We start from the raw sequence: 102,393 nt of genomic DNA, 5'->3' as shown, positions 1-102,393 counted from the left end.
GGCAATGACATCATGCCATTGCGACAAGGGGACCTGACTTGTGATCAACAAGGATCCCTTGTCGTAACGATCATCGACAATCTCGAGCAGATCGCGGCGCTGGTCGGCGGTGAGCGGTTCGGGTCCCCAGTCGTCGAGGATGAGGAGATTGACGCGTTCCAGGGTTGCGATCAGGCGCGCCAAGCGGCCTTCGCCGCGCGCCTGGGCGAGATCGGCGAACAGGCGGGATGTTCGCTTGTAGAGGACGGAGAAGCCGTCGCGGCAGGCCTTGTTGCCGAGCGCGCAGGCAAGCCAGGACTTGCCGGTGCCGGTTGGGCCGACAATGACCAGGTGGTTGGCATCGCGGATCCATTGGCAGGTGCCGAGGTTCTGGAAGAGCGAACGATCGAGACCACGGGCGGTGCGATAGTCGACGTTCTCGACGGTGGCAGCCTGGCGGAGCTTGGCACTGGTCAGGCGGCGCGTGAGGCGGCGGTTGTCGCGGGCGGTGACCTCGCGATCGACAAGGAGGCCGAGCCAATCGGCGTGCGGCATCTCGGCCGCCTCGGGATTGTTTTGCAGTTCGACGAAGGTATCGGCCATGGCGGCAAGGCCGAGGGCGCGCAAGCGATCGACGGTGGGGTGAACGAGCATGCTGTCTCTCCTGATCAATTGTAGTAGCTGCGGCCACGGATGTTGGCGCGGAAGAGGATGGGCGCCTCCTCGGCGGGAGGAGCGGTTCTGTCGGTGCCGTTCTTGAGGATGGCAGCGACCGATTTGTACGAGCGGGCGTTGAGCAGCAGCGCCCGGGCGCAGGCGGCGTCGACACGTTCCTGGCCGTAGCGCTTGACCAATCCGAGAATGCCGATCGCCGAGCGGAAGCCCTGTTCCGGATGCGGCCGCGACCGTAGGATGACGTCGATCAGCGTCTCGACATCGGGACCGACCTTGGCGGCTTCGGAACGAATGCGCTCATGGTCCAGTCGCGATAGCGGCGATGTGAGCTCGGCATATGGTCGGGAATCGTCGTCGGGCGATGCGGCAAGGTGCTGCGCAGATGCGACGCCACTCGCTTGCCGCGGACGAAAATCTCAACGGTCTTTTGGGTGATGCGACTCTCGACCTCCTGATGCACGAGGTTGTGAGGAACGCTGTAGTAATGCTTGGCGATCTCGACGTGATAATCGAGGTTGACCCGGCAGCGCTTCCACTCGGCATACTCGTACGGCTCATCCGGCAATGGGGTCAGCGACGGGCAATCGAGCTCCTCGAACAGGTCGCGCCGACTTCGTCCCCAGCTGCGCAAAGGTCGATCGTTCAGCTCGACAAGGAGCGCGTGGATCGCTTGGTTGAGGGCGGCGAGCGAGAAGAAGCGGCGGTTGCGCAGGCGTGCCAGGATCCATCGCCCCACGATTTGGACGCCGACCTCGACCTTGGCTTTGTCGCGCGGCCGATACGGCCGTGCCGGTACGATGGCGGTACGGTAATGGCGGGCGAGATCGGCATAGGTCCGGTTGACCATCGGCTCGTGAAAGCAGGCCCGGGTGATACCGGCCTTCAGATTGTCGCTGACCGTCTGCCGGGCCGTGCCGCCGAAAAAGCAAAAGGCCCGGACGTGCGAGGCGATCCAGTCCGGCAGGCTCTGTGTGAGGCTGGCCTCAGCGTAGGTGTAGTTCGAGGCGCCGAGCACGGCGACGAAGATCTGCACGCTGCGAACCTCGCCGCTGAGCCCGTCCACCACCTCCATGGTGTGGCCGGAATAGTCGACGAACAGCTTCTCGCCGGCGACATGAACCTGGCGCAGGGTCGGCTTGAGACGGCCGGCCCATTCTCTGTAACGTTCGCAGAACCACGCATAGCTGAAGCTGTCGGAGTTTGCGTCGCAATACTCCTCCCACAACAGCATCAGCGTGGTACGCATACGACGAAGACCGCCTGACGAAGACCGCCTGATTGACGCATGCGCGCGGACACAGTGAGCTCTATGATCGGTTGGGTGATGGTCAGGCGGCCTGCTGACCGGCAGGTTTATCGGCCTGGCGCAGGAGCTTCCATTCCCAGGGCAGCAGTTCGTGCAGGCGCGACGCGGGAAGATCGGCGATCCGGGCGAGGACCTCGGCGAGCCAGGCCTTGGGATCGACGTCGTTGAGGCGACAGGTCGTGATCATCGTCAGCATGATGGCGGCACGGTCGGCGCCACGCTGGCTACCAGCGAAGGTCCAGTTGCGCCTTCCCAAGGCGATGCCTCTCAATGCGCGCTCAGCGCAATTGTTGGTCAAGCAGATCCCGCCATCGTCGAGGAAGCGGCCGAAGTCGTCCCAGCGCCTGAGCATGTAGTTGATCGGCTTCAGGACCTCGGAGGAGCGCGAGAGGGTTTCGCGCTCACGCAGCAGCCAAGCGTGCATGTCCTCGAGAAGCGGCTTGCTCTTTTCCTGGCGCACGGCGCGCCGCTCGTCGGCGCTGCGGCCGTTGATGGCGCGCTCGATCTCGAACAACGCATCGAGGTGTCTGACCGCCTCCAGCGCGATCGGAGAGACCGGCCTGCCCTTCTTACCTTCCCGGGCATTTTTCTCGATGTCAGCCAGCTCGAAGAAGCCCCGCCGCGCATGGGCAAAGCAAAACGCCGGCGTCATCGGCTGCTCTTTCCGCTGCGGGTCGAACAGCGGCTCGAAGCCGCTGTAACAGTCGCACTGCAGGATGCCCGTGAAGGCGGCCAGATGCTTCTGGGGGTGCTCGCCCCGTCGGTCGCTCGAGGCGTAATAGACCGCCGCCGGCGGCGCAGGCCCGGCGAAGGGCCGGTCATCCCGCACATAAGTCCAGATCCGCCCGGTCGTGCACTTGCCCTTCGCCAGGATGCGGATGGTGGTGTCATCGCCATGAAGGCGCTCGGCCGCGAGCACATGGCGTTCGATCAAGTGGAAGAGCGGCGTGACGGCGAAGGTCCCGTGGCCGACCTGGTCGGCCAGCGTCGACAACGGCAGGTCGATCCCCTCGGCCTTGAAGCGCGCACTCTGGCGGTTGAGCGGGATATGCATGCCGAACGTGTCGAACAGCATCGTCGCCAGCAATTGTGGGCCGATGAAGCCACGCGGCGTGGCATGGAACGGCGCCGGCGGCTGGCTGATCTTCTCGCAATCGCGGCAGGTAAACTTCTCCCGTACCGTCTCGATCAGCTTGAAGCGCCGCGGGATCTCCTCCAGCGTCTCGGTTACATCCTCGCCCAGCTTCGCTAAACGCGATCCGCCGCAGCAGGCACAGCTCTTCGGGGCCTCGATAACGACGCGCTCGCGTTCGATGTCGTCCGGCCACGGCTTGCGCACCGGCCGCTTGCGCATGAAGGGGCGGACGTTCTGGGTCTTCGCCGCTGCGGCCTGCGCGGCAAGCTCATCCTCGCTCGCTGTGGTGACGAGCTCTTCCAGCTCCAGCTCCAGCTGCTCGAGCAGCCGTGCCGTGCGTTCGGAGCGTTGCCCGTACAGTTCGCGTTTCAGCTTCTCGATGCGCAACTCGAGATGCGCGATCAGCGCCTCGGTATCCGACAGTTGCGCCTGCGCATTCGCGGCTTGCGCCTGCCAGTTGGCAGCCACCGCCTCAGCTCGCAGCCGTGCCTCACGCTCGGCCTGCAGCGCCGCCAAGGCACTGACGAGGTCCGATGGAAGATCGTCCGGCTTCGATATCATGAAGCCATTGAATCAGATCAAGCAGCAGATTCAAACTGCAAAAGCGGCTATCCGACCCGCGTCGGCCGATGGGTTTCTTGAGGTAGGGTCGAGGACTGGCGCGCCGCACATCCAAGAGCCTTGGATGTGTACGTTTCCAGCCCCCGCCTCATCGCACGCAGCATGCGGATTTCCCGCACTACGCGCCCCCATTCGCTTCGCATCAAGGTTTATGGGACCTATCACGCTGGGCAGCTTTCGTCAGCCGTGTTTTACCCGGTAGTCGTTGAACAGCTTCAGGGTATCGTACAGCCATGATTTACTCCACTGCTCCCAGCCGAAGCCCTTTCGTTGCCGTGCCCGCGCCAGATGGCGCCTGACCTTCTTCTCCACCCAATCTCTGATGTAGCTGAAACACCTGCCAGAGTGTCCAGCCGAAAAGTAGTTCACCCAGCCCCGGAGCTTCGGATTGATCAGGTTGATGACCCTGCCAATCGGTTGCGATCGGTGCCGACGAAATACTTCCTTCAGATCCCGCAGTAGCGCCGTTCGCTTCTTCAGCTTGGGCGTGTAGTGCGGCCGCATCGCTCCCCGCAAGCTGCGGATGTAGCGAAAGTCAAAACCCAGAAAGCCGAAGCTCTTGCCTCGCCCTAGATCGACTATGCGGCTCTTCTCATCATTGATTTCAACCTGCAGCTTGTCGAACTCCTCTCGGAGTCGCTTGGTCACAGCACCAATCAGCCAGTCATGACGTTTGTGGGCGTCGATCAAGACCACCAGTCGAGTCGCCCGGGGGAGTTTCACCCCCAGGCGCTCACAGATCCGGACGTGAACGTCTCCGCTCATCCGGCTCTTACCGTCCAGCCGCCGTCTTGTGCAGCATCGGCCAATGGGCCAACAGCGTGGGCGTGCGGCACGCAATGTCCCGTACCCAGTGCTCTGCCCGTCTTCGATGTCGCCGCAGACGTTTGTATTTCGACATCGCCCATCGCGCGAGACATCGGTCGAGATGGCGTAGTGTCGGATAAAGCGCCGACTTGTAGTACCGACCATAGTAGTTCATCCAGCCTCGAATGATCGGGTTGAACATCCTCGCCAGGTCGTCGATCCTCTTATCCACCCGGCAGCGTAGTTGCCAGGCACGGATTTCCTGTCGGATTGCCTTCGTCGCGGCATTGCTGACACCGGGGCTGAAGTTGACGAAGTGCTTTCCCCAACGATTCTTCGACCGACGGGCACGGAACGTGTAACCCAAAAAGTCGAATTTCTGTTCAGGATAATCACCTCGCCGGTCGTCATCCTTACAATAGACTACCTTCGTCTTGTTCGGATGAAGCTCCAGTCCGCATTCGGCAAAGCGCTTCGCAAGCGCCTCCTTCAGTTCTTGTGCCTGCCGCTCACTGTCGCAATGGCAGAGAATATCATCGGCATAACGCTCGAACGGGATGCTCGGATGATTTCTTCGCATCCACATGTCGAACGTATAGTGGAGAAAGAGATTCGCCATCAGCGGTGATACCACCGAGCCCTGCGGCGTGCCCTTCTCTCGGGGTTCAAGGGTGCCGTCTTCCAGTTGAACGGGAGCTTTAAGCCACCGTTCAATGTACAACAACACCCAGGCGCAGTCCGTGTGCTTCCGAATCGCCTTGAGCAAAAGTTCATGCGATATCGAGTCAAAATAGGCCCGAATGTCGAGATCGAGCACGAAGGGATGCCGCCAGCATCGCTGGCGAGCAACCCCAACGGCATCGAGCGCCGATTTTCCGGGTCGATATCCGAACGAGTCTGGATGAAAGTGTTTCTCCAAATCCGGCTCCAGATATCCTTTGACGACCGCCTGAGCAACGCGATCCGACACCGTAGGAATTCCTAGCGGCCTCTTCCCGCCGTCGCGTTTGTCGATCTGCACACGCTTGACCGGCGGTGGAAAGTAGCTGCCCGAAGACATTCGATTCCAGAGCTTGTACAGATTGCTCTGCAAGTCTGCCTCGAACACCTCGATCGACTGCTCGTCCACACCGGCTGCGCCCCGATTTGCTTTAACCCGTTTGTACGCCTCCCAAACCCAGCGCTTGGGGATGTCATACGGCTTTGCTTGACGCAAAAGAGTCCTCCCGTTTCCGGTTGTTCTTCCAATCAAGCGGGACAGTGCCGTGCCTTCGCTCCGCCACCATTACAGTGCCTTCGTCACTACTACACACGGCTCCGTCCCTGCATCGCGCATTGGTACTCAGACTCTTGTGGGGCTTCCACTTGAACCATTCCCTTGGCATCGCGATACAGGTTCCCACGTTCCGCACAGAAGCCTGAACCGAGGTCACGCCACCTCGCCTGCCGGACGCCGCCTGAGCCGTAAACAGGTATCGCTCAGACTGATCCCAAGATAACGACTACCCCTTGGTTTTGACGTCTTCCCTACGCTTTCGACAGTTCATCGGTGGTTCGCTTGCGCTCGTCTCCTCGATCCTTACCTGACAGAGTCTTGCTCTGCCTTTTCCGGTCTCGCTCACCACCTCGACCATTGGGCCGAAGCAGCAGCCGGTGGTTTGAACCCTGATCCTGCAACCCGAGTTCGAGGGGCCGACCCCCATCTTCTGTGCAGCAAGGCTGCTCAAAGGTGCTCTACATCACACCTCCTCCGCGCCGTCGTGGCGCACGATCGTCCGCGAAACGCGCGTATTCGACATTGATGTACTTGCCGCTCCGTGTGACTTCTCGCGCTCGCTCCAGCATCTTGTCAACCTCGTTGAGGTAAAGATTACTGAGCAAGGGCGAAAGCACACCGCCTTGCGGAACTCCCTTCTTGCCAGCGGCTTTCAGCATAACTTTTAGGAGATGCATGACGTCCGCGTCGTTGATCCGCTGCGCCACCTTCGCCAATAGCCGGTCATGCCGGACGTTGTCGAAATAGGCTCGCAAATCAAAATCGAGAACGCGCGTCTTCCTTTGAGCTATTGCATCTGTCACTCGCTTGATCGCATCATGCGCTGTCCGCTTAGGCCGATACCCAAACGATCCCGGTTGGAAATCCGCCTCGAAGACAGGTTCGAGTATGAGCTTGAGCGCACCTTGAACCACCCGATCACGGACCGCCGGAATCGAGAGGATGCGAACTTTATTCCCATCCTTCGGTATTTCCTGTTTCCGTGCCGGAAGTGGCCGATAGGTATGCCCGGTCAGTTCGTCCCGCAACTGCTCAAGCAGAGCGTCTACGCCTAGCGCTTCAATGGCCTCGAAGGTCACCCCGTCTATTCCCGGAGCGCCGTCGTTTTCTTTGGCCATCTCATACGCCGCGCGTAGCGTTTCCACTTTGCAGACGTGAACGTATAGACCCCAGAAACGCCAGGACGGTTCAGCCTTCGCCTTGACGTATAGTCTCCTCCTCAGGTCCTGCAAATCAATGGACGCCTTTGTCATCTCGTCCTTGCCTTCCTTACGTTAGAGACGTCACAAATGGCAGGGCCCCTTCGCTCCACGGGGGTTACTCCGCTTCACAGCTACTGCGGACCCGGCCGCCACCCTCTCGTCTTCGGCCGCTTTCCCGGTGTCGCCGGTTATACAGCCTACCTTGCTCCGACAATTTCTCGCCGGGGACGAGGAGGGCTTCTCCAGTTGCTCAGCATGTCCTTGTCATCGTGCTGTCGCTTCCACCCCGCCGAAGTGAACAGCCGCATCGGTCAGATTTCGGCTGTCTATGCTGCCTTCGCCTTGAAACCGCGGGCTCGGCCTTCGGGTTGCTGACTTTTTCGAGGCCACAACGCGTTCTCTCTCGATACGGCCCGATGACTCGTGATCTCCCTTTCCGGAGACCTTGTCGATAGGCTTCAAAAATTCGGTTTCCCTCTCTGCTATCCAAACTACAGGGCTCTGACTTTTACCCTGGTGGGATTGCCTCCCACTGGACACGCCAGCCTTTGCTGGACACACGGTTACGCCAATCGATCCCGGACAGCAGATAGCTCAACTGCGCCGGCGAGATCGTTACCGATTCACCGGCAACCGATGGCCAGATGAACTTTCCTCTCTCGAGTCTTTTTGTGAACAAGCAGGCTCCCTGGCCATCGTGCCAGATCGCCTTCACAAGATCGCTGCGGCGACCGCGGAAGACGAACAGATGACCGCTGAGCGGGTCTTTGTGCAGCACCTCCTGCACTTGGAGTGCCAGCGACGGAAAGCCTCTGCGCATATCCGTGTAGCCTGTCGCGAGCCACACTCGCACATTCCCCGGTATCGCAATCATCGGCGTCCAAGCACATCGAGGACCCGCGCCAGCGCCTCCGGATCGACGTGCGCATCCACCCGGATGCACCGTCGGTTGCCGAGATCGATCTCTATCAATCCAGTACGCGCGGCTGCCACGGAGCGAACTCGGCCATCAACCGTAGGCAAAAGCTTCGGAGTTTCCTCAGCCGATGCCGCTACGGCAGCGATCTGCACCGGCGTAAAAGATGGTACAACTTGTTCCGATGTCCGTGCTTGTCGACGCCAGGTAAACACCAGGCTGGCCGCTACTCCGTTGCGACGCGCAACCTCAGTCACCTTCGCGCCCGGCGCCAACGTCTCCTCGACAATCCGTGCCTTGTCGTCCTGCGACCAGCGCCGCCGCCGCTCCAGCCCGCCCAAAACCTCGACCCGCATCGCCTGATGACCTTAAAGCTAGACTTAAGGTCACACGCTTCGCGAATTACCACCCGGCACGCAAGACGGCCCCCGTCGGATGCGTACTCAGCGTGACGTTCGGGCGCCGCAGCTCGCGATGCACGAGCGCCCAGTTCGGATGCGGACGCTCCTCGCTAGGCCGATCAGACGGCGGCGGAAACAGGCGGTTCTCGAGCCGAACGTCGTCATCCAGCTCCGGCGGCAACGGCCAAGTCAGGCTGGCGCGGCGGGCTCGGTTCACGTACTTGCTGACCGTGCCCTGGGCCAGACAGAGGCTGCGGGCAACGGCGCGTTGCGACATGCCGACGCTGTAGTGCAGGCGTAGAACTTCGCGAATGTGGCGCATGGACAGTCTCTCGGTCGGCATCTCGATCCTCTGCGGTTAGGCAAAAGACCAAGCTACCCGGGTTGCAGACTGTCAGCAGTGCGCGCCTCCTGCTTGCCCCCGATCGCGATCACTGGAAATAGTTATCACGATCGGCTGGAAATGGTGATCACGATGCTCTGGAATGGGTGATCACGATGGCCTGGAATCGGTGATCACGATCGCCTGGAACGCGCACACCTAGGTTCGTCCGCTGCCGGCGAAGAGGCTATTCTTTCTCGTGATTGTTAGTGGCCTGATGGCGCGTTCGACGACGTTGGAGTCGAGCTCGATGCGACCATCGGTCAGGAAGCGTTCGAAGAGGCACGGCGCGAGACGGCATAGCGGATCGCTTCAGCGAGTTTTGATTTGCCGGAGATCCGCCGCATGGTCTGCTGCCAGAGATCGAAGAGATCTGCGACGATCGCCGCGGAGGCTTGCTGGCGCGCGGCGACGCGAGCGTCGGGGCTTTGAGCGCGCACGGTTTTCTCGACCTGCCAGAGCTTCGCCATCCGTTCGACCGCCGCCGTTGCCACTTCCGAGTTCCCCGCAACATGCAGCTCGTAGAACTTGCGTCTGCAGTGTGACCAGCGGCCAGCCAATGTGATGCCATCATTGCCGCGATCGGATCGCGCGAGATTGTTACAGGAGGCATAGCCATCCACCTGCAGGATGCCTGCGATAACCATTGAGATGCCAGACCGCGTATTCGCCGGCGCGGCTGTCTTCGAAGCGATAAGCCACCATTGGCGGACCGTTGCGGCTAAAGGTTCGGCCATCTTGGGCATAAGCCCATAAGTAGGCCGTCTTTGTCGATCCGGAGCCGGGAGCGAGGAGCGAGCGTCGGCAAGGTGGTTTCGTCGGCAAAGACCCGTTCGGCCTTCTTGACCTCGCTGAAGACGTAGTCGGCCATGATCTCGAGCTCGAAGCGCCGAGCTTGCCCATCCATATTGCGCCATCAGCTGGCGGTCGAGCTCGACTTATCGCGGGCGTAGATAGCCTCCTGCCGGTAGAGCGGCAGGCCATCGGCATATTTGGCGACGGCGATCTGGGCCAGAAGCGCCGTCGGAATGCCTCCTTCGATGAGGTGGGCCGGGGCCGGCGGGATGACGCCGCCCGCGTTCTTGAAGGCATACCTGGGACGGCGCGTGACGATCACACGGAACTTCGCCGGCACCGCATTCCAGACGCTCCGATACATCCTCGCCGATCAGCACCTTCTGCTTGCCGGCATGCTCAGCCAGCTCTTGCGGCTCAATGACAGTTTCGATCCATTCCAGATGGGGCGCAAAGCCCTTGCGCCGACGCGGTGCACGCTTGCCATGCGCCTGCGCACGGCCCTTGCTGACCTGGGCCCTGATCGCAGCGATGCCGGTCTCGATCTCCTCGAAGGACAAAGGCCTGCTGTTCATCGTCGCCGTTCGCCGAGCCGAGCTTTTCCGATCGTCGGCCGAACCGGGCACGGTCGAAGGCCTTCAGGAGTTCGATGCCCGCATCGGCGTCGCGGGCCTTGAGATCGGCGACTTCGCACGCCAGAGCATCGGCGCGGGCCGCTTTCCCGGCCATGGCAGAACCATGGCCTTCAGCGTCTCTACGTCATTCGGGAGGCTGAGATCGGGCAGCGCCATTGACCCGACCAGAGCACATTTTGCCCCGGTTCTCCTGCCCTTCAGCTCACTGATTCACTTCGCCGCAGTGCTTTACCCAACAATCTCCGGCGGCTTGACCGCCGCGGTCCGGACCCGCTTCCAGCATCCCATCGACCGGGGCCATCAACTGCGCAGCATTCAGCTGCACCCGATGATGTCCGATCCGCGGCCAGCAGAGCCTTCTCAAGCCGTTTTAAATAGAGGCACACGCCGGAGCCATCCTACCATACGATCTTTATTCGGTCGGCCCTTTTCGCCCGGAACACGTAAAGCGCACCGTCGAACGGATCTGAGCCCGCATCGCGCACCAGCGCAACAAGCCCATCGATACCCTTGCGGAAGTCGACTGGATGGCTGGCCAGGAACACCTCCGCGCCGGACGGGATCATGCCGAACGGACGCCCGGATCACCCGCTGCAGCTGCGCCTTCGTCGACGTCCACCGGCGCGCACGATCACCTCGCCAATGGCAATTTCGATCACAGCGCCTGTTTGGCAGAACCTATTCGTTAGAAAAGCCGCTGGGCTGAATCGGTCAAGCACCAGATTTCAATTCGCTGGCCGTTCTTTTTCTCGACGGACCAAACAAGCTTAACGTGAGCGGTTAACACCTTCAGGATGCCGGTAAACATGGCGAGATACGCGTCGAAGATCTCGTCAATTTCGTTCTCATGAAGGGGCGAAAATGTGGATCGCGTGATCTCATATGTGTCGCCGCTCTTCGCAAGCTCCGCCTCATCGCCAATTGTATGTAGGATCTTGACGAACATCCTAGCGATCCCGCTCGCGGTCCACTCTGAAACTCCCATTCGATCCGCGATCGCTCGCGCATACTGCGTGCCCAACCCTAGCATCGCCTGCTCAACCATATATGACGCACAAGGGACGCCGTAGAGTTCAATGAGCACTTGCGCCGGGGCTGCTGCATAACTCTCCGCATAACGGCGACGAGCCTTGAGCAACCGAGTTTCCGGCCACACTGCCGGATCAAGTTTAGGCGCTGCCTCCCTATCAAATGCTGGCGACGTTACTACAGGTTCAAACCTGAACGCCCGTTCAAATGGCACATTCGCTTCATGCTCGATGAAGTATCCTTCGTCATAGGGCTCGCCATACTGATAAAGCTTCGTGCAAACATAAGCGAGCCTTGGGCATCCGAGCCACGTGCCGTTGTTCCGATGCCAAGCTTGAAACGCCGAGAGTTGCGCAGATGCGGGGCATGCCAGAAGACCCGATCCCGGATAGGCCCAAGCCGGAGCTAGATAGCGAATCCAGACTTTGCGATCTGTTTCCCGGATATACTCCATCGGGACATCGCCGATAAGATCGTTCCCCATGTAGTGATATTTGGCTGCCGCCACCGCTGGCGGATCGTTCCGAATACCAAGTTTATCGAGTCCCGCAAGAAAATGCTTCTTTCCGTGCCCATTCATGAAATTGTACTTGAGGCGCTCAATGCCTTCGACGCCTTTTTCTCTCAACGTTACCATCTGCAGCGCAGCGTACGCTCTAGACCACAGATAAGTAGAGAATTCGACATTCTTGTACGTGGCTGCTTCTTGAACCATTAATCCGCCTCACCCGTGCGATGCACTTCGATAGATAAAACTCTTTTGTCCACTAGGTCGCCGTAGAGGTCAGCCATCTCGGCACAATCCTGAACGTCAGGTAGATCGTCTCTCTTAGAGGGCTCGTCGGGCATAAAGCGACTTTGCGCGCGACCGGCCACTGAAGCTGCTAGAGGGAAAGCGCCAGAATAGCGGGGCTATGAAAAGCTCGATGCTCTGCTGGCCCTTCGATAGTGTTCAGTTGCTCAGACCAAAGCGCCCTTGCAAGCGGGATCAGCGACTTGCAGCTGATCCAACAACTGTACGTCGGCTCCTTTACCTTTCTCACCTGATGGATTGTGAACGAAGCACCTCCAGCAAGGCCAATACCAATTTTGCTGAGATCAATGCCGGATCGGAATAATCAGTATCCTTGCCTGCGAACTGCCTCCCCGTTTGACCGGACACCAGCGCTAGCCCGTTGGAGCCAAGCCGCAACCTGTATGATCTCTCACGTCCGCGGTGAACCAGCGTGTGCTTGCGTCGCGGACGAGCATCCAACATTGGCGCAGCGCGTCGGCGGCCGCTGAAATCTTGGCGAAGGCGTAACGGCCGCTTGCGGCGGTTCCAAGCGGCTGACGGTCCTAATCGTGGCACTTGTGCAGCAGGAGGGGCAGCAGCAGGGCATGGTTGACGTTGCTGGATGTCCGGCAACGACCCCTCGTCTACAAGCTGAGCTACATCACGCATAGAAATGCAGACACTAAGGATGCGGATCGGCGTCGCCAGTACGCATACGACGAAGACCGCCTGATTGACGCATGCGCGTGGGCACGACGTGCCCCATGATGGCGTTGAGTGAAGGTGAGGCGGCCTGTTGATCGGCGGGCTTTCGGCTTGGCGCAGGAGCTTCCATTCCCAGGGCGGCAATTCGTGCAGACGCGACGCGGGAAGATCGGCGGATACGGGCGAGCACGTCGGCGAGCCAAGCCTTGGGATCGACGTCATTGAGGCGACAGGTCGTGATCATCGTCAGCATGATGGCGGCACGGTCGGCGCCACGCTGGCTGCCGGCGAAGGTCCAGTTGCGCCCTCCCACCGCGATGCCTCTCAATGCGCGCTCGGCGCAATTATTGGTCAAGCAGATCCTGCCATCGTCGAGGAAGCGGGCGAAGTCGTCCCAGCGCCCGAGCATGTAGTTGATCGGCTTCAGGACCTTCAGGACCTCGGAGGAGCGCGAGAGGGTTTCGCGCGCACGCAGCAACCAGGCGTACACGTCCTCGAGAGGTGGCTTGCTCCTTTCCTGGCGCACGGCGCGCCGCTCGTCGGCGCCGCGGCCGTTCATGTCGCGCTCGATCTCAAACAACGCATCGAGGCGCCGACCACCTCCGGCGCGATCGGAGAGACCGGTTTGCCCTTCTTACCTTCCCGAGCATTTTTCTCGACATCAGCCAGCTCGAGGAAGCCCCGCCGCCCATGGGCAAAGCAAAATGCCGGCGTAATTCGGCCGGCGTCGAGGTCGGCTGTGAGCTGATCGGCGAGTTCGGCCTCGCAGCCACGCTCATGAGCGAGCGCGAGGAGATCGACCATGATCCGGCAGGCCTTCTTGTCCGGTAATCGCTCGCGCAATCGGTCGAAGGTTCTCCGATAGCCCTCGCGCGGGAACAGCCTGTCCCGATAGACCAGATTGAGAAGCGCCATTGGCTTGCGCCGCAGAGAATGGATCACGTGCCGATAATCGACGACCTGATCGTACTTGCCATTGGGATGCGGCCGCCCGCGCGGCAAGGTAAGGAGATGCGTGCCGCCGACGAACACGTCGAGGTGATCGTCGTAGAGGCGCGCCCGCAGCCGGTGGCCGATCAGGCGCGATGGCACGGTGTAGAACACCTTGCGCAGGGTGAAGCCGCCCGACGACGTCACGCGGACGATCACCTCTTCGTAGTCGGAGGTGCGGCGATCAGGCAGCTCCTGCAACACCACGCACTATCGATCCGCTTGGCGTTGCGGGCATTGCGGCGGCTGACGATCTCGTCGATGAAGCCGCGATAGGTGGCAAGATCGTCGAAGTCGGCAGTTCCGCGCAGCAGCAAGGCGTCCGCGATTGTTCCCTTGAGATGACCGTGGGGGCCTTCGATCGAGCCATTCTCGTGGGCAACGCCTCGATTGTTGCGGGAAGGCCGCATGCCGTAATGGGCACAAAGGGCCTCGTATCGCTGCGTCAGATCGTCCCGTGCATCGCGATCGAGATTGCAGAATGCGGCCGACAGGCTGTCGGTCCGATGCTCCCGCGGCGCCCCACCGAGCGACCAGAGAGCATTCTGCAGGCCTTCGGCCAGGGCAACGAAGCTCTCGCCGCCAAGCACGACGTGGGCGTGCTCGAACCCGCAATAGGCCAAACGGAAGTGATAGAGACGATGAGCCAAGGGTGCGCCCACGATCGTAACACCCGACTCGCTATGTCTGTGAAGTCGGAGAGGCCGAGTTGGCCAGGCTCGTGGGTTTGGCGGAAGATCACCTCCTGCTCCTCGCCGTGGATCGCCCGCCAGGCGCGGATCCGACGCTCCAGGGTGCGACGGATACCGGTGCCCAGATCCGGATGACGTCGGAGCATCTCCTCGAAGACCGCCACCGGGCGTAAGCCAGGTGCCGACTTCAGGATCGGGACGATCTCGGTCTCGAACACCTCGCTCAACGGATCCGGCCGTCGTCGGCCGCGAGGAGCTTTCTTTTGCGATGGACGTCGGGGATCTCTCTCGATCCGATAACCGGTCGACGCACTGAACGACGCCTTGGCCGCCGCCACTGGCGGGCTATCGGTCTGACGGTACTTCATGTAGAGCCTCATTTGGTGATCTGTGATGTGTCGGCCGGGCAAGCGAGTGATTCCTCTTGGCGGAAGAACCACTTGCATAACCTGCCGGCCGCGATCACCGCTCGTTACTCCGGTCGGGCTACGCCCTCCCTACGTCACGAGCCCGGCAAAACTCTCTCTCCTTGATTGGGTTCTTCTGTACATTTGGTGCAGAGTGCAGGATTCACGGACAGTGCGAATAAGGGCATAAGGTCGGAATCGCAGTCGACGCCCGTGATTCGCCTTGCTCCAAGCCTTCCGCTCGCTGGTTTCCCCCGAGCTTTCGATTGTGCAGATCCTTCCGCGGGCGGATGGGGTGGTGCTCGTGGCTCGGCCGAAGTCAGCGGTCTCGCTCTGTCCCTGTTGCGGCTGCCAGACGGGTCGCATCCACAGCCATTACGTGCGACGCTTAGCCGATCTGCCGTGGCAGGGTCGGGTTGTCGAAATCCGGCTTCACGCGCGACGGTTTCGATGCGCGAATCCGCAATGCCCGCGTCGGATATTCACCGAGCGGCTACCGGCAACAGTGCGGCCGAAAGCAAGACGCACAACCCGCCTCGGCGAGAGCCAACTGGCGATCGGCTTTGCGGTCGGCGGTGAGCCTGGCGCGCGCCTGTCGCGCAAACTGGCCATGCCGATCAGCGGCGACACCTTGCTCCGAATGATTCACTCGGCTCCCTTGCCGGATTTCGTTGCCCCGACCGTCGTTGGCATCGACGATTGGGCTTGGCGTCGTGGCCAGCGATATGGAACGATCATCTGCGATCTGGAGCGCAATTGCGTGCTTGATCTGCTTCCCGATCGTAACGCCGACAGTGTTGCGAGCTGGCTGAAGCGCTGGCCGGGAATCAAGGTCGTCGCGCGTGATCGTGCGGGACTTTATGCTGATGGCACATGCTGCGGCGCGCCCGACGCGGTGCAGGTGGCGGACCGCTGGCACCTGCTCAACAGTTTGGGTGAGGCCCTGCGCCACGCGGTCGGCCGCCATCGTCACAACGTAGCCGCCGCCGTGCAAATCCTGGCGTCCGCGCAACGAGCGAAGACCGGCAGTTCCACGCGGCCGCCCGGCCTTGCACAGTTGCGGGCGGATCGAAAGGCTGCGCGATGCGAACAATGGGATGAAATCTGTCGCCTACGCGATCAAGATTACCCTACATCCAGGATCGCCCAACTGCTCGGCGTCGACAGGCGCACCGTTCAGCGCTGGCTGGCCGCCGGCGGCGAGCCGGAGCACTCGCGTCCTCACAGACCTTCGCATCTTCTCGCGCCCTTTGAGGCATGGCTCGAAGCGCGGTGGGCCTCCGGCTGCCAGGTGGGCCAGCAGCTTTGGCGGGAGCTTCAGCAATATGGTTATACTGGAAGTCGGGTGACCGTTGCGCGATGGGCCGCTGACAGGCGTGCACATGCAGACTCGGGAGGAGCAGCACAACCGCACCCGACCTGGAAAGCTCCCACGCGCCGTCGCTGTGCTTGGTATCTAAGCCAAGATCTGGATCAAATCGATGCTGAAGCCAGGCTGTTCCTCGGTCACCTGTTTGCGCAAGCTCCGGAACTCGCAACGGCGGCGGATTTGGCGAAGCGGTTTGTGTCCCTTCTCAACGGTAGCGACGTCGCCGAGCTCGATGAATGGATCACGCAAGCAGGCAACAGCGAGCTGAAGAGCTTCGCCAACGGCATCGCGCGCGACATCGATGCGGTTCGAGCGGCGATAACGACCTCCTGGACAACCAGTCCAGTCGAAGGTCAGATTAGCAGGATCAAAGCCATCAAACGTCAAATGTATGGCCGGGCAAGCTACCCGCTATTGCGTCGACGCGTCCTTCTGGCTGCCTGAGAACGACCGAGCAACGTATCCAACCCCAATCGCTCAAGCTGCACCAAATGTGCGGAAGAACCCTTGATTGACGCGCTCTTCCATCCTGATCGCCGCGCGACAAGGAGGTGTCGAATGCAAGGTCGTGAACGTCGGTCATTCACGGAGGACTATAAGCGCCAAGCCGTTGAGCTCGTGATGTCGAGCGGTCGCTCGGTCCCGTCGGTGGCCAAGGAATTCGGTCTGCGCGATTCGGTGCTGCGACGCTGGGTAGACAAGGTCCGGCAGGAGCCCACATCGGCGGCGTGGCGCCCCACCACGCAGGCGACGCCGATGTCGGCGGACCAGGCTGCGGAGATCGCCCGGCTGCGCCAGGAGAACGAACGGCTACGCATGGAGCGCGACATTTTAAAAAAGTCGATCGCGATCTTTGCCGGAACCCGGACATGAGCTTCCGCTTCATCGAGGATCACCGCAACATGTATCCGGTTCGTCTGATGTGTGAGGTGCTCGAGGTCTCGCCGGCCGGCTATTACGCTTGGCGCACGCGCCCGGTGAGCGAACGGACACAAGCCAATGCCACGGTGCTGGCTGAGGTCCGGCAGGTCTATCAGGACAGTGGCGGGCGCTATGGCAGTCCGCCAATCCATGCCGCTCTGACGTCGCAGGGACGCGGCACCAGCCGTGGCCGGATCGAGCGGATGATGCAGCGGCATGGCATCCGAGCCATCATGGCGCCACCACGCCGGGTTCGCACCACCGACAGCCGTCATGACCTGCCGATCGCACCGAACCTGATCATGCGCGACTTCACGGCGCCTGCTCCGAATCGGGTCTGGCTCGCCGACATCACCTACATCCCGACCGCGGAAGGCTGGCTGTACCTGGCGGCCGTGATGGACCTCTTCAGCCGTAAGATCGTCGGCTGGGCCATGGGCGATCACATGCGCACGGAACTCGCCTCGTCGGTCCTGACGATGGCGATCCAACAGCAACGACCGGAAGCTGGATTGATCCACCACTCCGATCGCGGGGTGCAGTATGCCTCACACGCTTACCGCCAAGCCCTCACCACCGCCAGGATCACCGCATCAATGAGCCGCAAGGCCGACTGTTACGACAACGCCCCGATGGAGAGCTTCTTCCACACCCTCAAGACCGAGCTCGTCCATCATCGTGACTACCGCGCCCAGGCAATGCGCGACGTCTTTGCCTATATCGAGGGCTTCTACAACCGCACCCGGCTCCATTCCGCCATCGGATATGCCACTCCGATCGAGATGGAGCGAAAAGCAGCTTAACCCCGTCTACTTTTTTGGGGGAAGATCAGCCCTTTGCTCATACCAAGAATGGAGCAGTCATCGTGCACGAGAAGGTTGATCCAATGTTTGATTTCCGACCCGGCATGCCTTACTGGTGTTCCTGTTACTCGCAGCTTGGTACGACGTCGCTAGCCTTGACCATGCCAGCGAAAGTATCAAAGTTTGGGAATCCGTACTTCACGGCGTAGAGTTCTTTCAATCTGCCGTTGCTCCTCAACAGGTTCAGCTGCTCGTTGAATGCGTCCCGAAAGCGTACATTTTCCTTGCGGAAGGCCACGCCGCGCGCATTCATTGGCGCCCCTTCGTCAACGACTAGCTCGAGACCTTTCTCCGCCGGGCTAGCGATAGTGAACTGACCGAGCGCGAATGCATCCGCCCGACCGCTAAGGACAGTCGCGGCGCCGGCCTGAACGTCGGGAACCCTTACGAGTTGCTCGGGTTTGATGCCCCTGCTTAGAGCGTATGCTTCCTGACTTGAGCCCGCAGTCACCGCCAGCTTGACGTCAGGGTTTTGCGCAACGTGTGAATAACCCATCAGACGCTTGGGATTTCGGGGTAGAACGTAGAGCGCATCCTGCATTGCGAAGTAGGGAGCCGAAAATATCGTCCCGCGCTTGCAGCGCGCATCAGAGATTAGGTCAAAGGCCAGAAAGTCCATTTGATGCGCTTGCAATGCCGGGAGCTGTGCGTCCCATGCAATTGGTACCGGCGTAAGCTGGGGTAGCTTCATGCCGTGAAGCACGAGGTCGATTACGTCAATCGCATAGCCCGACATCTTCCCGTCGGGAGATGCAACTACGTAGGGGGGAGCCACGCCCAGTTCCACCTTCACTTGGCCGGCTTTGCGAATCGAGGCAAAAAGAGGATCTTCTGCTTCTGCAAACGCTGGAAGTGAATAGCCCGCCAAAGTAAGCAAAAGGAGGAGGCGAAGCTCTAATCTCACACGCATGTACCTTTTTCTCCAAAGTTCATCACTTTGACGGATTCTGGCCACCGATGCGTGGCAGGGACCAATACCAATTCTGGAAGTATCAAGACCGGACTGGAATAGCGTGCCAAGTTGGGAGGATAAAATCAGCTGCGGCAGCGCTCCTCCCACGAGAACTCGGCGCAGGCCGATCCGTTGCGGCTGCCGTAGCGCACGTCCAGGAAGCCCTTCAGAGCCCCAAAGGCGATTTCACCATCGGACTTGCCGCCGAAGGTGAGATGCGCCTCTTCGACAAGGTCGAGGAAGTCGCTGTCCCAGTTGTCCATTTCGACGATGCGCCAGTGGCCGGCAAAGGCCTTGGCGAAGCTGGGCACCTTGGCCATCAGCCAGCCTCCGCGATCAACTTGGGCAGCCGCACCAGATTGTAGGCGGCCGCAGCGAAGGCAAAGGCCCATCCGACTCGATCACGGCCACGGAAGCTGGTCTTCTCTTGCCCGGCGACCGTCTTGATCCAGCCGAATGCCTCCTCGATCCGCTTGCGGATGCGCTGGCTGACGGCATAACCGCCGTGCCGAGCTGGTGTTCTGCGTAACATGCGGCTTCACGTTCATCGAGCGCAGCTCGTTGACGAAGTCTTCTGCATCGTAGGCTTTGTCGGCGCCAAGCGTGATCGCTGTCGGCCGATCGGCACGCGGCTCGATCATGTGTAGCGCGGCCCCCCGTTCGGCATGCCCGTTCGCCTGCGTCAGGCAGGCGTCGACCAGCAGGCCGTCGCGGTTCTCCATCAGCCCATGCCCGATGAAGCAAAGCTTCGTCTCCTTGCCTTTCCCCTTGCGGTACAGCCTGGCATCCGGATCGGTGGTCGAAGCATGGGTGTCGTTGGAGTGTTTCTGGCCGTGGAAGTCCGCTTCGGCATTGCGCCCGCCGCCTGGCGCCGGTGGCTCGCCGGAGCCATCCTTCGGTCTGACGCTCTTCATCGAGGCCCAGGCCTCGATCAGCGTGCCGTCGACCGAGAAGTGGATCGCTCGACAGAAGCCCCTTCACCCTGGGCTGCGCCAGCACCGCCGCGAGGAACTTGGCCGCGATGTCGCCTTCCAGCAGCCGGTCGCGGTTCTTCGAGAACACCGAATGGTCCCAAGCTGCATCGTCGACGCCGATTCCGACGAACCAGCGGAACAGCAAATCATATTCCAGCCGCTCCATCAGAAGCCGCTCCGAGCGGATCGAATAAAACGCCTGCAACAGCATAGCCCGCGGCAGCTTCTCCGGCGGAATCGACGGCCGCCCAATCGGCGAATAAAGCGCGGCGAGCTCGCGTTCCAGCACCGCCAGCGCCTCGTTCACGATCGTCCGGATCGCTCGCAGCGGATGATCACGCCGCACTCGTGCTTCCAGATCGACGTAGCTGAACAGCTCGCCCGTCCGATTGTCGTCGCCGCGCACGCACCGTCTCCGAATCTCGTCGGAGCCAATGAATCATGGTCGCAGGTCGCCGGCGAGCGCCTTTTTCAACAGCCTGCTAGGTCTTTGGCATCGCCGACAACGCCGCGCCTTACAGAAGAACAGCGTCCGGCTCGTCTGTCATAGCACACTTGGCTCGAGCGGAATGCCGAGGCCCTTCCGCCTCGAATTGGCGAGCGCGCGAACCCCCAATGCCACGTCAAGAACACCAAGACCGCCAAGGTACAGGTATATTTTAGTTTGGTACTCGGGAAGCCGAAGGTGACCGGACATCAAGCTGCCGACGTGGCCTGCGATTCGACCCCACCCAACCCCACCTTCGCGGAAATTTCTGCTCCGCATTCTAGCGCCGTCTGGGTCATCGACGACGATCCAGGCACTGGCGATCAGGTCGATGTCGACTTCTCGCCGGGAGCCGAGGGAGCAAACGATCGCGTCGTCTTTAAGCCACCTCGCGCGGACAAGATCGCTATTCTTTGGAGTGGAAGTAGCAGTGAAGACGACATCAGCATCACGAACGGCCAAGCAAATGTCCGCGGTCGCGCGAAGGATAAGATTCGGCGGAACAGACGAGGCCACAAGCTCGCACGCATATCGCGCGCTTGACTCTGTTAAGGACCCTAAAGTGATGTGATCGATGGACTGGGTCATCGCCGAAAATTTTACCAAACCGCGCCCGATGTGCCCCGCGCCAATGACGGCCACGTTCTTGAGCGGACGCCGTGCGCACGCAAATGCTGCCGCAACGGCCATTGCCGCTGTCCGATCACACGTGAGCTGCGTTGCATCGAGCACGCCGTCCAGCAATCCTGTTTTTGCATCGCAGATCAGGATGGTTGCCGGCACTCGCGGCAAACTCCGCACGCGGTTCTTGCCTGGCAGGACGAACCATTTGAGCCCAGCGGCAGAGCTTGGGAGTAGGCACGCGGAAATACTACCCATGTGAAGATGATCGCCATCGAGGCTTATACCGAATTCCGCTATCGGTCCATTAACAACGTCGGCTGAGTTCAACTGTCGCAGCGTTCGGCTCACGATCTCGTAAACTTCTTCGTCGGAAAGACTCGACTGAACGGCCTTGGCATCCAGATATAGAGGCGTTGCTGCAACCATGTTTTGGTCCATCACTTGGCATAACTTTCGGCGCGCCGCCGCATTTAGAAATTGATCAGTTTCCTTTTGGAGGTGCCGCACGCCGCGGGCACGAAAGGCTTGTCGCGCACCACCGGTTGGTAGTTTCAAGTGGACTGTAAGACAGTTGGGGCACCAAAGCCGGCAGCATCGTGATCGAGCCTCGCAAGTGGTCCAAAGTGTTACTCATACCCGACGCTCTCTTCCCCTCCAGTATGGCTCTCTCAATTCCTTCTTGAGTACCTTGCCCATGGTGTTGCGCGGCAGGTCATCGACGATTTCGATCGACTTCGGACATTTGTACGAGGCAAGGTGAGCCTTAGCGTGATCGAGGATCTCATCCGAGGAGGCGGTTGTGCCCGGCCTAAGCTCTACGAAGGCCTTCACCTGCTCGCCAAAGTCGTCGTCGGGAATACCTATCACTGCGGCATCTTGCACAACGGAATGCCGTAGGAGCACGGCCTCGATTTCTGCCGGGTAAATGTTCACCCCCCCTGAGATAATCATGTCCGTGGCGCGGTCAGTGATGAAGAGGTAACCGTCCTCATCAAGATGACCGACATCGCCGACGCGGAAGAACCCTTCACCATCGAGGGTCTCGGCGCCGAGCGGACCGCTGTTTAGATAGGACCTGATAATCGTCGGAGTACGGACCCAAATTTCGCCGACGGAGCCAACAGGCAGATCGGCGCCGCTGTCATCGCGGATGCGGATGTCGACATGCTTGTATGGCAGGCCGCTGGATCCTAGCTTCAACGGGTGCATGTCCGGCTCGAGATGTGTGATCATACCGGTCTCAGTCGCCCCATATCTCTCCCTGAGTTTACCGTGCCCGAAGTAACCATCGATCCACTCTTTCAAAATGATCGGAACCGGCGCAGCGCCAATGCTCAGCGCTCGAATGAATGAAACGTCGTACTTCTCAAGCTCGGACCTGCCGAGTGCAGCAATCCGCTTATACATGGTCGGCACTCCAAACCAAGCCGTCACCTTGTGCTTGTCTATAAGAGCGAGCGTCGTCTTAGGATCAAACCGACGTAACAGCACGATCCGATTGCCCAGCCGAAGTGCGTTCCAGAGTTCGGTGGGGCCCGCCCCGTGGTGCATTGGAAGCGTTATCAGAACGACATCACCCGCGATGGCCCCACGGCTGGCGGCAACCTCCTGCACGTATTCAGCGACCTCGCGATCGCTCTTGATCGACTCGCGCGACTTCGCGACGACCCCTTTTGGCAGACCGGTGGTTCCAGAGGTGTAGATGATTAGCGACGGATCGCCAGCCGAGAAGCGAGGCACGGGCGGCGATGCCATTAGCTCTCGAAATGAAACGAACCCGTCGGCTGAGGTGTCGATCGAGACGGCGACCTTGATGTTTAAACCTGCGAAAATTGGTTGCAGTCGAGTGGGATCGGCGTCATCACAGATGAATACGGCCGCACCACTGTTGTCGAGCACGTACTCCACTTCGCCTGGCGTAAGGCGCCAGTTCAGGCCAAGCAGGGAGCAGCCCGACTTGGCCAGCGCGGAGGCTAGAATCGCCCACTCGCGCCTGATCTGCGTTCGCAGAACGACGATGTCGCCGCTCTGCACGCCAAGGCGTGCAAGCCCCTCCGCCACGCGGTTCGCAGCCTCGTTCCATTCGGCATAAGTTAGATAACAGTCGCCATCAATGAGGCCGATGGCGTCCGGATTTTCGTGTGCCCAGTATTCGAGCGTATTCAGCGCAGCTGTCTTCAAGTCAGAAGGTTGTCCCGAGGGAAGCAATTCGGGCTCGCCAACAACATCGACGTAATCCGAGCCCGACCGCCGCAGCTCCACACCCGAAGGCGACTTACCGCTATTCTCGACGGCGCCTCGCGAGCCCCGCCCCGAATTTTTGCGACTCCTGTCGCGAGGCGCCATTTTAATTGCTCCAATTCCGATTGCTCCGTTTGGACGGAATTACGGTGCCTCCCTCGACCGGGCAAATACCAATTTCAGAGGCCGCAATACCGAAGTGGAATGCTTGACCTTATACAGTTAGCTCGTATTGCGTTGCGTCGTCTTGACGGATAACATTTCTGTAACTCAGAACAGACCCAGCCGAACGGCCCTTTAGTTGCTTTGTCCTCGGAACAACAGATTGGCTCCCCTGGTCCGGCCTCAATCGAAGGATACTAACAGCGCCCTATTCTTAACCTATGCTTGCCGGCGCTCTCTCGGCGCGCGTCGAGGTGATCGTTGTCTTGCGAGACGCAGGCGAAGTGCAAGGGTCCAGCGGTACTTCGCATCGAAGCGGACCGGGCTGAAGTTGAAATAGGAGTAAACGTAGTTGTCTCGCCTGTCGTCGCGAGCCCGGAGCGTAAACCCGAATTGATGGAGGATCGCATTCCCCAAGGCGGCCCCTGATCCAATCTTACGGGCATTCGCGTGTGAGCGGACAAAGGGATCGAGTCCAAGGCATATCAGCGACCGCGATGATCTTGGGCAAGACCTGGTGTATTTGGATGCGGATAGGGATGAGGTCGTTCGGTATACTCACGCTCATAACGCGCGAGCAACGATTGACTGCATTGCGACCACTCAGCCGCAAGCCGATCCTCCGTCACATAGTCAAAGGAGTCACCAAGCCGCCTTTCAAAGTCCGCGGCCAAAACGTCGCGGCGTTTAGCATACCAATTCGCTGTCGTTGCCATGGCCTCAACAGCGGGAATGACATCCCGGTACCCGAGCTCGCGCTTGATCTTGTGGGTGTCGTACAACCGATGCCAACTACCTTGCGGGTCGTTTATCATCATGGGCCACGATGGTATTGCCAAAGAGGCAGGAAGACTCACGATGTTCCACTTGTGATCGAGCGCGCTCGCGACTATTTCGGCGAGCTGACGGTATGTCAGTTGATGTTCATCGCCGCAGTTGTAAACCTGCCCACCCGACTCCTGCGGTCGATCGACCGCACAGAGAACGGCCTGAGCCATGTTCACTGAATACCCGCGCGTGATCATCCGGAGACCGCCGTCTGGAAGAATGATAAACGGACGGCGATCCAACGCCCGTCGCACAAGGCACCACTCCACGGGCACGAGCTGGTTGGGACCATAAATTATTGGGTAGCGCAAGATTGTCGCGCTAGGGTGGAGAGCAATGATTTCGCGCTCCGTCTCGGCTATTCGCCAAGCAAATCGCCCATCAGCGTCAGCCTCGGCTTGAACCGCAGGTTCGATCTCGGCCGCCGGGATCGGCAGTCCGGTGGGAAACAGCGCTTGTGGAGCGAGGTGGCCGCGCGTGGCGGCCAAGGAGCTGATCGCAATGAACCGCCCTGCCCGTCCCTTGAGGTGTCGTGCCAGCAAACGCGTTCGCCCATACATCGCTACGACGAGGTCAAACTCACGCTGACCAAGCGCGCCTTCAATCGTTTCAGTGAAGTGCGGGTCGCTGTGTACGTGCTCGACAGAGTCCGGAATCTCATCGCTTTCGTGAGTGCCGCGGTGGAATAAGGTCACCTGAAATCCCCGCGAGATCAATCCATTCACCACGTGGGGCCCAGTGGGGCCTGTCCCACCAACGACCAAGGCGCGCGGGACTTTATGCACGACACAGCTCTCCAACAGTGGGGTTTCGGTGCGAGGTCTTCGAATCGGTTGCAGCCGAATCCCAAACATCGCATTTCGGTTTGATGAATAATGAACGAAGCGCCCGGGGCGATGCCAATACCGTTTTGGGAGGGGTCAACACCAAACCGGAATTGCGGGCGGTGTCAAACGCCATCCGGAACTGCTCCCCTTTTCGTCATGAAGAACTGCCGCCACCCTCGGGTTTATGGTCCGGTTGAAGGTTTGGCTCCGCCGGTGACGGGATGGAGGGAGGCGGAGCCGACCGGAGGGCCGTCACCGGCGGGCGACTTGATGAGGCCGCTCTTCCGCTTGGTGGGGAGCCCCGTAGCTGTCGCCGCGGATGGTCGTAAGCGCTCAGCCAATACCCTAGCTTCGAGGTTGGATTAGATGTGCGAAGAAGCCTCCGGCTTGAACGGAGGTTTGGATGGGATTGGACAGCAAAAAAGACGCCCATTTTGCACAGCTCGTCAGTTGAGTCTGGAGCAGTCAGCCGGCTTGAAGTGCTTGAGAGATCGTCCGGACGTCGTGTGCGTTCAGAGCCGAGCGGGCTCGGATCGTCGGCGAAAGTCTGCTGCCCGGCGCTCAGGTGGCGGAGGTGGCTCGCAAGCACGGGCGACGCGCTGGCAAATTTACGACTGGCGACGACGCTTCCGACAGCGCGGCGAATTACCATCGTGCGAAGCTCCGCAACCGCCGTTCGCCCCGCTGGTCCTGGAGGGCCCGTTAGAGGAGCGTCACGTTCCGGCAGTCAAGCTCGAGATTGCGATTGGCGACGTCGTCGTACGGACGGACGCGGCGATAGGTGTGGAGCAGCTGTCTCGAGTGATCCGAGCGGTGCGGGCGTCACGAAGTTTGTCCCCGGCTCCGAACTGAAGATTTACATCGCGACGCGGCCCGTCGATTTCCGCTGTCGGCACGATGAGCTTGCTGCGAGGTGCAGGAGATGCTTGGTCTCGATCCGTTCAGCGGATCAGCCTTCGTGTTCCGGTCGAAACGGGCGGACCGGATCAAGATTTTGATGTGGGATCGAACGGGCCTGGTGCTGGTGCACAAACGCTTCGAGGGTTGCAAGTTGGTTGGCCAAAGATCCGCTAGGGAGAGCCGGTCTGCACGATCCAAAGCATACCTTCCACGAACATCCGGTTGTCAATCTTTTCTGGTCGGGCCGGCCGATGATCAGCGGCGCAATGCGCTCCTAAGGCCGTGTCGATCAATACCAAACGATCCATAACACCCAAGGCTGCCTCCCCAAAAGCAGCCTTGAATCTGATTTGCTCCCAAAAGGGGAATCCTTGGAGTCCACACTGCCTAGCCGCCTCACCGACTCGTCCGGTTGCACTGAGAGCGCGGCTCCTCAGGTCGGGTCGCCCGCAGCTTCTGTCACGTGTATGGCACGATGCGAATGCGGGTGATTGGCATCGATGTCCAGCAACTTTCGGGCAGGTGGTATTCTGCATACGGACTACATTGATATGGCTGGGACTGCGATTGAGGGATTTGGCAAGACCTGCTGGCAGCTGGCAGTGATGAGATGTGAGGTTGAAGCGACCGAACAGCCTAGCGGTGCCGCGGGTTCTGGCACCATTCGTGGCACGGGTGATTATCGTCAATCCGTTCCAGGTGCCGGCAATCGCCTAAGCTGACGTAAAGACCGACAAGACCGAAGCTGGCACGCACGTCAGTCTGCAGTCGGCGGGGCACCCGCCGCAGATCTGGACGCCCGACGCGAAGACCGGACGCAAGCGCGGGCTGGTGGCGCGCAGGTACTAGGGCGTGCGCGCAGTCGGCCAAAATCGACGCGCCGGGGCAGTGTCCTTGTCTTCAGTAAGCGGCAAAGAGACCCCGTCTGGCGCAGGGGGTGAGCAATCGGCTATCGGCTGCTGAGTTTGTGAGCCGATGTGAGCTTCTATGTCTGCGCCTAGTTCTGGAACTAGAACCTTCCATATGATCGAAGCGGTCGCCGACCGTCTTGAGGGAGCGCCGCGGCAGCTTCGCCGACGCTGGTCGGACGAGTTTAAGGCCAAAGTCGTGACAGAGGCGCTGGAGCCTGGCGCGAGCGTCTCGGCGATCGCTCGCCGGATTGGCATTCACCCGTCGCAGCTGTTTGCCTGGCGCCGTGATGCTCGGGCGGAACGACATTATCGCGAGCGGCACTCGAGTTGCGGGGGTGAGATGGCGTCTTTGTCAGGCGCAGTGATCGAAATTGCCATTGGCGAGGTGATCGTGCGCGCCGGCGTGGACGTCGACGAGGCGCATCTGCAGAGGGTAATCCGGGCGGTACGTTCGGCATGATCCCCTCTGGCGTGAAGGTGTTCCTGGCCAGCCATCCAGTCGACTTCCGCAAGGGTATCGATGGGCTTGTTGCGCTGGTACGCGATGCCGGCTCAGATCCGTTCGACGGTGCGCTTTATGTGTTCCGGGCCAAAAGGGCCGACAGAATCAAGATCGTATGGTGGGATGGCTCTGGCGTGTGCCTCTATTTAAAACGGCTTGAGAAGGCGAGGTTCTGCTGGCCGCGGATCGGGCATCATCGGGTGCAGCTGAATGCTGCGCAGTTGATGGCCCTGGTCGATGGGATGGACTGGAAGCGGGTCCGGACCGCGGCGGTCAAGCCGCCGGAGATTGTTGGGTAAAAGCACTGCGGCGAAGTGAATCAGCGGCCTGAAAGGGCAAGAGAAACGGAGCAAGATGTGCTCTGGTCGGGTCAATGACGCCGCCCGATCTCAGCCTCCCGAATGACGTAGAGACGCTGAAGGCCATGGTTCTTGCCATGGCCGAGAAAGCGGCCCGCGCCGATGCTCTGGCGAGCGAAGTCGCCGATCTCAAGGCCCGCAACGCCGATGCCGATACGCGCATCGAGCGGCTGACGCAAATCCTGAAGGCCTTCGACCGCGCCCCGTTCGGCCGACGATCGGAAAAGCTCGGCTCTGCGAACGCCGACGTTGAACGGCAAGCCTTTGTCTTCGAGGAGATCGAGACCGGCATCGCCGCGATCAAGGCCTAGGTCAGCAAGGGCCGTGCGCAGGCGGATGGCAAGCGTGCACCGCGTCGGCGCAAGGGCTTTGCGCCCCATCTGGAACGGATCGAAACTGTCATTGAGCCGGAAGAGCTGGCTGAGCATGCCGGCAAGCAGAAAGTGCTGATCGGCGAGGACGTGTCGGAGCGCCTGGATGTGGTGCCGGCGAAGTTCCGTGTGATCGTCACGCGCGGTCCCAAGTATGCCTTCAAGAACGCGGACGGCGTGATCCAGGCGCCGGCCCGGCCCACATCATCGAAGGAGGCATTCCAACGGAAGCGCTTCTGGCCCAGATCGCCGTCGCCAAATATGCCGACGGCCTGCCGCTCTACCGGCAGGAGGCGATCTACGCCCGCGACAAGGTCGAGTTAGACCGCCAGCTGATGGCGCAATGGATGGGCAAGCTCGGCTTCGAGCTGGAGATCCTGGCCGACTACATCTTCAGCGAGGTCAAGAAGGCCGAACGGGTCTTTGCCGACGAAACCACTTTGCCGACGCTCGCTCCGGGCTCCGGATCGACCAAGACGGCCTACTTATGGGCCTATGCCCGAGATGACCGAACCTTTGGCCGCAACGGTCCGCCGATGGTGGCTTATCGCTTCGAAGACAGCCGCTCCGGCGAATGCGCGGTCCGGCACCTCAATGGTTATCGCGGCATCCTGCAGGTGGATGGCTATGCCGCCTATAACAAGCTCGCGCGATCCGATCGCGGCAATGATGGCATCACATTGGCTGGCTGCCGAGTAGGCGGGGATGTTGCCATCCCCGCCCCTCACAGACCCGGACGAGCGGATTACCCGCATCCGGTTCTTCACGCGTAAGCTTCGCTCACGAGACGGCATATTGGTGGACGATCTTGGCTGTCGGCAGCGGGTGTCGCGCGAGCATGGCCCGGAAGCGTGACCACGGCAGATTGCTGTGGCGACCACGCCGCGCGAGCCATTTCTTCCATATCCGCGTGAGCTGGTGGTGATACCATCTGATCCGTCGGCCGTTGCCGGAGATGCCGTAGTAGGCGCAATGCCCCCGGATAACCCGCGACAAGTGCGCGTGCTGTTCCCGGAACGGGCGATGCAGGTTGAGCCGACACCATTCTGTCACGGAAGCCAGCGCGCGGGCATAACGGTCTTTTGCCGTTATCTGTCGGACGACATTCTTACCCTTCCTCGATTGACCCCATACATGGGTGAAGCCAAGGAAGTTGAATGTGGTCCCCGCCGTCGCGGGATGACGCCCACCGGGGCGTTTGAACCGGAAGTCTACGAAGCGGGTCTTGGTCGGATGGAGTTGAAGCCCGTACCGACCGAGCCGCTTAACCAGCACATTCAGCAATCGCTTGCCGGACAGATGGTCCTCGAAGGCGATCACCGGTCGAGTCGCCCGGGGGAGTTTCACCCCCAGGCGCTCACAGATCCGGACGTGAACGTCTCCGCTCATCCGGCTCTTACCGTCCAGCCGCCGTCTTGTGCAGCATCGGCCAATGGGCCAACAGCGTGGGCGTGCGGCACGCAATGTCCCGTACCCAGTGCTCTGCCCGTCTTCGATGTCGCCGCAGACGTTTGTATTTCGACATCGCCCATCGCGCGAGACATCGGTCGAGATGGCGTAGTGTCGGATAAAGCGCCGACTTGTAGTACCGACCATAGTAGTTCATCCAGCCTCGAATGATCGGGTTGAACATCCTCGCCAGGTCGTCGATCCTCTTATCCACCCGGCAGCGTAGTTGCCAGGCACGGATTTCCTGTCGGATTGCCTTCGTCGCGGCATTGCTGACACCGGGGCTGAAGTTGACGAAGTGCTTTCCCCAACGATTCTTCGACCGACGGGCACGGAACGTGTAACCCAAAAAGTCGAATTTCTGTTCAGGATAATCACCTCGCCGGTCGTCATCCTTACAATAGACTACCTTCGTCTTGTTCGGATGAAGCTCCAGTCCGCATTCGGCAAAGCGCTTCGCAAGCGCCTCCTTCAGTTCTTGTGCCTGCCGCTCACTGTCGCAATGGCAGAGAATATCATCGGCATAACGCTCGAACGGGATGCTCGGATGATTTCTTCGCATCCACATGTCGAACGTATAGTGGAGAAAGAGATTCGCCATCAGCGGTGATACCACCGAGCCCTGCGGCGTGCCCTTCTCTCGGGGTTCAAGGGTGCCGTCTTCCAGTTGAACGGGAGCTTTAAGCCACCGTTCAATGTACAACAACACCCAGGCGCAGTCCGTGTGCTTCCGAATCGCCTTGAGCAAAAGTTCATGCGATATCGAGTCAAAATAGGCCCGAATGTCGAGATCGAGCACGAAGGGATGCCGCCAGCATCGCTGGCGAGCAACCCCAACGGCATCGAGCGCCGATTTTCCGGGTCGATATCCGAACGAGTCTGGATGAAAGTGTTTCTCCAAATCCGGCTCCAGATATCCTTTGACGACCGCCTGAGCAACGCGATCCGACACCGTAGGAATTCCTAGCGGCCTCTTCCCGCCGTCGCGTTTGTCGATCTGCACACGCTTGACCGGCGGTGGAAAGTAGCTGCCCGAAGACATTCGATTCCAGAGCTTGTACAGATTGCTCTGCAAGTCTGCCTCGAACACCTCGATCGACTGCTCGTCCACACCGGCTGCGCCCCGATTTGCTTTAACCCGTTTGTACGCCTCCCAAACCCAGCGCTTGGGGATGTCATACGGCTTTGCTTGACGCAAAAGAGTCCTCCCGTTTCCGGTTGTTCTTCCAATCAAGCGGGACAGTGCCGTGCCTTCGCTCCGCCACCATTACAGTGCCTTCGTCACTACTACACACGGCTCCGTCCCTGCATCGCGCATTGGTACTCAGACTCTTGTGGGGCTTCCACTTGAACCATTCCCTTGGCATCGCGATACAGGTTCCCACGTTCCGCACAGAAGCCTGAACCGAGGTCACGCCACCTCGCCTGCCGGACGCCGCCTGAGCCGTAAACAGGTATCGCTCAGACTGATCCCAAGATAACGACTACCCCTTGGTTTTGACGTCTTCCCTACGCTTTCGACAGTTCATCGGTGGTTCGCTTGCGCTCGTCTCCTCGATCCTTACCTGACAGAGTCTTGCTCTGCCTTTTCCGGTCTCGCTCACCACCTCGACCATTGGGCCGAAGCAGCAGCCGGTGGTTTGAACCCTGATCCTGCAACCCGAGTTCGAGGGGCCGACCCCCATCTTCTGTGCAGCAAGGCTGCTCAAAGGTGCTCTACATCACACCTCCTCCGCGCCGTCGTGGCGCACCGTCATCAGCGTATCGGACCAGTTGGCATCGCCCCTTGAGCCGCGGTCGCGCCACCTGCTCGAACCATTCATCCAGCACATAATGCAGGTAGATGTTTGCAAGCAGTGGCGAGATCACGCCGCCTTGGGGCGTTCCACCAGTCGTGCGGCGCAGGACGCCCTTTTCGAACACCCCCGCCTTCAGCCATTTATCAATCATCCTCCGGACGATGCCGTCCGAGACTCGCTGATCGAGGAATCGGCGCAGGTACGTGTGGTCGATGGTGTCGAAGTATTTCGAGATATCGACGTCCACCACCCAACGCAGCCCTTGCTCCATGAACCCATTGCGCAGAGCGTGTAGGGCATCATGGGCCGATCGTCCCGGTCGGAAGCCATACGAGCACGACAAGAAGTCGGTCTCGTAGATTGGCTCCAGCAGCAGGAGAATCGCCCGCTGTGCCACCTTGTCTTCCAATGTCGGGATGCCGAGTGGCCGTTCGGTCCCATCCGCCTTCGGGATGTAGTGCCGTCGCACCGGCGGCGCGATGTAACGTCCGGATTTGATGCGCGCCAGGAGATCACCGAGATTGGCCTCCAGGTTCGCTTCATAGTCCGTCGCCATCATGCCGTCGATGCCGGGCGCGCCATCCTTGCGCGTCAGGCGATAGGCCTCGAGCATCCATTCACGGTCGATCAGGTGATGCAGCGAGGTCAGCACCCGCTTGGGATTCTTCCTCGCCAGATCGGCTATCCATTGTCGTTTCGTGGACAGGTTCGTGGGACTCAGCGTTCCCTCCCGTGTTTCTCGTCAATGGGTCTTAGCGCGTGACGGCTCCCTTCCCTCGAGCGGGTCCCGGTGAGCCCAGTTCCCCGCCTTCCTCGGTACTACGAAGCCGCTACGACTTCCCGCCGCGCGCGTCCGTCGGCTTATGTCTTCACCTCGGGATTCCACATGCCTTGGTGTTTTCGTGTTCGCGTGCGCGCTCCCGATGCTCGCCAAGTCGGTCATCGGGCCTGGAGCGTTGCTGTGGCCGGTGCTCCGTGCCGGCTTTCCCATGTGGGCACAAACGGGACCTCTCAGGTTTCCTGGTGTCCCATCCCGTACCTTTGCCCTGCTCAGAGACCCCGGCCGAACCGGTCAGCCTGGCCATAGCGGCTTTCCCAGTGCTGCCCCCGGATCCAACACGGCGAAGGCTTCAGCACGACCGTGATTTCGAGGCTGGTCACAGGGCTTCAGTACCCGCTGTCTACGCTTCACGAGTGACGTTGCCGTCACCCATGCAAGACTCGCTTCCGGCTGGCGGGCTCCGCCTTTGCCGGGAGGGCGTCGAACCCTCTGGGTCACGTTGAAAGGTTTCAGATTACATTCTTCCTCCTTTCCAGGACTTGTCCTGACGCAAGCTGGTCACACTGCAGACGCAAGTTCTACGAGCTGCATGTTGCAGGGAGCTCAGAAGTGGCAACGGCGACGGTCGAGCGGATGGCGAAGCTCTGGCAGATCGAGAAAACCGTGCGCGGTCAAAGCCCCGACGCTCGCGTTGCCGCGCGCCAGCAAACCTCCGCGGCGATCGTCGCAGATCTCTTCGATCTCTGGCAGCAGACCTTGCGGCGGATCTCCGGCAAATCAAAATTGGCCGAGGCGATCCGCTATGCCGTCTCGCGCCGTGCCATCTTCGAACGCTTCCTGACCGATGGACGTATCGAGCTCGACTCCAACATCGTCGAACGCGCCATCCGGCCACAAACAATCACGAGAAAGAATAGCCTCTTCGCCGGCAGCGACGGCGGCGGACGAACTTGGGCGACCATCGCGACACTGCTGCAGACGGCGAAGATGAACAACGTCGATCCGTTCGCCTGGCTCGCCGTAACACTTCAGCGTATCGCCAACGGTTGGCCGAACAGCGAACTCGACGCGCTTATGCCATGGAACCACGCCGCCTGACGGCCTCAGCTTGCCCCTTACTGTCTTCATGTCGGCCAGGACGACACACAAGGAGGTGGGTCAGGCTTAGAGCTATTAAGCCCTGATACCCGGATCGCGACATCTCGACCGTTCTGCGTCCGCATATCTGGGAGATCCGCAAGCTAAAGTTGCGACCGAGGATTGGCCCATCGCAGCAATCGTAACAAGGGCGATATTTAGGTTACAGGTGAACCGCTCATGGAAAAGCGAGACCTCCGCTGACGCTGATGACCGCGCCCGAAATCTGATCGGACTGAGGACTGGCGAGGAAGAGAACGGTATTGGCGAGATCGAGGGGAACTGTCATACGGAATGGGGTGTTCGCCTCCGCCTTCGCGTAAGCTCTAACGTGGACGGGACTGATACTGGCGTCGCCGCTCTTATATTTATTCCAATCCTCGGTCTCGGCGGTCAGTGGTACACCTATGCAATTGAGCCGTATGCCTTTCCGTGCAAGTTCCCTGCCGCCGGCTCGGACGAAGAACATGAGGCCGGCTGTGGCGGCGCCGCTGATTGATGAGCCTGGACTCGGGGTCCTGCCGGCATCGGTGTTGAGGAATACAACCTTGCCGTAACCCGCGGTAATCATCGGCTTGAGCGCCGCGTGCAGACAGTTCAACCGCGAAATGATCTGCGATTCCATGATGCGGGAATAGTCTGCCGGAGCGGTGATTTCGAACAAGGCGGCGCTGTAGGTGGCAGGCGCTCCGCTGACTACCAATATGTCGAGCTTGCCATAACGCTCGACCACCTGATCGACGGCAGAGACCATGGCCGCCGGATCGAGCATATCCGCCGGCGCCCACATCGCCTCGCGGCCCCGCCGGCGGAGTTCTGCGAGGATTTCGGGTGCCTCCTGCCGAGGCCGGCTACAGATCGCGGTGGCGGCGCCCTGGTCGGCAAGTGTGATGGAGATGGCGCGGCCGATGTCTTCGCTGCCTCCGACAACCAAAGCCACTTTATCTTTCAGGATCATGGTTCAACTCCTAGACTAGTGCCTATTGAACTTGAGCGGCGTCGCGCGATGACAGCTTTCGTTCCTGCCGGACCTGACCTCGATCGGGGTCAAAGTCCTCACCGCACGGCGGCTGACGACCATTACCTGCAGACGCTTGTCGAGCCCATTCGATTATGAGTGAAGCGCTTCTGGAGAAGGCACCAATACCAACTTCGGATTGATCTATACCAGAGCGGAACTAGGTGTTCAGTCCCGAGGTCAAGTGGACGGGATCGGTCCTGAAGCGGTTTGGTTCGTTGGCCCATGCTTTGCAGATAGCTTCATAGGGCGTGAGACCGCCTAGGGTCTTAAGGCGTCTGGCGAAGTTGTAGGCATCAAGGAAGGCGGCGAGGTGATCTTCCAATTGCCGGCTGGTCTCGTAGTGGTATCGCCGGACGGTAGCCTCCTTGAGCCCGCGGTTCATTCTCTCGACCTGACCGTTAGTCCAAGGATGATTGGGCTTGGTCAGGCGATGCTCAATGCCATGTCCCCGGCAGGCCCGATCGAACGGATGGCGGCGCTGGCTTGCAGTGGCGCCTTTACGATTCTTGGGCAGGTCGGCAAACTGGATACCGTTGTCGGTCAGTACAGTGTGGATCTGGTATCTGGTAAGGGACAGCTGCCGCTAATTCGTCGAGGAAGGCCCTAGCCGCGGCACCCGTGGCCTTTCTCACCAGCCGTGCAAAGGCATACTTGGCGGTCCGGTCGTCCGGTCCACCGCCACGAAGAGACAGAGTTTGCCTTCTTCGGTACGAACTTCGGCGATGTCGATGTGGAAGTAGCCGATGCGATAGCGCTTGAAGCGTTGCGTAGCAGGCTTGTTGCCGGCGATCTCGGATCTCGGGCAAGCGGCTGATCCCGTGGCGTTGCAGGCAGCGGTGCAAGGACGAACGCATGAGATGCGGGATCGTTGCCTGCAGTGCAGTCATCCAGAGGCAGCAACGTATGCTTGCGGAAAGCGACGACCATCGCTGTATCGCCGCTCGGATGGCGTGCGTGGTCGTGGCTACAGCGCGACAATCAGGGGTTCTTCTGTACATTTGGTGCAGAGTGCAGGATTCACGGACAGTGCGAATAAGGGCATAAGGTCGGAATCGCAGTCGACGCCCGTGATTCGCCTTGCTCCAAGCCTTCCGCTCGCTGGTTTCCCCCGAGCTTTCGATTGTGCAGATCCTTCCGCGGGCGGATGGGATGGTGCTCGTGGCTCGGCCGAAGTCAGCGGTCTCGCTCTGTCCCTGTTGCGGCTGCCAGACGGGTCGCATCCACAGCCATTACGTGCGACGCTTAGCCGATCTGCCGTGGCAGGGTCGGGTTGTCGAAATCCGGCTTCACGCGCGACGGTTTCGATGCGCGAATCCGCAATGCCCGCGTCGGATATTCACCGAGCGGCTACCGGCAACAGTGCGGCCGAAAGCAAGACGCACAACCCGCCTCGGCGAGAGCCAACTGGCGATCGGCTTTGCGGTCGGCGGTGAGCCTGGCGCGCGCCTGTCGCGCAAACTGGCCATGCCGATCAGCGGCGACACCTTGCTCCGAATGATTCACTCGGCTCCCTTGCCGGATTTCGTTGCCCCGACCGTCGTTGGCATCGACGATTGGGCTTGGCGTCGTGGCCAGCGATATGGAACGATCATCTGCGATCTGGAGCGCAATTGCGTGCTTGATCTGCTTCCCGATCGTAACGCCGACAGTGTTGCGAGCTGGCTGAAGCGCTGGCCGGGAATCAAGGTCGTCGCGCGTGATCGTGCGGGACTTTATGCTGATGGCACACGCTGCGGCGCGCCCGACGCGGTGCAGGTGGCGGACCGCTGGCACCTGCTCAACAGTTTGGGTGAGGCCCTGCGCCACGCGGTCGGCCGCCATCGTCACAACGTAGCCGCCGCCGTGCAAATCCTGGCGTCCGCGCAACGAGCGAAGACCGGCAGTTCCACGCGGCCGCCCGGCCTTGCACAGTTGCGGGCGGATCGAAAGGCTGCGCGATGCGAACAATGGGATGAAATCTGTCGCCTACGCGATCAAGATTACCCTACATCCAGGATCGCCCAACTGCTCGGCGTCGACAGGCGCACCGTTCAGCGCTGGCTGGCCGCCGGCGGCGAGCCGGAGCACTCGCGTCCTCACAGACCTTCGCATCTTCTCGCGCCCTTTGAGGCATGGCTCGAAGCGCGGTGGGCCTCCGGCTGCCAGGTGGGCCAGCAGCTTTGGCGGGAGCTTCAGCAATATGGTTATACTGGAAGTCGGGTGACCGTTGCGCGATGGGCCGCTGACAGGCGTGCACATGCAGACTCGGGAGGAGCAGCACAACCGCACCCGACCTGGAAAGCTCCCACGCGCCGTCGCTGTGCTTGGTATCTAAGCCAAGATCTGGATCAAATCGATGCTGAAGCCAGGCTGTTCCTCGGTCACCTGTTTGCGCAAGCTCCGGAACTCGCAACGGCGGCGGATTTGGCGAAGCGGTTTGTGTCCCTTCTCAACGGTAGCGACGTCGCCGAGCTCGATGAATGGATCACGCAAGCAGGCAACAGCGAGCTGAAGAGCTTCGCCAACGGCATCGCGCGCGACATCGATGCGGTTCGAGCGGCGATAACGACCTCCTGGACAACCAGTCCAGTCGAAGGTCAGATTAGCAGGATCAAAGCCATCAAACGTCAAATGTATGGCCGGGCAAGCTACCCGCTATTGCGTCGACGCGTCCTTCTGGCTGCCTGAGAACGACCGAGCAACGTATCCAACCCCAATCGCTCAAGCTGCACCAAATGTGCGGAAGAACCGCTGATCGCCGCCGCGCACGTGGCGCTGCCATGGAGTATCTGGCTTATAGGTCCTCCCGGAATGAGCGATCAGCATGGCTGATTCCCCACACTCCGGGACTAGACACCTAGTGCCGTGCTTGCCGCCTGCTGCAACATGATTTATGCGCTGGCCGTGAAAAAACTTGAAAGGCCTCCGGTGGGCATACCGGAGGCCTTTTTGGAGGTCTAACGTAAAGAGCCGCTTTTTCTCCTTCCGCTATCTGATGAAGACTTAGAAGTTACGCTGAGCGCGGAGCAGCAACGTCAGGCTGTGCTGGTCCTTCAGCTCATAAAGCGCGCCCGGCTTGGCGACCGCCGATTGTAGCGGGAGCGTCACCGTGCTTCCACTCGCATACTTCTGGTCGAGCATCATGTAGGTGAGGTCGGCAGAGAAGGCTAGGTTCTTGACCGGCGTCCAGATTGTGCGTGTACCAACAACCGCATAGTTGAAGTCGGGGTTACAACCGCCAAGTCCGTTAGAGAGCGCGAGGCTTGCGACGAAGGCGCCGCAGATGTAGCCCTTAGCCGTGTTGTTGTAGCGCACAGCAGCCCACGCGCCGTAGATGCTGCTGCTCCAGTGTGGATCCCAGTTGTGGTTGTAGCCACCGTTGAAGCCGTAGGTCGTAGTCAGCTGCTGGCCGGCGCCCGCGACGAACACCGAATCGGATACACCACCAATTCCAAGACTCTGGTAGACACCCGGCAGGCCTGAACCGCCGTACATCGCGAAGGTTGTACTCGACATATAGTCGTGGAAGTTGTAACGGCTTGCGCCGTTCGTATAGACGCCCTGAATGTTGATGCTGTCGCCTGCGCCCGTCGGGATGTTCTTGATGGACAAGGCCAACTGTCCAGCCCAACCCCACTTATCATCCGGATGACCGGTCAGCTCGCTGGCGCCGTAGTAGGCGGCGTGGTTGTCATGCGCAGCGAATGAGGCTTGAAACAGGCCCCAAGCCTGATCAACGCGAAGCATTGCGACGAGGTCTGGAGCTCGCGTACCGCCGATGTCGTTGGCACCATAGGCACCTGTCGCGAGACCTGCGGCCGATGCCGCGCTCACGTTCCAGATGTTTGTCGTATAGTTGGTGACCTGATCTTGGGCCGAGACCGAAGCTGTAATGCCCTGGCCGAAGTCGGCAGTATAGGTGACCTGGTTCACGGTGTCCCAGCCGCCACCGCCAGGCAGGCCATCGAAGCTGTTCGCCGGATAGTTGGTCCAAGGAGCGGAGAACTCCGACTGGGTCCTGCCAAAGGTAAATCCAGCGAACTGGATGAACGCGTAGTAGACGGAAAGGGCATTGGCGCCCGAGGTGCTAAGGACTGTTGAGCCGTTCACGGCAGTCGTACCGGCGCCCGAATAGCTGCCGCCGGTCCACGTGAAACCAACCAGCCCGTAAGAGCGCAGCACGCCGTATTCAGTCGCGGTGCGTGTATCAACGCCGAAAACCAGACGGCCTCTAGATGTATAGTAGTTGCTGAGACGATTGCGAGCGCCACCCACACTGGTGTCAGCAGGTAAATCGATACTGTTTGAGGCGAAGAGCGCGTCGCCACGCATAAAGCCATGCAGCTTGATGCACGTGTCGGTGCCCGGGATGTAGTAGAAGCCCGCGCCGTAAAGCGAACAGACCTTCACATACTCGATTGCCTTCACCTTACTCGGAAGATCGGCCGCTTGTGCTCCGACACCTGCAAACATGGCCGCCGCAAATCCGAAGATAACGCTCGTTCTCAGTTTCATGGATTGAACCTCCAAGCTGGAAACTTCCTTCAAAAAAATCCGCCGCTACGAGCCTCGCCTCGTCGGCGGGTGCTTGACGGAACGACTTCGAGGCGCCCCCTCGCTGTCCAACGCAAGGTAATTTCTTTGATAAATTACTGCAATCAATTAATTGAGGCAATCACAACTTGGTTGAAATGAGTTGCCGTTAGGCAACACCGATCCCAACCCACTTAGCTTTGATCGAAATAGATAAGAAAAAAGCCCTCGGGGGGCATCCCGAAGGCTCCAACTTGGAGGTTAGCAGCTTGGTGGTCGCGTGGTCGTCTTGGTTGGTCGCCTTGGTTGCGGGCGAGACCATACATTTAGTCAATTGTAAACGTCAATTGTTTTTTGACATCGCGACTGTGTCGTGCAAACACTATTTCCGGTCGCCGAACGGGAATACGTACGTTCGCGCTAATGCGGAATCAGGTGTGCTGCCTACCGGGCACATCAAGGAATTGGCGGAAAGACCAACATGGCCGAAACAAAACAACTCGATAAAGCCGTAATCGACTTCATCTGGAACATTATCGAGATTCATTCCCAGCTTGAGGACATTCATAAGGGTTGGGCCCAGATGCTGGGCATATCCGAGCCGCAGTGGCTAATCCTGATGGCTGTCGACGAACTCGATCAAGGTCGTGGGGTCTCGGGAATAGCGGTTGCGAACAAGCTGCGAATCCACCCGGCCTTCGTCACCAACCAGACCAAAAAACTTGAAAAAATGGAGTTTTTGGCACGCATAACCTCTCCTGAGGATGCGAGATTCCTGCAGATTTCACTCACTCAGAAGGCGCGGGACGAAATCACGAATCTTTCGATTAAGCGAAAGGCCCTCAACTCGACAATGTTTAGCGGGCTCGATGAGGAGTCTCTCCACTACCTCAATAAACGGCTGGCCTCGATCGCCAAGAATAGCCAATTGGCATCTCAAAAACTCAGCATCGGCATTATGTAGGCGATCGAGTGATGCAGAACTAGCTTGGCGGGGTAGTTTGCGTTCTCCCCTCTCGAGCGCTCTATGGAGCTAGACCGTGCGCCAGCTTATCTTCTAGCCATCCGAAGATGTGATCGTCGGAAGCGACGAAGTTTTCGATCTCCCCCAGAGACGAGCGAACCATTCGGGAGACGACCAGTTCCAGGTCAATGCGCGCTGCAACGCAATCAGCGTGCAGGGTCGTCGCCTCTGGTATATTGACAATGCCACGGCCGCCGGCGACTAGGAGAACTGGGCATTTCAACTGCCTTGCTAATCGTAGGCGACGGACCGACGCAGCGTCCTCATCGATTACATTTGCTGTTGTCGTCAACCAGCCGACAGATGCAAGTGTCCGAGCCCAATTCCAAAGGCCTCCGTCACAAACTGCCGCTGTGATGCGGCGATCAGACAGAGCAAAATCGGTGGCTAGAACGGCAGACAATCCCTCTCCATAGACGCCGATCCGGGTGTCATCGACATCGTGCCGAACGGATAGGTAGTCCAAACAACAGGACAACGACATTTCCGATTTGACGTGAGGATGATTAGAAACGTCGGCATGAGAGACGACGAGAACGGAGATGTCTCGGTTGATCACCACAGGCAGCAGCCTTCCGAGCAGCGTCACTCCTGCTTCTTCTTCCCTGCTGATACAAATGACTGCTGGGGCGCGTGAACCTGTCGGCCCAGGCACGTAGTGAGCTGGAAATCCGGCCCGATCCCAGCATTCGATTTGGACCGGCTGTGGCCTCCGCGCCAGCGATGATCCGAACGCACGAATTCCGGCCTCGATTTTGGCCGAAAGGTCTCCATTTTCCGGATCGTCTTCATCAACCAGCCGCCTCGCAACTTCAAAGCTTGTTAATGCGCAAAGCCAAGCCTTGGTCGCCTCATCGAACGCACCTGTTTTCTTTTTCAGCTCACCAGCTCGCTGGTGAGCATCACCAATCTTCGTCCATTTTGCGACCCAGTTCTGCCGAGCCATGGCCTCGTGGACATTCCGGAGATTCTCCAAGAACGTAGCTGCACTTTGTCTTGTCGACGCAAGATTGCCCTTTACACTAGGCCAAGTAGCATCCTCCATCCGATTTGCTCCCTTGGTGGAGATCTTCGCCCTCTGCGCTGGATGGACTTGATCCAAATGGTTCGCCTGAAGATCGCGAACACCCACTTTGAGTCGATCACTGCCGGACATGATTGATGCCTCCCCTGCGCCTATTGTGACTTCAACATGCCTACCGAAGAAGCGGAGCCGTAACCCATGCTTCTTCTTCAGATCACCATAAGTGTGCCCCGCTTCGGAGTAACCTCCTACCCGGCAGTTAATCCCAGCCCGCCCTCACATAGGTTACGGCCAAAGCCGATCACTTCACGAATCCTAAGCATTCGAGAATGGTAAACACTTTGAATTTGTTCGCACTGAATGACGTGCGGATGTCATGGACGTCACACTCATCTCCTTAGTGCTCCGAGCTTGCTCCAGCGGGGACTGGTATTCATTGGATTAGCGTGTTTACCGCTTGCCTAAACGATCACCGCGTCGTACTTGCACGACCTACGCTAAAGCGAGAGAGATGCTGAACGGCGGACCAGTTGCTCCATGGCGCTGAGAACTTCTCCAACTACAGCGAAAAGGGTCTTGAGGCATATGAACCTCAGTAGCTCTGTCCATAGAGCCGATCTAGGAGAGGCTCTGGTTTCTGTAGGCGTCGAAGCGAGCTTTTCTCCAGCAGAAGGAACGTAACATGACTCCCGAAGAGACATGCCGTCCCTCCTTGATCGACTTCAATAGAGACAAATTCTTGATGAACTTCCTCCTGTGAGACCAATACCAATTTCGAAGACTTCAACACCAGATTGGAATTGCCGCGCGCCTACATGCGTCCTACGGAACACATCCTGCGTGTTTCGCGCTGAACCTCCTCCGAATGAGTGGACACCTGTAGTAGGCTCGGAGAGCCAGGAGGTGTCGAATGCAAGGTCGTGAACGTCGGTCATTCACGGAGGACTATAAGCGCCAAGCCGTTGAGCTCGTGATGTCGAGCGGTCGCTCGGTCCCGTCGGTGGCCAAGGAATTCGGTCTGCGCGATTCGGTGCTGCGACGCTGGGTAGACAAGGTCCGGCAGGAGCCCACATCGGCGGCGTGGCGCCCCACCACGCAGGCGACGCCGATGTCGGCGGACCAGGCTGCGGAGATCGCCCGGCTGCGCCAGGAGAACGAACGGCTACGCATGGAGCGCGACATTTTAAAAAAGTCGATCGCGATCTTTGCCGGAACCCGGACATGAGCTTCCGCTTCATCGAGGATCACCGCAACATGTATCCGGTTCGTCTGATGTGTGAGGTGCTCGAGGTCTCGCCGGCCGGCTATTACGCTTGGCGCACGCGCCCGGTGAGCGAACGGACACAAGCCAATGCCACGGTGCTGGCTGAGGTCCGGCAGGTCTATCAGGACAGTGGCGGGCGCTATGGCAGTCCGCCAATCCATGCCGCTCTGACGTCGCAGGGACGCGGCACCAGCCGTGGCCGGATCGAGCGGATGATGCAGCGGCATGGCATCCGAGCCATCATGGCGCCACCACGCCGGGTTCGCACCACCGACAGCCGTCATGACCTGCCGATCGCACCGAACCTGATCATGCGCGACTTCACGGCGCCTGCTCCGAATCGGGTCTGGCTCGCCGACATCACCTACATCCCGACCGCGGAAGGCTGGCTGTACCTGGCGGCCGTGATGGACCTCTTCAGCCGTAAGATCGTCGGCTGGGCCATGGGCGATCACATGCGCACGGAACTCGCCTCGTCGGCCCTGACGATGGCGATCCAACAGCAACGACCGGAAGCTGGATTGATCCACCACTCCGATCGCGGGGTGCAGTATGCCTCACACGCTTACCGCCAAGCCCTCACCACCGCCAGGATCACCGCATCAATGAGCCGCAAGGCCGACTGTTACGACAACGCCCCGATGGAGAGCTTCTTCCACACCCTCAAGACCGAGCTCGTCCATCATCGTGACTACCGCGCCCAGGCAATGCGCGACGTCTTTGCCTATATCGAGGGCTTCTACAACCGCACCCGGCTCCATTCCGCCATCGGATATGCCACTCCGATCGAGATGGAGCGAAAAGCAGCTTAACCCTGTCTACTTTTTTGGGGGAAGATCACGAGCAACACCTTGCCGGAGAGCAGTGCCCCAGTGTGAGTAAGACGTGTCGGCCTCTTTTCGTCCACAACCTCTGGCGAGGCCAATACCAATATCAGGAAGCGTCAACATCATATTGGCAATGCTATCTCTTACAGACGAAATGTAACACTGGACGGCAGATGACGATGGACCATGGCTGCGGATTTCGACGATGTCGCCCGGGTGTACCGATTTGAAGTCGCCCGGGGATTCCGAGACGATGTCGCCCACTTCTTCGATTTGATCTCGCCCGGGGCGAGGCGTTCTGGCCGGCTGGTTCTCTGGCATCGAGCAAGCCGCGTGGTCAATCTGGAATCGCGGCTCAAATCTGTTTTTTCTTCTGCTGCGGTTGCTGTGGGCATGTGGGCAACGCCTTGGGCGTTGTCCAAGCGCAGCGGCATGTCCACAGCGCCACGGGCTCAGGCCTTTCGGGCGGATTGCCGGGTTCGACGCAAGCTTTCGCCGGAGAGATCGAGCCGATGGGCGTTGTGGACGAGGCGATCGAGGACGGGGTCGGGTGGGTGGGTTCGCCGAACACGTCAGAGTACCCCTATTTTTGAGCGGGTCGTGTCTCACGTCACGATCACTGACCCGCATCATTTTCTTTTTGGGCACCGGCTTGAGGTGCTGAAGGAGCGGTCGGGGCGCGGTCCCGCCTACGTCGTTGTCGCGCTGCCGGACGGCCGGCCGCGGGCGGTTCGGATCGCGTCGACGGATCTTGCCGAGACGATCACTTCCCGCCCGAACGCCGCCGATCTGCCGCGCATCAGTGCACGTACGCTGATCCCATTGATGCAACATTTGAGCGCGAGTCTGAGCCTTCTCGACGAGAAGGTGATTCGCGATGACCCACCGACCGCTTCCAGGTCGCGTTGCGTATCGACCCCTACCGACATTGGCAAGTCCACCTGGCCGTCCGATGGCCGACATTCCGCGCCTGTGGCCGAATCTGTCGACCGCGACGCAAACCCAGATCGCTCAAATCCTCGCGACGCTGCTGCGGCGAATGCAAGCGGTTCCTGGCAGGCCCGGAAGGGGACTGGGTCGTGCTGATCAGCTTGAACGTCGCTGACGAGCGGCTCACGACTGCGCACCGAGCCAAGTTGGCCTATGTCTACGTGCGGCAGTCATCCGTGAACCAGGTGCGCCAGCACCAGGAGAGCACAGAGCTGCAGTACCGCCTCGTCGATCGCGCCATCGGACTAGGCTGGCCGCCGGAGCGCGTGCAGGTCATTGACGAGGACCTGGGCAAATCCGGTGCTGGCGGTGTGGATCGTCATGGTTTCCAGAAGCTCATTGCCGAGATCGGCCTTGGCAACGCCGGTCTCGTGGTGAGCCTCGACGCTTCGCGCTTGGCCCGCAACAATCGGGACTGGCATCAGCTTCTCGAACTGTGCTCGGTATTCGGCGTGCTCATTGCGGATGGCGAGCGGCTTTACGACCCGCGCGCCTATCACGACCGCCTTCTACTGGGCTTGTCCGGCATCATGAGCGAAGCGGAGCTGCATCAGCTTCGGATGCGCCTTCATCAAGGCGAGCGCCAGAAGGCGGCACGAGGCGAACTGCGGCTGCCCCTGCCGGCCGGGCTTGCCTATGATAGGGCGGGCGCAATTGTTCTCAATCCCGATGAGGAGGTGCAGGCCCGACTTCGGCTCGTGTTCGCCAAATTCCAGGAACTGCAAAGCGCTCGCCGTGTGATGCGTTACTTGGATAGGAACGGATTGTCCTTGCCGGTTCGACCGCTGCTTGGACCATCTCCACACGAGATCGTCTGGCGTGCGCCAGATAGTGCACGCGTCCTTAGCATCCTTCAAAATCCGGCCTATGCTGGGGCGTACGTTTATGGCCGCCGGCAAAAGGATCCGAGCCGATGCCGGCCGGGATCGCTGACGGGAACGGTCAAGGTGGCGATTGAGGATTGGGCGGTTTGCCTCCACGCCGCTCACCCAGGCTATATCAGCTGGGAGGAGTTCATGGCCAACCAGGGGCGACTGGCGGATAACGTCTTCCGCCATGAGGCAGGACATTCTGGCGTACCGCGCAAGGGGGCAGCCCTGTTACAAGGAATTGCGATCTGCGGCCGTTGCGGACGGCGCATGAGCATGCGCTACACGGGCCCGAATGCTGACTATCCGGTCTATTGCTGCCGCTCGGATCGGGACCAGCAAGGCAGTGCACTTTGTCAGGAAGTCCGGGCGTTGGCGGTTGACGCGCTGGTCGAGCGAGTGGTCCTCGATGCCCTGGCGCCGGATCAGATTGAGATCGCACTCGCAGCGGCAGGCCAACTGGAGCAGGAGAGTCGTCAGCTCGAGCGCCAGTGGGCGCTTCGCGTGGAGCGTGCCCGCTACGAGGCCGAGCGCGCTCGGCGTCAGTATGACGCTGTCGAACCCGAGAACCGTCTTGTGGCGCGCTCACTTGAGCGGGCTTGGGAAGAGAAGCTGCGTGTCGTCGAGGCGGTCGAGCAGCAGCATGCGCGTTGGCGCGTACAAGAGCCGCTTCTGATTGGCCCGGCGGAACGCGCTGGGCTACAAGCGCTCGGAGAGAACCTGCCGCGGATTTGGAACGCGACCACCACGTCGGTAGCCGATCGCAAGCGCATTCTACGATTTGTCATCCGCGAAGTCGTTCTTGATCAGAAGCGGGCCCGAGGTCAGGTCTGGCTCAAGATCGTCTGGCAGACCGGCGCAACCAGCGAGTATCACGTTCAACGGCGGGTTCACACCTACCGCAATTACATCGACATTGATCGGTTGCGGCGACGGATCATCGAGTTGAATGCTGAACACAAAATGGACGCCGAGATCGCAGCCATACTCAATCAGGAAGGCTTCGTCGCAGCCCGAGGCTGCGCCTTCAAAGGCGAGAACGTCTGGGTACTGCGTACCCGCTGGGGCATTCCAACCGTCAAAATCAACGGTGTGGACAATAATCCGATGCGCTGGCCCGACGGGAGCTTCTCGATTCAGGGCGCGGCGGCTGAGCTTGGAGTAACTCCGCAAACAATCTTCGATTATCTTGCGCGCGGATTGCTGGCAGGTCGTCAGTTGGCCAAGGGCCAGCCATGGCAGATCGAGCTCTCAGACGAGCAAATCAGTCGACTTCGCAAGCGGGTGCGACGCACCAAGCGTTCGAAGAAGGAGGCATCATGAAGTCATCGGCTCTCCGATCATGTCATGCCATTGCGCAACGGGCAGCTGGGCGGTAATCAAGGTCGATTTGCGCCTGTAGCGCTCTTCGAAGATTTCGAGGAGATCAAGGCGCTGCTGGTCATTGAGGGTGTGGGTGCCCCAGTCGTCGAGGATGAGCAACTGGACCCGTGCGAGCTTGTCGATGAGGCGCGGGAAGCGACCATCGAGACGGGCCATGGCGAGGTCTTCGAACAGGCGCGGCATACGCAAATAAAGGACGGAATGATCGAGCCTGGCCGCCTGGCGTCCGAAGGCGCACGCCAGCCAGGTTTTGCCAGGATGAAGTTCTCATGGGCTTTCAGCCAGGCGCCTTGCGCCAGTTGCAGGGTGTTGCGCCGGTCAAGGCCGCGGCGGGACGCGAAGTCGACGTCTTCGATACAGGCGTCGACGAAGCGCAGCTTGGCTGCGGCCAGCCGATTGGTCAGGCGCCGGTCGGCGCGCATGGCGGCTTCACGATCGAGCATCAGGCCGAGCCACTCATCGCGGCTGAGATCAGCGGCATTGTCCTGTTCGGCCAGTTGCCGGTAGGCGGCCGCCATTCCGGCAAGGCCGAGCGCCTGCATCTGCTCGAGGGTCGGGTGGGTCAGCATCGCGATGTTCCTTTCCTTCATTGATAATAGCCCCCACCACGGATGTTGGCGTGCGAGGGGGTGGCTTTGACGGGTGCGGCAGCAGGGCTCGCGCGGTCGAGCCCGGATTTGAGGATCGCGCTCACCGAGGAGTAGCTGATCGCGTTGATGACGAGTGCCCGCTCGCAGGCCGCTTCGAGCCGATCGCGCTCGTAGCGCCGTGCCAGGGCGATGATCCCCATGGCGGACTGCTCGGGATGCGGGCGCTCACGCATCATCCGCTCGACCAGAGTGGCGGTGTTGACGCCGATCCGCGCTGCCATCTTGATCAAGTTCGCCGGCGTCATATTGGCATAACGCTGATGGGCCTTGGGCATGTGCTCGTTCACGGTGACATGGCCGCTGCGCTGAGAGCGGCGCACATGGCTGGCGACACGCGTGTGATCCTGGAAGATCTCGACGGCTCGATAGGTGAGCCGGATGTCCACCCGACGGCCGATCAGCCGGTGCGGCACCGAGTAAAAGGTCTTGTCGACTTCGACGTGATAATCGGGATGCACCTTCGCCGTTTTCCATTCGGCGTATTCGAACTGTTCGCTCGGCAGCGGCGTCAACGCAGCGCGCTCGATCTCCTCGAACAGCTGCCGGCGGGATTTGCCGATATGGCGCATCGGCCGATGGTTCAGCTCCTCCAGCAAACCGCCGATCGCAGTATTGAGATCGGTCAGGTTGAAGAACCGCCGATGGCGCAGCCGTGCCAGAATCCAGCGCTCGACAATCAGCACCGCGCCTTCAACCTTGCCTTGTCGCGCGGCTTGCGGCTGCGGGTCGGCAAAATCGTCGTGTCGTAGTGCTCGGCCATGGCCGCAAAGGTTTGGTTGAGCGTCGGTTCGAACCACAACGCCCTGACGACCCCGGCCTTCAGATTGTCGCAGACGATCGCCTTGGGAACTCCGCCGAAGTACGACAAGGCCCGGGTCTGGCCTTCGATCCAATCTGGTAGTCGCTGACCGAAGCTCCCCATAGCGAAGGTCAGCGACGAGGCCCCGAGCACCGCGACAAATATCTGCGCCTGACGGATCTCGCCGGTTTGCGGATCGATCACCTCCACCGTCGGACCGGCATAGTCGGTCTGCATCACTGCACCCGCCGCGTGGCGATGACGGAAGGTCGGGTTCGCCCGGCGCCGACAGGCGTCAAACTTCTCGCAGAACCACGTGTAACCATAGCCGTCGGGATGCGCCGTCCGGTATTCCTGCCAAAGCAGCGTCAGCGTCACGCCCTTGCGCTTGAGCTCCTGCGCCACCCGCGGCCACTCGGGCTCGCTCAAGTCCTGCGGAGGCCGCCCGACCCGCCGGAACAGAGCCCGCTGCAACGCCGCCTCGCTCGCGTAAATCGGCGGCAGCGGCCAGCTTAAGCCCGCCTCGCGTGCCCGCAACAGGTAGGTGGCAACCGAGCTCTTGCTGATCTGCAGCCGTTCCGAGATCTCCCGAACCGACAGGTCCTGCTCGTACGTCAGCCTCAGGATCGATCGTAGGTCCTTCACAGTGGTTCGTTTCGCTTGCTTCCGTCTCGGCATTGCCCCTCTCAAACTCAGCTTGAGAGAGAACATTTCCTGAACGGCGCTTCCGAAAACCAACCTCCCGCAACTGTCCGCGATTTAGCGGAATCCCTGTCCCGGAATTACTGAAATCGCTGTCCGCGAATTACCGAAATCGGTGTCCGGAAATTGCCGAAACACGCACGGATTCATGTGGGCGGTCGCGAGGCAAGTGCGGACGGCCTAATCAGGTAACCCTTCTTATCATCGTATCATCGTGCATCGGGACGCGGAACGCGGCATAGGGCCATGCCCGTCAGACGCTTTGTGGCCTGCAAGGGCGCCGACGCCTGTTGTAAGATAGGAGTAGACCCCGGATGCACAATCGGGAATGCGGTAGCCAACCCGCGCATCAGGGCTTGATCACCGACTTCCTTCGATTCCGCTCCACCCAGCACGATCGTTTCTATGAACGGCCGTAAGCGCGATTTTCCCCGCACGTTGACGCCGGCGGTTTTGATGGGTTGCCCTAGGTATCGGGCGATACCGGGCCGTTCAGGCAGTGGCGGCTTTGTGGAAGTTGGCGGGCAGCAGGTCGGTAATATCGGCGTCGCCGGCGCGCTGAGGCAATTTGGTGAGGACGTGACGCAACCACGCTAACGGCTCGACGCGTGAGGTGCAGCAGGTCAGCATCAGGCTGTAGACGACGGCACTGGCCTTGGCTCCGTCCACGGTATCGCTGAACAACTAACTCTTCCTGCCAGTTGCAAAGACCCTGATGCCGCGCTCCAGAAGATTGTTGTCGATCGGCATGCTGCCGTCCCCGGTGTAGCGCGTCGGATATTCCCATTGGTTTCGGGTGTAGGATACGGCGTCGCCGAGCTTGCTATCAGGCAAGACCTTCGGGGCCATGTCATCGAGCCATACCTTGAGAGTATTGAGAATGGGGACACTATGTTGCTGGCGGAAGCGGCGAATGCAGTCGGCCTGTGTTTCATCCTTCTCCGGTGCTCCGTCCCGCGCCTGCCTTTCAACCCGGTAGAGCTGGTCGAAGAACCGCAGCGCCTGCTCGGGCGGACCGTCGCCCTTCTTCCTCGCCCTGAGGGCATCAACAAAGCGCCGCCGGGAGTGGGCCATGCAGCCGATGTGGGTAGCCCGTTCCAGCGGGCGCCATGCGGTATAGCCGTCACTCATCACGATGCCGCGGTAATCGCCGAGGAAGGCCTGCGGGTGGATTTGGCGGCGGCCCGGCTGATAATCCAGAAGAACGATGGGCTCGTGACTGCCCTTGCCGCTGCGATAAGCCCACATATACGACGTGCTGGTGGCCTTTTTGTCCCTCTCCTTGAGGACCAGAACCGTTGTCTCGTCGCCATGGATGAGAGGCTGCGATCTGAGCCGCAGCTTCAGGGCGTCATGGATGCGGGAGAGATGTTTCTCGCTTGAGCCGATCACCCAGCGACCCAAAGCGCCGCGGCTGACCGGAACGCCGGCGCGTTCGAAGGCCTGCGCCAGGCGGTAGAGCGGCGTGCCATCGACATATTTATGAACCAGCGCGAACGCCGGCGTTGAGGCCGTGGCAACGCTGCCCGGCAGCGGCTGCGTCCGCATCGGCGCGGTCACGACAGGGGCGTTGATCCCGGTGCGATCGCAATGGCGGCACGCGTAGAAGCGTACGTTCTGTAAAACCTTCGTCATACGCCTATGTCTTCACCCTCCATCGCACCGCGCAAGGCGGCCCTCGCCGGAGCGATACACAGCGCCTGACACAGACGCCACCTCACCCCCGCAACTCGAGTGCCGCTCGCGATAATGTCGTTCCGCCCGAGCATCACGGCGCCAGGCAAACAGCTGCGACGGGTGAATGCCAATCCGACGAGCGATCGCCGAGACGCTCGCGCCAGGTTCCAGCGCCTCCGTCACGACTTGGGCCTTAAACTCGTCCGACCAGCGTCGGCGAAGCTGCCGCGGCGCTCCCTCAAGACGGTCGGCGACCGCTTCGATCATATGGAAGGTTCTAGTTCCAGAACCAGGCGCAGACATAGAAGCTCACATCGGCTCACAAACTCAGCAGCCGATAGCCGGTTGCTCACCCCCTGCGCCAGACGGGGTCTCTTTGCTGCTTACAGTCATACGCCTATGTCTTCACCATCCATCTCACTCTGCAAGGCGGCTTTCGCCGCAGCGATACACGGCGCCGAGCGGACCGCCGTGATGTCCACGCTCATCATGACAGCGCGTCTCGACGACATCGACCCGAAAGCTTAGCTTGCCGACGTTCTTACGCGCATCGCCAACATGCCACAGAGCCGCCTGCACGAGGTGTTACCCTGGAACGGGACGCCTCCTGTATCGACACCCTCCATCCAAGCGGCGTAGCCTTGCACGTCAACAAAGTTCATGCCGTCTTTACCATCGATCGCGTTGCCAAGGACCTCGGAGAGGACGGACTGGCCCTGGGATGTCGCAAACGGAATGGAAAAGGAGGACCCGGCGCCATCTGGGTTTGCGGCATAGGTGAAGACGGGCGTCATCGCGTTCACCGACTTCGGCATCGAAAACCTGATAGAACTCATCAGGATGTACAAGGAAGGCCCCGGACTCCTCAAGCGGTAAAATCCGTAATCCATCGTCCGCGGCTTAGCTCGGTGGATACACTCCACCACCCCAATCGAGCGTCTCAGGGAAGAGATCAAGCCGACGAGCCGAAGTAGTTCGCCTGCGTTATCGGTGCGATCTTCGCCGGAAACGCGTCGGCGCGATCACCCCTCCAACGTGATTGGAGGTACAGAACTCTGGTTTTGAACTTCAGCCTCGTCGCAGAAAACTTCTTGGACCTCTAACCGCTGCCGGGTCAAAAACAGCACGATAAGGCGGAAACTACCGTCGGCGCGCAAATCGTGCACCATGCGATGATCGTAGCTAGTGCGTTAGCACATGATTAAAGTGTTGTTCGGCGGCTCCGCTCGCAAAACCTGCAACATGTGCTTCTTTCGTCTCCATCGCGATGTTGCGCAAGCCCGCGACGAACCGCCGATTTACTGATTCTTTTGATCGCCGAAAAGTAATCTCCGGAAATTCACCGAGAAACCGCGCCCGCGCGATCGCCCTCTCCACGAGGCTGCTCGGATGAACCACTTCGTGAAGCAACTTGTGATCCGCCGCCCAAGAAATCGGAACGGCCTCGCACCCATAAACGATATCAGACATCGCCGCTCGACCCACGAAGCTTTCAAGCATATAAGCGCCGACAGTGCAGGCGAGCCCGTGTTTCAATTCCCACATAAGGAGCTTTGTTTCCGGCGAGCCGACGCGCCAATCGCAGACTAGCGCGAGCTGAAACCCAAGGCCTACCGCATATCCACCGATTGCAGCAACAGTTGGCTTCGTGACGCTGAGGATGGTAGAGTACAAATCAATGACTCTGTCGATAAACGCCTCCACTGCCGTGCGCTCCGAAAGCTGGATCACTTCGTTAAAGTCACCGCCGGCGCAAAACGATCTGTCGTTGCCTCCTGTCAATACCAAGGCGCGTATCGCCGTATTATCCTCCGTCTCTTTGCATGTGGAGCGAATGGCTTTCTCCAGCTCCAGACTCATGGGATTATTAGCGTTGGCATGATTGAACCGCGCGACCAGTACCGAACCGCGAGTTTCCATTTCAAGAATCGCCATGCCGTCTCCAATCAGCCGTTTATGTCTGCTATGTCTGCAAGCCCACATATCCCGGCAATACAGTTAATGAGAACTCCGCAATCATAATGATTAAGATCGGGCATCAACGCTCTAGCCAAAATCGTCATGTTTACCGACCTCAGAGAGCTCGCAGGCTATGCCCACATTTTGAGCGATATCGACGATCGCCGCTCGCAAGAGAACAACTGATGTTTCAAGGTTAAGCTCGGAGAGCTCGGCCTCCGCATAGCGAAGCAATTGAAGAGTGCTCACTAGCTTCCTGTGGAGCTGCTGGTCGACGAGAGGGCGATTGTCGTCTGCGGCAACCTCGCGTTTGCTGCATTCACTTTGCCGATGCGATGACTTGCAAACTCTCGCACCAAAATGCGCCTTAGGAGAAATAGAAGAAGCATAATTGATCGCGCTACCGCCCACCGAGACAAACGGCATCGACTTATTTCTCGTTAACCGATTTAACCGATTTACGAGTCGGCGCTGACCGGTATTCATTGTATGTCGAATGGATGCAGACGCAACTAAGATGAAATCTGACCAGTGTCCGGCAAAACGCATAGCGAGTCCGAATTCGACCGAAGGTAGATGACCTACCGATCGGCCTAACTTCCGCAAATCATTTAAATAACGTTCTGCGACTGATATCAGCACTAATCGCCTGCGAGAGCTTCTAGGAAGAGAACAGTCAATCGAAATTGAGCCTGCGGCTGATAACAGGCCGCTCTCTGCGAATCTTTTTGGGAGACCTGCTACCACCATTTCCAGGCTGATCCTCTAACATACGGCTCTCATTAAGAGCAGTTGGTTGTCACGAACTATACTCTTTTCATCAAAAAGCTTTCCGCCCGCGCCCTGAGCCGACTGTCTGGCCCTACTCGTTTGGCTCCCGTGTCATACCTAAGGAGTTCCTTTTCTCGATCATCCGATCGCGGCGCACCTCAATTCAATGACACCAATACAGTAATGGCACGCGGAGATCAGCTACCAATTCTTGCAGGCAGCGCGAGAGCGATCATTTTTCGTTCTAGTTTGGAGAATCTTCATTGAACGTGCGACACCAGTAAGCATCTTCGCAGCGCCCTCTGATCCGGGCATGGTGGCGGAGGACATAACACTCAGGGTCGCGCTTGAGTGCTCGACTCGATTTGTGTCCTGCCGGATTTGGACACGCCCGGCTCTCCCACTAACTGGCTTAGGTCATATCCGAACAATGTACTGAGTTCGTCGAGGAACTTACCAATTTCGGTCTGCGTTTTCGATTCGCTCCAGTTCAATGTCCCTGCCACCGCGCTTGCGACCTTGCGAATGTCAGTGGGCTCGATTCGTTCAAACCACGCGACGCCCAATCGGCGAAAGAATAGATCGGAAAGAGTGCGAACGCGCTCCTTCAACAGGATTTGATGCAACTGCTGATGCGCCCTTGGCTCGTTCGCGAGTAGCCTTTGCAAGAGGTGTCGGTCAACGGCGAAGCGTTCCTGCGGGACTAGCTGCCGCTTTTCACTGATACTGCCAGTCAATCGGTCGACTGCCTCTCGTACCTGCCTGCCCGCGGATCTGTGGGAGGTCAACGGCCCCCCCGTCAACGCAAGTATCCCAGCCAAGCCATCCCCAGAGAGTTCGTGCAGCAACCGATGGCGATTGCCCATCGGCAGATCTTTATCGAACGTTAACGGTCGCACTCCAGCCCACGTTTGCACAATCTGTGAGGTGTTCAGCGCCTGTGAAGGAAACAGGCGATTTGCCTCGGCCAACAAGAATTCGATCTCCGTCGCATTGACAACCACATGTTCCTTGTCACCGTTATACAACGTTTCCGTGGGCCCAAAGTAGTGATGATCGCCCCAAGGTAAGCAATAGAACGGTTCACCTTTAGAGTTGATGGTAGCAATGCCCAGTGATCTGCACTCCTCGGGCATCTGCACGAGGATGTGAGCGCCTTTCGTCCCCAGCACGCGCTTTGCTGAGCGAGGATTAGCCGTGCGCAGAATGTCGTCGATCCAGATTCCCGCCAAATTCAAGACCACGGGCGCTCGAATCTCGACATTTCCTTCCAACTGAATGCGCCAGTTGCCGTCTTGCGCTTTCGCACACGATTCCACGCGCGTGTAGTTCAGCACCGTGGCGCCCGCGGCTTCAGCATCCAGTATCGCGTCAACGCAAATGCGCTCGGGCCAAACGAACGAGTATTCGCGATAGGAGGCCACGGCCTTCAGTTGATTCTGCGCGCGCAGCATGCGCAGCATTGGAACTCGCACCACTTCATCATGTCGAAGCATAGAATAGTCCAACGGAATACCGCCAATGTTCATCGCACCTAACAGGCCGAAAGCTGCACGAACTTGGCATTTGGTGTACGGTCCATCCTCGAATATCGGAAAGTGAACCGTGATCGCGCTTACTCGGTGCGGTTCAGCACGTACAAATTCGCTGCGCGCGGTGACTGCTTGACGGGCCATCTTCAATGCACTTGCAAATCGCTGGGGCCGCTGAACGAACTCCCAGAGCGATCGACCTGGCGCCAAGTAGCGAAGGCCGCAATGAAGTAAGCGGCTCGACCTCGCGGACGCGCCTGACCCAAAATCGTGCATGTCAACGCCCATTACCGAGTAGCCCGCCAACGCCAACTCACGAAGGGCGGCAGCTCCGTTGATGCCCAATCCGATTACGACAGCGTCATATCGCCCACCCTGCAATTCACAAAGCTGACTGATCAACTTGCGACTCCTTATTTCGATTATTCCAAATACCTTGGCGAGCCAGCCAACGAGTCTGCTGGAGCGGGGCCTTCATGAGCGCTCCGCGTGCCTCCTCCTTAGACCAGACCGCTAACAAATACCCACTTCTTTCGAATCAAGGCAAGTAGTCGAACTCCTTATTGATGTATTTTATTCGGTTGATAATTCTCAATATATGTGTATTCTTCAATTCCGTTTACACAGAGGGACAGATGAGTGAAATTAATCAGCACAATGATCGTGTCGTCACAGACCATGTAAAGGATCTTTATGAAATTGGAGAAATTCCGCCGTTGGGTCATGTACCGAAGTACATGAATGCTTGGGTGATACGGAGGGAGCGGCATGGGGATCCAGAGAGTGCAATGCAAGAAGAGGTCGTTGATACGCCGAACATAGGCCCCGACGAGGCCCTGGTTATGATTATGGCGGCGGGGGTAAACTACAATTCTGTTTGGGCTGCCCTCGGACAGCCGATTTCGCCCTTCGACGTACATGGGCACTCTCATCACATCGCCGGATCTGATGCTGCGGGAGTCGTTTGGGCGGTCGGGAACCGCGTGAAGAAATGGAAAGCCGGCGACGAGGTCGTTCTCCATTGCCATCAGGACGATGGCGATGACTTGGAGTGTAATGGCGGCGATCCCATGTTCTCACCTTCCCAGAGAATTTGGGGTTATGAAACTCCTGACGGATCCTTTGCACAATTCGCACGCGTTCAATCGCGTCAGCTACTACTTCGGCCTACTCACCTAAGCTGGGAGGAGAGCTCCTGCTGTACGCTAACGCTGGCCACTGCATATCGGATGTTGTTTGGTCATCGCCCCCACGTCGTTCAACCAGGTCAAAACGTTCTGGTGTGGGGGGCGGCTGGCGGACTTGGCTCGATGGCTATCCAACTCGTAACCGTTGCTGGCGCCAACGCGATCGGAGTCGTCTCTGACGAGGCAAAACGTGAGTTTGTAATGTCATTGGGAGCAACAGCAGTCATCAACCGAAGGGACTTTGATTGTTGGGGTCGAATTCCCGATATCAATGATACCGTCACCACGTACGGGGATTACATGAACCGGGTCCGCCGCTTTGGCAAAGCCATTTGGGCGGCTACAGGAACGGGAAATGACGTCGATATTGTCTTTGAGCACCCGGGAGAAATGACGTTCCCCGTGAGCTGCTTTGTGGTTAAGCGAGGCGGAATGGTTGTGTTTTGTGCCGGAACCTCAGGCTACAACCTGACGATGGACGCGCGCTTTATTTGGATGCGGCAGAAAAGAGTGCAGGGCAGCCATTTTGCCAATCCATACCAAGTGCAGGAGGCGCATAGGCTTGTTGTCGAGCGGCGCATAGATCCCTGCCTATCCGAAGTCTTCACGTGGATCGATCTTCCGCGCGCACACGCGAAAATGCTGAGGAACCAGCACCGGCCTGGAAACATGTCGGTTCTCGTACAAGCGAACTCTCCGCGCAGTTAATGAACCAGAGGAACCGCCGGACCGACAACGGAAAGCTGGCGATCAGATTCCTCGCCAACGGAGATAGGAATTCAATCTTTCTATCGATAGTGGCAGATATTGAACGCCACCTTTTCCGAAGTGCCATTCACCGAAATGACGTAACCGCCGGTCGCGGCGACCGTCCCGTAGCAACTCATGGCGTTCGTCGAGCTCTTCGGAGCCGAATGTTGCGTGAAGTCAATCCGCGCCAACAGCTGGCCAGCGTGCACGTGCTCATTGTCGCCGACCAGTACTGTCTGACATACTCAAAACTCTGGTCGGTCCGGCCGGGAAGGCGAGATGGATTCCGGTTTATTCCGGCCGGGAATTGAATGAACCCGCTGCGCGGGAGTTTGGGGGGAGCCTGCTGAACTGAGGTGTCCTGTCTGAGAGGATGTTGGTCTTCGCACCACCCCTCTCAAGACAGGAGACCCAGATGGCTACGATGAGCCCTCTTCGCCAAGCGCATGATCGAGGACATGACAGTCCGCAATCTGTCGCCGTCGACCCAGCAATCCTATATCTATGCGATCGCAAAGTTTAGCCGACATTTCGGCTGCGCCCCGGAGCGGCTGAGTTTCGAGCAGGTCCGCGCCTACCAACTGCATCTCATCAGCCATAAGCGTTCGTGGTCCCACAACAATCAGGTGGCCTGCGCGCTGCGGTTCTTCTACGGCGTGACCCTCGGGCAGGCGGAGGCATTCAAGCGGATCATCGGGGGCCAGAAGCCTGACAAGCTCCCGCTCGTCCTCAGTGCCGAAGAGATCGAGCGCTTCCTCGGGGCGGTTACAGGATTGCGCAACCGCGTCGTGCTGACGACCACTTACGCGGCGGGCTTACGGGTTAGCGAGGTCGTCCGCCTGAAGGTGAGCTCGATCGACAGCAAGCGAATGTTGCTCCACATCGAGAACGGCAAGGGCGGCAGGGATCGCTACGCGATGCTTTCGCTGCGGCTGCTGGAGATTCTGCGTGCGTACTGGACGCGAACACGGTCGGGCCTGTGGCTATTTCCAGGCCAAGACCCGGGTGAACATGTCAGCATCCCGGCCATCCAGGCCGCCTGCCGGGCCGCCCGTCGCCGTGCTCGGATTGCCAAGCCGATCGCTGTCCACACGCTCCGGCACTCGTTTGCCACTCATCTCCTGGAAGGCGGGATCGACATCCGCATCATTCAGGTCTTGCTCGGACATGCCTATCTGGGATCGACCGCGCGCTACGCTCAGGTTGCGACGAATTTGCTCGCCCGCACGACCAGCCCATTCGACCGACTCTCCATCACGGTGATCCCACCCGACTGAGCTGCGCAGATGCGCCCCGTGCTCGAGGTGGCGGACATCTTCCGCCGCCACGGCGCCGCATTCCGTGCCGCACAGAGCTCTCGGCTTTCATCCGACCAGCGCCGTGTGATGGCGGCCATCGAGGCGTGCCGCACAGCGACGCTCGGCGGCCATGTCGAGCGGTGCGACGACTGCGGCCTGGTTCGCGTCGCCTATAACAGCTGTCGCGATCGGCACTGTCCAAAGTGCCAAGCGCTCGCGCGCGCCCAATGGCTCGCCGATCGCCAGGCCGACCTGCTGCCGGTGCTCTATTTTCATGTCGTCTTCACCGTGCCGGCGCCCGTGGCCGCCATCGCGCTACAGAACAAGGCGGTGGTCTACGACATCTTGCTCAAGACGGCAGCCGAGACGATCCGTCTCATCAGCGCCGACCCAAAGCATCTCGGTGCCGAGACCGGGATGATTGCCATTCTCCATAGCTGGGGCCACGGCGAGAAGAACCCCGAGCGGCTTGGCGCAGCGCAACGGCTACCGCGACCGGACTTGGAGACCCGCGCCGGCACGGTCGAGCTGCGCATTCCCAAGCTGCGCAAGGGCTCCTACTTCCCCGGCTTTCTGGAGCCGCGCCGGATGGCCGAGAAGGCGCTCACCGCCGTGGTGCAGGAAGCTTATGTGCAGGGCGTCTCGACTCGCTCCGTCGACGATCTGGTGCAGGCGATGGGCATGAGCGGCATCTCCAAGAGCCAGGTCTCGCGGCTGTGCGCGGAGATCGACGACAAGGTGAAGGCGTTCCTCGCTCGCCCGATCGAGGGCGATTGTCCCTATCTGTGGATCGACGCCACCTACGTGAAGGTGCGCCAGCAGGGGCGCATCGTGTCGGTCGCGGTGATCGTCGCGGTCGGCGTCAACAGCGATGGCCGGCGCGAAGTTCTCGGCATGGACATTGGTCCCTCGGAGGCCGAGACATTCTGGACAGCGTTCCTGCGCAAGCTCGCCCGCCGCGGCCTGCGCGGCGTCAAGCTGGTCGTCTCCGACGCCCACGAGGGCATCAAGGCGACCGTCGCCAAGGTGCTCAACGCCAGTTGGCAGCGCTGCCGCGTGCACTTCATGCGCAACGCGCTGGCCCATGCCGGCAAAAGCGGACGGCGTGTCGTCTCCGCCTTCATCGCCACTGCGTTTGCCCAGGACGATGCCGAGGCCGCACGAGCGCAATGGCGGAAGGTCGCGATCAGCTCCGCCCCAAGCTACCCAAGCTCGCCGGCTTCCTCGACGAGGCCGATGTGCTGGCCTACATGGCGTTCCCACCGCAGCACCGCACCGAGCTGCACTCGACCAACCCGATCGAGCGCCTCAACGGCGAGATCAAGCGCCGGACCGAGGTCGTCGGCATCTTCCCCAATGAGGACGCCATCGTCCGCCTCATCGGCGCGATCCTGCTCGAACAGAACGATGAATGGGCCGTCCAGCGCGCCCGTTACATGACGCTGGAAACCATCGCGCCGTTGAGCGATGATCCAACCGTCAGCCTCCCGGCTATCGCCAGCTGACCAGTCCGGCTCCTGCCGGCGAACGCGGTGTCCCACCGCCAGTTACACCACGCTCAGGGACACGATCGACGCCGTTCGTGAACGGCGCCTATTTGCCCACGCCGGCGTGAGGCGCGGCTTCCGTCGGCGCGTCGAGCCAGATTGGGCCTCGCTGGCCTGCGAACTGAAGGGGGCTGGCGTCAATCTGATGCTGCTCTGGGAAGTGTACCGCGCGGTTCACCCGGAAGGATATGGCTACAGCCGGTTCTGCGATTTGTTCCGGGAGTTCGAGCGGCGCCTGTCTCCGACGATGCGGCACGATCATCCGGCCGGCGACAACGTATTTGTCGATTACTCCGGCAAGAAGGTCATGATCGTCGATCGCGAAAGCGGGTTTGTGCGACGCGGAGATCTTCGTCGCCGTACTTGGCGCCTCGAATTACACCTACGTCGAGGCGACCTGGACGCAGACACTTCCGGACTGGATAGAGGCCCACGCCCGCATGTCCGTTCTTTGGCGGGTACCACGCCTGGTCGTTCCCGACAATCTGAAGTCCGGTGTCCACCGGGCTTCGTTTTACGATCCTGAAATCAAGCGCAGCTACGGGATGATGGCGTCCCATTATGGCGTCGGTGTCCTTCCGGCACGACCACGAAACCCCCGGGATAAGGCAAAAGTGGAAGCCCGGGTGCGTTTTGCCCAGACCTACATCCTCGGGCGGCTTCGCCGGCAGACCTTCTTCTCGCTAGTCGAGGCCAACGCGGCAATCGTCGCCGCGCTTGAGCGGATCAACGCGTATGTTATGCGCCGGCTCGACGGTAGCCGTCGACGATTGTTCGAGACGGTCGAGATGCCTGTCCTGGCGCCGCTGCCGGATGCCGATTATCAGTTCGCGGAATGGCGCGTGGCCCACGTCTCGCTCGATTATCATGTCGAGATCGACGGGTTCTTTTACTCTGTTCCCCACGAGCAGATCCGGGAGCGGGTCGACGTTCGCGCCACCACCCGAACCCTCGAGCTGTTGCATCGGGGTTCGCGTGTTGCGGCTCACCATCGCCGTTACGGCGGCCGCCAGCACGGCACCGATCCCGACCACATGCCCAGCGCGCATCGACGTTACACCGAGTGGACTCCCCGAGCGGTTCCGTCGCAGGGGACAATCGATCGGACTAAACACCGAGGGTCTCATCCTCGCCATCCTGGCCAATCGGCTTCATCCCGAACAGGGATTTCCGGACCCGCCTGGCGTGCTTCGGCTGTTCAAGGAGTCGTTCGTGAAGAACTGACGCTGCGCCCGGCTCAAGCGGTGTTTCGGGCCGGGACGGTCTCGAAGAAGGCTCGGATGATGACACGCAAGAACTCTGCGAGCCATCGCAGCAGCAGGCCGAAGTTATAGCCGGCAGCGGCGAGAACGGCGTTGATGCGGTCGCCGAGGCGTCCCTTGAGATAATTTCTGTCCATGCGATGCTCGGCCTTGACGTGGCCGATGACGGGCTCGACGGCCGCGCGACGCTTCATCTCGCGACGGATGGAAGCTGTGACGCGGCGGACCTGACCCGAGATCCAGACCCTGAACCGATGCGGGTGGTTGTGACCGCGATATCCTTTGTCGACGTGGATACCGCGAGCCTCCACCCCGGTGAGCTTCTCCATGTCGGCGATTACGGGACCGAGCGTGTGCCCATCGAAGGGATTGCCATGCAGCGCCTTGGCATGGAGCACGAACTGGCCGCCCTTCGGAGACGTCACAGGGGTGGCGATGCTGACCTTGCAGCCGAACTCGTAGGGTGCGCGGGCTTTACCCTTGCCGATGCACTCAACTCCGGAGCATGTAACGCATAGACCTTCGGACCGCGCTGATGCTGATCCTGGCTGCGCACCTGCTGCGCTAAACCGAGCAACGGGCCGAAGCGAGCTTCCAGTACCGTATCGCCATTAATCTTGCGGCGGATGTCGCGGATGATCCGGCCAAGCCGTGTCCGCAGGAACTTGAGCTGCCGCCGGGCGCGTTTGAACTGGTGGGCGTGGGTATAGCGGCCGGTCATGATGACGGCGCGCTTGGCCAGGCGCAGATAGCTCTGGCGTACCGGCACACGGTTGCGCTTGGCGAGCCCGACCAGCTTGATGATTGCTCGATGCAGCAGCCGCGCGTCGGTCGGATGCGCAACCGCCTTGGGCTGCACCGTGGTATCGACCACCACGCGCTCCAGGTCCTTCGGGCCGAGGGCGCCTGTCTTGTGCGCCACCGACAGACTTTCCTGGATTAGCGCAACGAGCTGCTCCTCGCCGAGCCGCTGCCGCCAGCGCGTCATCGACGATCGATCGAACGGCAGGCGGTGGCGGAAGCTCAGCTCGCCGCAGAAGTATTGGTAATAGGGGTTCTCGATCCAGCGAGCGCACAGCACCTCATCTGACAGGTTGCGCATGTGCTTCAAAATGAACAGGCCGGCGACTAGCCGCGTCGGCAAGCCCGGCTGTCCCGACCCTGCTTGGCACACTGAACTGAATGGGCGATTCGGCGTCGTCGACATTGGGGATTGCGATGAGCAAGCCGCGGGATGATCGCCAGAAAGACCTGTTGCTTCCGGCGCTTGATCAGATCATCGACATGGGTCATCCGCTGGTGCGGTTGGCAGCGGTGATCGACTGGAACATCCTGAATGAGCGCTAAAAGCAAAACCCAAAACGCAAGAAAGCGAGGTCCAATACCCCCGCTTTCCTGCAAAATCGAATACTACATCAAGACCAATTCTGCTTATTTCTCAGGTCAATCCGCATTCTTCACGGACGACCAAGGATCTCGATCCGGAACGCGCCGAGTTGATCGCGGCCCGAGCCGTAGCGGTCCGCGCGCTGACATACAAGAGCATCGCCTCGATTATTGCCAACAAGCTCGACCGCAGCGCTCGCGCCACCGATGACGCTGTCGTCGACCATCCCAATCTCCGCGGCCCAAGCTACTTCCATTGAAAGGACAATCCGGCATGCTGCCCCACCCCACGCTTGACCTGCTGCAAAATCTCGGTCTCCACGGCATGGCCAAAGGCTTCAAGGCGCTTGATGCCAGCCCGAAGCGCGCAGTGCGCGGCGGCGATCAGCGTGAGACCCCATCGGCGTCGCGCGTTTTTGGACCCGTCTGGCGGCCGGGCGGGGCTGGTGCAAGCCGTTGATTCGTCTCGACAAGAGGGAATCGATGCCTTGCCTGGCCTTCACATCACCGACCAGCAGATGAGGCTGTACATGACCTACCGACTGACATTGTCCCCCCAGGCCGCGGCGGCCAAGGCGGGGTTCTCGAACGCGAGCGCGTATCGGATCGAGGACGATTCGCGCCTGCCATCGCAAAAGAAAGCGCCGAGGGGCCGCGACCTCATAGAAGCCGGATTGAACGAAGCTGCGGAGTTGTGGGCGCTATCGGAATAATGCAGCGGTGCGGCTGCGGGGAACGCTCGCCTGTGGTCGCCGCGCGTTCACAGAGGTCATTCATCGGATGTGAGAGGCGCGATTGATCGGGCCAAGGGCGCGATCCAGCGAGCGATTTTCTGCGCTGGAATGCATGGCCGAACGATTGGCCGGGCGTTCGGTGACGAGCGCGGCCACGGTGACTTCGGACGTTGCCACCGCGAAGGTGATCACAGAAGGGGTGGATAGTGCAGGCGCTGGTCATGACGTATCACAATGAAACGGATGGTCGTGGGCGCAGGCTCGCGGGACGACATCGACGCGCCGCACGGTGCCGCCACAATGCGGGCAGACGGGATCTCACATTTGGTGAGGGGATCGTCGCTGGCTTCTTGATCAGTCGGAGCGTTGCGGACAGCAAGGAGTTGACGGCAGAGAGCGATTTTATCATTGCGTTCGCGATTGGCGAGGAAGCCATAGTGGCGGATGCGGTGGGAGCCGTCCGGGAGGGCGTGCAGGGTAAGCATACGACGAAGACTTTGGCGGAGGGATACTCCCCGTCGCAACCAGATGAACCTAGAAGGCAGGGATATCCTCCAGGTCGAGGCGGTCCGGAGAACGACCGAAATATCGGCTCAACTTAGCTACGGCGTTGAGGTAGGCTGCGTCGCCGGTGACAGATTGAAGGACCGTCATGTCCTCGATCATGCGGCGGCGAAGTGGCCTGATCTCAGCCATCGGAAAACCTCCTGTCTAAAGGGTTAGGCTTCGAAAACCCGCAATCCTCTCAGACAGGAGGCAATCTTTGCTATGACTCCTTACATGCCGCGCCAGCGGCTTTTCAATCCCTAATCGATTCAACCTGACCCCATCCCGCTTCACGGAGTTGATTCGGGGAACCGACTGGCGACCGCAGCAGTGTCGCTCGCAGAATTTAAACAGCCCAAAGGCAGTAGCCGAAGGAGCTACATGGTCACCCTTACGTCGATGCCGTCCGGTTACTGAAGCTAGCACCAACTCTATCGCCTGACGCTTGATTTCGATAGTTTTGCGATCAACGAAATAATACTTGCACGGGCATCTTCATCCTTGATCTTTATGAAAGCTCTGACAAGCTCCAGGACCTGCTTTCCCAGTTTGCCCTTTTGCGCGCCAGCTATCGCAGAAAGTTCGGAAATTGGCGACGTCCTTTTCGGCCCTTCATGTTCGTTAACGTCGAAAAAATGCGAGATGGGCGCGTTCAGTGCCCGAGCAATTTCGTAAAGCCGACTGGCCGGCACTCTACTTGTGCCATTCTCATGCTTCTGCAGTTGCTGAAAAACTATGTCCAGCCGACTGGCGAGTTCCTTCTGACTGAATCCGACTCGCTTTCGCTGGTTCCGGATACGTTCGCCAATTCTCGTGTCAAGATCGTTGTAGGGCACGATTAAGTCCGGCCTTTGCTTATGTAACCAAATAGTTATAATAACATTTCTCAGTAGCTCGTACAACCGAGTCTCCGGTTCGTGAAAAACAAGAGCATTCCGCGGACGTCACCTGTTTTCGTCGCGAGTGATCTTTGTAGTAAATGTCATCACTGGGTAAGCGACGTCTATGTCCCATTCGCAAAGATTTGGAGAACGGATTGCAACGCGTTGGGCGCAAGGGATTGCAATCTGTTGATTAACGCGTGCAAATCGTTGAAGTCGCGTGTAGAGGGGCAACAGAGGATTACGGGGTTCGGCCGAACGACCAGGGCATGAGTTCGTCGATCCGCGCCTGTGGGTGTCCGGCCGCGATCGCTTCGAGCGTCGCCTTCATCCAAGCGTACGGCTCGACGTTGTTGTTGATCTTGCAAGTAGCGATGAGCGAAGCTATGCGCGCCCATGAACGTCCGCTTCGTCGTAACCTGCAAACAACGAATTTTTGCGTGTCAGCACCAGCGGCCTGATCTGATTTTCGACCGGCAAGGTAAGCCCATCCCAATGGTTCAGGAGATACGCGATCGCCTTGCCCATCTCGCTGCCGGCGACAGGCGGGCGGCTTGCTCGCGCAGGAACTTCTTCAGTTCGACGACGAGCGGCCGTGATCGTTCGTTGCCTTTTGTCGGACCGCGGCTTCGGCGCCACGGATCTCCTTCTCAATTACATAGAGCGTGGCGATGCGCGCGAGGACGGCTTCGGCGATGGGTGAGCGGGCCTTCGGAGTCGCGGCAATGACCTCGCGCCCGGTGTGGGACCAGCATGCGGCCAGCCGCAGCGGCGCGCCGCCTTGACGCTCGGGTCGTGCGAGCCTGTGATAGCCTTGGGTATCCATCGACCTGAAGGATGCTGTCGAAGCCGTCGAGGATATGCTCGGCATGTTTGCCACTGCGTCCTGGCGCGTAGTGGGTATACCACGATTGGTGGATCAGCGCCGCCGTGGCCGCGATCGTCGTGCAGGACACCCCACAGATAGCCGGTCTTGGTTCGGGCCCGGATCGAGCACGGGCGCCCTGGTCTCGTCCATGAACAAGCGGTCCGATTACTTCATCACGACGCTCATGCGCTCAACCAGCGGCGCGAGGGGGAAGGCGACCGTTCCCATCCAATCCGCCAGAACGGCGCGATCGATGAGGATGCCATGCCGGGCCAGAACCCGGGACTGACGATAGAGCGGCATGTGCTCGCTGAACTTGGCGACCGCCACCTACGCCAGCATCGCCTGGGTGGGGAGGCCACCCCTCCACCAGATGGGCGGGCGCCGGCGCCTGGCGCACGCCGGCGCATCCTGTGCGCAGGCGTAGCGCGGTCGCACCGCCTCGACCACGCGATACTGGGCCGGCGTCACGTCGAGGCGTCTGGAGCGATCCTCGCCGATCCGGACCATCTGGCCGCAGCCGCAGGGACACTCGAGGTTCTCGGTTCGATCACCTGCTCAATGCGCGGCAGGTACGCGGAAAAGGCGCGGGCGGTGCGGCTGGCCCGGCAACCCGACGGTGCCACGCCGGCCCGGCGCGCACGATCGTCCTGGCGCTCCTGGACTTCGGCGATGGCGATCTCGATGTCTTCGAGCACCAGCTGCATCTGATCGGGCACTTCTCCGTGCGTTTGCCGAGGCGTGCGCGCTCGTACTCCTTCACGAGCAGTTCGAGACGGTCGACGACAATGTTTGGACGCAGCTAGTTCGTTCTCGACATGAAGGCGCGCCGTCCGTTCGTCATCAGCGCGACGACGCTCGGCTTTGAGCATCGCTTCCTGCGCGCTGAAGAGCGCTCGCAAATCGGCGGGCAGCGCTGCAAGACGGGCGGGATCAATCGCGGACGGCGACACATCCGCAAGCTATCATCCCAAGGTGCCGCGCGAAACAAGTCGTCAGCCCTGAGTCAGTTCGCTGCAGCTGGCGTCGGGACGATCCGTTCGCCCACGCGCTTCCAGTTCAGCCCGTCAAACAACGCTTCGAACTGCGTCCGCGTCAAACGCATGACGCCGTCACTGATCCGCGGCCATCCGAAATGGCCGCCATCGCCAAGGCGCTTGTAGACCAGAACAAGGCCCGTGCCGTCCCATAGCAAAATCTTAAACCGGTTGGCCCGCTTCGAACGAAAAACACGATCAGGCCCGAATGCGGATCAAGCCCGAGCGTGTTCTGCACGAGGCCGGCCAGCGCGTCGTTCCCGCACCGGAAATCGACAGAACGTACAGCAAGCACAATCCGCAGTCCCTGCGCCGGAATGATCATGCGCCGCGCTCGATCGCAGCTACGATCTCCGCGATCCGCACCGCGGACACGTCCGCGTCCAAGCGAACCGAAACTTTGCCGATCCTAATCTCGACGAGCCCCTCGGTCTTGCCTGACGCCGCTGGATCGCTCAACTCGATCGACCCGAAATCCGCCGCTTCGTCCGTGACGAATGCGAGCCAGCCAGTACGCACCAATCTGCGCCACGTCGTCAACTGCTTGACACCATAACGCCGTGCGACCTCGCATACGCGGGCGCCAAGCTTCATGCTCTCTAAAACAGCACGCCCCTTGATCTCCGCAGACCATAACCGGCCTCCAGAACGCGTACGGCGCGCAAGCTTCCCCGCAAAACCGTCAGCTACGGCCTACTCGCTCGATAGTTCCATCGCCATCAGTCTCCTCCTGGCTGCCCGAACAGCCAGGAATCGCAAAGCACAAACCTAGCGGAAACCCGTCAATCAAATGGGAGAAAAGCTTCGCTTACATCACCGGACCGCCTCAGAGATGAAATATTCGACCAACAACCTCTGCGGCGGGCTCATATGATTTCGCCCACGCGGCCTCCGCGGGAACGGATCCTAGCCGCTACTCGTAAGTAGCGGCTCTCTGTCGGAGAGCGCAAACGGCTCCCCGTGAAGAAGCGGCCAGCTCCCATCTATCGCGGGAGAGTAATTGCGACAAGGAATTCTCAGGGATTGATCAAGTAACGACCTGATCCAAAAAGGTCCCCTCCACTTCGGCGCTGCCGAACTGTCCGACGCGCCACCGCGTTTCCATGTTACGCTAAACGGTTCGTCGCAAGGGCAATCCGCTTACACGCTTCCTCAAGCTCGATAATCGACGTGGCGCAGGAAATCCGAAAATAAGGCGAGAGCCCGAATGCCGTTCCTGGAATGACCGCCGCGCCGACGCTGCGCAGAAGATACTCCGCAAAATCGGTATCGCTGTTGATGCACTGCCCATTTGGCGCTGTACGGCCGATCAGTCCTGCGCAACCGGCGAAGATATAGAACGCGCCCTCCGGGGCCCGACAGTTAACACCTTCGATATTGTTCAAGGCAGCCACAACAAAATCACGTCGCGCCTGAAAGAATCGACATCTTTCCATCACAATGTCCGCTGGGCCGTTCAGCGCTGCGATGGCGGCAGCCTGACTGACCGACGATGGGCATGACGTCGATTGACTCTGAACGGCGGCCATGGCGCTAATGAGTGCGCGCGGTCCTCCTCCGTAACCAATTCGCCAGCCAGTCATCGCGTAGGCCTTGGAGACGCCGTTGATTGTCAGAGTGCGGTCGCGAAGTAACGGCTCGATCGCCGCGGGCGTTACGAAGCGGATACCGTCGTAGATGATGTGCTCGTAGATGTCGTCCACCATGAGCCAGACGTAAGGATGTTCGATCAAAACGTTCAGAATGGACCGGTAATCTGTCTCCGAGTACACCGCTCCCGACGGGTTGGACGGCGAATTCAACATCACCCAACGCGTGTGCGGCGTGATGGCCCGCGCGAGGTCCTCCGCGGTCATGCGAAAACCGTTCTCTTCACGGCATGGCATTCGCACGGGCTTGCCGCCCGCGATCACAACGATGTCGGCATAGGTTACCCAATATGGCGTCGGAATGATCACTTCGTCGCCGGCTTCGAGCGTTGCCATCATGGCATTGAAGAGGATCTGCTTAGCACCGGCCGACACGGTGATTTCGTCTTGTGCGAATTCAAGACCGTTGTCTCGTTTGAACTTCGCGCGGATCGCTGCTTTGAGCTCAGGCGTCCCATCGAGTGCAGTGTATTTGGTTGCACCGGCATCCATGGCACGCTTGGCTGCTTCCTTGACGTGCTCCGGCGTGTCGAAATCGGGCTCGCCGGTGGCGAGGAGGATGATGTCCCTGCCTTGACGCTTGAACTCTGTGGCCAGCGCTGTAATTTTCAGGATCTCCGAGACACCGATCGAGCCTATGCGGCTCGCCGGCCGGAACGAAGATGATTGTAGTTGGTCGCGAGCGTTTACGTCTGATCCTCGCTCATGCCACATCGAACTTGACCCCTTGGGCGAGCGGCAGCGTTCGGCCGTAGTTGATAGTGTTCGTCGCGCGCCGCATGTATGCCTTCCACGCGTCGGACCCGGATTCGCGCCCGCCGCCGGACTCTTTCTCGCCACCAAACGCACCGCCGATTTCCGCACCTGACGGACCGATATTCACGTTGGCAATGCCACAATCGGACCCCCGCGCCGATAAGAACGTTTCCGCTTCGCGCAGGTCGTTTGTGAAGATCGAAGATGAAAGGCCTTGTGCGACCGCATTATGGAGTTCGAGCACAGAATCAAAGTCGCGGTACTTCATAACGTAGAGGATCGGCGCGAAGGTCTCCTGTTCGACTGGCCCGCTATGCCTAGTCATTTCGACTAGGGCAGGACGCACATAGTAGGAGTTGGTGGCCGCCTCCACGGCCACGCGCTCACCGCCATGAACGATACCACCTACGGCCTTTGCAGATTCAAGTGCCTCTTGCATCCTGCGGTGGGCTGCACCGTCGATCAGCGGGCCAACCAAGATGCCGGCTTGTAACGGGTTGCCGACCGTAGCGGAGGTATAGGCGCACTTCAGGCGAGGCACGAAAGTATCGTAGACGCTCTCATGCACGAAGAGGCGGCGCAGCGTTGTGCAGCGCTGGCCGGCTGTGCCGATCGCAGCAAAAGCAACACCGCGCAGCGTCAGGTCAAGGTCCGCGGTGGACGCAACAATTGCGGCGTTGTTGCCGCCGAGCTCAAGGACAGCCCGCGCGAAGCGTTTGGCGAGCCGCGGCCCAACGTCGCGGCCCATCGCGGTTGAACCGGTGGCCGAAACCAATGCCACCTTTGAGTGGTCAACGAGAACTCCCCCGATCTCCCGGCCTCCAAACAGCACCGCAGAGAGCCCCTCTGGCGCAACCCCACCTCCATGGTTAAAGCGCCTCAAGGCACGTTCAAGCAGCGCTTGTGTTGCTAGCGCCGTCAACGGCGTCTTCTCCGATGGCTTCCAGACGATGCTATTGCCGCACACCAAGGCGAGCGCCGCATTCCAAGCCCACACTGCAACCGGAAAATTGAAAGCCGAGATTATTCCCGTTACGCCCAGCGGATGCCAGCTTTCGATCACCCGATGCTCAGTGCGCTCCGTTGCAATAGTGAGGCCATAGAGCTGGCGAGATAGCCCGACTGCAAAATCGCAAATGTCGATCATCTCCTGGACTTCACCAAGACCCTCTGAGATGATCTTGCCGACCTCGATCGAGACCAGTCGGCCCAGAGCCTCTTTGTTGGCGCGCAATTCGTCGCCAAGGAGCCGGATGAGCTCGCCACGTTTGGGCGCCGGCACTAGTCTCCACATATGGAAAGCCGCATGCGCCGATTCGATTGTCGCGGCGGCCTCACCGGAGATTGTTTCCTTGACCTGTCCGATCGTTTCGCCCGTGATGGGCGTATGTACCCTAAGCGCGCCATCTTGATAGCACGATCGGCTCACGGCTAGATCGGCGAGCAGCCTATCGACCTCGGCCGCGAGGCCGAGCTTCTGGACTCGCGTCTGCACTTTTGTTGAAACGGACATAGTGATTTCCCAATGTCGGATGATGAGTTCAGATGACTTTAGGCATCGCGGAGCACCACAGCCTGGGACTGCAAATCCCAAGCTGCTTCAGGGCCCGCTCGAACGAAGCCCTCTCCTCTTCCACATAAAGCTCGAATTCATCGCGAACGACAACGCCGAGCGCCTCTTCGAACTCGGCTCGACCGGATTGCGCGGCATAATAGCTTCTCTGCTCATTGCTGCCGAGATTTGACTGGAATATACCGGCTGCACTGACCGGCAGAAAATCCTCGTACACGATCGGGTCGAATCGCACGAGGCCGTCGGCGATCAATTCGCTCACGTTCCGCCTTAACGCGCCATAGGGACTTGATGCGAGCGCGGTCGGAGTTGCCGAGTAGCGGAAGAAGGCAAGCCCTCTGGAACGCAGTTCAGCCCAGTCGTCCGGGAACGACCTGAAGCACTCCGAAAGCTCGGCATCGTACGTCGCCCTCTGCACCCCACCGGGCTGCGCATCGCGACGGACGGCCCCGAGCAACTTATCATAGAGCCCACGTCCCTTCGCCGTCAGTGCGACGCCACGTTGCTCGATCTCGCCGAAGCGCGCTGAATGCGCTCCCGACGCAGCCCCGCCCGCGCTTTGCCTGAAGGAAATCGGCTCCTCCAACGCCTTGAAGCTAGTCTGACGCAGCAGGATCGGACAGTTGCGACGTGGCGCCCCTTCGATCACCGCCTTTGGCGCCAAGCCACGTCGCGGCATGCCAGCCTGGATGGCATCAATATCCAGAGTCCTTGGCGTGAGATGATTGATATGCGGCCCTTTGAAGCCGACGATGTCAGCTATCAACCGGTGGGCTTGATGCAGCTTTCGATATGTAGCGATATCCACGGACGCATCACTGTGCCAGCGGAAAGTTTCCAGCGCCTCGCGAACGAACTCTTCTGCTTCCGGGCACGTCAACCTGCCCTCGACTTCAAATATGCTGACGAGTTCGAGAACACGCGGCGTGAAAATCCGGCGAGCAGCCAGGATCGTTGTGGCCTCGGCGCGCAGCGCGGGATCTTCGATCAAGTCGAGGCGAAGCAGGGATGTAAACACGCGGAATGGATTACGGCAAAGAGCTTTGTGTTCGATCGGGCGAAAAGCGGTGGAGTGAACCGGGACGCCGGCCACTGAAAGATCATAGTAACCGACAGGGTGCATGCCCATGACTGCGAATACTCGGCGAATGTCGAACAGCTCCCGTGCCGCGCCGAGCCGGACAGCACCGTGACGCTCGACGCCCAATCTTTCGATTTCGCCGCACTGCTCGAGACTTGCACGCAAGCGAGAATCGACGCTCAGGGTCTCTGCATTGACGTCAGCGACGAGATCCAAGAGCGTCCCATATTGTGGAACCTCGGCGCGATACATGTCGGACATCGCCCGCGAGAACAGACTACGAATTTGATCCGGGCTAGCGTATCGTCGGAGCATCAACACCTCTATGCTGGTTGCGCGCCTCAGGAGCACACCCAGATTGGGCTTTTTTTGATATGTAACGAGGATGATTATTCTTGTGTTTTCAACGCAATCAAACAATGTTTTCTCAAGAGATCATTCTTGCTTGGAATGAGTATGCACAGACCTCGCCGATTCCTTCCCTCAACCGCGCTGCTGGCAGCTTTCGAGTCGGCCGCCAGATTGGGCAGCGTCACTCTAGCGGCCGGAGAGCTCAGTTTGACTCAGAGTGCAGTCAGCCGCCAGATCAAGCTTCTTGAGGAGCAGCTCGAGGTTGAGCTCTTTGCGCGCGAGCGACAGGCGATGCGCCTGACGGCTGCCGGCGAAGCCTATGCGCGCGAAGTTCGAGAGGCGCTGCGAAAGATCACCACAGCTAGCTTCAACGTTCGCGCCAATCCCAGGGGCGGCACGCTCAATTTGGCGATCTTGCCAACTTTCGGCACGCGCTGGCTGGCACCACGCCTTCCCAAGTTCTTGGCGCAAAATGCTGGTATCACCATCAACCTCGCAACGCGCCTGACCTATTTCGATTTCCGCACCGAAGTATTGGATGCTGCCATCCATTTCGGGCCGCAGGACTGGCACGGCGTTGAGATGGCCTTGTTGCGCTCCGAACAGGTTGTCCCCGCCTGCAGCCCCGAGCTGAAGAAGCAGCACAGGTTTCGGACGGCGGATGACCTCAACAAAGTACCACTACTCAGCATCTCGACGCGGCCTAATGCCTGGGACCAGTGGTTTTCGATTCAGCACATAGTCGGACAGCCCGGACAGACGATGTATTTCGATCAGTTTGCAACTGTTGCCAGAGCTGCGATGGTCGGGGTCGGCGTGGCTTTGCTGCCGACTTTTCTAATCCAAGAGGAGTTGGCGAGCGGAAAACTTGTGCGCGCCGTCAATCTGCCTATGGAAAGCAGCGAGCGATACTATCTGGTGTGGCCGCCCGAGCGATCGACCCACCCACCCCTTATCGCATTCCGTAACTGGCTGCTCGCAGAGGCTGCCACGGATCGATGAAGACAATCGAAGCTCGGCTCATCTGTGACCAAATGCGCCCGACCTAGCCATTGGTCCACGGAAGCTTGCTCTTGGTCAGGCTGGCGTTTGAACCCGTTCTTCTAGGCCACTCATATCGAATATATGGGTGGCGTATCTTGTCGTGGGGTGGCCCGCGTAGCGCTTCGGGAAGATGAGCTGCATTCCTCTCCCGGTGGGCACCCTGCGAATCTTGGCTGATGGCGCTCGCCAATGTTGCTGGCGCCGAACATATCCGCTTCCAGCATGCGCTCGGGGCTGTCCTGTTAATTTGAATGCGGCTCTCCAAGCAATCTTGGCTATCAGGTAGCGCCGACACCAATTAATAGCAAATCGGTTGATCGAGCACTGTCAAATCTTCTTACCACGTGAGCTCGGGCTGCAAACCGCTGCACCCGTTCGCGTAAACGGGCCTAGGATAGGTAAGTAACTCGGCCGCAATCCGACGGCAAAGCACAGATGAAAAGCCCCCTCGTCCGCGTCAGCAAGATGCGTCTAGAGTGCCGAACTTACGACGAACCCACAAGCGCGTCGATCATTAGGCCAATCAATTAATCAGGCCTATTCTGGTATAGACTTGCCCCGCTCCGAGCTGCTTCCTGCTTCCCTCGATCTTGGGGTCATCCAGCGTCGTCAGCACCTATTGCGACCATCGGCTTAGAACCCCGCTCTGCCATTGCGAATACGAAAGTAGACCCCGGCGCCGCGCGGGATGAGCTTTCCCGCCACGAGAGTGGTCTGGGCCTAGGTAGCCAAGGTAACAGCTAGGAGAGTTGTCGAGTAGGCGATCAGTCAGTCCGCTTATCATAGCAGGTTGAGATGCATCTAAGCCATTGATCAGAAGAATATTCTCTCCATTACAGTGCGCCTCTTGTGGGCGTTTTTTAGGCGGTAAGGATGCCTGCGCCTCCGGTTGGTTGCTCGGATGAAGGCCCTTATGCGCCGCCGCCCGGCAGGCCTCCCCCCTCAGACTCTTGCGATCAGCAGAAGCCTCTTCGGCTGTTGTTCCCGTCGCCAGTAGGCGCGGCCCCTCGTGTCATGGATGTTCCTGGCCGCGATCAACAAAGCACTCGGGCGGCCAATCTCATTGCTCAGAGCGTGGATATTGGTCGTTTGCCACTATGCGAGCGGCCGATCGCTTGTTGAACGAGACCTCGTTTCTGCCTGCCGCCGAACGATGGGCCTTGCGGGTGGAATCGACGGAGGTCGATCCGTGACAACTCAAGCCCGTTAGAACCCCTGACGGCTCCAGCGGTTGAAGCGAATGCAGATCACTTTGTAAGGCCCACGGCCCCCGGGCAATCGCAACAGCGCGTTCCGCAACGCAACCTATGAACGGACGAGCCGCTTATTCCTCAGCGATCATCGAGCCGGTGCGCCCCACGCCGCCCTCACGGCAGCAAAGGTTTAATCCGTCGCCACTGCGCATCGCTCACCCATGCAAATCCGGCTCGTCATCCAAGAGCAATCCGGTGGAAAACTTGAATCACGATCCCTCCTTCGCCGGAATCCTTAGACCCAAGGCCGAACGGGGTCCTCGCCCAAGGTTAAGGATCACCGGCAACATGGCAACCCGCAACAAGCTCCACGCTGACCTTCCGGCCGGCCAACTGGACGAATTTTGTTGCGCTTAACTCATTTCAGATGCTAGATTGTTTCAATGGACATTCGGCATCTGCGGTATTTTGTGGCGGTAGCTGGGGCCTTGAGTTTTGCAAAGGCCGCGCGCGACTTGCACATGAGCCAGCCTCCCCTATCCAAACGGATCGCCGACATGGAAAAAGAACTCGGCGTACGTTTGTTTGATCGTTCAAGCAAGCACGTAAGCCTGACGGCAGTAGGGCAAGGTCTATTGCCTCAAGCTCGCGTTGCCGTTCACGCGTTTGATTGCGCAATATGTGCTGCGCGTGCTGCGTCGCCAAACAAGTCGAATCGCTTGCGAATCTCTTTGCCCCCCGAGACTTCACGCGGCGTGCTACTCGATGTAGTCGATCAACTTCGTCGGGAGAACGTGCAGGTGAACATGGTTGAAGCTACCACGGCCGAACAGCAGCGGCTGTTAGCCGCGGGCGAAATCGACGTCGCGGTACTTCGGCATCCCTTCGACGCAAGGGGATTGAGGGTATCAGCGTCCTTGGGCCAGAAGTTCGGCGTGCTGATGCACACCAATCATCCGCTAGCAAGACGAGAAAACTTGCAATTGGTGGATTTGCGCTCATATCCACTGGTCATGTTTCAACGCGACCTTGCCCCAGGCTTGTACGACGAGATTTTAGAACTCTGTCGAGCTGGCGGATATGTCCCTCCGAGACTCCTGCATGGTGTGAGGACGACCGCAGCGCTACTGACTACGGAGCAGGCGGTAACAATCACAACGGAAAAGCAGCTGAAGCGGCGCGGTCAGGCAGGCTCAGGAGAACTGACCTGGAAGCCGCTCGCGGGTTCGCCGCTCCATTATTGGACGTCCGCCGTTTGCCGCTCCCAGAACTGGGATCGCCTCACGCGACTCGCCGTTGCTGCGATCCTAGACTCTCTTCAGGAACACGAGAACTGGGTTCCGATGCCCCGCCCTGTCGCAAAACGTCGTCGAGCGAGACGAGTGGGCAAGTCAGCCGATACGGGTTTGGTCGCGTAAGAATCGTCACAGTGGCCGGCCGCACGAAGCTACCCTAAACTCTGGTGCCCAGTCCGCCGAGCGGTGAAGCCACCTAGCATCTCAAATCGCTTCGTTAATATGCTCGATTGTCCGTCAAACCGCCTGCCCTGCAATTAACAAAACTGAATGGCCAACCAATTTCTTCGGGTCTCCTTTGCATTGGGGGTCGAATGTGCGGTAAGGCGCAACATCAAGAACCTCAAAGGAGCAAGATAGCTTATCTTCGGGAGGCAAGTTAGCGACCAGCTGACTCGCCACTTTACATAGCTCTCGTCCACCGTAAGCGGCAAGCTAAGGCCGTCAGGCAGCGTGGTTCTACGGCATAAGCTCGTCGATTTGGCTGCTCGGCCAGCCGTTGGCGATACGTTGGAGCGTGAGGGCAAGCCAGGCGAGCGGATCGACGTTGTTCATCATCGTCGTTCTGCAGCAGCGTTGCGATGGTCACCCAGGTTTGCGTATTTCGCAAAAACGGGACAGTGGTTTCGCTAACGGACGGACAGCAGTTTCGCTAAATCGCGGACAGCGTGGCGGCGCTGGCTTTTGGTTGCCTGGTTGTTGAAGTCAGTTGGTATTGGTTTCGCTGTTTTCAACGTCGGTCAAGGGGCGCGCGGCTTTTTTCCTTCGCATGCTGTCGCCTTCGAGAGCGATGCGGTGGGAGTAGTGGATGATCCGGTCGAGGATAGCGTCTGCGATGGTTGGCTCGCCGAACACGTCAGAGTACCCCTATTTTTGAGCGGGTCGTGTCTCACGTCACGATCACTGACCCGCATCATTTTCTTTTTGGGCACCGGCTTGAGGTGCTGAAGGAGCGGTCGGGGCGCGGTCCCGCCTACGTCGTTGTCGCGCTGCCGGACGGCCGGCCGCGGGCGGTTCGGATCGCGTCGACGGATCTTGCCGAGACGATCACTTCCCGCCCGAACGCCGCCGATCTGCCGCGCATCAGTGCACGTACGCTGATCCCATTGATGCAACATTTGAGCGCGAGTCTGAGCCTTCTCGACGAGAAGGTGATTCGCGATGACCCACCGACCGCTTCCAGGTCGCGTTGCGTATCGACCCCTACCGACATTGGCAAGTCCACCTGGCCGTCCGATGGCCGACATTCCGCGCCTGTGGCCGAATCTGTCGACCGCGACGCAAACCCAGATCGCTCAAATCCTCGCGACGCTGCTGCGGCGAATGCAAGCGGTTCCTGGCAGGCCCGGAAGGGGACTGGGTCGTGCTGATCAGCTTGAACGTCGCTGACGAGCGGCTCACGACTGCGCACCGAGCCAAGTTGGCCTATGTCTACGTGCGGCAGTCATCCGTGAACCAGGTGCGCCAGCACCAGGAGAGCACAGAGCTGCAGTACCGCCTCGTCGATCGCGCCATCGGACTAGGCTGGCCGCCGGAGCGCGTGCAGGTCATTGACGAGGACCTGGGCAAATCCGGTGCTGGCGGTGTGGATCGTCATGGTTTCCAGAAGCTCATTGCCGAGATCGGCCTTGGCAACGCCGGTCTCGTGGTGAGCCTCGACGCTTCGCGCTTGGCCCGCAACAATCGGGACTGGCATCAGCTTCTCGAACTGTGCTCGGTATTCGGCGTGCTCATTGCGGATGGCGAGCGGCTTTACGACCCGCGCGCCTATCACGACCGCCTTCTACTGGGCTTGTCCGGCATCATGAGCGAAGCGGAGCTGCATCAGCTTCGGATGCGCCTTCATCAAGGCGAGCGCCAGAAGGCGGCACGAGGCGAACTGCGGCTGCCCCTGCCGGCCGGGCTTGCCTATGATAGGGCGGGCGCAATTGTTCTCAATCCCGATGAGGAGGTGCAGGCCCGACTTCGGCTCGTGTTCGCCAAATTCCAGGAACTGCAAAGCGCTCGCCGTGTGATGCGTTACTTGGATAGGAACGGATTGTCCTTGCCGGTTCGACCGCTGCTTGGACCATCTCCACACGAGATCGTCTGGCGTGCGCCAGATAGTGCACGCGTCCTTAGCATCCTTCAAAATCCGGCCTATGCTGGGGCGTACGTTTATGGCCGCCGGCAAAAGGATCCGAGCCGATGCCGGCCGGGATCGCTGACGGGAACGGTCAAGGTGGCGATTGAGGATTGGGCGGTTTGCCTCCACGCCGCTCACCCAGGCTATATCAGCTGGGAGGAGTTCATGGCCAACCAGGGGCGACTGGCGGATAACGTCTTCCGCCATGAGGCAGGACATTCTGGCGTACCGCGCAAGGGGGCAGCCCTGTTACAAGGAATTGCGATCTGCGGCCGTTGCGGACGGCGCATGAGCATGCGCTACACGGGCCCGAATGCTGACTATCCGGTCTATTGCTGCCGCTCGGATCGGGACCAGCAAGGCAGTGCACTTTGTCAGGAAGTCCGGGCGTTGGCGGTTGACGCGCTGGTCGAGCGAGTGGTCCTCGATGCCCTGGCGCCGGATCAGATTGAGATCGCACTCGCAGCGGCAGGCCAACTGGAGCAGGAGAGTCGTCAGCTCGAGCGCCAGTGGGCGCTTCGCGTGGAGCGTGCCCGCTACGAGGCCGAGCGCGCTCGGCGTCAGTATGACGCTGTCGAACCCGAGAACCGTCTTGTGGCGCGCTCACTTGAGCGGGCTTGGGAAGAGAAGCTGCGTGTCGTCGAGGCGGTCGAGCAGCAGCATGCGCGTTGGCGCGTACAAGAGCCGCTTCTGATTGGCCCGGCGGAACGCGCTGGGCTACAAGCGCTCGGAGAGAACCTGCCGCGGATTTGGAACGCGACCACCACGTCGGCAGCCGATCGCAAGCGCATTCTACGATTTGTCATCCGCGAAGTCGTTCTTGATCAGAAGCGGGCCCGAGGTCAGGTCTGGCTCAAGATCGTCTGGCAGACCGGCGCAACCAGCGAGTATCACGTTCAACGGCGGGTTCACACCTACCGCAATTACATCGACATTGATCGGTTGCGGCGACGGATCATCGAGTTGAATGCTGAACACAAAATGGACGCCGAGATCGCAGCCATACTCAATCAGGAAGGCTTCGTCGCAGCCCGAGGCTGCGCCTTCAAAGGCGAGAACGTCTGGGTACTGCGTACCCGCTGGGGCATTCCAACCGTCAAAATCAACGGTGTGGACAATAATCCGATGCGCTGGCCCGACGGGAGCTTCTCGATTCAGGGCGCGGCGGCTGAGCTTGGAGTAACTCCGCAAACAATCTTCGATTATCTTGCGCGCGGATTGCTGGCAGGTCGTCAGTTGGCCAAGGGCCAGCCATGGCAGATCGAGCTCTCAGACGAGCAAATCAGTCGACTTCGCAAGCGGGTGCGACGCACCAAGCGTTCGAAGAAGGAGGCATCATGAAGTCATCGGCTCGCCGATGAGCGCGTGCCACTGGTCGACCGGAGGTTGGCTGGTGACGAGGGTGGAGCGGCGGCCGTAGCGATCCTCCAGGATCTCCAGGAGGTCGTGGCGGGCGCCGGCATCGAGTGGGCCAGGCCCCAGTCGTCGAGGATGAGTAGATGGACGCGGCCGAGCGCGCGCAGCAGGCGCGGGTGGCGGCCATCGCCGCGGGCGAGCGCCCGCTCGTCGAACAGACGCGGGACGCGCTGGTAAAGGACAGAGCGATTGTCGCGGCAGGCCTTGTGGCCGAGCGCCGAGGCAATCCAGCTCTTGCCGACGCCGGCCGAGCACGCGACATAGTACCCAAGAACATCCGTTCGAAGTTGTCATTCAATATCGACATCATCCACGCGCTGGTGAGCGCGTCATTGCTTTGAGGCGCGTCATTCACGGGGCTCGCCATCACTTCGTGATCGAACAGCCCGACGGCTCTCGCGCCTTGCTGCCGGCATGGATGACAGAGAATTCCGCCGCGGCACTGCCGACGGTTGAAGTCCCTCGGCTTCCCCTGGATTCGTTGCGCGCACTTCGCGGCCTCGTTGATGCACAGCGCGTATCGTCGTCACCATCATCGGGAACGAGTCGGACGGTTGGAGGTGATGATGGAACAGCAATGGCGACAGCTCGATCTGGCGGCGGTCACGGCAGGCACAGTCCAGCACCAGCGGCTCGATCCGCTGATTCGTTTGGAAGTCACAAGTCTGCTCAAACTTCTTCTCGACGAATGCAGCACCGCCCGCGCAAAGGTGACGGAGGCGGACAATGAATAAGATAACGTCTGATCATTTATCACGCAGCGCCTATGTCTATGTGCGGCAATCGACCCGGACCAACTCGTCAATAATCCTGAGAGCCGTCGGCGTCAGTACGCGCTCGCAACTCGCGCACAGCTGCTTGGCTGGGAAAACGTCATCGTCATCGATGATGACCTTGGTCGCTCGGGGGGCGGCACAGCGCGTCCCGGCTTTGAGCGCTTGCTGACCGCGATCTGCACCGGAAGCGCCGGCGCTGTGCTGGCCGTCGAGGCTTCCCGCCTGGCCCGTAATGGCCGCGACTGGCACACACTTCTGGAGTTCTGCACGCTGGTGAACAGCCTGATCATTGATGAGGACGGCGTTTACGATCCAAAGCTCACCAATGACCGACTGCTGCTAGGTATGAAGGGGACGTTCAGCGAACTGGAACTAACGATCTTGCGCCAGCGCTCACAAGAAGCACTGCGCCTCAAGGCAGTACGTGGCGATCTTCACACGAGTGTGGCCGTCGGCTACGTGCGCAGCAGCGACGACAGGCTTGAGCTGGATCCGGACAGGCGGGTGCGCGAGGCGCTCCATTTGGCGTTCCGTAAGTTTGCCGAGTTTGGCAGCGTGCGCCAGGTCGCGATTTGGTTATGCGATAACGGCATCAAGATGCCGATTGTCGTGTATGGTCCACGCGGCCGAATGGTGGAGTGGCGGCTGCCACGCTACAATACGATTCACCGGCTGCTGACCAATCCGATCTATGCTGGCGCCTACGTATTTGGTCGGACCGGCTCGCAGGTTCGAATCGAAGCCGGCCGCAAGCTGGTCACCCGTAATGTACGGCGAACGCAGAAAGACTGGGAAGTTCTGATTCGTGATCATCACGACGGCTACATCTCCTGGCAGGATTACGAGAACAATCAACGGACCATCAACGGGAACGCTAACATGAAGGGCGCGATGGTGCCGGGATCGGTGCGCAATGGCGGTGGATTGCTGGTCGGCCTGTTGCGTTGTGGACGTTGCGGTCGCAAGCTCAAAGTGCAGCATAATGGGCTGCGAGGTGTTGCGCGCTACCTTTGCAACGATGCCAGCGTTAATCACGGAAGACGAACGAAGTGCATTGCGTTTGGCAATGTGCGAATCGATGCAGCTGTGTCGGCCGAGGTATTATCGGTGATTGCGCCTCTCGGCCTTGACGCTGCTCTGCAAGCAATCGCGGACCGCGAGCGCGCCGGCCGAGAGCGGCTGCAGCACATAGAGCTTGCGCTCGAGCAGGCACGCTATGAAGCGGCTCGCGCACACCGACAATATGATGCGGTTGATCCAGAAAACCGCCTGGTCGCTGGAGATCTCGAGCGGCGGTGGAATGAACGGCTTGCGGAAGTGGCGCGCCTCGAAGATGATCTTCGCATTGCCCGCGACAAACAGCCGCCCACTCTAACCGACGCAGAACGCGCAGAGATTCTTGGACTAGGGACAGACGTGGAGCGCCTGTGGAGCCATCCGGCAGCCTCGGCTGCGACACGAAAGCGGATATTGAGAGCGGTTCTCGAAGAGATCATCGTCACCGTCGAGCCACGAATATTGCACCTAAAATTGCACTGGAAGGGGGGCGACCACACTGCGCTCGAAGTTGTGAAGAACCGGGCCGGACAGCATCGGTGGAAGACCGATGCTTCAACTGAACAGCTGATCTGTGATCTGGCTCGTTTGCTGCCGGACGGGAGCATTGCGTCCGTTCTTAATCGGCTTGGCACACGCACGGCCAAAGGCAACACGTGGACCCAGCAACGCGTTTGCGTCTTCCGCAACGACCACAACATCCCTGTCTACCGAGATGGCGAACGCGCCGAGCGTGGAGAGCTGATCCTGCACGAGGCTGCAAGCCGTTTGGGTCTCAGCAAGATGACGGTGGTACGACTAATCAAGGATGGTATCCTGCCGGCCAAACAGAGTTGCGTAGGCGCACCGTATGTGATCCGGGAGATTGACCTGAATCGGCAGGAAGTCCGTCATGCGGTGACCAATGGTCGCGCAGTATCACAAGATCCGCGGCAACGAAGCTTCGATTATCAATGACATAGCGAGATGTGCATCATGCCACCAGCCCGGCCGGACCGCAGATCAGCAGATTGGCGTGGTCGTCGATCCAGCGTCCCTCGACGAGGCCGGCGAATAGCGCGCGATCGAGACCGCGCGGGGTCCGGTAGTCGACATCCTCAACACAAGCCTGCTGGCTCAGCCTGGCGTGACGCAGGCGGGTGGCGAGCCGCTTGTCGTGACGCAGCGATACTTCGCGTTCGAGCAGCAACGCGAGCCATTCGGCGTGACCGAGGCTCGCGGCCACGCCAGCGGCCTCGATGTCGACAAAGGCTTTGGCCATGCTGTGGAGGCCGAGCGCGTTGAGCCGGTCGAGGGTCGGATGGATGAGCAAGGGATCATCTCCTAATTGTAGTAGCGCGGTCCGCGGATGTTGGAATGCGGGATCGGCAGGTCGTCTGTGGAACGCTGGGGAGCAGGACGCCGATCGAGGTTGTTGGCGAGGATCGACTTGACCGAGCCATAGAAGCGCGCGCCGATCTCGATCGCCCGCGCAGCTGCCGCGTCCAGGCGCTCGCGCCCGTAGGACGCGGCGAGCCTGAGGATGCCGAGAGGAACCCCTGCTTGGGGTGCGAGAAGACACGGTGGCGCAGGCGGCCGAGCAGCCAGCGCTCGACGATGAGGACAGCCTGCTCGACCTTGGCCTTGTCGCGCGGCTTGCGTGGTCGCGCCGGCAAGACGGCCGTGCCGTAATGCGCCGCCATCTCCGCATAGGTGCGATTGATCTGCGGGTCGTAGAGGCTCGCCTTGATGACCGCGACCTTGATATTGTCAGGCACCAAGAGCGCCGGCACGCCGTCGATCGCCGCCAAGGTGCCGACGTGGGCGCTGATCCAGTCGGCAAGCCCCTGCGTCCACGTCGCCTGCGCATAGGTGAAGTTCGAGGTGCCAAGCACGGCGACGAAGACCTGCGCCGTCCTCCGCTCGCCAGTGAGGCGATCGACCACCACCGGCATGCCGTCGCCCGCGTAGTCGACGAACAATTTGTCGCCGGCCGCGTGCGCCTGGCGCATCGTCACCGACAGGCGACCCTCCCAGGCGCGGTAGAACTCGCAGAAGCGCGAGTACCGGTATCCGCCGGGCTCGGCGGCAATGTACTCCTCCGACAGGATCGACAGCGTCACGTGCTTGCGCTCGAGCTTGCGGTGCACCGCCGCCCAGTCGGGCTCGGCGATGCGGCGGTGACCCTGCCGGTTGCCGTTGCCGGTCTTGGCGAACAGACGGGCCTCCAGGGCCGCGTCCGTGAGTTCTCCGGGCAACGGCCAGCTCAGGCCTGCGGCCTCGAACCGCCGGATGGTCAACCGCAACGTCGGGGGCGCCGCGCCCATCCGCCGCGCAATCTCGCGGCTCGGCAGCCCAGCCGCCTTCATCCTGATCACATCGCGCACGCGGCGCATCGCAAGCCTCTCCATCGGCATCCAGGGTCCCCCTTCGCAAAGCCGAAAGGACGGACCCTATGGGAGCCAGAAGAGGCCTCGTCACCCGGGCGAGATCATCCCGGAATGGCGGGCGAGATCGTCTCGGAACGGGTGGGCGACTTCAAATCGGAATACTGGAGGGCTCAAATAGGCCCCGCGTTAAAGATCTCGCCGCAAGTCGAGCGCGGGACCCTATTTGAACCCGGATTGAACGAAGACGCGTCTTGTGGGCGCGGAGCTACGGGCGCTCGATCCGAGCGTCGGCTGGCGCAGCTGAGCCGATGTTGGGCCCGCGGGCGAGCGAGGCGGCAGATTGCCGCTGATATTGGCAGCGAAGGTAGTCGCCGACAATAGCGGCAAGCCGCGCGTTGTGCGTGAGAGGCCGATTCCGGCTCGTTCGCCGGGCGTTGTGAGTGTGCTTGATCGCTCCGACGGAGAAGGTCGGCATGGCGATGCACCTAACGGGAGCGATTAAGTCGAGGTGGTTGGTCATGATGTGTCGCAGCGAGGTGTTTGCGAGCGCGGCACAAGCCCAATCTCGACCATGCGGCCTCCGCAGAAGGGACACAAGTCGAGGCGGTGACCAGTGAGGACGGTATAGCGCTCACGATAGTCGACAGGTTCGGCACGCGGAGGCGGCTCCGGCGCCTCAAGCGCCGCTCGGATGCGCGCCGTTTGGCGGCGCGGCAGGCGTTCGCCAAGAAGCCAAAATGACGGATGCGGCGGAACCCCTTCGGCAAAACGTGGAGCAGAAAGCGACGAATGAACTCCTCAGTGTCGAGCGTCATCACTTTGGCTTTGTTGCCGGCGATAATCCTTCCACCGGAAGCGGACGTGGCCCTGCTCACAGGTAAGGAGCCGGCCGTTGGCGATCGCAACGCGATGGGTGTAGCGCCCGAGATAGGCCAGAACCTGCTCTGGCCCGCCGAAGGGACGCTTGGAGTAGACGACCCATTCGACCTTGCGTAGAGCGTTCAGATAGCGGCCGAATGCGGCTGGCTCGACGAGGTGCGTGAGGTGGCCGAAGAACTGGAGCTTGGTATTATCGAACGCCGCCTGCAGGCGCTCCAGGAACAGCCGACGATACAATTGTGACAGGACGCGGACGGGAAGGAAGAAGCCAGGACGACAAGGAACCCAGCTTCCGTCAGGGGCAATCCCGCCGCCCGGCATGAGGCAATGGGCATGCGGATTATGCGTAAGGGTTTGGCCCCAGCTATGGAGAATGGCAATCATCCCGGTCTCGGCACCGAGATGCTTTGGGTCGGCGCTGATGAGACGGATCGTCTCGGCTGCCGTCTTGAGCAAGATGTCGTAGACCACCGCCTTGTTCTGTAGCGCGATGGCGGCCACGGGCGCCGGCACGGTGAAGACGACATGAAAATAGAGCACCGGCAGCAGGTCGGCCTGGCGATCGGCGAGCCATTGGGCGCGCGCGAGCGCTTGGCACTTTGGACAGTGCCGATCGCGACAGCTGTTATAGGCGACGCGAACCAGGCCGCAGTCGTCGCACCGCTCGACATGGCCGCCGAGCGTCGCTGTGCGGCACGCCTCGATGGCCGCCATCACACGGCGCTGGTCGGATGAAAGCCGAGAGCTCTGTGCGGCACGGAATGCGGCGCCGTGGCGGCGGAAGATGTCCGCCACCTCGAGCACGGGGCGCATCTGCGCAGCTCAGTCGGGTGGGATCACCGTGATGGAGAGTCGGTCGAATGGGCTGGTCGTGCGGGCGAGCAAATTCGTCGCAACCTGAGCGTAGCGCGCGGTCGATCCCAGATAGGCATGTCCGAGCAAGACCTGAATGATGCGGATGTCGATCCCGCCTTCCAGGAGATGAGTGGCAAACGAGTGCCGGAGCGTGTGGACAGCGATCGGCTTGGCAATCCGAGCACGGCGACGGGCGGCCCGGGGCGCAGCCGAAATGTCGGCTAAACTTTGCGATCGCATAGATATAGGATTGCTGGATCGACGGCGACAGATTGCGGACTGTCATGTCCTCGATCATGCGCTTGGCGAAGAGGGCTCATCGTAGCCATCTGGGTCTCCTGTCTTGAGAGGGGTGGTGCGAAGACCAACATCCTCTCAGACAGGACACCTCAGTTCAGCAGGCTCCCCCCAAACTCCCGCGCAGCGGGTTCGTTCAATGGTGGGCGAGAACATCTCGGAATGGTGGGCGACATCGAGCGGAATCCGCATCGAACGTTTCCGGGCGGCGTTGCCCCCGGCGTGCGCGGCGCTCGGCCGCGTACCGTCCAAATTCCAGAATCCGTGTCTTCTCCTCATTCAGCGAGAGACCGAACTTCGCCATCCGCTCACGCAGTGCATCGAGAAAGCGTAGGGCCTCGGACTTTGTTTCGAAGCCCACGACGATGACATCCCCTTTCGCCGTTTTGCTTCGCCACTGGTGGATCCAGAGGTCGAAGACCTAGTGCAGATAAATATTGGCGAGGAGCGGCGAGATCACCGCGCCTTGCGGCGTACCTATCCGTGCTACGGACTTCGATCCACTTTCGACAACGCCAGCGGTCAGCCACTTGCGTATCAATCGCAAGAGCCGGCGGTCTGCAATCCTGTGCTCGAGGAACCGCATCATCCATTCGTGATCGATCGTGTCGAAGGAAGCGGCCACAGACTACCCATCACCATGATATTCCGGCTTCGGTAACGATCACGCGCAAGCGTCACGCTTTCGAAGATCGGACGCTGGCCATCATCAGTACCATCAGGCGACGCGGCATCCGCTATCTCCTCACAGTCCTGCCGGATGGCAGTCGGTCGTTGATTCCGGCGAGCTGGACCGATTGGCAGGTAGAGCCGCTTGGAGGCATGCCGCCAATCGATGCCGATGACGCTGTCCACGATCTCGGCAGGCTCGGTGATTTGCTCCACTTACGCAAGCTGGTCGACGCTCTTTGCATCCGGAGTGCCGAGTCGGCGCCGTGCAAGGAGAGCCGCCATGCAATTGAACCTGGACGTTTTCGATCAGCCCGATGTTCCACCAAGCGCGCCAGTCGCGTGGGAGCAAATCGACGAAGCCGCCCGCATCGCGGCAATCGAGATTCTGGCGCGCCTCATCTCACGCCTGCTTCAGAACGGCCCGGCGACGGAGGCAAGCGATGAATGAGCGCGTCAAGATTACGCCAAGTCATCTCTCTCGACAGGCCGTCGTCTATCTGCGCCAATCCAGCGCCGCACAGGTCGAGCACAACCGCGAATCGACGGAGCGGCAATATGCGCTTGTCGGCAAAGCGCGCGAGCCGGCTGGCCCGATGACAGCATCATCGTTATCGACGAGCTTGGCCTCTCCGGTTCGGGCGCGGTGGCGCGTTCGGGCTTTGCCCGCCTCACCGCCGAAGTGGCGCTCGCGCGCGTCGGTCTGGTGCTCGGTCTCGAAGTCTCGCGGCTCGCGCGCAATAACGCCGAATGGTACCGCCTGATTGATCTGGCCGGATTTACCGACACGCTGATCGGCGATGCCGGCGGCATCTATCATCCGGCGCTCTTCAACGATCGCCTCTTGCTCGGGCTCAAAGGCACGATGAGCGAAGCCGAACTGCACGTGCTGCGGGCTCGCCTCAACGGTGGAATCCGCAACAAGGCGGCGCGCGGCGAACTACGCCGCGGTCTGCCGGTCGGCTTCGTCTGGGGCGAGGCTGATGGCGAGGTCCGCTTCCATCCCGATGAGGCTGTCGTTACCGCCATTCGCCACGTTTTTGCGCGCTATGCCGAGATGGGATCGGCACGTCGCGTTTGGCTCTGGTTTCGGTCCGAGGGGCTTACGTTCCCGCTGCAGCTGCACGCCCGTGCCGACATCCTCTGGGTCGAGGCCAGTTACACCGCCATCCACCAGGTCTTGACCAATCCCGTCTATGCCGGCGCCTATGTCTATGGCAAAACGCGCCAAGAGACGATGCTCGATGGCACTGGCGCGCGCAAGCAGCGGATTCGATCCTTGCCGCGTTCCCAATGGCAGGTCTTCATCCCCGAGCATCATCCAGGCTTCATCGATTGGCAGACCTATGAAGCAAATCAGCAACGTCTCGCCGAGAATACGCGACCTCAGCCGCACAAGGGCGGCGGCGCCGTGAGGGAGGGCGGCGCTCTCCTGCAGGGTCTTGCCAGTTGCGGCCATTGCGGCCGCCGCCTGCATACCCACTATCGCGGACGCAATGCTTCGCCAGGCTATCACTGTGCTGGCAAAGTGCTGGTCGAGAACCGAGGCGTCTATTGCCTCAATATCGGTGGCGTTCAGATCGATCACGCCATCACCCAGGCGTTCATCGCCGCCTTAGAACCCGCAAAGCTGACCGCGACACTCACCGCCGCGGAACGGCTTGAAGCGGATCGCGAGGCGGCGCTCAAACAGTCGACCGTTAAGAAGCCGGATTGAGCTGAGCTGGACAGTTGAGCGTGCGCCAGAGCGAGACCAGCAACAGGCGCAAAAGTTCTCTGAACCAGGCGAGGATACGGCGAAAGTTGTGGCCGGCAGCTGAGAGGACGACGTTGGCGGCATCGCCGGCGCGGCCTTTGAGGTAGCACCGGCCGAGGTGTCCTTCGGCCTTGAGGTGTCCGATGATGGGCTCGATGGCGGAGCGGCGGCGCAGTTCGCGCTTGATGATGCCGAAGACGCCGCGCTTCTGGCCGGAGATGAAGACGCGGCGGGGATTTTGCGCGTCGTGGCCGCGGTAGCCCTTGTCGACATAAGCCCGCTCGATCGCACAGCCGGTCAGTGCCTCGGTGCGGTCAATGACGTCCCGCAAGGTGTGACCGTCGTAGGGGTTATTGGGCAGCGACCTGGCATGCAGCACGAACAGGCCACCGGGAGCCCGGCGATTGTTGGTGACGATGGAGGCCTTCACGCCGAACTCGTAAGGCGCGGCGGCCTTGCCCTTGCCGATGCACTCCACCTCCGGGGCGTGGAAGGAATAGAGCTTGAAGCCGCGCTGGCGCTGTTGCTGCGAGCGGATCTGCGCGGCCCGGCCAAGCGGGAGGGCGAACGCCTGCTCCAGTGCGGGTTGGCCCTCGATCTTGCGGCGGATGTCGCGGATGATCCGGCCCAGCCGGCTGCGCAGGATGCGCAGCTGCCGCTGGTGCCGGTTGAACTGCTTGGCATGAGCGTAACGGCCCGCCATCATCGCCGCGCCTTTGGCCACGCGAGCATAGGATTGCCGCAGCCTGACCCCGTGCTTCCTCGTCAGGCGGTTCAGCCCCCGGATCGCTGCATGCAGCAGTTTGGCGTCGGTCGGGAAGCTGATGGCCTTCGGCTGCACAGTCGTGTCGACCGTGACCCGCTTGAGGTCCTGGCTGCGTAACGCACCGGCCTCGTGCGCCACCCGAAGGCTCTCGGCCAACAACCGCTCCAGCCTGTCGCCGAGCCGCTTGCGCCAATGGCTCAGGTCCGAGCGCTCGTGCGGGAAAACGTGCTGGAAAAACTCTTCGCCGGTGAAGAACTGGAAGTACGGATCGTGCACCCAGCGCTCGCACACCCCCTCATCGGACAGCCCGTAAATGTGCTTGAGCAACAGCAGCCCGATCATGAAGCGAGTCTCGATCCCCGGCCTGCCGTTCTCGCTGTAGAGCGGGGCGATCTCAGCGTCGATCCAGTCCCAGTCGATCTTACCGGCAAACAGAACGAGCTCGTGCTTCATGTTGATGATCTGGTCCAGCCGTGCCCGGAACAGATCGTTCGATCCCGTCGTCTTGTGCTTCTTCGGCCGCATCGTCCCTCCGATGCACCACAGAAGCACGGTTCGCAGTGACGGGGAATCCACAAAACGAATTTGCAAGGTTTGCGGCCATCAAGCCTCAAATCCCTGCAATCTCAAACGCCGTCAAATCCCAAAAACAGACTCCCGCTCAATCGCTTACAGGCTTGTTCACAGCCGACCAAACAATGGCGACTTGCCGTTGAACGCGCCAGCTACGAAGCCCAACGCGCAGAACGCCGTTATCGCGCCGTCGATCCCGACAACCGTCTCGTCGCGCGCGGTCTCGAGCGAGAGTGGGAAGCATGCCTGAAGGCGCTGGAGGCCGCCAAGGCCGATCTTGCGCGTCGTGAGGCCGCTCGCCCCCATATGATCAGCCAACAGGAGCGTGACCGCCTGCTCGCGCTCGGACCTGATCTCGTCTCCGTCTGGAACGCAAGCACGACGACGCCGCGCGACCAGAAGGAGTTGCGCACGCTCCTCGACGAGGTCGTCATCAAAGTCGATCGCGATGCCTTTGCCGCCCATTTGACGCTGCGCTGGAAGGGCGGCGCGCTGACCGAGATCGATCTCGCCCTGCCCCGATCGCGGCCAGCGACGATCCGCACCGACGAGGATACAGTTGCGCTCCTGCGACGACTGGCAGTGCATTATCGCGATGCCGTGATCGCCGGCATCCTCAACCGGCAGGGCCGCACAACGGCCTACGGCCACCGCTTCGACCGCAACCGCGTCGGTAATTTACGCCGGCACTGGAAGATCCCGAGCTTCCAAGAAAAACCGCGAGCCGACGGCGATCTTCTGACCATCAAGCAAGCCGCCAACGCGCTTGGTGTCGCTCCCTCGACGATCCACGTTTACTCAACGACAGTATCATCGTCTTGCCAGTTCACGTATAGCTTCGAGCCTCGTCGACGCGCTGGTCCGGCTCAGGGTCCGGGGCGCGGGAGGATGTTTGCTATTGCCCTTGGCTGCCCGCCTTCCCTCCAGACCTTCCGCGAGCAACGGTGTGGACCCGTCGCTTTTGTTCAGGTCGTTCATTGGTACTATGCGGACATCCGACTTCTCGTCGACGATGACGCTGGGCTTATGGCATTCGCCTTTCCCCAGTCTGCCCGAAGGCTGTTTGTCTTCGGGCGACGACGAGATCTCCCACTTCCTGTGCGAAGAATTTCCCCGCATGCTCAGGCTCTCCGACCGCGTGGAGCCGTTGAGCGGCTCGCGATGTGCGCCGCCCAACTTGTTGCCTTCCGCTTAGGATAACAGCGTCGGCGCTCCAGACTTCCGATTTCGCGGCTCAATGGCTGGCCTGCGGTTTCCCCTGTCAACGCTTCGAAGTCGTCCTCACGAACGCCTCCGCATGACTCGGGGCCAAGGTAGGTCGCTACTCCTTTCCTGTATCGAACTTGCATCGACTATCCTTCGCCAGTTTCACTGGCGCACTATCCATCCGGCGTAGGCCACAGACGGGCCGTCACGCGGCAGTGCCATCAGCGTCGCAGATGACGCCGCTTGGGTGGCAATTGCCGAGCCCGGCGCGCAATTCGAAAGTAGCAGCACATCCAGCGGATGAGCTGGGAACGCGCGATGCAATCGAGTGAGTTGGAAAGCCAAGGCTACGGATTGATGCCATTCATTTTGGCCGTAACGATCGGGCTATACATACGCGCCGCCCGCCGCGACCAGAGCCCCAGAGCAGCCAGAGCTTTCGGCCGAGCGCGATGTCTCGTAAGCCCCGTTACGCAGCGCTTTCTGAAAGGTACGGCCCTTACCCCGCGAGGAACAGAATGAAGCTCGCCTCCCGTTTCAGGATGGAATCAAATGCCTTCGCCAGATCCTGCCCGCGGAACGCTTGGCGAGCAGCTCACACATATAGATCCCAAAGAAGCCAAAGGCCGGCTCAGCCGTCTGTCGCATCTGAAGGTGTTCTTCGGGGCTTTTACCATTGGCGCAGCGTTCGATCTCGAATGGTGTATTGACCTTAAACGGCGCTTAGGACCCTTCAAGGAAGAGTGTTCCGTGGGGAGGATGAGGATCGACGTCGAACAATCAGCCCCTTAACGCGATAGTGACGCGAAGCCCTAGCTAGTGTCCCGAGTCACAAGTTCGCATCATTAGATTCGCGTTAGGGTCGCATCGCTGTGGCATGTTTTGCAGGGCAACAGCGATGGAGCATTGGATGGCGCGGCTGGCACCCCTGATCCTAACCGGGGAGGAACGGACTGAGCTGAAGGCGTTGACAGGCCGCAGCAAGACGGCCGGCCCAAGCCCTCGCGTTGCGGGCCCGGATCATTCTGGCCCGTGCAGGGGGCAGCCAGAACAAGGAGGTGGCGGCGAAGCTCGGTGTGATCGAGACCACGGTCGGCAAGTGGCGCAGGCGCTTTGTGCAGGATCGCGTGGAAGGCCTGCGCGACGAGCCAAGGCCCGGAGCCCGCGGACGATCGATGATGCGCGCATCGAAGCTACCATCGTAAAGACCCTGGAAAGCCTTCCGAAGGATGCGACCCACTGGAGCTCGCCGGCATGGCAAAGGAAAGTGGACTGTCGGTCTCAAGCGTGCAGCGCATCTGGCGAGCCTTCGGTTTGCAGCCTCATCGGATCGAGACGTTCAAGCTCTCGACCGACCCGGATTTCGTGGCCAAGGTGCGCGATGTGGTCGGCCTCTACGTCTCCCCGCCCCAGCATGCCGTCGTCCTGTGTCTAGACGAGAAGCCGCAAATCCAGGCGCTCGACCGCAGCCAGCCCATGTTGCCGATGCACCCCCGGTCAGGTGGCGCGGCGCAGCCATGACTACACGCGCCACGGCACGACCTCGCTCTTGGCGGCGCTCGACATTGCGACGGGCAAGGTTATCGGCAAATGCTTTGCCCGCCATCGCGCCGCCGAGTTTCGCAAGTTCCTCGATGAGATCGAGGCTGCCGTCCCGTGCGGTCTCGATGTTCATCTCTTCATGGACAACTACGCCATGCACAAGGCCCCACTGATCCGCAACTGGCTCGCCAAACGGCCGCGCTGGCATGCCCATCTCACCCCGACCAGTTCTCCTGGCTCAATCAGGTCGAGCGCTTCTTCGCCCTCATCACCGACCAGAAGATCCGGCGCAGCATGTATCGCAGCGTCCAGCCCCTGCGCGTCGACATCATGGACTTCATCAGCCATCACAATGCCGACCTCAAGTCATTCCAATGGACCAAATCCGCCGATGATATCCTCGCCTCCATCGAGCGCTTCTGCCGTTACAATACTCAAGCACAACAATCGTAGTGTCGCGAATTTCTGGTTCAGGACACTAGCTTTGAGTGGTCCACGATTCGGTCTCGCTGTCGCTCCCGGCACCTCCAAGCGCTGCGGAATTGAAACCCGGTGACCGGTTAGGCTCATCTGGGGCGTTTTAGCGTTTGCACCAAAGATTCTTCGAATATGTCGATGCCGTGATTTAATGTCTTTGGGTCGATCGTGAGCGCGGGTAGAAATTTTACGACCTCATCACTGGGTCCGCATCTATCGATAATCAATCCCCTCTCAAATGCTCTTTGTGCCACCGTCTCTGCGATTCCAGCAACGTGGCAATCAAATCCCAAGGCTAGGCCGCGTCCTCGAACTGCAAAACCGTTTCCATGTTCGGATGCAATGGCTTCAAGCCGGCGGTGCATCAATTCCCCCATGCGCTGAACCCCTTGTGAAAACGCTTGGCTGCGCCAATAAATGTTTATAGCTGCCGTAGCAGATACAAGCGCAAGGTTGTTTCCTCTAAACGTGGCTGTGTGCTCTCCTGGCCGCCAAGCGTCGCGCTCCTCCTTGATCAAGAGCATCGACAACGGCAGGCCATACCCACTTAGCGACTTCGACAGCACAACAATGTCGGGCGACAATCCTGCGAACTCGAAGCTGAAGAATTCGCCTGTACGGCCACAACCCATCTGGATATCGTCAACTATAAAAAGAGCGCCAATATCTTTTGCTATGGCCTGCAACGATTGCAGCCATTGCTTGCCAGCTACATTGATTCCCCCTTCCCCCTGCACCGTTTCGACGAGAATGGCAGCTGGAGCATCGATACCACTACTCTCGTCCAGCAACACCTTCCGCAGGTAGTCAGTCGTATCAACGGTTGGCCCCAGATAGCCGTCGTAGGGCATGAAGGTCGCGCCAGATAATGACACGCCACTGGCTATGCGAAAAAGACGACCGCCGGTCACGGCGGTGGCCCCCAAGCTCAGGCCATGATATCCATGCGTAAACGAGATGACGTTCTGACGTCCCGTGATTTTGCGCGAGAGCTTCAAAGCTGCTTCAACGGCATTGGCGCCCGTCGGCCCAGTGAACTGAAAGCGATAATTCTGCAGACCCCGTTCGCGAAGTACAACAGAGTCGAAGGTCTCCATGAATTCGCGCTTTGCAGGAGTCGCCATATCAAGCCCGTGAATGACGGCATCCGACGAGAGATACTCAGTAATAGCAGCTTTGATTTCGCGATTGTTGTGACCGTAGTTCAGCGCTCCAGCACCGGAGAGGAAGTCAATTACTTCCCGGCCACCATCCGTTAGCATGATGGAACCGTGCGCCTGACTAAAAACACTCGGAAGCGAACGTGAGTACAACCGGACGTTCGATTCCAGCGTTTCGAACGCACGCATGTTAGCTGCCCCTCCAACTATCTCACCCATCGTCCGTCTCCTTTCCAAGCAAGAGGTCCACATTAGCAAGCACGGGCGTGTCAGGTGCGGACCGTGGACGCATCGCCCGAACGCACGCATGTCACTGCGCGTTTCGACGCGCATAAAACGCCTCGCACGTTTCTTACATGAGAACGGAAAATTGCAGGCCTACTAAGACTAGCAGTATCCTTGAAAGAGCCGGCGGACGAGAGCCACACACTTGAACAAGATAAGGCGCGTCAGGCAATTGACGCGACGGGAGGCCAGAGCACCTATCAAGAACGAAGATTGACTTCCTTGCAGGGCCTTTCCCGCGCCGGCCCAAATATCGCCGCAGCGGAAGATGCACCGAGGCGCGAACGCATGAACGTATAGTAGACACCCAGCGTGCCGCCAGCGACAGTCGCTCCACTATAGGCGGTCGAACCGTTCGCGGCAGTTGTGCCGGCACCGGCATAGCCGCCCGAATTCCAGGTGAATACGCTGTCGAAGAACGTGCGGACCGGGCCGTAGTCCGTCTGCGTGCGCGTGTCGATGGTCAGATCTTCACGCGAGCCGGTGCTGTAATAGTTGCGCAGGCGATTTTGCGCGCCAGCCGTCCCGCTGTTGGCCGTTGGCCGCATCATAGAGAGCGTTGGTTGCCAGCCCCGCCTGGACACGCAGATAACCACCGAGCCTGATGCAGGTATCAGTGCCCGGAATATAGAAGAACCCGGCACCATACAGGGAGCACGTCTTCACGTACTCGATGGCTTTGGCCTTCACGGGAAGATCGGCGGCCTACGCTCCGGCGCCGAACATTGCAGCAGAACAGACGACAATACCCTTCGTCAGTTTCATCGATGACCCTCCAGGATCGAAAAACGTGAGTCCCGTGCTCCAAAGAACCATCGCTGCTGATTTCGTCGCGACGGACTGTGCTCGACGGAACGACTCGAGGCCCCCTCGATGTCTGACAAAACGTTACCTAGGTACCGAAGTCGGGGTTCATCAATCCGGGCCCACCCAACCTCCAAATTCTGCGCGTGAGCGGGAGCATTCGCAGCTTTTGTGCGTTCGAGCGGTCAATCTTACCTCTACGGTCCTGGTCGATGGCTGTCTGCCGGCCGGGTGCCATCCACGAACCGCCGGTACTTCAATGAAGCGTTGATATGGAGCACTTGCTGACCGCGTGGCCAGATTGATTCAGGCGTCCTGCCCCGGGGCACCGGGACTCTCCCGGGGTGCAGCACGCCGATGAGTGGTTCGCCTTTGCAAGCCTCGCGATGGATACAGGATTGCGGACGATCGAAAATCGGTTGGCAGACCGGCTCGAGGCCTCCTGCCCTGAAACCGGCCGGACGGCAGCGAATCCATCCGGCTGCGGAGGCCCCGACCGGCGCGACCCGCCTGGCGGCGCTCGACAAATCCGGCCGGACCGCCCCCGGCCGCCCTTACCGGCCATGTTATCTGAACGACGACGACCGGATCGGAAGCCGTCGCGGCGGCACGACGTACGACGGCCCGACATCGCAATCCAGATCCGGGACGCACCCGTCACAAGGCCTTCCCAGGCGAGGGTCATGCGCGCTTCGCTATTGGTGAAATGGATTAGCATCACTGTGCGTGAGAGCGGACAATCAGCAAGATCTGGCGAGCCCTTTCCCCCTTCCCGTGCGGGCGACCTCAGGTTCGTCGTGGCTTCAGGCTCTCGTTCGGGCCGGGCGGGCAACATTGAAACGAACGGCGATGCTGCCTGGAAATGCGGACTGCTCCGCTTCCGGCGCCCCTGAAGACGGCACCGAACGAAGCAACCAGAGAGCGGGTGCGAACAGTACGGAATGGACGAACGCAAAGGGGACCAACAGCAACTAAAGATTGCCGACGACTGCAACGTGTGGCAGCTTTACGCGGCAGCTTTGAATTCAGTTATTTGAACCAGGCGATATTTCATCAGCGGGGATGTGCTTTCGTATTCCCTGCAAGCCAAGACGAGCAATAGTGGATGACCGTTCATTGCGCCGCTCCACGCAAGGAAGCCCCGGCAATTTCTGACGTTGGCGATGTACTGCTGGATGAGCTAGATGCGGTTCGCAGGCGCCGGGATTTAGACCCGCTCCAGACGGCAGAAATCCCCAAGGGGGCATCGACGGCGGATAAGGTCAAAGCCTATCAGGATGGCGTCAAGGAACTGCAGGACCTTTCCGCGTTGTGTCTGTCGGGTGGGGCATTCGCAGTTGCTGCATTTGCGCTGGGCGTCATCCAGGGACTTGCCGACCGCAGGATCCTTTCGAAGTTCGATTATCTGTCCACCGTTTCCGGCGGAGGTTATGTCGGCTCGTTATTGACTGCCTGGGTACAGCGCGCCGGTTATGATCAGGTCGAGGCTGAACTGCGGGGCGCCCTGCCGGCCAACTCGAAGATTTCACCGCTGCAGCATTTGCGCCGATATACGAGTTATCTCGCGCCACGTGCCGGCCTTCTGTCCACCGATACACTTACTCTCTTCGCGCTGTTCGTGCGGAACCTGCTGCTGAACTGGCTTATCCTGATCCCCGCATTGCTTGCCGGCATTGTCGGAGTAAAGCTGCTGGTCCAGCTTTGCCTGATCATTCCAAACGACAGCGCCTCCTGGATCGCCACTATCGGCGGCTTCGGTATCGCCATGATCGGAGCAGCGGTACTGGATTCCGTCCAGCAACGTCCCGGGTGGGGCGACGAATCGTCCGGCCGTGAGCGCTTTATCTGGTACGAGATGCTTCCAGTCCTGTTAGGCGGAAGCCTCATCAGCATTGCTGCACTGAAGTTTTACAGGTTTTCGTCAGAATCTGCGATTAACGCGACCGCTGCCGTGACCATGATCGGCGGCAGCGTGTACCTGATCGCGGCCGTGCTGGCATTGTCCTTCACGCGGCCCAGGCAGAGAGACGACACTTCGACATTCGAGAATATTCGCACGCTGTCCGCGATACGTTCGTCTGCAATAATCGCAGCCTTCACGGTATCAGGTGCCCTGACGGGCTACATTCTGGCTGTCATGGTCGGCGCCGTCGTATCATCGCAGATGTCGGTGGCTGACCTTTTGTCGGTCAGCCATCCGTCCTTCGTACAATTCGTCCTGATCTGCCTTGGACCACCGCTCTTCGTAGGAGCATCCTTTGCCAGCGAACTGCTGTACTGCGGTGTCACGAGCTATGTTCGATGGGGGGACGCCGAACGGGAGTGGCTGGCGCGCGCTGCCGGGTACCACGGACGGGCGGCCGCAAGGCTGGACGATCGCAATGCTGCTGATTTTCGGCGGTGCTTACCTGATCCTGCATTTTTTTAACAGCAAAGGCGGACAGTTGCCTACCATAACCACTTTGGCGGTCGGGGGTGGGGGTGCAGGTCTTGTTGCGAGCCTGATTGGAAAGGCCTCATCAACGGCAGCAGTTATCAAGAAGGGCTATGCGACAATCAAGGAACAGATCAGCGGCCCTGATTCTGGCGGTTTCGGTCCCGCTGTTTTTTGGGGTGCTCGTCAGCACACTCTCGGCGTTTGTCGACGGAACAATCCATGATGGCAAATTCATCGGTTTCGCAAAGTCACTCGAAAGCAGACCGCTGAACCAGCTGATGACATTCTTTGGCGCGGCGTTCGGGCTCGCCATTCTCGCATCATGGGCGATCAACACAAACCGCTTTTCCTGCACGGCATCTATCGCAACCGGCTTATCCGGACGTTCCTTGGCGCATCGAAGGCCGACCGAAGTCCAAATCATTTCACCGATTTCGACCAATGGGACAACATCCGGCTGAACGAACTCTGGCCTGCGGTAAAGGGCCCGGGCAAGCCGCCCCATCTGCACGTGATCAACATGGCGCTCAACGTCGTCGCCACCCGTGAACTCGCCTGGCGCGAACGAAAGGCACTGTCTTTTACGGCGACGCCCCTGTCGGTTGGCTGCGGTGATCTGCGGGATCCCGCGGAGCCGCCGGCAACTGACTTGCGATGGGCGAGAGGTTATTACCGCTCCACGGCGAAGTACGGAGGGCAACTGGACCTCGGAACCGCGATGACGATCTCGGGCGCGGCCGCAAGTCCCAACATGGGCTATCATTCCTCCCTCGGACTCAGTTTCTTGCTGACATTCTTCAACGTGCGTCTGGGCGCATGGCTGGGCAATCCTGGTCCGGCCGGCAACCACACGTTCGAGCATCGCGGTCCCGTGATTGCGGCCAAGCCGATGTTCGAGGAGGCGCTTGGGCTGACTGACGAAGGCAAGGCTTACGTCAACCTGTCCGATGGTGGCCACTTTGACAATCTCGGTCTTTACGAGATGGTGCGCCGCCGGTGCCGTCTGATCGTCGTCAGCGACGCGGGAGCCGATCCCAACTGTGCATTTGAGGACCTGGGCAATGCCTTGCGCAAGATCTCGATCGATCTTGATGCTGAAATCGATTTCCGGTCCCTCAAAATGGTCAAGCGCACGAATCCTCCGGCGGCGAGCGGATCCTACTGCGCAGTTGCAGATATTTCCTATCGTGAAGGCGGAGCCGGACTTCTTCTCTACCTGAAACCGGATTTTCAGGGAATCGAACCCGCACCGGTTCGAAGCTACGCGATCAAGAACGCTCAATTCCCTCATGAACCGACGATCGACCAACGGTTCGGGGAAACCCAGTTTGAGGCCTATCGAGCGCTCGGCCGCTTCGTTGTCAACAGCATCGACGGCGCGCCGGCCGGCACTTACTCCGATATACGCAGCTTCATCGAGGCGGTCGCAACGCGGAATTCGCAAATGGCCGCTGCTTCTGGTGATACTCGCAGCCTGATCGAGGCTGCAGTGAAACGCGCGACAGACGCGCTGGCAGGATTCCGGTCCGACGTGCGTGATCTCGCTGAAAAAGCGGCAGAGGGTTTGGTCGAAGCAGTTCCCGGCGAACCGGCCGGCAAGTAGGAATGGAGGGCTCCATGATCGGGTCAAGGCTTATTTTTACTCTGGCGGCCTGTATTCTCGGGCTGCCTGGCCAGGTTCACGCGCAATCGGTTGACGCTGATCAGCTTTGTCCCCGACTGCAAACATCGGGACTTTACTATGCTTACATGGGTTCTGACGGACAGGTCGTCACGCGCCTCGTAGGAAGTGGAAAACTGCACTATTCGGTCAACAGCAGGTTCATTTACTCACCGCCCGGGCCCCCGCCCGGCGACGGTGACGAGGGCGTGTGGCATATTCGGACGCAGACCACTGCAGCCGCCGCGCCTCGCGCAAACAGGGTTTATGTGTACCGGCCCCCGATCCTTTCGCGCTGCTCTGGCGGAAACCCGTTGCTGTCGTTCAATCGCGATGACCGCTTCGTTGAAATCAACAGATACGTAGACTATCACGCCGCGGATGGAAGCCGTGAGCAGGAACGTCAGCTGCACGATTACTTCCACTTCAAGATGCAGAACCCGGAGAACGGCGATTGCGCCAAAGGCATCCGGACGGATGATGCCAGCCTGCTGGGTCACTATGTCTTCCAGACAGTAAGAAGAGAGGACACGCCCACGGATTACGAGGTCGCAAGCACCATCGCGCCTCCGGCACATGCCGCTCCGAAGCCAGAACTTACCAGCCGCTACCAGGGACTTTCGTCGGAATTCGCGTACCGTGAAACATCTGGAATGGCCTGCGTCAGCTTCAGTCCGCCTCTGCCTACGGGACCTGTCCGGAGAACGGGCTGGTTCTCCGATGCCGAGTCCAATGCTGTCGAAGCTGCCACGGTCTGGAAGCCGAGAACCACATCGGTCGTTCTGAAGAGAGTTCGTGGCCGCAGGGTTGTTGAGCTGGTTAATCAGGTTATCAGCTGGAACGGACAATGATTTCTGTCGCGACGATCACCAGAGGTTATGACGAACTGCTGTCGTGGTCGCGTTTCCCGGTCAATCTGCTGGTGGCCGGTTACGGGCTTCGCCGGTGGGTGCCCAAGTTGATCTGGTTGGTCATTCCTCTTGAATATTACGTTATCACACGTTTCGCTGGCGGCGTTTCGACCGAAAGTTACCTGTCCGCGGTGATCTTTTCCGTGATCTGCGTATTGAGCTTTCTTCTGGCCGGGTTTGTTCTGGCGGGGATACTGCCGGCCAGAGTTGATCTGCAGAGCCGTCGTCGAGGGGCCGTTGCTGCGTTACTGATTGTCTGGGGTACCTCTCTGCTCCTGCTGGCATTGTCTTACTGGCTGACCCATTTGTGGTATGGGTATCCAGAGGATATTCTTGCAGACTTGGTTTATTACGTGTGGCCGTCCGGCCATTCGCCCCATAAGCCCGGCCCCCAGAATTTCATCTCACATTTCGGATATGCGGCTCTCGCCGCCATCATTGATTCGTTGGTCATTCACGGGATTTCGAAGCTCCGCCTGTCCGGTCGCTCTGCATTCGGGACGGCGGAAAGGTCTCCGGCGATCGAATGGATCTACGAACCCAACCTGGTTTTCATTGCGGTTGTGGTCGCTCTGCTGATGATGTTTCTCCACGCCACGACAATAGCGGAATTCACTGACGTCCTGAAGGATTGGGGCGCATAGACGAGCCTTCCGGCGCCTCGCAAGGGCGGGCACGAACTCAACTCCGCACGATCATTGTGAAGATGCACGGGTTGGGGCCTGCTTCGCCGGACACGCGCAAAAGTGTGCACATGAAGGGCTGAACGTCCATCTCGCGATATGTGCGGCGACACGCTGCGTCATCGGCATCCGCTTCACACCTAAAGAAGGAGACGGCGATCGCTCTCCTGCGCTTCAACTTTCGGGACGAACGTTCGTTAGCTAGCCACCGAGGAGAAGGCCAGTTACGATCCTGTCGCACCTGCACTTCTCTTCTCTGGGAATTCTGATTTCGCTTCTGCGTCCCCTTTTTCCGGACAAGCTTTACCCCCGGATGAAGAATGTCCCGTCAGCGGCGGCGCCCCCGGCGCACAATCACTCCAGCGATCAACGAAACGGTCGACCAGAGCTGCCGACGCCCCAGCCGCGGAGCTGAGGTCCACTTTCAGGCAAGGGCCGATTCCTTGGAGAGCTCGTCGAGCACCTGCCTTGTCGCTCCGTGCGCGAGTTCAACAATCTCGTCGATCTCGGCTTCCGATACGACGAGGGGTGGAGCAAAACCAAGAATGTCCCCGTGCGGCATCGCGCGGGCAATCAGCCCGCGATCACGGGCGGCTTTCGAGATGCGGGCACCGACCTTGAGCTGTGGATCAAATCGCCGTTTCGTGTGGCGGTCTGCGACGAACTCGATCGCGCCGAGCAAGCCAACGCCTCGCACTTCCCCGACGATCTCGAGCTGCGCGAAGCGTTCGTTGAGCTTCTTCTGGAAATGCGCGCCGACGACCTTGGCACGATCGCTCAGTCGCTCCCTTTCGACGATATCAAGAACCGCGTTGGCTGCTGCGGCCGCGATGGGGTGTCCGGAATACGTATATCCGTGTGAAAATGCCCCGACCCTGTCCGCGGCTTCCTCCATGACCGCGTACACCCTTTCACCAACAATGGCTGCCGAGAGCGGTACGTAGCCGGAGGTCAGACCTTTGGCGACGGTCACGAGATCAGGCTCGATCCCGTAGAGCGTGCTGCCGAAATCCGCGCCGGTACGCCCGAATCCACAAATCACCTCATCGGCAACCAGAAGCACGTCGTGCCGTCGAAGCACGGCCTGGATTTCATGCCAGTAGCCCGCCGGCGGCGGCGTGATGCCGCCCGTCCCCAGCACAGGCTCGGCGATGAAGGCGCCGACTGTTTCGGGCCCTTCCCGCAGGATCAGCTCTTCCAGCTCGGCAGCACGCCGCCGTGAGAAGGCCTCCTCGGTCTCCCCTAGCTCGGCGCCCCAATAGTGGTGCGGTGCACCTGTGTGCAGGATGCCTGGAAACGGAAGGTCCATATGATCATGGTAGAACGACATCCCGGTCATCGACCCGGAAACGACCGAACAGCCATGATAGCCGCGCTCACGCGAGATGATCTTTTTCTTCTCTCGCTTGCCGCGCAGGTTGTTGTAGTACCAGACGAGCTTGGCCTGGGTTTCATTGGCGTCCGATCCGGACAGCCCGAAGAACACCCTGGCCGGCTTGCCCGGCGCCATTCGCACGAGGCGATCAGCCAGCGTTGCCAGCTCTTCGGTCGTGTGCGCAGCATATGTATGATAGTAGGCCAGCTTGTGAGCCTGCCGCGCGATGGCCTCGGCCACCTCGGTTCGACCGTACCCGATATTGACGCAGTAGAGGCCGGCAAAGGCATCGATATAGCTGCGACCTTCGGCGTCCTCGATGCGAATGCCCTGGCCGCCCGTGACGATCGTGGGATCGCCAATCTTGCCTTGGGCGAATTCCTTGAGCTGGGTGAATGGATGCAGGACACTCGAGCGATCCCGTTCAGCGATGGTTTTTATGTCATTCATTTCAGTTTCTCCTAAGCTGCCAGATCGCCGAAGCAGACGTATTTGAGTGCCATGTATTCTGCCAGGCCGTGTCGCGAGCCCTCGCGGCCGAGGCCGGACTGCTTCCATCCCCCGAATGGAATCGGCGGTCCCGTGAACGAGGCCGTATTGATACCGAGCATGCCGCACTCGATCTGTTCGGAAAGACGAAGTGCCCGACGCAGATCGTCCGTGTAGACGTACCCGGCCAGCCCCATCTCATTGGCATTGGCCCGGGCGACAACCTCGTCTTCAGACCCGAACGGAAGTACGGCAGCCACCGGCCCGAACGTTTCCTCACGCGCAATGAGCATGTCTTCAGTGACGTCGCCCAGCAGCGTCGGCGTAACGAAGTTTGGACCCGCACCGGCCTCCTGATGAGCACAAACAATGCGCGCGCCCTTCTTCACTGCATCATCGATCTGGGCTCTGCACTTGTCGGCGACCGACAATCTGGTCATCGGCCCGATGTCTGTTGCAGCTTCCAGACCATGGCCGACTTTCAGGTGAGCCATTGCGTCGGCGAACGCCTTGAGGAAGTTCGCATAGATGCCTTTCTGGACATAGATGCGGTTGGCGGCCAGACAGTCCTGGCCTGACGTGGCAAACTTTGCGGACATCGCCCCCTCGACTGCCTTCTCAAGATCGACGTCATCAAAGATCAGGAAAGGAGCATGTCCTCCCAGCTCAAGAGAGACCCTCTTGATCGTGTCGGCAGCACCCTCAAGCAGCAGACGACCGACCTCGGTAGATCCGGTGAATGAAAGCGCGCGTATCCTTGTGTCGCGTAGCAGCGGCGTCGAGAGCTCGACCGGGCGACCAGTCACGACCTGAAATACACCACGGGGAATGCCGGCCTCTTCGGCCAGCCTGGCCACGGCAAGGGCAGAAAGCGGCGTTTCGGGTGCGGGCTTCACAATGACCGGACAACCGGCCGCAAGAGCGGCCCCCGCCTTTCGGGTCATCATCGCAACAGGAAAATTCCACGGAGTAATCGCTGCCGCGACACCGACCGGCTGCATTCGCACCTGAAGCAGGCTTCCCGGCTTGTGGCTCGGGATTGTCTCGCCGTATGCACGCTCTCCCTCCGCAGCGAACCAGTCGAGAAATCCGGCACCATATGCAATCTCCTGGCGCGCCTCCTTGAGTGGCTTGCCCTGCTCGCTCGTCACCAGAACGGCGAGTTCTTCGGAATGCTTGAGCATCAGTGACGCCCAGGAC

Annotated in this window: 71 protein-coding genes and 32 pseudogenes (1 of these 103 running past the window's edge); 37 read left to right on the top strand and 66 right to left on the bottom strand. The window is 60.0% G+C overall.

Features of this window, described 5'->3' with window-relative positions; genetic code table 11:
- From istB to istA (ACVIHF_RS43615), 15 genes and pseudogenes are all read right to left on the bottom strand, one after another.
- Positions 1–633: IS21-like element helper ATPase IstB (istB, locus tag ACVIHF_RS43685; protein WP_456794049.1), on the bottom strand; the 633-nt coding region annotated here is incomplete at its 3' end.
- Between the two features lie 14 nt (positions 634–647).
- Positions 648–833, bottom strand: a complete 186-nt coding sequence (locus ACVIHF_RS43680; protein ID WP_456794048.1) for a hypothetical protein — start codon at positions 831–833, stop codon at positions 648–650.
- Positions 834–901: 68 nt separating this feature from the next.
- Positions 902–1,900 carry an IS21 family transposase gene (gene istA / locus ACVIHF_RS43675; RefSeq protein ID WP_456794047.1) on the bottom strand — a complete coding sequence of 333 codons (999 nt, stop codon included), beginning with the start codon at positions 1,898–1,900 and terminating at the stop codon, positions 902–904.
- Between the two features lie 82 nt (positions 1,901–1,982).
- Positions 1,983–3,656: an IS66 family transposase gene (gene tnpC, locus ACVIHF_RS43670; protein WP_456794046.1), complete on the bottom strand. Its 1,674-nt coding sequence runs from the start codon at positions 3,654–3,656 to the stop codon at positions 1,983–1,985.
- 240 nt (positions 3,657–3,896) lie between these two features.
- Positions 3,897–4,412 carry a group II intron maturase-specific domain-containing protein gene (locus ACVIHF_RS43665; RefSeq protein WP_225649614.1) on the bottom strand — a complete coding sequence of 172 codons (516 nt, stop codon included), beginning with the start codon at positions 4,410–4,412 and terminating at the stop codon, positions 3,897–3,899.
- 76 nt (positions 4,413–4,488) lie between these two features.
- A complete protein-coding gene (ltrA, locus tag ACVIHF_RS43660) occupies positions 4,489–5,739 on the bottom strand; it encodes a group II intron reverse transcriptase/maturase (protein ID WP_456794035.1) in 1,251 nt (416 codons plus the stop codon).
- Between the two features lie 518 nt (positions 5,740–6,257).
- Complete coding sequence (locus ACVIHF_RS43655) at positions 6,258–7,052, bottom strand: reverse transcriptase domain-containing protein (protein WP_456779809.1); 795 nt, start codon at positions 7,050–7,052, stop codon at positions 6,258–6,260.
- 457 nt (positions 7,053–7,509) lie between these two features.
- Positions 7,510–7,848: an IS66 family insertion sequence element accessory protein TnpB gene (gene tnpB / locus ACVIHF_RS43650; RefSeq protein ID WP_446471738.1), complete on the bottom strand. Its 339-nt coding sequence runs from the start codon at positions 7,846–7,848 to the stop codon at positions 7,510–7,512.
- A 23-nt stretch (positions 7,849–7,871) separates the two neighbouring features.
- Positions 7,872–8,273 carry an IS66-like element accessory protein TnpA gene (gene tnpA / locus ACVIHF_RS43645; RefSeq protein WP_028340772.1) on the bottom strand — a complete coding sequence of 134 codons (402 nt, stop codon included), beginning with the start codon at positions 8,271–8,273 and terminating at the stop codon, positions 7,872–7,874.
- Between the two features lie 46 nt (positions 8,274–8,319).
- Complete coding sequence (locus ACVIHF_RS43640) at positions 8,320–8,640, bottom strand: hypothetical protein (RefSeq protein WP_456794045.1); 321 nt, start codon at positions 8,638–8,640, stop codon at positions 8,320–8,322.
- A gap of 222 nt (positions 8,641–8,862) precedes the next feature.
- Positions 8,863–10,286 (bottom strand): annotated as a pseudogene (tnpC, locus tag ACVIHF_RS43635) (IS66 family transposase); the annotation flags it as partial.
- A 242-nt stretch (positions 10,287–10,528) separates the two neighbouring features.
- A complete protein-coding gene (gene tnpB / locus ACVIHF_RS43630; protein ID WP_456791562.1) occupies positions 10,529–10,696 on the bottom strand; it encodes an IS66 family insertion sequence element accessory protein TnpB in 168 nt (55 codons plus the stop codon).
- Positions 10,697–10,815: 119 nt separating this feature from the next.
- On the bottom strand, positions 10,816–11,874 hold the full coding sequence (locus ACVIHF_RS43625; protein WP_456794044.1) for a hypothetical protein: 1,059 nt from the start codon (positions 11,872–11,874) through the stop codon (positions 10,816–10,818).
- Between the two features lie 888 nt (positions 11,875–12,762).
- Positions 12,763–13,365 (bottom strand): annotated as a pseudogene (locus tag ACVIHF_RS43620) (IS66 family transposase); the annotation flags it as partial.
- A pseudogene (gene istA / locus ACVIHF_RS43615) lies at positions 13,363–14,731 on the bottom strand (IS21 family transposase); the annotation flags it as partial. The pseudogenes istA (ACVIHF_RS43615) and ACVIHF_RS43620, both read right to left, overlap by 3 nt.
- 220 nt (positions 14,732–14,951) lie before the next feature.
- On the opposite strand from istA (ACVIHF_RS43615), the gene ACVIHF_RS43610 reads away from it, so the two are divergent.
- Positions 14,952–16,541, top strand: coding sequence for an ISL3 family transposase (locus ACVIHF_RS43610; protein ID WP_456794043.1), 1,590 nt, complete (start codon positions 14,952–14,954; stop codon positions 16,539–16,541).
- Positions 16,542–16,655: 114 nt separating this feature from the next.
- Positions 16,656–17,821 (top strand): IS3 family transposase gene (locus tag ACVIHF_RS43605; RefSeq protein ID WP_456794042.1). Its coding sequence is split into 2 segments (ribosomal slippage): positions 16,656–16,947 and positions 16,947–17,821, totalling 1,167 coding nucleotides; the frame shifts between segments, so codons are not numbered across the junction.
- A 124-nt stretch (positions 17,822–17,945) separates the two neighbouring features.
- Here the strand turns inward: ACVIHF_RS43605 and ACVIHF_RS43600 are convergent.
- The 6 genes and pseudogenes from ACVIHF_RS43600 to ACVIHF_RS43575 all read right to left on the bottom strand — a co-directional run bounded on the left by ACVIHF_RS43600 (position 17,946) and on the right by ACVIHF_RS43575 (position 24,844).
- Positions 17,946–18,791: a transporter substrate-binding domain-containing protein gene (locus ACVIHF_RS43600; RefSeq protein WP_456794041.1), complete on the bottom strand. Its 846-nt coding sequence runs from the start codon at positions 18,789–18,791 to the stop codon at positions 17,946–17,948.
- Positions 18,792–18,934: 143 nt separating this feature from the next.
- Positions 18,935–19,153, bottom strand: a pseudogene (locus tag ACVIHF_RS43595) (hypothetical protein); the annotation flags it as partial.
- 81 nt (positions 19,154–19,234) lie between these two features.
- Positions 19,235–20,213 (bottom strand): annotated as a pseudogene (locus tag ACVIHF_RS43590) (IS5 family transposase).
- A 138-nt stretch (positions 20,214–20,351) separates the two neighbouring features.
- Positions 20,352–21,344 (bottom strand): NAD(P)-binding domain-containing protein, encoded by a 993-nt coding sequence (locus ACVIHF_RS43585; RefSeq protein WP_456794040.1) that lies wholly within the window; start codon positions 21,342–21,344, stop codon positions 20,352–20,354.
- A 204-nt stretch (positions 21,345–21,548) separates the two neighbouring features.
- Entirely contained in the window at positions 21,549–23,264 is a 1,716-nt protein-coding gene (locus ACVIHF_RS43580; protein WP_456794039.1) for a class I adenylate-forming enzyme family protein, read from the bottom strand.
- A 542-nt stretch (positions 23,265–23,806) separates the two neighbouring features.
- Positions 23,807–24,844, bottom strand: a complete 1,038-nt coding sequence (locus ACVIHF_RS43575; RefSeq protein ID WP_456794038.1) for a hypothetical protein — start codon at positions 24,842–24,844, stop codon at positions 23,807–23,809.
- Positions 24,845–25,898: 1,054 nt separating this feature from the next.
- Here ACVIHF_RS43575 and tnpB (ACVIHF_RS43570) point away from each other — a divergent pair.
- Positions 25,899–26,030: pseudogene (gene tnpB / locus ACVIHF_RS43570) on the top strand (IS66 family insertion sequence element accessory protein TnpB); the annotation flags it as partial.
- A 19-nt stretch (positions 26,031–26,049) separates the two neighbouring features.
- Here tnpB (ACVIHF_RS43570) and ACVIHF_RS43565 read toward each other — a convergent pair.
- Positions 26,050–26,184 (bottom strand): annotated as a pseudogene (locus tag ACVIHF_RS43565) (IS5/IS1182 family transposase); the annotation flags it as partial.
- A 715-nt stretch (positions 26,185–26,899) separates the two neighbouring features.
- Between ACVIHF_RS43565 and ACVIHF_RS43560 the strand changes: the two are divergent.
- From ACVIHF_RS43560 to tnpC (ACVIHF_RS43550), 3 genes and pseudogenes are all read left to right on the top strand, one after another.
- Complete coding sequence (locus ACVIHF_RS43560; protein WP_253624331.1) at positions 26,900–27,247, top strand: transposase; 348 nt, start codon at positions 26,900–26,902, stop codon at positions 27,245–27,247.
- Positions 27,244–27,588 (top strand): IS66 family insertion sequence element accessory protein TnpB, encoded by a 345-nt coding sequence (tnpB, locus tag ACVIHF_RS43555; RefSeq protein WP_027583889.1) that lies wholly within the window; start codon positions 27,244–27,246, stop codon positions 27,586–27,588. Before ACVIHF_RS43560 ends, tnpB (ACVIHF_RS43555) begins: the two co-directional genes overlap by 4 nt.
- Before the next feature lie 74 nt (positions 27,589–27,662).
- Positions 27,663–28,711: pseudogene (gene tnpC / locus ACVIHF_RS43550) on the top strand (IS66 family transposase); the annotation flags it as partial.
- Between the two features lie 88 nt (positions 28,712–28,799).
- Here tnpC (ACVIHF_RS43550) and ACVIHF_RS43545 read toward each other — a convergent pair.
- From ACVIHF_RS43545 to ACVIHF_RS43535, 3 genes are all read right to left on the bottom strand, one after another.
- Positions 28,800–29,339 carry a reverse transcriptase domain-containing protein gene (locus tag ACVIHF_RS43545; RefSeq protein ID WP_456794036.1) on the bottom strand — a complete coding sequence of 180 codons (540 nt, stop codon included), beginning with the start codon at positions 29,337–29,339 and terminating at the stop codon, positions 28,800–28,802.
- A gap of 76 nt (positions 29,340–29,415) precedes the next feature.
- On the bottom strand, positions 29,416–30,666 hold the full coding sequence (gene ltrA / locus ACVIHF_RS43540; protein ID WP_456794035.1) for a group II intron reverse transcriptase/maturase: 1,251 nt from the start codon (positions 30,664–30,666) through the stop codon (positions 29,416–29,418).
- Positions 30,667–31,184: 518 nt separating this feature from the next.
- Positions 31,185–31,919 carry a reverse transcriptase domain-containing protein gene (locus ACVIHF_RS43535; protein ID WP_456794034.1) on the bottom strand — a complete coding sequence of 245 codons (735 nt, stop codon included), beginning with the start codon at positions 31,917–31,919 and terminating at the stop codon, positions 31,185–31,187.
- Between the two features lie 684 nt (positions 31,920–32,603).
- On the opposite strand from ACVIHF_RS43535, the pseudogene ACVIHF_RS43530 reads away from it, so the two are divergent.
- Positions 32,604–33,146 (top strand): annotated as a pseudogene (locus tag ACVIHF_RS43530) (IS66 family transposase); the annotation flags it as partial.
- 217 nt (positions 33,147–33,363) lie between these two features.
- On the opposite strand, the gene ACVIHF_RS43525 reads toward ACVIHF_RS43530, so the two are convergent.
- Together ACVIHF_RS43525 and ACVIHF_RS43520 are read right to left on the bottom strand one after the other, a co-directional pair.
- On the bottom strand, positions 33,364–34,143 hold the full coding sequence (locus tag ACVIHF_RS43525) for an SDR family NAD(P)-dependent oxidoreductase (protein WP_456794033.1): 780 nt from the start codon (positions 34,141–34,143) through the stop codon (positions 33,364–33,366).
- A gap of 220 nt (positions 34,144–34,363) precedes the next feature.
- Positions 34,364–35,142 (bottom strand): annotated as a pseudogene (locus ACVIHF_RS43520) (integrase core domain-containing protein); the annotation flags it as partial.
- 141 nt (positions 35,143–35,283) lie between these two features.
- Here ACVIHF_RS43520 and ACVIHF_RS43515 point away from each other — a divergent pair.
- Positions 35,284–36,873, top strand: a complete 1,590-nt coding sequence (locus ACVIHF_RS43515; protein ID WP_456794032.1) for an ISL3 family transposase — start codon at positions 35,284–35,286, stop codon at positions 36,871–36,873.
- Positions 36,874–37,188: 315 nt separating this feature from the next.
- Here ACVIHF_RS43515 and ACVIHF_RS43510 read toward each other — a convergent pair whose 3' ends face one another.
- Positions 37,189–38,700 (bottom strand): porin, encoded by a 1,512-nt coding sequence (locus ACVIHF_RS43510; RefSeq protein ID WP_456794031.1) that lies wholly within the window; start codon positions 38,698–38,700, stop codon positions 37,189–37,191.
- Positions 38,701–39,199: 499 nt separating this feature from the next.
- Between ACVIHF_RS43510 and ACVIHF_RS43505 the strand changes: the two genes are divergently transcribed.
- Positions 39,200–39,682 carry a MarR family winged helix-turn-helix transcriptional regulator gene (locus ACVIHF_RS43505; protein ID WP_456794030.1) on the top strand — a complete coding sequence of 161 codons (483 nt, stop codon included), beginning with the start codon at positions 39,200–39,202 and terminating at the stop codon, positions 39,680–39,682.
- Between the two features lie 61 nt (positions 39,683–39,743).
- Here ACVIHF_RS43505 and ACVIHF_RS43500 read toward each other — a convergent pair whose 3' ends face one another.
- Complete coding sequence (locus tag ACVIHF_RS43500; protein ID WP_456794029.1) at positions 39,744–40,898, bottom strand: alpha/beta hydrolase family protein; 1,155 nt, start codon at positions 40,896–40,898, stop codon at positions 39,744–39,746.
- A 778-nt stretch (positions 40,899–41,676) separates the two neighbouring features.
- On the opposite strand from ACVIHF_RS43500, the gene ACVIHF_RS43495 reads away from it, so the two are divergent.
- Positions 41,677–42,842, top strand: a protein-coding gene (locus ACVIHF_RS43495; protein WP_456791509.1) for an IS3 family transposase whose coding sequence is annotated in 2 segments (ribosomal slippage) — positions 41,677–41,968 and positions 41,968–42,842 — 1,167 coding nt in all. Because the reading frame shifts where the segments join, the coding sequence is not laid out codon by codon here.
- Positions 42,843–43,309: 467 nt separating this feature from the next.
- Here the strand turns inward: ACVIHF_RS43495 and ACVIHF_RS43490 are convergent.
- A pseudogene (locus ACVIHF_RS43490) lies at positions 43,310–43,428 on the bottom strand (ATP-binding protein); the annotation flags it as partial.
- Between the two features lie 29 nt (positions 43,429–43,457).
- Here ACVIHF_RS43490 and ACVIHF_RS43485 point away from each other — a divergent pair.
- Together ACVIHF_RS43485 and ACVIHF_RS43480 are read left to right on the top strand one after the other, a co-directional pair.
- Entirely contained in the window at positions 43,458–43,943 is a 486-nt protein-coding gene (locus ACVIHF_RS43485; RefSeq protein WP_456791508.1) for a hypothetical protein, read from the top strand.
- Positions 43,937–46,039 (top strand): recombinase family protein, encoded by a 2,103-nt coding sequence (locus ACVIHF_RS43480; RefSeq protein ID WP_456791507.1) that lies wholly within the window; start codon positions 43,937–43,939, stop codon positions 46,037–46,039. Before ACVIHF_RS43485 ends, ACVIHF_RS43480 begins: the two co-directional genes overlap by 7 nt.
- A gap of 6 nt (positions 46,040–46,045) precedes the next feature.
- Here ACVIHF_RS43480 and ACVIHF_RS43475 read toward each other — a convergent pair.
- From ACVIHF_RS43475 to ACVIHF_RS43460, 4 genes and pseudogenes are all read right to left on the bottom strand, one after another.
- A pseudogene (locus ACVIHF_RS43475) lies at positions 46,046–46,668 on the bottom strand (ATP-binding protein); the annotation flags it as partial.
- Positions 46,669–46,685: 17 nt separating this feature from the next.
- Positions 46,686–48,226: pseudogene (gene istA / locus ACVIHF_RS43470) on the bottom strand (IS21 family transposase).
- Between the two features lie 516 nt (positions 48,227–48,742).
- Positions 48,743–49,879: pseudogene (gene tnpC / locus ACVIHF_RS43465) on the bottom strand (IS66 family transposase); the annotation flags it as partial.
- Positions 49,880–49,897: 18 nt separating this feature from the next.
- Positions 49,898–50,194, bottom strand: a complete 297-nt coding sequence (locus ACVIHF_RS43460) for a transposase (protein ID WP_456794028.1) — start codon at positions 50,192–50,194, stop codon at positions 49,898–49,900.
- Positions 50,195–50,380: 186 nt separating this feature from the next.
- Between ACVIHF_RS43460 and ACVIHF_RS43455 the strand changes: the two are divergent.
- Positions 50,381–50,566 (top strand): annotated as a pseudogene (locus tag ACVIHF_RS43455) (transposase domain-containing protein); the annotation flags it as partial.
- Positions 50,567–51,109: 543 nt separating this feature from the next.
- Here the strand turns inward: ACVIHF_RS43455 and ACVIHF_RS43450 are convergent.
- From ACVIHF_RS43450 to ACVIHF_RS43440, 3 genes are all read right to left on the bottom strand, one after another.
- A complete protein-coding gene (locus tag ACVIHF_RS43450; RefSeq protein WP_456794027.1) occupies positions 51,110–51,862 on the bottom strand; it encodes an enoyl-CoA hydratase/isomerase family protein in 753 nt (250 codons plus the stop codon).
- A gap of 111 nt (positions 51,863–51,973) precedes the next feature.
- On the bottom strand, positions 51,974–52,312 hold the full coding sequence (locus tag ACVIHF_RS43445) for a hypothetical protein (RefSeq protein ID WP_456794026.1): 339 nt from the start codon (positions 52,310–52,312) through the stop codon (positions 51,974–51,976).
- A 680-nt stretch (positions 52,313–52,992) separates the two neighbouring features.
- Positions 52,993–54,591 carry an FAD-dependent oxidoreductase gene (locus tag ACVIHF_RS43440; RefSeq protein WP_456794025.1) on the bottom strand — a complete coding sequence of 533 codons (1,599 nt, stop codon included), beginning with the start codon at positions 54,589–54,591 and terminating at the stop codon, positions 52,993–52,995.
- A 233-nt stretch (positions 54,592–54,824) separates the two neighbouring features.
- On the opposite strand from ACVIHF_RS43440, the gene ccrA reads away from it, so the two are divergent.
- From ccrA to ACVIHF_RS43415, 5 genes and pseudogenes are all read left to right on the top strand, one after another.
- Entirely contained in the window at positions 54,825–56,084 is a 1,260-nt protein-coding gene (gene ccrA, locus ACVIHF_RS43435) for a crotonyl-CoA carboxylase/reductase (RefSeq protein WP_456794024.1), read from the top strand.
- Between the two features lie 457 nt (positions 56,085–56,541).
- Positions 56,542–57,403, top strand: a pseudogene (locus ACVIHF_RS43430) (tyrosine-type recombinase/integrase).
- A gap of 9 nt (positions 57,404–57,412) precedes the next feature.
- Positions 57,413–57,868, top strand: a pseudogene (locus ACVIHF_RS43425) (IS91 family transposase); the annotation flags it as partial.
- Positions 57,842–58,929: pseudogene (locus ACVIHF_RS43420) on the top strand (IS256 family transposase). The pseudogenes ACVIHF_RS43425 and ACVIHF_RS43420, both read left to right, overlap by 27 nt.
- Positions 58,930–59,303: 374 nt before the next feature.
- Complete coding sequence (locus tag ACVIHF_RS43415; protein ID WP_456794023.1) at positions 59,304–60,305, top strand: Mu transposase domain-containing protein; 1,002 nt, start codon at positions 59,304–59,306, stop codon at positions 60,303–60,305.
- Here the strand turns inward: ACVIHF_RS43415 and ACVIHF_RS43410 are convergent.
- Positions 60,209–61,416 (bottom strand): annotated as a pseudogene (locus ACVIHF_RS43410) (IS5 family transposase); the annotation flags it as partial. The gene ACVIHF_RS43415 and the pseudogene ACVIHF_RS43410 sit on opposite strands and share 97 nt — an antisense overlap.
- Before the next feature lie 35 nt (positions 61,417–61,451).
- Here ACVIHF_RS43410 and ACVIHF_RS43405 point away from each other — a divergent pair.
- Complete coding sequence (locus tag ACVIHF_RS43405; RefSeq protein WP_456794204.1) at positions 61,452–61,580, top strand: hypothetical protein; 129 nt, start codon at positions 61,452–61,454, stop codon at positions 61,578–61,580.
- A 110-nt stretch (positions 61,581–61,690) separates the two neighbouring features.
- On the opposite strand, the gene ACVIHF_RS43400 is transcribed toward ACVIHF_RS43405, so the two are convergent.
- Entirely contained in the window at positions 61,691–61,846 is a 156-nt protein-coding gene (locus ACVIHF_RS43400; RefSeq protein ID WP_456794022.1) for a hypothetical protein, read from the bottom strand.
- Between the two features lie 47 nt (positions 61,847–61,893).
- On the opposite strand from ACVIHF_RS43400, the gene ACVIHF_RS43395 reads away from it, so the two are divergent.
- Together ACVIHF_RS43395 and ACVIHF_RS43390 are read left to right on the top strand one after the other, a co-directional pair.
- Positions 61,894–62,079, top strand: coding sequence for a hypothetical protein (locus ACVIHF_RS43395; protein WP_456794021.1), 186 nt, complete (start codon positions 61,894–61,896; stop codon positions 62,077–62,079).
- A gap of 28 nt (positions 62,080–62,107) precedes the next feature.
- Positions 62,108–62,275, top strand: a pseudogene (locus ACVIHF_RS43390) (IS21 family transposase); the annotation flags it as partial.
- Positions 62,276–62,572: 297 nt separating this feature from the next.
- Here ACVIHF_RS43390 and ACVIHF_RS43385 read toward each other — a convergent pair.
- The 14 genes and pseudogenes from ACVIHF_RS43385 to hglS all read right to left on the bottom strand — a co-directional run.
- Positions 62,573–62,844 (bottom strand): annotated as a pseudogene (locus tag ACVIHF_RS43385) (IS91 family transposase); the annotation flags it as partial.
- Between the two features lie 46 nt (positions 62,845–62,890).
- Positions 62,891–63,049 (bottom strand): annotated as a pseudogene (locus tag ACVIHF_RS43380) (phage integrase N-terminal SAM-like domain-containing protein); the annotation flags it as partial.
- Between the two features lie 281 nt (positions 63,050–63,330).
- A complete protein-coding gene (locus ACVIHF_RS43375; protein WP_456794020.1) occupies positions 63,331–63,735 on the bottom strand; it encodes a helix-turn-helix domain-containing protein in 405 nt (134 codons plus the stop codon).
- 286 nt (positions 63,736–64,021) lie between these two features.
- Positions 64,022–64,111 (bottom strand): transposase domain-containing protein, encoded by a 90-nt coding sequence (locus ACVIHF_RS43370; RefSeq protein WP_456794019.1) that lies wholly within the window; start codon positions 64,109–64,111, stop codon positions 64,022–64,024.
- Positions 64,112–64,164: 53 nt separating this feature from the next.
- A pseudogene (locus tag ACVIHF_RS43365) lies at positions 64,165–64,543 on the bottom strand (IS66 family transposase).
- Positions 64,431–64,736 (bottom strand): IS66 family transposase, encoded by a 306-nt coding sequence (locus ACVIHF_RS43360; RefSeq protein WP_456794018.1) that lies wholly within the window; start codon positions 64,734–64,736, stop codon positions 64,431–64,433. Before ACVIHF_RS43360 ends, ACVIHF_RS43365 begins: the two are co-directional and overlap by 113 nt.
- A gap of 77 nt (positions 64,737–64,813) precedes the next feature.
- On the bottom strand, positions 64,814–64,978 hold the full coding sequence (locus ACVIHF_RS43355; RefSeq protein WP_456794017.1) for an IS66 family transposase: 165 nt from the start codon (positions 64,976–64,978) through the stop codon (positions 64,814–64,816).
- Positions 64,979–65,158, bottom strand: a complete 180-nt coding sequence (locus ACVIHF_RS43350; RefSeq protein WP_456794016.1) for an IS66 family transposase zinc-finger binding domain-containing protein — start codon at positions 65,156–65,158, stop codon at positions 64,979–64,981.
- Positions 65,116–65,355 (bottom strand): hypothetical protein, encoded by a 240-nt coding sequence (locus ACVIHF_RS43345; RefSeq protein WP_456794203.1) that lies wholly within the window; start codon positions 65,353–65,355, stop codon positions 65,116–65,118. Before ACVIHF_RS43345 ends, ACVIHF_RS43350 begins: the two co-directional genes overlap by 43 nt.
- 299 nt (positions 65,356–65,654) lie before the next feature.
- Positions 65,655–66,010 (bottom strand): annotated as a pseudogene (gene tnpB, locus ACVIHF_RS43340) (IS66 family insertion sequence element accessory protein TnpB).
- Positions 66,007–66,312: pseudogene (locus ACVIHF_RS43335) on the bottom strand (hypothetical protein); the annotation flags it as partial. The pseudogenes tnpB (ACVIHF_RS43340) and ACVIHF_RS43335, both read right to left, overlap by 4 nt.
- A 479-nt stretch (positions 66,313–66,791) precedes the next feature.
- Positions 66,792–68,048, bottom strand: coding sequence for a pyridoxal phosphate-dependent aminotransferase (locus ACVIHF_RS43330; protein WP_456794015.1), 1,257 nt, complete (start codon positions 68,046–68,048; stop codon positions 66,792–66,794).
- Complete coding sequence (gene amaB, locus ACVIHF_RS43325) at positions 68,038–69,603, bottom strand: L-piperidine-6-carboxylate dehydrogenase (RefSeq protein ID WP_456794014.1); 1,566 nt, start codon at positions 69,601–69,603, stop codon at positions 68,038–68,040. The genes ACVIHF_RS43330 and amaB overlap by 11 nt, the downstream gene beginning before the upstream one ends.
- Before the next feature lie 28 nt (positions 69,604–69,631).
- Complete coding sequence (gene hglS, locus ACVIHF_RS43320; protein ID WP_456794197.1) at positions 69,632–71,059, bottom strand: 2-oxoadipate dioxygenase/decarboxylase HglS; 1,428 nt, start codon at positions 71,057–71,059, stop codon at positions 69,632–69,634.
- Between the two features lie 135 nt (positions 71,060–71,194).
- Between hglS and ACVIHF_RS43315 the strand changes: the two genes are divergently transcribed.
- Positions 71,195–72,097, top strand: a complete 903-nt coding sequence (locus tag ACVIHF_RS43315; protein ID WP_456794196.1) for a LysR family transcriptional regulator — start codon at positions 71,195–71,197, stop codon at positions 72,095–72,097.
- A 1,678-nt stretch (positions 72,098–73,775) separates the two neighbouring features.
- Positions 73,776–74,750, top strand: coding sequence for a LysR family transcriptional regulator (locus ACVIHF_RS43310; RefSeq protein WP_456794013.1), 975 nt, complete (start codon positions 73,776–73,778; stop codon positions 74,748–74,750).
- A 336-nt stretch (positions 74,751–75,086) separates the two neighbouring features.
- Here ACVIHF_RS43310 and ACVIHF_RS43305 read toward each other — a convergent pair.
- Positions 75,087–75,225: pseudogene (locus ACVIHF_RS43305) on the bottom strand (transposase domain-containing protein); the annotation flags it as partial.
- Positions 75,226–75,332: 107 nt separating this feature from the next.
- The gene (locus tag ACVIHF_RS43300) at positions 75,333–75,482 is read right to left on the bottom strand and encodes an ATP-binding protein (RefSeq protein WP_456791515.1); all 150 of its coding nucleotides are present in this window, start codon (positions 75,480–75,482) and stop codon (positions 75,333–75,335) included.
- Positions 75,483–75,511: 29 nt separating this feature from the next.
- On the opposite strand from ACVIHF_RS43300, the gene ACVIHF_RS43295 reads away from it, so the two are divergent.
- Together ACVIHF_RS43295 and ACVIHF_RS43290 are read left to right on the top strand one after the other, a co-directional pair.
- Positions 75,512–75,997 carry a hypothetical protein gene (locus ACVIHF_RS43295; RefSeq protein WP_456791508.1) on the top strand — a complete coding sequence of 162 codons (486 nt, stop codon included), beginning with the start codon at positions 75,512–75,514 and terminating at the stop codon, positions 75,995–75,997.
- Positions 75,991–78,093 (top strand): recombinase family protein, encoded by a 2,103-nt coding sequence (locus tag ACVIHF_RS43290; protein WP_229180235.1) that lies wholly within the window; start codon positions 75,991–75,993, stop codon positions 78,091–78,093. The genes ACVIHF_RS43295 and ACVIHF_RS43290 overlap by 7 nt, the downstream gene beginning before the upstream one ends.
- Before the next feature lie 6 nt (positions 78,094–78,099).
- Here the strand turns inward: ACVIHF_RS43290 and ACVIHF_RS43285 are convergent.
- Positions 78,100–78,416 (bottom strand): annotated as a pseudogene (locus ACVIHF_RS43285) (ATP-binding protein); the annotation flags it as partial.
- Between the two features lie 318 nt (positions 78,417–78,734).
- On the opposite strand from ACVIHF_RS43285, the gene ACVIHF_RS43280 reads away from it, so the two are divergent.
- Together ACVIHF_RS43280 and ACVIHF_RS43275 are read left to right on the top strand one after the other, a co-directional pair.
- Positions 78,735–78,902, top strand: coding sequence for a hypothetical protein (locus tag ACVIHF_RS43280; protein WP_225649575.1), 168 nt, complete (start codon positions 78,735–78,737; stop codon positions 78,900–78,902).
- A gap of 18 nt (positions 78,903–78,920) precedes the next feature.
- The gene (locus ACVIHF_RS43275; protein WP_456794195.1) at positions 78,921–80,957 is read left to right on the top strand and encodes a recombinase family protein; all 2,037 of its coding nucleotides are present in this window, start codon (positions 78,921–78,923) and stop codon (positions 80,955–80,957) included.
- 25 nt (positions 80,958–80,982) lie between these two features.
- On the opposite strand, the pseudogene ACVIHF_RS43270 reads toward ACVIHF_RS43275, so the two are convergent.
- From ACVIHF_RS43270 to ACVIHF_RS43250, 5 genes and pseudogenes are all read right to left on the bottom strand, one after another.
- Positions 80,983–81,312, bottom strand: a pseudogene (locus ACVIHF_RS43270) (ATP-binding protein); the annotation flags it as partial.
- 241 nt (positions 81,313–81,553) lie between these two features.
- Positions 81,554–82,375 (bottom strand): annotated as a pseudogene (istA, locus tag ACVIHF_RS43265) (IS21 family transposase); the annotation flags it as partial.
- A 510-nt stretch (positions 82,376–82,885) separates the two neighbouring features.
- Positions 82,886–84,061, bottom strand: a pseudogene (locus tag ACVIHF_RS43260) (IS91 family transposase).
- A 9-nt stretch (positions 84,062–84,070) separates the two neighbouring features.
- Positions 84,071–84,343: a tyrosine-type recombinase/integrase gene (locus ACVIHF_RS43255; RefSeq protein ID WP_456794012.1), complete on the bottom strand. Its 273-nt coding sequence runs from the start codon at positions 84,341–84,343 to the stop codon at positions 84,071–84,073.
- 478 nt (positions 84,344–84,821) lie between these two features.
- A complete protein-coding gene (locus ACVIHF_RS43250) occupies positions 84,822–85,025 on the bottom strand; it encodes a reverse transcriptase domain-containing protein (RefSeq protein WP_456794011.1) in 204 nt (67 codons plus the stop codon).
- A 327-nt stretch (positions 85,026–85,352) separates the two neighbouring features.
- Here ACVIHF_RS43250 and ACVIHF_RS43245 point away from each other — a divergent pair, with 327 nt between their 5' ends.
- Entirely contained in the window at positions 85,353–85,520 is a 168-nt protein-coding gene (locus ACVIHF_RS43245; RefSeq protein WP_229177792.1) for a hypothetical protein, read from the top strand.
- A 195-nt stretch (positions 85,521–85,715) separates the two neighbouring features.
- On the top strand, positions 85,716–86,786 hold the full coding sequence (locus ACVIHF_RS43240) for a recombinase family protein (RefSeq protein ID WP_456794010.1): 1,071 nt from the start codon (positions 85,716–85,718) through the stop codon (positions 86,784–86,786).
- On the opposite strand, the gene ACVIHF_RS43235 is transcribed toward ACVIHF_RS43240, so the two are convergent.
- Positions 86,770–88,116, bottom strand: a complete 1,347-nt coding sequence (locus ACVIHF_RS43235) for an IS5 family transposase (RefSeq protein WP_456794009.1) — start codon at positions 88,114–88,116, stop codon at positions 86,770–86,772. The two genes, ACVIHF_RS43240 and ACVIHF_RS43235, sit on opposite strands and share 17 nt — an antisense overlap.
- A 60-nt stretch (positions 88,117–88,176) precedes the next feature.
- Between ACVIHF_RS43235 and ACVIHF_RS43230 the strand changes: the two genes are divergently transcribed.
- The 3 genes and pseudogenes from ACVIHF_RS43230 to ACVIHF_RS43220 all read left to right on the top strand — a co-directional run bounded on the left by ACVIHF_RS43230 (position 88,177) and on the right by ACVIHF_RS43220 (position 91,365).
- Positions 88,177–89,364, top strand: coding sequence for a hypothetical protein (locus ACVIHF_RS43230; RefSeq protein ID WP_456794008.1), 1,188 nt, complete (start codon positions 88,177–88,179; stop codon positions 89,362–89,364).
- A gap of 558 nt (positions 89,365–89,922) precedes the next feature.
- Positions 89,923–90,162, top strand: coding sequence for a hypothetical protein (locus ACVIHF_RS43225; protein ID WP_456794007.1), 240 nt, complete (start codon positions 89,923–89,925; stop codon positions 90,160–90,162).
- Positions 90,163–90,280: 118 nt separating this feature from the next.
- Positions 90,281–91,365, top strand: a pseudogene (locus ACVIHF_RS43220) (IS630 family transposase).
- 113 nt (positions 91,366–91,478) lie between these two features.
- Here the strand turns inward: ACVIHF_RS43220 and ectB are convergent.
- Positions 91,479–92,738, bottom strand: a complete 1,260-nt coding sequence (gene ectB / locus ACVIHF_RS43215) for a diaminobutyrate--2-oxoglutarate transaminase (RefSeq protein ID WP_456794194.1) — start codon at positions 92,736–92,738, stop codon at positions 91,479–91,481.
- 380 nt (positions 92,739–93,118) lie between these two features.
- Positions 93,119–93,524 (bottom strand): annotated as a pseudogene (locus ACVIHF_RS43210) (porin); the annotation flags it as partial.
- Positions 93,525–94,743: 1,219 nt separating this feature from the next.
- Between ACVIHF_RS43210 and ACVIHF_RS43205 the strand changes: the two are divergent.
- From ACVIHF_RS43205 to ACVIHF_RS43185, 5 genes are all read left to right on the top strand, one after another.
- Positions 94,744–96,066 carry a patatin-like phospholipase family protein gene (locus ACVIHF_RS43205; protein WP_456794006.1) on the top strand — a complete coding sequence of 441 codons (1,323 nt, stop codon included), beginning with the start codon at positions 94,744–94,746 and terminating at the stop codon, positions 96,064–96,066.
- Positions 96,020–96,298: a hypothetical protein gene (locus ACVIHF_RS43200; RefSeq protein WP_456794005.1), complete on the top strand. Its 279-nt coding sequence runs from the start codon at positions 96,020–96,022 to the stop codon at positions 96,296–96,298. Before ACVIHF_RS43205 ends, ACVIHF_RS43200 begins: the two co-directional genes overlap by 47 nt.
- A 99-nt stretch (positions 96,299–96,397) precedes the next feature.
- Entirely contained in the window at positions 96,398–97,678 is a 1,281-nt protein-coding gene (locus ACVIHF_RS43195) for a hypothetical protein (RefSeq protein WP_456794004.1), read from the top strand.
- 14 nt (positions 97,679–97,692) lie between these two features.
- Positions 97,693–98,586, top strand: coding sequence for a hypothetical protein (locus ACVIHF_RS43190; protein ID WP_456794003.1), 894 nt, complete (start codon positions 97,693–97,695; stop codon positions 98,584–98,586).
- Entirely contained in the window at positions 98,583–99,290 is a 708-nt protein-coding gene (locus ACVIHF_RS43185; RefSeq protein ID WP_456794002.1) for a hypothetical protein, read from the top strand. The genes ACVIHF_RS43190 and ACVIHF_RS43185 overlap by 4 nt, the downstream gene beginning before the upstream one ends.
- A 463-nt stretch (positions 99,291–99,753) precedes the next feature.
- Here the strand turns inward: ACVIHF_RS43185 and ACVIHF_RS43180 are convergent, their stop codons facing one another.
- Together ACVIHF_RS43180 and ACVIHF_RS43175 are read right to left on the bottom strand one after the other, a co-directional pair.
- A complete protein-coding gene (locus ACVIHF_RS43180; protein ID WP_456794001.1) occupies positions 99,754–101,154 on the bottom strand; it encodes an aminotransferase in 1,401 nt (466 codons plus the stop codon).
- Between the two features lie 11 nt (positions 101,155–101,165).
- A protein-coding gene (locus ACVIHF_RS43175; protein ID WP_456794193.1) for an NAD-dependent succinate-semialdehyde dehydrogenase crosses the window boundary here: on the bottom strand, positions 101,166–102,393 show its 3' portion. The gene runs 251 nt beyond the window's last position; the window shows 1,228 of its 1,479 coding nt (coding positions 252–1,479); its start codon lies beyond the right edge, outside the window; it ends in the stop codon at positions 101,166–101,168.

It is taken from the genome of Bradyrhizobium sp. USDA 4506, assembly GCF_054058795.1.
Note: the sequence above shows the minus strand (reverse complement) of the source record. Positions and strands in the feature narration are given on the sequence as shown.

Coding starts and splice junctions, on each gene's coding strand:
- hglS (WP_456794197.1), bottom strand. CDS start 71,059: ATGCTCCGACGATACGCTAGCCCGGATCAAATTCGTAGTCTGTTCTCG.
- ACVIHF_RS43395 (WP_456794021.1), top strand. CDS start 61,894: ATGCTGCCCCACCCCACGCTTGACCTGCTGCAAAATCTCGGTCTCCAC.
- ACVIHF_RS43310 (WP_456794013.1), top strand. CDS start 73,776: ATGGACATTCGGCATCTGCGGTATTTTGTGGCGGTAGCTGGGGCCTTG.
- ACVIHF_RS43280 (WP_225649575.1), top strand. CDS start 78,735: ATGGAACAGCAATGGCGACAGCTCGATCTGGCGGCGGTCACGGCAGGC.
- ACVIHF_RS43245 (WP_229177792.1), top strand. CDS start 85,353: ATGCAATTGAACCTGGACGTTTTCGATCAGCCCGATGTTCCACCAAGC.
- ACVIHF_RS43350 (WP_456794016.1), bottom strand. CDS start 65,158: ATGGTCCGGATCGGCGAGGATCGCTCCAGACGCCTCGACGTGACGCCG.
- ACVIHF_RS43200 (WP_456794005.1), top strand. CDS start 96,020: ATGCTGCTGATTTTCGGCGGTGCTTACCTGATCCTGCATTTTTTTAAC.
- ACVIHF_RS43585 (WP_456794040.1), bottom strand. CDS start 21,344: ATGGTTGCAGCAACGCCTCTATATCTGGATGCCAAGGCCGTTCAGTCG.
- ACVIHF_RS43255 (WP_456794012.1), bottom strand. CDS start 84,343: ATGCGATCGCAAAGTTTAGCCGACATTTCGGCTGCGCCCCGGGCCGCC.
- ACVIHF_RS43640 (WP_456794045.1), bottom strand. CDS start 8,640: ATGCGCCACATTCGCGAAGTTCTACGCCTGCACTACAGCGTCGGCATG.
- ACVIHF_RS43625 (WP_456794044.1), bottom strand. CDS start 11,874: ATGGTTCAAGAAGCAGCCACGTACAAGAATGTCGAATTCTCTACTTAT.
- ACVIHF_RS43510 (WP_456794031.1), bottom strand. CDS start 38,700: ATGAAACTGAGAACGAGCGTTATCTTCGGATTTGCGGCGGCCATGTTT.
- ACVIHF_RS43180 (WP_456794001.1), bottom strand. CDS start 101,154: ATGAATGACATAAAAACCATCGCTGAACGGGATCGCTCGAGTGTCCTG.
- ACVIHF_RS43225 (WP_456794007.1), top strand. CDS start 89,923: ATGCCTTCGCCAGATCCTGCCCGCGGAACGCTTGGCGAGCAGCTCACA.
- ACVIHF_RS43450 (WP_456794027.1), bottom strand. CDS start 51,862: ATGGCGATTCTTGAAATGGAAACTCGCGGTTCGGTACTGGTCGCGCGG.
- tnpC (WP_456794046.1), bottom strand. CDS start 3,656: ATGATATCGAAGCCGGACGATCTTCCATCGGACCTCGTCAGTGCCTTG.
- ACVIHF_RS43185 (WP_456794002.1), top strand. CDS start 98,583: ATGATTTCTGTCGCGACGATCACCAGAGGTTATGACGAACTGCTGTCG.
- ACVIHF_RS43330 (WP_456794015.1), bottom strand. CDS start 68,048: ATGTGGCATGAGCGAGGATCAGACGTAAACGCTCGCGACCAACTACAA.
- ACVIHF_RS43190 (WP_456794003.1), top strand. CDS start 97,693: ATGATCGGGTCAAGGCTTATTTTTACTCTGGCGGCCTGTATTCTCGGG.
- ectB (WP_456794194.1), bottom strand. CDS start 92,738: ATGCGTGCGTTCGAAACGCTGGAATCGAACGTCCGGTTGTACTCACGT.
- ACVIHF_RS43500 (WP_456794029.1), bottom strand. CDS start 40,898: ATGTCCGGCAGTGATCGACTCAAAGTGGGTGTTCGCGATCTTCAGGCG.
- istA (WP_456794047.1), bottom strand. CDS start 1,900: ATGCGTACCACGCTGATGCTGTTGTGGGAGGAGTATTGCGACGCAAAC.
- ACVIHF_RS43345 (WP_456794203.1), bottom strand. CDS start 65,355: ATGCAGCTGGTGCTCGAAGACATCGAGATCGCCATCGCCGAAGTCCAG.
- ACVIHF_RS43235 (WP_456794009.1), bottom strand. CDS start 88,116: ATGCGGCCGAAGAAGCACAAGACGACGGGATCGAACGATCTGTTCCGG.
- ACVIHF_RS43505 (WP_456794030.1), top strand. CDS start 39,200: ATGGCCGAAACAAAACAACTCGATAAAGCCGTAATCGACTTCATCTGG.
- ACVIHF_RS43445 (WP_456794026.1), bottom strand. CDS start 52,312: ATGCCGTTTGTCTCGGTGGGCGGTAGCGCGATCAATTATGCTTCTTCT.
- ACVIHF_RS43205 (WP_456794006.1), top strand. CDS start 94,744: ATGACCGTTCATTGCGCCGCTCCACGCAAGGAAGCCCCGGCAATTTCT.
- ACVIHF_RS43315 (WP_456794196.1), top strand. CDS start 71,195: ATGAGTATGCACAGACCTCGCCGATTCCTTCCCTCAACCGCGCTGCTG.
- ACVIHF_RS43560 (WP_253624331.1), top strand. CDS start 26,900: ATGATCGAAGCGGTCGCCGACCGTCTTGAGGGAGCGCCGCGGCAGCTT.
- amaB (WP_456794014.1), bottom strand. CDS start 69,603: ATGTCCGTTTCAACAAAAGTGCAGACGCGAGTCCAGAAGCTCGGCCTC.
- ACVIHF_RS43370 (WP_456794019.1), bottom strand. CDS start 64,111: ATGAAGGCGACGCTCGAAGCGATCGCGGCCGGACACCCACAGGCGCGG.
- ACVIHF_RS43580 (WP_456794039.1), bottom strand. CDS start 23,264: ATGGCGCCTCGCGACAGGAGTCGCAAAAATTCGGGGCGGGGCTCGCGA.
- tnpB (WP_456791562.1), bottom strand. CDS start 10,696: ATGATCCCGTCCGGCGCGGAGGTGTTCCTGGCCAGCCATCCAGTCGAC.
- tnpB (WP_027583889.1), top strand. CDS start 27,244: ATGATCCCCTCTGGCGTGAAGGTGTTCCTGGCCAGCCATCCAGTCGAC.
- ACVIHF_RS43460 (WP_456794028.1), bottom strand. CDS start 50,194: ATGATCGAAGCGGTCGCCGACCGTCTTGAGGGAGCGCCGCGGCAGCTT.
- ACVIHF_RS43655 (WP_456779809.1), bottom strand. CDS start 7,052: ATGACAAAGGCGTCCATTGATTTGCAGGACCTGAGGAGGAGACTATAC.
- ACVIHF_RS43525 (WP_456794033.1), bottom strand. CDS start 34,143: ATGATCCTGAAAGATAAAGTGGCTTTGGTTGTCGGAGGCAGCGAAGAC.
- ccrA (WP_456794024.1), top strand. CDS start 54,825: ATGAGTGAAATTAATCAGCACAATGATCGTGTCGTCACAGACCATGTA.
- ACVIHF_RS43195 (WP_456794004.1), top strand. CDS start 96,398: ATGGGCGATCAACACAAACCGCTTTTCCTGCACGGCATCTATCGCAAC.
- ACVIHF_RS43400 (WP_456794022.1), bottom strand. CDS start 61,846: ATGGTCGACGACAGCGTCATCGGTGGCGCGAGCGCTGCGGTCGAGCTT.
- ACVIHF_RS43405 (WP_456794204.1), top strand. CDS start 61,452: ATGAGCAAGCCGCGGGATGATCGCCAGAAAGACCTGTTGCTTCCGGCG.
- ACVIHF_RS43600 (WP_456794041.1), bottom strand. CDS start 18,791: ATGCGTGTGAGATTAGAGCTTCGCCTCCTCCTTTTGCTTACTTTGGCG.
- tnpA (WP_028340772.1), bottom strand. CDS start 8,273: ATGCGGGTCGAGGTTTTGGGCGGGCTGGAGCGGCGGCGGCGCTGGTCG.